At 32.4% G+C, this 115,343-nt stretch carries 129 protein-coding genes, 1 pseudogene, 1 riboswitch and 2 other annotated features (1 of these 133 running past the window's edge); of the genes and pseudogenes, 115 read left to right on the top strand and 15 right to left on the bottom strand.

Going from position 1 to position 115,343, the window contains the following annotated elements:
• From BLV68_RS02765 to BLV68_RS02735, 7 genes are all read left to right on the top strand, one after another.
• Positions 1 to 115 carry the end of a baseplate J/gp47 family protein gene (locus tag BLV68_RS02765; RefSeq protein ID WP_268807608.1) on the top strand. 149 nt of this gene lie to the left of the window's left edge, so only the last 115 of its 264 coding nucleotides appear in the window; the start codon falls outside the window, past its left edge; its stop codon occupies positions 113 to 115.
• Positions 116 to 288: 173 nt separating this feature from the next.
• Positions 289 to 663, top strand: a complete 375-nt coding sequence (locus tag BLV68_RS02760; protein ID WP_093750673.1) for a phage tail protein I — start codon at positions 289 to 291, stop codon at positions 661 to 663.
• A 551-nt stretch (positions 664 to 1,214) separates the two neighbouring features.
• Entirely contained in the window at positions 1,215 to 1,592 is a 378-nt protein-coding gene (locus tag BLV68_RS02755; RefSeq protein ID WP_093750671.1) for a hypothetical protein, read from the top strand.
• Positions 1,593 to 1,611: 19 nt separating this feature from the next.
• A complete protein-coding gene (locus BLV68_RS02750; protein ID WP_093750669.1) occupies positions 1,612 to 2,160 on the top strand; it encodes a fibronectin type III domain-containing protein in 549 nt (182 codons plus the stop codon).
• 595 nt (positions 2,161 to 2,755) lie between these two features.
• Positions 2,756 to 3,040 carry a phage holin, LLH family gene (locus BLV68_RS02745; RefSeq protein ID WP_093750667.1) on the top strand — a complete coding sequence of 95 codons (285 nt, stop codon included), beginning with the start codon at positions 2,756 to 2,758 and terminating at the stop codon, positions 3,038 to 3,040.
• A gap of 376 nt (positions 3,041 to 3,416) precedes the next feature.
• Complete coding sequence (locus BLV68_RS02740; RefSeq protein WP_143035237.1) at positions 3,417 to 3,644, top strand: hypothetical protein; 228 nt, start codon at positions 3,417 to 3,419, stop codon at positions 3,642 to 3,644.
• 280 nt (positions 3,645 to 3,924) lie between these two features.
• Positions 3,925 to 4,022: riboswitch (THF riboswitch) on the top strand.
• Positions 4,023 to 4,089: 67 nt separating this feature from the next.
• The gene (locus BLV68_RS02735) at positions 4,090 to 4,623 is read left to right on the top strand and encodes a folate family ECF transporter S component (protein ID WP_093750663.1); all 534 of its coding nucleotides are present in this window, start codon (positions 4,090 to 4,092) and stop codon (positions 4,621 to 4,623) included.
• 41 nt (positions 4,624 to 4,664) lie between these two features.
• On the opposite strand, the gene BLV68_RS02730 is transcribed toward BLV68_RS02735, so the two are convergent.
• Positions 4,665 to 5,261 (bottom strand): DsbA family oxidoreductase, encoded by a 597-nt coding sequence (locus tag BLV68_RS02730; protein ID WP_093750661.1) that lies wholly within the window; start codon positions 5,259 to 5,261, stop codon positions 4,665 to 4,667.
• A gap of 378 nt (positions 5,262 to 5,639) precedes the next feature.
• Between BLV68_RS02730 and BLV68_RS02725 the strand changes: the two genes are divergently transcribed.
• From BLV68_RS02725 to spoVAE, 11 genes are all read left to right on the top strand, one after another.
• Positions 5,640 to 7,316, top strand: coding sequence for a Na+/H+ antiporter NhaC family protein (locus BLV68_RS02725; RefSeq protein WP_093750659.1), 1,677 nt, complete (start codon positions 5,640 to 5,642; stop codon positions 7,314 to 7,316).
• Between the two features lie 154 nt (positions 7,317 to 7,470).
• On the top strand, positions 7,471 to 8,316 hold the full coding sequence (locus BLV68_RS02720; protein ID WP_093750657.1) for a bifunctional 5,10-methylenetetrahydrofolate dehydrogenase/5,10-methenyltetrahydrofolate cyclohydrolase: 846 nt from the start codon (positions 7,471 to 7,473) through the stop codon (positions 8,314 to 8,316).
• A gap of 131 nt (positions 8,317 to 8,447) precedes the next feature.
• Positions 8,448 to 8,780: an anti-sigma F factor antagonist gene (gene spoIIAA / locus BLV68_RS02715; RefSeq protein WP_093750655.1), complete on the top strand. Its 333-nt coding sequence runs from the start codon at positions 8,448 to 8,450 to the stop codon at positions 8,778 to 8,780.
• Positions 8,781 to 8,791: 11 nt separating this feature from the next.
• A complete protein-coding gene (gene spoIIAB / locus BLV68_RS02710; RefSeq protein WP_093750653.1) occupies positions 8,792 to 9,232 on the top strand; it encodes an anti-sigma F factor in 441 nt (146 codons plus the stop codon).
• Between the two features lie 5 nt (positions 9,233 to 9,237).
• A complete protein-coding gene (gene sigF, locus BLV68_RS02705) occupies positions 9,238 to 9,996 on the top strand; it encodes an RNA polymerase sporulation sigma factor SigF (RefSeq protein WP_093750651.1) in 759 nt (252 codons plus the stop codon).
• Between the two features lie 73 nt (positions 9,997 to 10,069).
• Positions 10,070 to 10,246 (top strand): hypothetical protein, encoded by a 177-nt coding sequence (locus BLV68_RS15350; RefSeq protein ID WP_159428594.1) that lies wholly within the window; start codon positions 10,070 to 10,072, stop codon positions 10,244 to 10,246.
• The gene (locus BLV68_RS02695; protein WP_093750647.1) at positions 10,230 to 10,856 is read left to right on the top strand and encodes a stage V sporulation protein AA; all 627 of its coding nucleotides are present in this window, start codon (positions 10,230 to 10,232) and stop codon (positions 10,854 to 10,856) included. The genes BLV68_RS15350 and BLV68_RS02695 overlap by 17 nt, the downstream gene beginning before the upstream one ends.
• The gene (locus BLV68_RS02690) at positions 10,852 to 11,292 is read left to right on the top strand and encodes a stage V sporulation protein AB (RefSeq protein ID WP_093750645.1); all 441 of its coding nucleotides are present in this window, start codon (positions 10,852 to 10,854) and stop codon (positions 11,290 to 11,292) included. Before BLV68_RS02695 ends, BLV68_RS02690 begins: the two co-directional genes overlap by 5 nt.
• 11 nt (positions 11,293 to 11,303) lie before the next feature.
• Positions 11,304 to 11,753 (top strand): stage V sporulation protein AC, encoded by a 450-nt coding sequence (spoVAC, locus tag BLV68_RS02685; RefSeq protein WP_093750643.1) that lies wholly within the window; start codon positions 11,304 to 11,306, stop codon positions 11,751 to 11,753.
• A gap of 4 nt (positions 11,754 to 11,757) precedes the next feature.
• Positions 11,758 to 12,777, top strand: a complete 1,020-nt coding sequence (gene spoVAD / locus BLV68_RS02680; RefSeq protein ID WP_093750641.1) for a stage V sporulation protein AD — start codon at positions 11,758 to 11,760, stop codon at positions 12,775 to 12,777.
• 14 nt (positions 12,778 to 12,791) lie between these two features.
• Positions 12,792 to 13,148 (top strand): stage V sporulation protein AE, encoded by a 357-nt coding sequence (spoVAE, locus tag BLV68_RS02675; RefSeq protein WP_093750639.1) that lies wholly within the window; start codon positions 12,792 to 12,794, stop codon positions 13,146 to 13,148.
• A gap of 22 nt (positions 13,149 to 13,170) precedes the next feature.
• On the opposite strand, the gene BLV68_RS02670 is transcribed toward spoVAE, so the two are convergent.
• Positions 13,171 to 16,119, bottom strand: a complete 2,949-nt coding sequence (locus tag BLV68_RS02670; RefSeq protein ID WP_093750637.1) for a penicillin-binding protein 1A — start codon at positions 16,117 to 16,119, stop codon at positions 13,171 to 13,173.
• 159 nt (positions 16,120 to 16,278) lie between these two features.
• On the opposite strand from BLV68_RS02670, the gene yunB reads away from it, so the two are divergent.
• The 5 genes from yunB to BLV68_RS02645 all read left to right on the top strand — a co-directional run bounded on the left by yunB (position 16,279) and on the right by BLV68_RS02645 (position 19,983).
• Entirely contained in the window at positions 16,279 to 16,932 is a 654-nt protein-coding gene (yunB, locus tag BLV68_RS02665) for a sporulation protein YunB (protein WP_093750635.1), read from the top strand.
• 50 nt (positions 16,933 to 16,982) lie between these two features.
• Entirely contained in the window at positions 16,983 to 18,278 is a 1,296-nt protein-coding gene (gene hflX / locus BLV68_RS02660) for a GTPase HflX (protein ID WP_093750633.1), read from the top strand.
• Positions 18,279 to 18,346: 68 nt separating this feature from the next.
• Positions 18,347 to 18,787: an NUDIX hydrolase gene (locus BLV68_RS02655; protein WP_093750631.1), complete on the top strand. Its 441-nt coding sequence runs from the start codon at positions 18,347 to 18,349 to the stop codon at positions 18,785 to 18,787.
• A gap of 116 nt (positions 18,788 to 18,903) precedes the next feature.
• Positions 18,904 to 19,551, top strand: a complete 648-nt coding sequence (locus tag BLV68_RS02650; protein WP_093750629.1) for a YigZ family protein — start codon at positions 18,904 to 18,906, stop codon at positions 19,549 to 19,551.
• Positions 19,552 to 19,590: 39 nt separating this feature from the next.
• A complete protein-coding gene (locus BLV68_RS02645) occupies positions 19,591 to 19,983 on the top strand; it encodes a CoA-binding protein (RefSeq protein ID WP_093750627.1) in 393 nt (130 codons plus the stop codon).
• 6 nt (positions 19,984 to 19,989) lie between these two features.
• Here the strand turns inward: BLV68_RS02645 and BLV68_RS02640 are convergent, their stop codons facing one another.
• Both BLV68_RS02640 and BLV68_RS02635 read right to left on the bottom strand, forming a co-directional pair.
• Positions 19,990 to 20,337 carry a sulfite exporter TauE/SafE family protein gene (locus tag BLV68_RS02640; RefSeq protein WP_093750625.1) on the bottom strand — a complete coding sequence of 116 codons (348 nt, stop codon included), beginning with the start codon at positions 20,335 to 20,337 and terminating at the stop codon, positions 19,990 to 19,992.
• Positions 20,334 to 20,693, bottom strand: coding sequence for a sulfite exporter TauE/SafE family protein (locus BLV68_RS02635; RefSeq protein ID WP_093750623.1), 360 nt, complete (start codon positions 20,691 to 20,693; stop codon positions 20,334 to 20,336). Before BLV68_RS02635 ends, BLV68_RS02640 begins: the two co-directional genes overlap by 4 nt.
• A gap of 116 nt (positions 20,694 to 20,809) precedes the next feature.
• Here BLV68_RS02635 and nadE point away from each other — a divergent pair, with 116 nt between their 5' ends.
• The 14 genes from nadE (at position 20,810) to BLV68_RS02565 (ending at position 32,903) form a co-directional block, all read left to right on the top strand.
• Positions 20,810 to 21,538, top strand: coding sequence for an NAD(+) synthase (nadE, locus tag BLV68_RS02630; RefSeq protein ID WP_093750621.1), 729 nt, complete (start codon positions 20,810 to 20,812; stop codon positions 21,536 to 21,538).
• Between the two features lie 70 nt (positions 21,539 to 21,608).
• A complete protein-coding gene (locus BLV68_RS02625) occupies positions 21,609 to 22,352 on the top strand; it encodes a YebC/PmpR family DNA-binding transcriptional regulator (protein WP_093750619.1) in 744 nt (247 codons plus the stop codon).
• A gap of 83 nt (positions 22,353 to 22,435) precedes the next feature.
• Complete coding sequence (locus BLV68_RS15630; RefSeq protein ID WP_093750617.1) at positions 22,436 to 22,609, top strand: hypothetical protein; 174 nt, start codon at positions 22,436 to 22,438, stop codon at positions 22,607 to 22,609.
• Between the two features lie 79 nt (positions 22,610 to 22,688).
• Positions 22,689 to 23,354 carry a TIGR01906 family membrane protein gene (locus BLV68_RS02615; protein WP_093750615.1) on the top strand — a complete coding sequence of 222 codons (666 nt, stop codon included), beginning with the start codon at positions 22,689 to 22,691 and terminating at the stop codon, positions 23,352 to 23,354.
• Entirely contained in the window at positions 23,332 to 24,252 is a 921-nt protein-coding gene (locus tag BLV68_RS02610; protein ID WP_093750613.1) for a restriction endonuclease, read from the top strand. Before BLV68_RS02615 ends, BLV68_RS02610 begins: the two co-directional genes overlap by 23 nt.
• Positions 24,253 to 24,284: 32 nt before the next feature.
• Positions 24,285 to 25,409 carry a chorismate synthase gene (gene aroC, locus BLV68_RS02605; protein ID WP_234949810.1) on the top strand — a complete coding sequence of 375 codons (1,125 nt, stop codon included), beginning with the start codon at positions 24,285 to 24,287 and terminating at the stop codon, positions 25,407 to 25,409.
• 4 nt (positions 25,410 to 25,413) lie between these two features.
• Positions 25,414 to 26,454 carry a 3-dehydroquinate synthase gene (gene aroB / locus BLV68_RS02600; protein ID WP_093750611.1) on the top strand — a complete coding sequence of 347 codons (1,041 nt, stop codon included), beginning with the start codon at positions 25,414 to 25,416 and terminating at the stop codon, positions 26,452 to 26,454.
• The gene (gene aroA / locus BLV68_RS02595; protein WP_093750609.1) at positions 26,445 to 27,728 is read left to right on the top strand and encodes a 3-phosphoshikimate 1-carboxyvinyltransferase; all 1,284 of its coding nucleotides are present in this window, start codon (positions 26,445 to 26,447) and stop codon (positions 27,726 to 27,728) included. Before aroB ends, aroA begins: the two co-directional genes overlap by 10 nt.
• A gap of 76 nt (positions 27,729 to 27,804) precedes the next feature.
• On the top strand, positions 27,805 to 28,380 hold the full coding sequence (gene pduL / locus BLV68_RS02590; RefSeq protein ID WP_093750607.1) for a phosphate propanoyltransferase: 576 nt from the start codon (positions 27,805 to 27,807) through the stop codon (positions 28,378 to 28,380).
• 10 nt (positions 28,381 to 28,390) lie between these two features.
• A complete protein-coding gene (gene deoC / locus BLV68_RS02585; protein WP_093750605.1) occupies positions 28,391 to 29,044 on the top strand; it encodes a deoxyribose-phosphate aldolase in 654 nt (217 codons plus the stop codon).
• A gap of 171 nt (positions 29,045 to 29,215) precedes the next feature.
• A complete protein-coding gene (locus BLV68_RS02580) occupies positions 29,216 to 29,572 on the top strand; it encodes an encapsulin-associated ferritin-like protein (protein WP_093750603.1) in 357 nt (118 codons plus the stop codon).
• A 14-nt stretch (positions 29,573 to 29,586) separates the two neighbouring features.
• Complete coding sequence (locus tag BLV68_RS02575; protein ID WP_093750601.1) at positions 29,587 to 30,372, top strand: family 1 encapsulin nanocompartment shell protein; 786 nt, start codon at positions 29,587 to 29,589, stop codon at positions 30,370 to 30,372.
• A gap of 158 nt (positions 30,373 to 30,530) precedes the next feature.
• A complete protein-coding gene (gene nagE / locus BLV68_RS02570; RefSeq protein WP_093750599.1) occupies positions 30,531 to 31,922 on the top strand; it encodes an N-acetylglucosamine-specific PTS transporter subunit IIBC in 1,392 nt (463 codons plus the stop codon).
• Positions 31,923 to 31,985: 63 nt separating this feature from the next.
• Positions 31,986 to 32,903, top strand: coding sequence for a DUF7916 family protein (locus BLV68_RS02565; RefSeq protein WP_093750597.1), 918 nt, complete (start codon positions 31,986 to 31,988; stop codon positions 32,901 to 32,903).
• A gap of 113 nt (positions 32,904 to 33,016) precedes the next feature.
• On the opposite strand, the gene ychF is transcribed toward BLV68_RS02565, so the two are convergent.
• Positions 33,017 to 34,108 carry a redox-regulated ATPase YchF gene (ychF, locus tag BLV68_RS02560; protein ID WP_093750595.1) on the bottom strand — a complete coding sequence of 364 codons (1,092 nt, stop codon included), beginning with the start codon at positions 34,106 to 34,108 and terminating at the stop codon, positions 33,017 to 33,019.
• A gap of 187 nt (positions 34,109 to 34,295) precedes the next feature.
• Between ychF and BLV68_RS02555 the strand changes: the two genes are divergently transcribed.
• From BLV68_RS02555 to orr, 31 genes are all read left to right on the top strand, one after another.
• Positions 34,296 to 34,772 (top strand): YhcN/YlaJ family sporulation lipoprotein, encoded by a 477-nt coding sequence (locus BLV68_RS02555; RefSeq protein WP_159428592.1) that lies wholly within the window; start codon positions 34,296 to 34,298, stop codon positions 34,770 to 34,772.
• A 200-nt stretch (positions 34,773 to 34,972) separates the two neighbouring features.
• Positions 34,973 to 35,713 (top strand): prolipoprotein diacylglyceryl transferase, encoded by a 741-nt coding sequence (gene lgt, locus BLV68_RS02550; protein WP_093750591.1) that lies wholly within the window; start codon positions 34,973 to 34,975, stop codon positions 35,711 to 35,713.
• Positions 35,714 to 35,940: 227 nt separating this feature from the next.
• Positions 35,941 to 36,372 (top strand): division/cell wall cluster transcriptional repressor MraZ, encoded by a 432-nt coding sequence (gene mraZ, locus BLV68_RS02545; protein WP_093750589.1) that lies wholly within the window; start codon positions 35,941 to 35,943, stop codon positions 36,370 to 36,372.
• An 18-nt stretch (positions 36,373 to 36,390) separates the two neighbouring features.
• Positions 36,391 to 37,323 (top strand): 16S rRNA (cytosine(1402)-N(4))-methyltransferase RsmH, encoded by a 933-nt coding sequence (rsmH, locus tag BLV68_RS02540; RefSeq protein WP_093750587.1) that lies wholly within the window; start codon positions 36,391 to 36,393, stop codon positions 37,321 to 37,323.
• Between the two features lie 27 nt (positions 37,324 to 37,350).
• Positions 37,351 to 37,821: an FtsB/FtsL family cell division protein gene (locus BLV68_RS02535; protein ID WP_093750585.1), complete on the top strand. Its 471-nt coding sequence runs from the start codon at positions 37,351 to 37,353 to the stop codon at positions 37,819 to 37,821.
• Between the two features lie 17 nt (positions 37,822 to 37,838).
• The gene (locus tag BLV68_RS02530) at positions 37,839 to 40,004 is read left to right on the top strand and encodes a penicillin-binding transpeptidase domain-containing protein (protein ID WP_234949823.1); all 2,166 of its coding nucleotides are present in this window, start codon (positions 37,839 to 37,841) and stop codon (positions 40,002 to 40,004) included.
• Positions 40,005 to 40,072: 68 nt separating this feature from the next.
• The gene (locus tag BLV68_RS02525) at positions 40,073 to 41,536 is read left to right on the top strand and encodes a UDP-N-acetylmuramoyl-L-alanyl-D-glutamate--2,6-diaminopimelate ligase (protein ID WP_093750581.1); all 1,464 of its coding nucleotides are present in this window, start codon (positions 40,073 to 40,075) and stop codon (positions 41,534 to 41,536) included.
• 31 nt (positions 41,537 to 41,567) lie between these two features.
• Positions 41,568 to 42,533 carry a phospho-N-acetylmuramoyl-pentapeptide-transferase gene (mraY, locus tag BLV68_RS02520; protein ID WP_093750579.1) on the top strand — a complete coding sequence of 322 codons (966 nt, stop codon included), beginning with the start codon at positions 41,568 to 41,570 and terminating at the stop codon, positions 42,531 to 42,533.
• 23 nt (positions 42,534 to 42,556) lie between these two features.
• Entirely contained in the window at positions 42,557 to 43,918 is a 1,362-nt protein-coding gene (gene murD / locus BLV68_RS02515; RefSeq protein WP_093750577.1) for a UDP-N-acetylmuramoyl-L-alanine--D-glutamate ligase, read from the top strand.
• Between the two features lies 1 nt (position 43,919).
• Entirely contained in the window at positions 43,920 to 45,035 is a 1,116-nt protein-coding gene (ftsW, locus tag BLV68_RS02510) for a putative lipid II flippase FtsW (RefSeq protein ID WP_093750575.1), read from the top strand.
• A 4-nt stretch (positions 45,036 to 45,039) separates the two neighbouring features.
• On the top strand, positions 45,040 to 46,143 hold the full coding sequence (gene murG, locus BLV68_RS02505; RefSeq protein WP_093750573.1) for an undecaprenyldiphospho-muramoylpentapeptide beta-N-acetylglucosaminyltransferase: 1,104 nt from the start codon (positions 45,040 to 45,042) through the stop codon (positions 46,141 to 46,143).
• Between the two features lie 75 nt (positions 46,144 to 46,218).
• Positions 46,219 to 47,472, top strand: a complete 1,254-nt coding sequence (gene murA, locus BLV68_RS02500) for a UDP-N-acetylglucosamine 1-carboxyvinyltransferase (RefSeq protein WP_093750571.1) — start codon at positions 46,219 to 46,221, stop codon at positions 47,470 to 47,472.
• A gap of 51 nt (positions 47,473 to 47,523) precedes the next feature.
• Positions 47,524 to 48,279 (top strand): cell division protein FtsQ/DivIB, encoded by a 756-nt coding sequence (locus tag BLV68_RS02495; protein ID WP_093750569.1) that lies wholly within the window; start codon positions 47,524 to 47,526, stop codon positions 48,277 to 48,279.
• 10 nt (positions 48,280 to 48,289) lie between these two features.
• Positions 48,290 to 49,018 carry a DUF881 domain-containing protein gene (locus BLV68_RS02490; RefSeq protein WP_093750567.1) on the top strand — a complete coding sequence of 243 codons (729 nt, stop codon included), beginning with the start codon at positions 48,290 to 48,292 and terminating at the stop codon, positions 49,016 to 49,018.
• Positions 49,019 to 49,032: 14 nt separating this feature from the next.
• Positions 49,033 to 49,761, top strand: coding sequence for a DUF881 domain-containing protein (locus tag BLV68_RS02485; protein WP_093750565.1), 729 nt, complete (start codon positions 49,033 to 49,035; stop codon positions 49,759 to 49,761).
• Position 49,762: 1 nt separating this feature from the next.
• Entirely contained in the window at positions 49,763 to 50,110 is a 348-nt protein-coding gene (locus BLV68_RS02480; protein ID WP_093750563.1) for a small basic family protein, read from the top strand.
• Positions 50,111 to 50,210: 100 nt separating this feature from the next.
• Entirely contained in the window at positions 50,211 to 51,284 is a 1,074-nt protein-coding gene (gene ftsZ, locus BLV68_RS02475; protein WP_093750561.1) for a cell division protein FtsZ, read from the top strand.
• Between the two features lie 167 nt (positions 51,285 to 51,451).
• Positions 51,452 to 52,348, top strand: coding sequence for a sigma-E processing peptidase SpoIIGA (gene spoIIGA, locus BLV68_RS02470; RefSeq protein WP_159428591.1), 897 nt, complete (start codon positions 51,452 to 51,454; stop codon positions 52,346 to 52,348).
• A 12-nt stretch (positions 52,349 to 52,360) separates the two neighbouring features.
• Entirely contained in the window at positions 52,361 to 53,074 is a 714-nt protein-coding gene (sigE, locus tag BLV68_RS02465; RefSeq protein ID WP_093750557.1) for an RNA polymerase sporulation sigma factor SigE, read from the top strand.
• A 133-nt stretch (positions 53,075 to 53,207) separates the two neighbouring features.
• On the top strand, positions 53,208 to 53,990 hold the full coding sequence (sigG, locus tag BLV68_RS02460; protein WP_317921203.1) for an RNA polymerase sporulation sigma factor SigG: 783 nt from the start codon (positions 53,208 to 53,210) through the stop codon (positions 53,988 to 53,990).
• Positions 53,991 to 54,076: 86 nt separating this feature from the next.
• Positions 54,077 to 54,319 carry a YlmC/YmxH family sporulation protein gene (locus tag BLV68_RS02455; RefSeq protein WP_093750555.1) on the top strand — a complete coding sequence of 81 codons (243 nt, stop codon included), beginning with the start codon at positions 54,077 to 54,079 and terminating at the stop codon, positions 54,317 to 54,319.
• Between the two features lie 64 nt (positions 54,320 to 54,383).
• Positions 54,384 to 54,839 (top strand): transcriptional regulator NrdR, encoded by a 456-nt coding sequence (gene nrdR, locus BLV68_RS02450; RefSeq protein WP_093750553.1) that lies wholly within the window; start codon positions 54,384 to 54,386, stop codon positions 54,837 to 54,839.
• Positions 54,840 to 54,854: 15 nt separating this feature from the next.
• Complete coding sequence (pgeF, locus tag BLV68_RS02445) at positions 54,855 to 55,589, top strand: peptidoglycan editing factor PgeF (RefSeq protein WP_159428590.1); 735 nt, start codon at positions 54,855 to 54,857, stop codon at positions 55,587 to 55,589.
• 30 nt (positions 55,590 to 55,619) lie between these two features.
• Positions 55,620 to 57,020: a sigma-54 interaction domain-containing protein gene (locus BLV68_RS02440; RefSeq protein ID WP_093750549.1), complete on the top strand. Its 1,401-nt coding sequence runs from the start codon at positions 55,620 to 55,622 to the stop codon at positions 57,018 to 57,020.
• Positions 57,021 to 57,192: 172 nt separating this feature from the next.
• Positions 57,193 to 58,239, top strand: a complete 1,047-nt coding sequence (gene ord, locus BLV68_RS02435; protein WP_093750547.1) for a 2,4-diaminopentanoate dehydrogenase — start codon at positions 57,193 to 57,195, stop codon at positions 58,237 to 58,239.
• Positions 58,232 to 58,582 carry a 2-amino-4-oxopentanoate thiolase subunit OrtA gene (ortA, locus tag BLV68_RS02430; protein WP_317921208.1) on the top strand — a complete coding sequence of 117 codons (351 nt, stop codon included), beginning with the start codon at positions 58,232 to 58,234 and terminating at the stop codon, positions 58,580 to 58,582. Before ord ends, ortA begins: the two co-directional genes overlap by 8 nt.
• Before the next feature lies 1 nt (position 58,583).
• Entirely contained in the window at positions 58,584 to 60,002 is a 1,419-nt protein-coding gene (ortB, locus tag BLV68_RS02425; RefSeq protein ID WP_093750545.1) for a 2-amino-4-oxopentanoate thiolase subunit OrtB, read from the top strand.
• 12 nt (positions 60,003 to 60,014) lie between these two features.
• Complete coding sequence (locus tag BLV68_RS02420; protein ID WP_093750543.1) at positions 60,015 to 60,380, top strand: ornithine aminomutase subunit alpha; 366 nt, start codon at positions 60,015 to 60,017, stop codon at positions 60,378 to 60,380.
• On the top strand, positions 60,380 to 62,590 hold the full coding sequence (oraE, locus tag BLV68_RS02415; RefSeq protein WP_093750541.1) for a D-ornithine 4,5-aminomutase subunit OraE: 2,211 nt from the start codon (positions 60,380 to 60,382) through the stop codon (positions 62,588 to 62,590). Before BLV68_RS02420 ends, oraE begins: the two co-directional genes overlap by 1 nt.
• Positions 62,587 to 63,948, top strand: a complete 1,362-nt coding sequence (locus tag BLV68_RS02410; protein WP_093750539.1) for a GlmL-related ornithine degradation protein — start codon at positions 62,587 to 62,589, stop codon at positions 63,946 to 63,948. The genes oraE and BLV68_RS02410 overlap by 4 nt, the downstream gene beginning before the upstream one ends.
• Positions 63,949 to 64,280: 332 nt before the next feature.
• Positions 64,281 to 65,345: an ornithine racemase Orr gene (orr, locus tag BLV68_RS02400; protein WP_093750535.1), complete on the top strand. Its 1,065-nt coding sequence runs from the start codon at positions 64,281 to 64,283 to the stop codon at positions 65,343 to 65,345.
• 191 nt (positions 65,346 to 65,536) lie between these two features.
• On the opposite strand, the gene BLV68_RS02395 is transcribed toward orr, so the two are convergent.
• Together BLV68_RS02395 and BLV68_RS02385 are read right to left on the bottom strand one after the other, a co-directional pair.
• Positions 65,537 to 65,875, bottom strand: coding sequence for a GHKL domain-containing protein (locus tag BLV68_RS02395; protein WP_159428589.1), 339 nt, complete (start codon positions 65,873 to 65,875; stop codon positions 65,537 to 65,539).
• Between the two features lie 657 nt (positions 65,876 to 66,532).
• Entirely contained in the window at positions 66,533 to 67,090 is a 558-nt protein-coding gene (locus BLV68_RS02385) for a LytR/AlgR family response regulator transcription factor (protein ID WP_093750529.1), read from the bottom strand.
• A gap of 345 nt (positions 67,091 to 67,435) precedes the next feature.
• Between BLV68_RS02385 and BLV68_RS02380 the strand changes: the two genes are divergently transcribed.
• From BLV68_RS02380 to BLV68_RS02305, 18 genes and pseudogenes are all read left to right on the top strand, one after another.
• Complete coding sequence (locus tag BLV68_RS02380; RefSeq protein WP_093750527.1) at positions 67,436 to 67,696, top strand: hypothetical protein; 261 nt, start codon at positions 67,436 to 67,438, stop codon at positions 67,694 to 67,696.
• 342 nt (positions 67,697 to 68,038) lie between these two features.
• A complete protein-coding gene (locus BLV68_RS02375; RefSeq protein ID WP_093750525.1) occupies positions 68,039 to 68,254 on the top strand; it encodes a hypothetical protein in 216 nt (71 codons plus the stop codon).
• Between the two features lie 131 nt (positions 68,255 to 68,385).
• On the top strand, positions 68,386 to 68,718 hold the full coding sequence (locus tag BLV68_RS15200) for a hypothetical protein (protein ID WP_143035235.1): 333 nt from the start codon (positions 68,386 to 68,388) through the stop codon (positions 68,716 to 68,718).
• Positions 68,672 to 69,226: a hypothetical protein gene (locus tag BLV68_RS02370; RefSeq protein ID WP_093750523.1), complete on the top strand. Its 555-nt coding sequence runs from the start codon at positions 68,672 to 68,674 to the stop codon at positions 69,224 to 69,226. Before BLV68_RS15200 ends, BLV68_RS02370 begins: the two co-directional genes overlap by 47 nt.
• A 70-nt stretch (positions 69,227 to 69,296) precedes the next feature.
• Positions 69,297 to 71,108 (top strand): FtsX-like permease family protein, encoded by a 1,812-nt coding sequence (locus BLV68_RS02365; RefSeq protein ID WP_159428588.1) that lies wholly within the window; start codon positions 69,297 to 69,299, stop codon positions 71,106 to 71,108.
• Between the two features lie 14 nt (positions 71,109 to 71,122).
• Positions 71,123 to 71,788: an ABC transporter ATP-binding protein gene (locus BLV68_RS02360; protein WP_200773612.1), complete on the top strand. Its 666-nt coding sequence runs from the start codon at positions 71,123 to 71,125 to the stop codon at positions 71,786 to 71,788.
• A gap of 20 nt (positions 71,789 to 71,808) precedes the next feature.
• Positions 71,809 to 72,324: a hypothetical protein gene (locus BLV68_RS02355; protein WP_093750518.1), complete on the top strand. Its 516-nt coding sequence runs from the start codon at positions 71,809 to 71,811 to the stop codon at positions 72,322 to 72,324.
• 33 nt (positions 72,325 to 72,357) lie between these two features.
• Positions 72,358 to 73,152: an ATP-binding cassette domain-containing protein gene (locus tag BLV68_RS02350; protein WP_159428587.1), complete on the top strand. Its 795-nt coding sequence runs from the start codon at positions 72,358 to 72,360 to the stop codon at positions 73,150 to 73,152.
• Between the two features lie 24 nt (positions 73,153 to 73,176).
• A pseudogene (locus BLV68_RS16215) lies at positions 73,177 to 73,371 on the top strand (hypothetical protein); the annotation flags it as partial.
• A 57-nt stretch (positions 73,372 to 73,428) separates the two neighbouring features.
• Positions 73,429 to 73,602: a hypothetical protein gene (locus tag BLV68_RS15920; RefSeq protein WP_234949809.1), complete on the top strand. Its 174-nt coding sequence runs from the start codon at positions 73,429 to 73,431 to the stop codon at positions 73,600 to 73,602.
• Positions 73,603 to 73,634: 32 nt separating this feature from the next.
• Complete coding sequence (locus BLV68_RS02340; protein WP_093750514.1) at positions 73,635 to 74,042, top strand: S8/S53 family peptidase; 408 nt, start codon at positions 73,635 to 73,637, stop codon at positions 74,040 to 74,042.
• 359 nt (positions 74,043 to 74,401) lie between these two features.
• Complete coding sequence (locus tag BLV68_RS02335) at positions 74,402 to 75,727, top strand: replication-associated recombination protein A (protein ID WP_200773611.1); 1,326 nt, start codon at positions 74,402 to 74,404, stop codon at positions 75,725 to 75,727.
• A gap of 24 nt (positions 75,728 to 75,751) precedes the next feature.
• Positions 75,752 to 75,965, top strand: a binding site (T-box leader).
• A gap of 50 nt (positions 75,966 to 76,015) precedes the next feature.
• Complete coding sequence (gene asnS, locus BLV68_RS02330) at positions 76,016 to 77,404, top strand: asparagine--tRNA ligase (RefSeq protein ID WP_093750512.1); 1,389 nt, start codon at positions 76,016 to 76,018, stop codon at positions 77,402 to 77,404.
• A 62-nt stretch (positions 77,405 to 77,466) separates the two neighbouring features.
• Positions 77,467 to 77,677, top strand: a binding site (T-box leader).
• Between the two features lie 43 nt (positions 77,678 to 77,720).
• On the top strand, positions 77,721 to 80,132 hold the full coding sequence (gene leuS / locus BLV68_RS02325; protein ID WP_093750510.1) for a leucine--tRNA ligase: 2,412 nt from the start codon (positions 77,721 to 77,723) through the stop codon (positions 80,130 to 80,132).
• Between the two features lie 79 nt (positions 80,133 to 80,211).
• Entirely contained in the window at positions 80,212 to 81,039 is an 828-nt protein-coding gene (locus BLV68_RS02320) for a DegV family protein (protein ID WP_093750508.1), read from the top strand.
• Positions 81,040 to 81,109: 70 nt separating this feature from the next.
• Positions 81,110 to 82,066, top strand: a complete 957-nt coding sequence (locus BLV68_RS02315; RefSeq protein ID WP_093750506.1) for an L-threonine 3-dehydrogenase — start codon at positions 81,110 to 81,112, stop codon at positions 82,064 to 82,066.
• A gap of 147 nt (positions 82,067 to 82,213) precedes the next feature.
• Positions 82,214 to 83,275, top strand: coding sequence for a glucose-1-phosphate thymidylyltransferase (locus BLV68_RS02310; RefSeq protein WP_159428586.1), 1,062 nt, complete (start codon positions 82,214 to 82,216; stop codon positions 83,273 to 83,275).
• Between the two features lie 167 nt (positions 83,276 to 83,442).
• Positions 83,443 to 83,985 (top strand): DUF4489 domain-containing protein, encoded by a 543-nt coding sequence (locus tag BLV68_RS02305; protein ID WP_093750502.1) that lies wholly within the window; start codon positions 83,443 to 83,445, stop codon positions 83,983 to 83,985.
• 145 nt (positions 83,986 to 84,130) lie between these two features.
• On the opposite strand, the gene BLV68_RS02300 is transcribed toward BLV68_RS02305, so the two are convergent.
• The gene (locus BLV68_RS02300) at positions 84,131 to 85,414 is read right to left on the bottom strand and encodes a hypothetical protein (protein ID WP_093750500.1); all 1,284 of its coding nucleotides are present in this window, start codon (positions 85,412 to 85,414) and stop codon (positions 84,131 to 84,133) included.
• Positions 85,415 to 85,512: 98 nt separating this feature from the next.
• Between BLV68_RS02300 and BLV68_RS02295 the strand changes: the two genes are divergently transcribed.
• The 23 genes from BLV68_RS02295 (at position 85,513) to BLV68_RS02190 (ending at position 106,445) form a co-directional block, all read left to right on the top strand.
• A complete protein-coding gene (locus BLV68_RS02295; protein ID WP_093750498.1) occupies positions 85,513 to 86,145 on the top strand; it encodes a hypothetical protein in 633 nt (210 codons plus the stop codon).
• A gap of 168 nt (positions 86,146 to 86,313) precedes the next feature.
• On the top strand, positions 86,314 to 86,751 hold the full coding sequence (locus BLV68_RS02290; protein ID WP_093750496.1) for an RrF2 family transcriptional regulator: 438 nt from the start codon (positions 86,314 to 86,316) through the stop codon (positions 86,749 to 86,751).
• A gap of 11 nt (positions 86,752 to 86,762) precedes the next feature.
• The gene (gene nifS, locus BLV68_RS02285) at positions 86,763 to 87,941 is read left to right on the top strand and encodes a cysteine desulfurase NifS (protein WP_093750494.1); all 1,179 of its coding nucleotides are present in this window, start codon (positions 86,763 to 86,765) and stop codon (positions 87,939 to 87,941) included.
• The gene (nifU, locus tag BLV68_RS02280) at positions 87,942 to 88,364 is read left to right on the top strand and encodes a Fe-S cluster assembly scaffold protein NifU (protein ID WP_093750492.1); all 423 of its coding nucleotides are present in this window, start codon (positions 87,942 to 87,944) and stop codon (positions 88,362 to 88,364) included.
• 113 nt (positions 88,365 to 88,477) lie between these two features.
• The gene (locus BLV68_RS02275; RefSeq protein WP_093750490.1) at positions 88,478 to 88,945 is read left to right on the top strand and encodes a PRC-barrel domain-containing protein; all 468 of its coding nucleotides are present in this window, start codon (positions 88,478 to 88,480) and stop codon (positions 88,943 to 88,945) included.
• Positions 88,946 to 89,042: 97 nt separating this feature from the next.
• On the top strand, positions 89,043 to 89,213 hold the full coding sequence (locus tag BLV68_RS15345; protein WP_159428585.1) for a hypothetical protein: 171 nt from the start codon (positions 89,043 to 89,045) through the stop codon (positions 89,211 to 89,213).
• 47 nt (positions 89,214 to 89,260) lie between these two features.
• Positions 89,261 to 90,445 carry an AI-2E family transporter gene (locus BLV68_RS02270; protein ID WP_093750488.1) on the top strand — a complete coding sequence of 395 codons (1,185 nt, stop codon included), beginning with the start codon at positions 89,261 to 89,263 and terminating at the stop codon, positions 90,443 to 90,445.
• 110 nt (positions 90,446 to 90,555) lie between these two features.
• On the top strand, positions 90,556 to 93,195 hold the full coding sequence (gene alaS, locus BLV68_RS02265) for an alanine--tRNA ligase (protein ID WP_093750486.1): 2,640 nt from the start codon (positions 90,556 to 90,558) through the stop codon (positions 93,193 to 93,195).
• An 82-nt stretch (positions 93,196 to 93,277) separates the two neighbouring features.
• Complete coding sequence (locus BLV68_RS02260; RefSeq protein ID WP_093750484.1) at positions 93,278 to 93,535, top strand: IreB family regulatory phosphoprotein; 258 nt, start codon at positions 93,278 to 93,280, stop codon at positions 93,533 to 93,535.
• Positions 93,536 to 93,557: 22 nt separating this feature from the next.
• Positions 93,558 to 95,726 (top strand): hypothetical protein, encoded by a 2,169-nt coding sequence (locus BLV68_RS02255; protein ID WP_093750482.1) that lies wholly within the window; start codon positions 93,558 to 93,560, stop codon positions 95,724 to 95,726.
• Positions 95,719 to 96,666 (top strand): aldo/keto reductase, encoded by a 948-nt coding sequence (locus BLV68_RS02250; protein WP_093750480.1) that lies wholly within the window; start codon positions 95,719 to 95,721, stop codon positions 96,664 to 96,666. The genes BLV68_RS02255 and BLV68_RS02250 overlap by 8 nt, the downstream gene beginning before the upstream one ends.
• Before the next feature lie 10 nt (positions 96,667 to 96,676).
• The gene (gene ruvX / locus BLV68_RS02245; RefSeq protein ID WP_093750478.1) at positions 96,677 to 97,087 is read left to right on the top strand and encodes a Holliday junction resolvase RuvX; all 411 of its coding nucleotides are present in this window, start codon (positions 96,677 to 96,679) and stop codon (positions 97,085 to 97,087) included.
• A 12-nt stretch (positions 97,088 to 97,099) separates the two neighbouring features.
• The gene (locus BLV68_RS02240; protein ID WP_093750476.1) at positions 97,100 to 97,351 is read left to right on the top strand and encodes a DUF1292 domain-containing protein; all 252 of its coding nucleotides are present in this window, start codon (positions 97,100 to 97,102) and stop codon (positions 97,349 to 97,351) included.
• Between the two features lie 67 nt (positions 97,352 to 97,418).
• The gene (locus tag BLV68_RS02235) at positions 97,419 to 97,856 is read left to right on the top strand and encodes a Fur family transcriptional regulator (RefSeq protein WP_200773610.1); all 438 of its coding nucleotides are present in this window, start codon (positions 97,419 to 97,421) and stop codon (positions 97,854 to 97,856) included.
• Between the two features lie 98 nt (positions 97,857 to 97,954).
• Positions 97,955 to 99,619, top strand: coding sequence for a ribonuclease J (locus tag BLV68_RS02230; protein WP_093750474.1), 1,665 nt, complete (start codon positions 97,955 to 97,957; stop codon positions 99,617 to 99,619).
• 122 nt (positions 99,620 to 99,741) lie between these two features.
• Complete coding sequence (locus tag BLV68_RS02225; RefSeq protein ID WP_093750472.1) at positions 99,742 to 100,074, top strand: YlbF family regulator; 333 nt, start codon at positions 99,742 to 99,744, stop codon at positions 100,072 to 100,074.
• Positions 100,075 to 100,101: 27 nt separating this feature from the next.
• A complete protein-coding gene (locus BLV68_RS02220) occupies positions 100,102 to 100,596 on the top strand; it encodes a QueT transporter family protein (protein WP_093750470.1) in 495 nt (164 codons plus the stop codon).
• Positions 100,597 to 100,681: 85 nt separating this feature from the next.
• The gene (gene mltG, locus BLV68_RS02215) at positions 100,682 to 101,731 is read left to right on the top strand and encodes an endolytic transglycosylase MltG (protein WP_159428584.1); all 1,050 of its coding nucleotides are present in this window, start codon (positions 100,682 to 100,684) and stop codon (positions 101,729 to 101,731) included.
• 68 nt (positions 101,732 to 101,799) lie between these two features.
• Positions 101,800 to 102,447, top strand: a complete 648-nt coding sequence (locus BLV68_RS02210; RefSeq protein ID WP_093750466.1) for an O-methyltransferase — start codon at positions 101,800 to 101,802, stop codon at positions 102,445 to 102,447.
• 5 nt (positions 102,448 to 102,452) lie between these two features.
• Positions 102,453 to 103,694, top strand: a complete 1,242-nt coding sequence (locus BLV68_RS02205) for a peptidase U32 family protein (RefSeq protein ID WP_093750464.1) — start codon at positions 102,453 to 102,455, stop codon at positions 103,692 to 103,694.
• Positions 103,687 to 104,310, top strand: coding sequence for a uridine kinase (gene udk / locus BLV68_RS02200; protein ID WP_093750462.1), 624 nt, complete (start codon positions 103,687 to 103,689; stop codon positions 104,308 to 104,310). Before BLV68_RS02205 ends, udk begins: the two co-directional genes overlap by 8 nt.
• Before the next feature lie 57 nt (positions 104,311 to 104,367).
• Positions 104,368 to 106,026, top strand: a complete 1,659-nt coding sequence (locus tag BLV68_RS02195; RefSeq protein ID WP_093750460.1) for a peptidoglycan D,D-transpeptidase FtsI family protein — start codon at positions 104,368 to 104,370, stop codon at positions 106,024 to 106,026.
• A gap of 62 nt (positions 106,027 to 106,088) precedes the next feature.
• A complete protein-coding gene (locus BLV68_RS02190; protein ID WP_093750458.1) occupies positions 106,089 to 106,445 on the top strand; it encodes a sigma-70 family RNA polymerase sigma factor in 357 nt (118 codons plus the stop codon).
• 14 nt (positions 106,446 to 106,459) lie between these two features.
• Here the strand turns inward: BLV68_RS02190 and BLV68_RS02185 are convergent, their stop codons facing one another.
• The 7 genes from BLV68_RS02185 to BLV68_RS02155 form a co-directional block, all read right to left on the bottom strand.
• Entirely contained in the window at positions 106,460 to 108,094 is a 1,635-nt protein-coding gene (locus BLV68_RS02185; RefSeq protein WP_093750456.1) for a recombinase family protein, read from the bottom strand.
• 415 nt (positions 108,095 to 108,509) lie between these two features.
• Positions 108,510 to 108,770 (bottom strand): hypothetical protein, encoded by a 261-nt coding sequence (locus BLV68_RS02180; protein ID WP_093750454.1) that lies wholly within the window; start codon positions 108,768 to 108,770, stop codon positions 108,510 to 108,512.
• A gap of 173 nt (positions 108,771 to 108,943) precedes the next feature.
• Positions 108,944 to 109,957 carry a DUF4236 domain-containing protein gene (locus BLV68_RS02175; protein ID WP_093750452.1) on the bottom strand — a complete coding sequence of 338 codons (1,014 nt, stop codon included), beginning with the start codon at positions 109,955 to 109,957 and terminating at the stop codon, positions 108,944 to 108,946.
• Positions 109,958 to 110,231: 274 nt separating this feature from the next.
• The gene (locus BLV68_RS02170) at positions 110,232 to 110,780 is read right to left on the bottom strand and encodes an ImmA/IrrE family metallo-endopeptidase (RefSeq protein ID WP_093750450.1); all 549 of its coding nucleotides are present in this window, start codon (positions 110,778 to 110,780) and stop codon (positions 110,232 to 110,234) included.
• A gap of 62 nt (positions 110,781 to 110,842) precedes the next feature.
• Positions 110,843 to 111,307, bottom strand: coding sequence for a coiled-coil domain-containing protein (locus BLV68_RS02165; protein ID WP_093750448.1), 465 nt, complete (start codon positions 111,305 to 111,307; stop codon positions 110,843 to 110,845).
• 31 nt (positions 111,308 to 111,338) lie between these two features.
• The gene (locus BLV68_RS02160) at positions 111,339 to 111,587 is read right to left on the bottom strand and encodes a hypothetical protein (RefSeq protein WP_093750446.1); all 249 of its coding nucleotides are present in this window, start codon (positions 111,585 to 111,587) and stop codon (positions 111,339 to 111,341) included.
• Between the two features lie 31 nt (positions 111,588 to 111,618).
• Positions 111,619 to 112,056, bottom strand: a complete 438-nt coding sequence (locus BLV68_RS02155; protein ID WP_093750444.1) for a helix-turn-helix domain-containing protein — start codon at positions 112,054 to 112,056, stop codon at positions 111,619 to 111,621.
• A gap of 180 nt (positions 112,057 to 112,236) precedes the next feature.
• On the opposite strand from BLV68_RS02155, the gene BLV68_RS02150 reads away from it, so the two are divergent.
• The 6 genes from BLV68_RS02150 (at position 112,237) to BLV68_RS02125 (ending at position 115,333) form a co-directional block, all read left to right on the top strand.
• On the top strand, positions 112,237 to 112,470 hold the full coding sequence (locus BLV68_RS02150; RefSeq protein WP_093750442.1) for a helix-turn-helix domain-containing protein: 234 nt from the start codon (positions 112,237 to 112,239) through the stop codon (positions 112,468 to 112,470).
• A gap of 218 nt (positions 112,471 to 112,688) precedes the next feature.
• On the top strand, positions 112,689 to 112,916 hold the full coding sequence (locus BLV68_RS02145; protein WP_093750440.1) for a hypothetical protein: 228 nt from the start codon (positions 112,689 to 112,691) through the stop codon (positions 112,914 to 112,916).
• A gap of 179 nt (positions 112,917 to 113,095) precedes the next feature.
• Entirely contained in the window at positions 113,096 to 113,641 is a 546-nt protein-coding gene (locus BLV68_RS02140; RefSeq protein ID WP_093750438.1) for a helix-turn-helix domain-containing protein, read from the top strand.
• Positions 113,642 to 113,702: 61 nt separating this feature from the next.
• Positions 113,703 to 113,912, top strand: a complete 210-nt coding sequence (locus BLV68_RS02135; RefSeq protein WP_093750436.1) for a hypothetical protein — start codon at positions 113,703 to 113,705, stop codon at positions 113,910 to 113,912.
• A complete protein-coding gene (locus BLV68_RS02130) occupies positions 113,913 to 114,467 on the top strand; it encodes a host-nuclease inhibitor Gam family protein (protein ID WP_093750434.1) in 555 nt (184 codons plus the stop codon). It abuts the gene before it with no gap.
• A 2-nt stretch (positions 114,468 to 114,469) separates the two neighbouring features.
• Positions 114,470 to 115,333 (top strand): recombinase RecT, encoded by an 864-nt coding sequence (locus BLV68_RS02125; protein ID WP_093750432.1) that lies wholly within the window; start codon positions 114,470 to 114,472, stop codon positions 115,331 to 115,333.
• Positions 115,334 to 115,343 lie beyond the last annotated feature (10 nt).

Genomic DNA, 115,343 nt, shown 5'->3' with positions numbered 1-115,343 from the left:
TTATTATATTAGTGTTGATAGACAAGCTGAGGAACTGATACTTAAGAGTACTATAGAAGCTATAATGCATGGCAATCAGAAAAACTCGGCCGAGATATTAACCCAGATTATCTAAGGCAACTAATACTTAATGCAGGGGCTTATCGAATTGATATTACTAAGCTAGCGTTTACTACTGTAGAATTCAATCAAGTAGCCAAAATGGTGACTGTGAATATAGCATATGGAGGATTGATATAGATGATAACACTTAAAGATGTTGACCTTCTTAGTTTGTAAACATCATATATGAAACAGGATCCTACTACACAGGCCTTATGTGCTGCACTTAATCCACATTTTTATCAACTGGCTGACGAAGTGAAAGTTTGTATGATGCTATTGCAGGTGAATGAACTTGACAATTCAGCATTGGATGAGTTGGCATGGCAATTACATGTAGATTGGTATGATGCACATGCTGATATTGAAGTAAAAAGGCAGTTGATCAAAAATGCAATAAAGGTATACCGATACAGAGGAACACCATATGCAATAGAGCAAGTTATAGAAGATTATTTTGATGATGGAGAAGTTGAAGAATGGTTTGAATATGGCGGAGACCCATATTATTTCCGCGTGATAACAAGTAATACTGCAGTAATTGGAGAATTAGCTGATTAATTTGCAATGGCAATTGAAAAGGTAAAAAATGTTTGTTCTAGACTAGAGCAGGTTATTGTTGCAATGTCTGCAGAATTGCCAATATATTTTGGAACTGTACTGCATGTTGGAGACATATATACAGTAGAACAGGTGGTGTAGATTATGAGTTTTGGAGTAATACAAATTACTAATAAAGGACATGCTTTTCAAGCGAAAGCTTTGACAGGAGTGCAGCTTAATCTTACAAGAATTGGAGTTGGATAATTAAGTGGGCAGACCATTGCAGAACTTAATAGCTTAATAAATTAAGTACAATCTATAACTTTAAGTATATTAAAGATACTTCCTGGAGGAAAAACTAAAATCGGGGAAGTGCTATCGAATCAAAAACTTACAAACGGATTTTACTGGAGGAATTAGGAGTATTTACTGATGATTCAGACCTTGGCGAAATTTTATATTGTTGCGGTAATGCTGGAGCATTAGCAGAATATATTCCTTGACCAAGTTTTTCTGAAATACTGGAAAGACAAGTTAATGTTATAACAATTGTGGGAGATGCACCAAATGTGTCAGCTACAATTGATCAGTCTTTGATATTTGCTACTCGCGAGGCTATAAACGATGCTGTAAAAGCATTTGCAGGAGAAGGAAATACCAAAACAGTTAAAGAGTTAGATGATACTGTTAAGACACACTTGGCAAAAAAGGCGACACAAGAACAAGATGGTTATATGACAAAAGAGGATAAAACTAAATCAGATGGAATAGAAGAAGGTGCAAGGAAACTCGAAAATGTAGAGAATATAAAGCAAATTCCTATAAGTGGGGGTGTTTTTACTGTACTTTCAAAGGCTTATCCTAATACATTACATAATATAGCACAGTTAAGAAATGCTATTATATCTCCTAATGATACAAATGTAAATTGGAGAAATTTGGTTTAGGCATAAATAGTGATATAAAATGGCTAAAACAAGTATAGTAGCTAGTGACACATATAAAGTGTATACAAGACGTGAACTAGCTGACAGTCCAAAAGTTGGATATAGTGGAAACTATGTTTATGCTTATGTATATATTTTCGATAAAGATGAAGGATATACATGGAGTTGGCAAACAGATTGGGTAACGCAGAAAGCTAATGCGACTTATAGGGCAGAACTTGTATTGGAAAGTGAATCTGGTTCATATATAACGTATAAATTAATTTTGTATGAAACTGTTCTTGAACCACCTTCAACGCCTTCAAGTATTACAATACCAACAGAAATAAGAGTTAGAGATGCAATAACAATTTCGTGGAGTAGCAGTTATGGTGCCACAAGGTATTATTTAGAAAGACAAGTTAATGGAGAAAGTTGGATACAAATATATAGTGGAACTGCTAGAAGCTATACTGATACAGTTTTGGAAGGCTGGAATACTGTAGCATATAGAGTTAGAGCATACAATTCAGATGGATATAGCAGCTATAGAACTTTTTCTACTATTACTATAATACATTTTCCATAACTTAAAGTAAAAATAAATGGAGAATAAAAACTATTGACAAAGGTTGGGTCAAAGTAAATGGAGAACTGAAGGAGGTGTACTAATATGCAAGTAGTAGAATATAAGGTTGAAGGAAATATATTGATAGTAGCTTTTAAAGTAGACAATTTTGCAGTATACACTTCAATTAGCTTATGATAAAACTAGGGAAGAGTTATTACAGAAATCCTATGAAAAATGTAAGCAATTTATAGATTATGAGGGAACACTAAAAGAACATAGTTTTTAACAGATGAAGAAGGAGAAGAATTTATTTCTGAACCACCTAAGCCTAAATATTTAGAAATAAATAAAATATGTTGGAACGAGAAGACTAGGGCATTGATATTCAGTAACTAAAGGTAAATTTTCAAAGTTTATAGTAGTTTTAGTAAGACTATTAAATATTGCATTTACATTGGGAGTATTTTATTTATTTCTGAAAACAGGAGGTAATGAACCCACAACGCTAATTGCTAGCTGGTTTAGCTTTACAACTATAGAATTATGGAGTTAATCAAAAATTAAAAGAGTAAAGGAGGAAAATAAAGATGAACATTGATATAATCGTAAAGGTATCATACCAATTCTAGGGGCTATTGTAACATATTTGATAGTTCCTTTTATTAGGCAGAAAACCACTAAGGAGCAGAGAGAAAATATTTATTTCTGGGCAAAAGTAGCAGTAGTAGTAGCTGAACAGATTTATAAAGAAAAAGGACAAGGTAAGTTGAAAAAGGAATATGTTGTAGATTTTCTAGTTAATAAAGGAATTAATATAACTATTCGAGAATTGGATATACTCATAGAGTCAGCAGTAAAAGGATTGAATATTATACAATATGAAGTAGACCATAATTAAGTTCCTAGTCTTTTTTCATTTTCTGGAGAAAATTTATATATGATTAAGAAAGGAGGTTAGAGGATGAAAGAAAAATAGAGCTAGATGAGGTAATAAGCCTAGCAATATCAATAGTACAGGTACTTACAGCAATAACTACACTACAAATTGCTAGGCAAAATAAAAAGAACTCATTTAGTTCTAATAAAAAAAGTAAGGTTATAAGGGAGCAGCACATCCTCTATAAAGACCTATCCATATATATTATAACCTAAATTTAAAAAATGATAAAGGAGGACAGGCTATGGTAAAATACATTTCCTTAATTATTAGTATAGCAGCCCTAATAATAGCTTTAAAAGCCTATAGTGAAGTGAAAAATGGGAGGTAGTTTTTGGTGGCTAAATTCAAAAATCCACGTTTACAAGCACAAATAACTCCAGAATTGAAAAATATTACAGGTAAAATGTTAGAGCATTTGCAAATGAACCAAGCACAATTTTTTGAAAGATATTTACCAACTTTATTCTTTGCTATTGATAAAGAGAAATATTTAAGCTTGGTTGAAGAAGTATATGGTAATAAGAAATTAGAGGAGATGATTGCTGAAAGAGACCAAGATTGAGTTTAAAGGTGGCAAAATATATTTTGCTACCTATTTGCCACCATTAAAAAAGATTTATAAAAATATAGAAAGATATTGTTCCAAACGATGACAGAATTCGGCTTATAGATTTACTCATAAACTTTTTTACGAAAACCTTGCATTTTACAAGATTTTCGTACTTTTTGGGGAATTAAAAAAAATGAAAACGATATGACTTGAATTTATTATTATGTTTGGGTATACTTATTACTGGGTATACTAAAATTAGATTATATTGTCTAATAAAATCGAATACGATGGCAGAGTAGGTAGTTCGCGTTAAGTGTTAGAGGATGGAACGTTGCCTCTAAACGAAGAGCTTCTTTTAGCTTGCGTTGAACTATCGCGTTCGCTGTCACATCTTATAAGTCTCTTTCTAGATGTGGCAGTACTGCCATATCTTAATAGGAAGGAGGCTTTTTTAATGAGGAGATTAAACACTAGAAATATTGCTTATTACGCACTTTTAATTGGCTTAAATGTTGTATTAACTAGAGTTGGCAGTATTAGAATAGGTGGTGGAGGGCTTGAAATCATTAGAATCGGCTTTGGGGGTTTTCCGATTATATTTGCAGGAATAGTTTTTGGCCCTGTAGCCGGAGCAATTGTTGGAGCAATTGGGGATATAATAGGTATGATAATCAGTCCAATAGGTCCATATATGCCACATTTTACTTTAAATGCTGCTTTAACAGGAGTAATACCTGGTCTTATCATGATGCGGTGTAAGGATAAAGATTGCAAAACCTCTTTTATCAATCTTTTCGTAGCAATTGCAGTGGGACAAGTTATTACTTCCATAGTATTGTGGGCATATTTCATGAGAACTTTATTTAGTATACCCTTGGCAACTATTCTGCCTGGAAGAATAATAAGCCAATTGGTGAATATACCTATATACTCTTATATGATGAAAGTGATATTGAGTAGACTTCCTTTAGCATTAGATACTAAGTAAAATAGCCATTACCTTTAGGTAATGGCTATTTTAAATGGTTATTACATTAATTTTGATTCAGAATAAGCTAAGATGGCCCTTTTCATTTGCTCGTAATGCCTGATACCTACAATCTTATGTTTATCATTGATAATGAAAGTAGGGGTACCCTCTATTTTGAATTGATCTATTAATTTCTTTGCCTTTTCTATTTTTTCATCAAATACACCACTATCGATTAGTTTATTCATCTCTTTCACGTCCAATCCAATTTCTTTTGCAATAGTATTTAATATTTTTTCATCTCCTATATTCAATTGTTCTGTAAAATAGGCTTTAAATATCTTTTTGGAAAATTCATCATATATTCCAACGGTTTTAGCAAATTCTCCAGCCAAGAGGGCTTTATGGGTATTATAGTCTTTATATTCAATCCCATATTCTTTACCAAATTTAGTCAACACTTCATGCATCTTTTCAGCATAGCCTTTTGGATATTTACTTTCAATCGTTTTACCTTCTTCAGGTATATCTGGATGTATTTCATAGGGGATCCATTCAATATCAAATTTTATCCCATCTTTTCTTAGATTTTCAAAGAAGCACATGGCAATATAACAGAAGGGACAGGAATAATCTGAAAATACTTTTATTTTCATATGCTACCCCCCAACCATAATAGTTTGATAAATATATACCCTTTTTAGCAATATAATATTGTAATATGGCTTAAAATATGACGAAAAAAGCTTAATAGCTTTAAACTAGGAATAAGCATCAAGTAATCGTAAAATTTGAAAAAATTGCTATATTTTGAAAAGAATATTGATATAAGGTTGATGATATATTATAATTTTTAACAAGTAATATAACATGCTTTTAAAGAATTAGACTTCTCGTATCTGAATATGTAATGTCCATTATTTACTTGTTAAAAACTGTAGTAATGATAATATCTTAGCTACAGTTTAAAATAATATCTTTTGAAAAGGAGGTGTAGCTTATAATTATTATAATGAATTAGGGGGAGGTATAATATGTCTAAGTTTAAAGTCATATTGACAGCATTATTGCTTATTTTAATATTTACCCTGCCAGTCTTTGCAGAAGAAAACTCTGAACATTTCGGTTGGATATCTATTTTACCACCTGCTTTAGCCATTATTCTAGCTTTTGTAACTAAACAGGTATTAATCTCACTATTTTTAGGAACATTTGTAGGAGCTACAATGCTAAATGGATGGAATCCTTTTCATGGCTTTTTAAGGACCCTAGACAATTATTTAGTAGGCTCTTTGGCCGATTCTTGGAATGCTGCTATTATAATATTTTTATTGGCTATTGGTGGTATGATTGGTGTAATCAACAAAATGGGAGGAACCAGAGCAGTAGCAGAAGCCTTGGGTAAGAAGATCAATAGCCCTAAATCTGCACAGATTTATACTTATATATTAGGAGTTTTTGTATTCTTTGATGATTATGCTAACACTTTAATAGTTGGACCTACCATGAGGCCTATTACCGATAAGAATAGGATTTCTAAGGAAAAGTTTTCATATATAATAGATTCAGCAGCTGCACCAGTGGTTGGTCTTGCATTAATTTCAACTTGGGTTGGTTATATGATAGGAGTTATTAGGAATGTATACCAAAGTTTAGGTATTGATGCCAATTATTATGGGGTTTTTATAAAGACTATACCTTATAGCTATTATTGTATATATGCCTTAATATTTCTTCTAATTCTAATCCTTTTGGAAAAAGATTTTGGTCCTATGTATGAAGCAGAAAAACGAGCAAGGACTACAGGAAAGTTAATAGCCGATGGAGCCAAACCTATGGCTGGTGACGAGATTGCCAGGATGGAAGTAAGAGAGGATATTGAGCTGAAACCATCAAATGCTATAATCCCCATAATCACATTAATTATAATTTCCTTTATTGGATTATGGTATAATGGTTATACTCTATTGGAAGAGAAAGTTAATCCCTTTACCATAGAGGGGATAAGGACTTGTTTTGGAGAAGCCGATTCCAGTATAGTTCTTCTTTGGGCTTCAATGATATCAGGCATTGTAGCTATAATAATGGGAGTATCCCAAAAAATATTTACAGTTGAAGAAGCTTTTGACGCTTGGGTGGATGGGGCTAAATCCATGGTAATTGCTTCTATGATTTTGGTACTAGCTTGGTCTTTAGGAAGTGTAACAGGAGATGTGGGAACTGCTGAATTCTTGGTAGGGATAATACCTGAAAATTTCCCATATGCTATATTGCCTTTAATAGTATTCATAATTTCAGGTATAATTTCTTTTGCGACAGGAACCTCTTGGGGGACCATGGCAATTGTTATACCTTTGGCTGTTCCTATGATATATGCTTTTGTAGAAAGGGGAGGAGACCCACATCTTATGACTGTAACATTAGGTACAGTACTTTCTGGAGCCATATTTGGAGACCACTGTTCACCAATTTCAGATACCACAATTATGTCATCTATGGCATCTGAAGCTGACCACTTAGACCATGTAAGGACTCAAATACCTTATGCCATAACTGTAGCAACTGTAGCTGGAATTTCTTATATATTAGCCGGGCTTCTTTCCATTAATCCAATTATCATTCTTTTAATTGGCATTGCAATTCTATATGGAATCATTGCCATATTAGGAAAATCGGTCAAAGAAGAGGATTTGAAAAAAGGTGCTGTTTAAAATGGGAAGCTGTTAGATTTTTCTAACAGCTTCTTGTTAATTTAACCTATTATGATATAATAAAATCGTCTAAACATCATTAAATCATTAACAATTTAAATTTTATTTGATCTAAAATAGGGAAATAATAATTATTAAATCAAGGAGGTTAACTATGGCTGAAATTTTAAAAGGTAATGTGGTGGCTAAGCAAATTAAGGAAAAGATGAAACGGGATATTGAAGAGTTAAAGAAACATGATAGAATACCCACATTGGCAATAGTTAGGTTAGGAGATAATCCCGGGGATATTTCTTATGAAAAGAGTATTATTAAGAACTGTGATGATGTAGGAATCAAATCGGTAGTTTATGAAAGGGACGTAAACATTAAAACTGAAGAGTTAATTGAATTAATTGAAGAATTAAATAAGGATAATAATATATCGGGGATCTTAGTCTTTAGACCATTACCAAAACATATCGACGAAGAGATTATTAGAAATGTTATTAGTCCAGAAAAAGATGTGGACTGTATGCATCCTTTGAATTTAGAGAGGATATTTGAAGGAGATATGGATGGATTTGCACCCTGCACTCCAAAAGCTGCTATGGAGATATTGAAATATTATGATATACCTTTAGAAGGGAAGAATGTGGTAGTTGTTAATAGGAGTATGGTAGTTGGAAAGCCATTGGCCATGATGTTATTAAAGGAAAATGCAACGGTTACAATTTGTCATTCAAGAACTCAAAATTTAGAGCAGATAACCAATAGAGCAGATGTTGTTGTTGTGGCATTAGGAAAGGCAAAGTTCTTTGATGAAAAGTACTTTAACGAAAATTCTATTGTAATAGACGTGGGAGTTAGTCTGGATGAAAATGGTAAATTAAGTGGAGATGCAGATTATGGTATAGTATCTCCAATAGTAAGTAAGATAACTCCTGTTCCCGGTGGAGTAGGGAGTGTTACCACTTCCATTTTGTTAAGTCAAGTTGTTCTAGCATGTAAAAATATATAATACTTTTGAAAAGGGCCTTAAATTATTTTAAGGCCCTTTTTTCAACAAAATTAGTGCTTTTTTTATGCAGGAGAAATATGCCTCTTGATAGAATAGGGTATACTGAGTAATTAATAGGAGGAGGAGAAGAATTGAATCTTTCATTGGAAATATTAAATGAACATTTAATCGTTACTTTAAAAGGGGAATTGGACCATCATACATCGGAAGAAATAAGAAAAAAAGTTGATCAAAAATATTTGAATAAGAATTTAAGAAATATAGTTTTAGACTTAAGTGATTTAAAATTTATGGACAGCTCAGGCATTGGACTTATTATGGGGAGGTATAAGAATTGCAAGGAAAGAAATGGTAGTATTTCCATTATAAGTACTAATCCCTATATAAATAGAATGTTGAACATGTCTGGATTACCTAAGATAATAAAAATCTATTCATCTAGGGATGAAGCTATAAGAGATTAGGAGGATGAAAAATGTTAGAAAGAAACTATATGAAATTGGAGTTTATAAGCAAATCTAGCAATGAGTCTTTTGCTCGGGTAGTTGTGGCTGCTTTTGCCTCTCAACTTGATCCAACTATTGAGGAACTGTCAGATATAAAGACTGCTGTTTCAGAAGCAGTAACTAATGCAATTATCCATGGCTATGAATATGGCGAAGGAATGGTAACAGTTGAAGCTACATTAGAAAATAATCAGATTGAAATAATAATTGAGGATAAGGGGAAAGGAATTGAAGATGTGGACAAGGCTATGGAACCCTTCTATACCTCTAAACCAGATTTAGAAAGGTCTGGCATGGGATTTACGGTAATGGAGACCTTTATGGATAAATTAGCAGTGGAAAGTAAAGTTGGAGAAGGTACTAAAGTAATAATGACCAAGATATTTAAAAGTCTCTCAGATAGGGAGTAGATATTATGGATAAAGGGAATAGAGATAATATACTGCTAAGCCATGAAGAGACTCTTGAGCTGATTAAAAGAGCCCAAGAAGGCGATATGGAGGCAAAAGAAAAATTAGTAAAGCATAATATGGGGCTTATAAAAAGTGTTCTGAGAGGGTTTAGCAATAGAGGTTACGATATGGAAGATCTATTTCAAATTGGAAGCATAGGTTTACTAAAAGCCATTGATAAATTTGATATATCTTACGACGTTAAATTTTCAACCTATGCTGTTCCTATGATAGCGGGGGAGATAAAGAGATTTTTAAGGGATGATGGAATTATTAAGGTTAGCAGATCCTTAAAACAAACTGCAAATAAGGTAAAATATGCTCAAGAAAGGCTACTAAAAAAACTAGGAAGAGAAGCTACAATACAGGAGATATCTGATGAATTGGATATAGACAAGGAAGAAATCGTAATGGCATTAGAATCTTCCTATAATCCAGATTATTTATATGATGTAATTCACCAAAATGAAGGAAATCCTCTTTATTTGATAGATAAAATCGATGTAGATGAAACTAGAGAAAAGGAAATTATAGAAAAAATAATTTTAAAGGAAATGCTATCTCAGTTGAAAGAAAGGGATAGACAAGTGATCATTCTCAGGTATTTCAAAGATAAGACCCAAGTTCAAGTTGCAAAAATATTGGGAATTTCACAGGTACAAGTGTCTAGGATAGAAAAGAGAATAATTGATGAATTAAAAAAAATGTTAATTAAGGCATGAAATAATTATGCCTTATTTTTTTGAATTAAAAATGGATATAAGAGAATAATAATCATAGGATGAGGTGATGAATATGGAAAATAAAGTAAAAGTACATAAAAATAAGAAAAAATTATTAATAGTTTTTTTAATAGTACTATTTACCACTGTGTATCTAATATGGTATGGAGAGTTGAGAACTAATAGAGAAGTCCCTAAAAGGGCTAAGTTGGTAATTAATCTTTTAATGAGAGGTGATAGTTATCAGTAATGAACAGGTATATATCAATCTCGATAGAAAGTATACTACAGACTTAAATACCCATGTATATGTCGAAGATATTGGTAAGGTATACTGCAATGATGAAAGGATTAAAAAAAGGGTTGAAAAGATCAGAGTTTATGATGGCAAGGATGAAGAAATGTATGATTATATTTCAAGCAATAAAATAATAACCAAGATATTAGAGTCAATAGATAATATAGATGTTACCATATTAGGAGGTCCAGACGTACTTCTAGAAATTAAGGACAAAGAGGATAGTAATGGAATTTATGTTTTTTTAAAAACTGCTTTTATAATGTTGGTTCTTTTCTTTGGAGCTGGCGCTGCTTTAATAAATTTTTATGAAGATGTAAATATGAAGAGCTCAGTTGAAAAAATATATTATTTCATTACTGGAGTGAAAAAGGAAAACCCATTGATTATGACAATTCCTCTATCTTTTGGTATTGGGTTAGGTATGTTTGCTTTTTTCAGTAGAGTTTCAAGTTTAAGTAAAAGAAGAAAGCAGGAACCAGGTCCATTGGAATTGGAATTATATCTTTATGATAAGGATTTGGAAGATTATATACTTGATGATTTAAAGAAAAACCATTAGTTTAGGTGGTGTATCAGATGGGAAAGGAATAATAATTTCATTTATCAGTTTTTCTACGGGAGTTACAATCGGCAGTGCAGCTGCTGCTTTTTTTACCCTATTACAGATTATACCAAGGTTGATTCAGATAACTGGAACAAAAGAAAAGATTAAAAAATATGAATTCGTTGCTGCACTAGGAGGTGCATTGGCCAGTTTAATATATTTCTATTATTTTAAATTAAGCATCAGCAAATATTTGACTGTACTTGTTGGGATACTAATTGGTTTTTTCTATGGTTTATTTGCATCTGCTTTGGCTGAAGTATTAAATGTAACACCAGTATTTGCAAAAAAGTTTAAAGTTAAACATCAATTAAAATTTATAATATGGGCATTAATTTTAGGGAAGGTTTTTGGATCTTTGTTTTACTGGCTGATTTTTATTAAGAATTAGGAGTGAGTAATATGGATAAGATGACTAATAAGGAATATCAGAAATATGTGGAACGAAAACAACCTAAACCTACTTATTTTAAAAATATGATATTTGCTTTTGTAGTGGGAGGGCTTATATGTACGTTAGGCCAAATAATTAGAAATTTTCTATTGGGATATGGGTTAGATGAAAAGGTTGTAGCCACTGCCACATCAATATTATTGATCTTTTTAGGTTCCTTGCTAACTGGATTAGGAATATACGATAAGATAGGAAAAGTAGGAGGAGCAGGAGCTGCTATACCAATAACAGGCTTTGCTAATTCCATCGTTTCTCCAGCTATGGAGTTTAAAAGGGAAGGTTTCATTTTTGGCGTTGCAGCTAGAATGTTTAGCATAGCAGGTCCAGTTTTGGTATATGGTATAAGCAGTTCAATTATAGTAGGAATTCTCTACTTACTACTTTTTAATGGAAGGTGATATTATGGGAATTAAAAGAATTGGTAAACAAACGGTAAAGCTTGCCAATCCTCCATCTATAATTGGTACTGCAGCTATAGTTGGTCCTAAGGAAGGGGAAGGACCTTTGAAAGAATACTTCGATATTATTTTAGAGGACGATATGTGGGGGCAGGAATCTTTTGAAAAGGCTGAAGCTAGGATTCAAGAGGAGGCTATAAAGTTGGCCATTGCTAATGCAAATCTCTCCCCTGAAGATATTGAATACCTTTTTGCAGGAGATTTGTTAAATCAGATAATATCTTCTTCCTATGCTGCTAGACAGTTGGCAATCCCTTATTTTGGTTTATATGGTGCTTGTTCTACAATGACAGAATCTTTGAGTTTAGGAGCAATGATCGTAGATGGAGGATTTGCTAATAATGTGGTTTGTGCTACTTCCAGCCATTTTAGCTCAGCAGAGCGACAATATAGGTTTCCATTGGAGTATGGGTCACAAAGGCCTTTAACTTCACAGTGGACGGTGACAGGTGCAGGGGCTACGGTGTTGTCTGCTAATGGTAATGGTCCCTATATCACCTATATTACCACGGGAAAGATTAAAGATTATGGTATAGCAGATGCAAATAATATGGGAAGTGCCATGGCACCAGCAGCTGTTGATACCATTACTCAACATTTTAAAGATACGGGTTATAACCCTGACGATTACGATTTAATTATTACTGGAGATTTGGCTTCCGTTGGAAAAGAAATATTGTTGGATTTGATGAAGAAAGAAGGGTACGACCTTTCAAAAAACTATTCTGATTGTGGGATAAAAATATTTGATGGAGTAGAACAGGATACTCATGCTGGTGGAAGTGGTTGTGCTTGTGCAGCAGTAGTTTTTAATGGTTATATATATAAAGAGATTATAAAGGGAAATTTAAACAGGGTGTTATTAGTTGCTACTGGAGCTTTACATTCACCAATATCAACTTTACAAGGCGAATCTATTCCTGGTATTGCCCATGCAGTGACGATAGATAATCTATTGAAATAGAGAGGGTGAAAGAGATGGAATATTTGAAGGCATTTGTAGTAGGAGGATTAATATGCGTTATAGGCCAAATACTAATTAATACTACTAAATTAACGCCTGCTCACATTTTGGTTACATTTTTGGTTGCAGGAGTTGTCTTAGGTGCTATAGGGTTATATGAACCACTGGTGAAATTTGGAGAAGCAGGTGCTACTGTTCCCATATCAGGATTTGGATATTCTTTAAGCAAGGGAGCAATTGAGGGAGTAAAATCTAAAGGAATCATTGGTGCTTTTACAGGAGGATTAGAAGCTACTGCGGGGGGAATAGCAGCATCTATAATATTTGGATATATTATGGCTATAGTATTTAACCCTAAAACTAAAAATTAGAAGGAGTCATAATTGACCCCTTCTACTCTTCATCTTCGTTACTATCAATATTTAACCCATTATTATTGTTATTACTACCATCCGGTTCATCTTGGTTGTCATTATATTCAAATTCTCCATCCTCATAATCTTCATCATTGCCATTATTGAACCAATTTTCCAACCAATCGGGTATCCAGCTGTCCTGATTATGTTTATCACAAACTTCAGTTGGGGCAGTATACTGATAATCGGAAGGAACTATTCCATTGTGTTTTTGAGGATTATATGGAGGATTTCTTTTTATGAATACTCTTCTTTCCACACTACCATCAGGACAATACTCGTTAGCAATCTTGTTGGTAGTAATGTCTATTTCTAGCTCTACGTGGACATCACAAAATTCCGTTGGTTGAGTGCCTTGAACAAATATTTCGCTTTTAACGGTGCTGCCTCTTGGATCTCTACTACATAAATCGGTTGCCAATTTCCCTGATTGAGTACAGATATTTACAGAAACTATATTTGGAGGCTGTTCAAATTTTTTAGATTCCAATCCTTCGTGGATTTTGGTCATAATAATTTTCCATAATTGAGCAGCCATAGCGCTACCCTGGTTTAATTTTATCTGAGGAGAATCATTTCCAATCCAAAGACCCATTACATAATGGGGAGTATATCCTACAAACCATGCATCGGCTTTATCTTGGGTAGTTCCTGTTTTTCCTGCTGTTGGAATATTAGGTATCTGCGCCCTTCCTGCAATGCCATTGGAGACGGTGGTTCTTAATATATCCGTCATAATATAGGCTATCTGCGGAGAAACGACTACATTTTCCTTTGGACTATAGTCGAGCAATACGTTATCATATTTATCTAAGATCTTAGTAAATGAAGTGGGCTTAATATAGGTACCTGCATTTGCAATAGAACCATAGGCAGCAGTCATTTCTAATGGGCTTAATCCTCTTGTCATTCCTCCCAATCCCAATGCAGACAGGTTTTCATCATTGCTTATATTGTTTTCTGCTCTTGTTATGAAATTATCCTTAGTTGGATCATCTCTATTTATGATACCCATTCTGCTCAAATATTCTATAGAAGTTTCAATTCCAATAGATTGGAGGGTTTTTACCGAGTTAACATTTACAGATTGCTCAACAGATTTTCTTAAAGTATGAATTCCTCTATATCCTGAGTACCAATTGTTAGGCCATAGGTTGCCATTTCCATCATAAAATGGTATATCATCAATTGGTGTGGCAGCAGTATAACCATTATCTAAAGCAGGTAAGTATACTGCAATAGGCTTAATAGTTGAACCTGGTTGCCTTGCTGAGGAAGTAGCCCTGTTTAAAATTCTATTACCTTCTATGTCCCTTCCACCTACTAAAGCCTTTATTTGTCCCGTTTTGTAGTCCATTATTACCGTTGCTGATTGAGGTTGTACTATTCCTTCTTTTTGCACATAAAAATATTTCTGATTAATTAATAGCCTTCCTTCTTTATCGATAGAATAGAAATCTGAATTTTTATTCAAAAAATTAGCTGAGATTATTATAGATTTATCTTCACCTATGGAAAATTCTTCACTAGGTAGAGATAAGTTTCCAACCCTATGGGTAACTAAATTTTTCCTATCATCTATAGTATAATAATCAGCAATATCGATATTATTAGAATATATGGTTAATTTTGGACTTTTAATGATTAAGTTTTGGTTAGATAATTGATAACTGTCTTTTTCTATTAGTAGATTATAATTATCATCTAATAGATTTTCTTTTTTATAATATAGTATGCTGTTTCTTTCGTCTATTATATTTTGGGCTTTGTTTAATCTCCAGCTGATAAGAGCAGGGGCTTTAATTTTATCCGGCTTACCTAATAATACCTCTGTGAAATTATCATATATCTCCTCTAAAGTCTTTTGCAATTCCAAATCCATTGTCGAGTAGATTTTTAATCCTCCAGTATACAGCTCTTTTTCTGCCTGTTCTCTTGTATATCCTAATTCTTCCATTAAAGCGTCTATTACCTGAACCTTAATGAAATCGTTAAAATAAGATGATATTCCTTGTACTTTTCTTTCTCCAGGTTTTAGGCTGGTTTTAATATCCTGTGCTAAGGCTTCATCATATTCCTCTTGTGTAATTTTTCCAAGTTCAAGCATTTTAGCAAGGACTATTTTTTGTCTTCTCACTGCCTCTGCATTAAAAACTGCAATATATTTTTCTCCTAGTATATCTAGTTCCCCTACTTCAATATGTTTTTCACTGTCAAAATCTTCTGGTTTAATAGCTTTATATAGTGCATATCGGGTAGGGCTTTTTACAATACCAGCTAAAGCTGCTGATTCAGCGATAGTTAAATCTTCTACATCTTTAGAAAAATAAGTTTGTGCAGCTGCTTGAACTCCGTAGGCTCCTTGTCCTAAAAAAATTCTATTTAAATAACCTTCTAATATCTGGTCTTTAGTTAATACCTTTTCCATCTGCAAAGCTAGATAAGCTTCTTGTATTTTTCTACTCCATTTTTGCTCAAGGGAAAGGTATAGGTTTCTAGCTAATTGTTGAGTTATGGTACTTCCACCTCTTACTATTTCACCAGCTTTTATATTGTCTATGGCGGATTTTGCTATTCCAATTATGTCTACTCCAATATGTTTTTCAAAACGTTCGTCTTCAATGGAAATAAAAGCATCCTTCAAATGTTTTGGCATTTGATTAATGCTTACTATAGTTCTATATTCTCCAGTATCCATTTGAATCTTTTCCAATACATTTCCATTTTGGTCAAGAATAAATGAAGTTTGGTTCAATAGAGAATTAATATTCGTTGGGTCTATTTCAGGTGCATCCTTAATGATACCAATAACAATTCCTCCAACTACCCCTGATGCAATAACTGCTAGTATGAAGAAAGCTAAAAAAAATATTTTCAGCACTTTTTTCCATTTAGGCTTTGATTTTTTCTTGTTATCTTCTGACATTTAAAGACCTCCTTATTTTTAACAAGGTAGTAAACAAATCAATTATACCATACATATTTTGGATTGTTAATAAAATGGATTATAATAAATTCCTTTAGTTCTTAATTCTTATCTATAAGTTTTTATTCATACATATATTATATACTAGGAGGGATTTTTGTGAAATATTATATAAGCAAAATAAGAAGAAAAAGATTGATATTATGGATTATAACCATTTTATTGATAATACTATACATCTACAAATTTATCGATAAAAAAATCGTTCCAACTGTAAAAGCTGTAGCGGAGATAAAAGCTAGGTCTGTAACCACGGAGACTATAAATGATACTATTAAAAATAAAATTAGAAGGGATATAGAATATAGCGATTTAATATTTGTTAAATACGATAATGAGGGGAAAGTAACTTTAATGCAGGCTAATACAATTTTGATGAATAGCATTGCATCTGAAGTGGCATTAGAAGTACAAAAACAGCTAAAAAACATTTCTGAATCCACCATTAAAGTGCCTCTAAGTAATGCCTTTGACACTCAACTGATCAATCTGCCTAGCGTTAAAATAAGGATAATTCCCCAAGGTTCAGTTTCGGTAGATTTTGCAACTGAATTTGAATCTACAGGCATTAATCAGACGAGGCATAGAATTTATATAATAGTAGTTACAGATATTAGAATGATAGTCCCTCTTGAATCAGAAAATTTAAGGATTACTACCAATATACCCATAGCAGAAACCATTATAGTTGGAGATGTACCTAATCAATACGTGAATATACCGGAAGATGAACTGTTAAATATAGTAGATTAATGATATAATAATTATAGAGAATCATTAAAATGTTCTGAAAGGGTGATAAATTGGTATTAGAACCAATAAATGAGGAAAGGGTTTTAATAGTTGGAGTTGAATTAGAAACAGATTTCATCGATATTAAGGATTCAATGGATGAACTAGAGGAACTAGTCTATGCAGCAGGAGGCAAAGTATTAGGTAGGATTATTCAAAAGAAAAAGAGCATAGACCCCGCCTATTTTATAGGTAGAGGTAAAGCTATTGAAATTAAAAACTATTGTGAAGAATTAAATATTAACACTGTAGTTTTTAATGACGAATTGTCTGGTGCACAGCTCCGAAACTTAGAAGACATTATTGATAAAAAGATCATAGATAGAACTAACCTTATTTTGGATATTTTTGCTACGAGAGCCACTTCAAAGGAAGGTAAGCTTCAGGTGAAATTAGCCCAACTAAAATATCGTTTACCTAGATTGGTAGGATTAAGGGATTATCTTTCTAGAGAAGGTGGAGGTATTGGTACCAGAGGACCTGGAGAGCAAAAACTTGAAACTGACCGCCGTCATATAGTAAGAGAGATTAAAAATATAGAGAATGCTCTAAAAGAAGCTAAAAAAAATAGAGATATAAAGAGAAAAAGAAGGCAAAAATCTAGCTTACCTATAGTAGCTCTAGTTGGTTATACTAATGCTGGAAAATCTACTTTGTTAAACAGAATTATTGAAATGGATGTGGAATATGACGAATCCAAAAAAGTATTCGAATATGATATGTTTTTTGCAACTCTTGACACATCCTTAAGAAGGGGGAGATTGCCTAATGGTCAATCTTTTCTAATAACGGATACCGTAGGATTTGTAAACAAACTTCCGACCCATTTAATTGAAGCCTTTAAGGGTACCTTAGAAGAAATAAAGTATGCAGATTTAATCCTCCATGTTGTAGATGTTACCAACTCTAATTTAGACCTACAGATTCAGACGACAATGGATATTTTAAAAGAATTAGATGTAATAGATAAACCCATAATAACCGTTTTTAACAAGATAGATAAAACGGATATTAGCAATCTAGTATACGATGGCAAATATGTAGATAAAAAAATATTCATATCTAGCAAGGAAGGCACTAATTTAGATAAGTTATTGAAGATGATACAGGATAATTTACCTATAGAATACAAGGATGTAACTTTACTTATACCCTATGATGCACAAAATTTAGTAAATTATTTTCTAGAAAATTATAAAGTTTCTTCAGTTGAATATTCTGCAAATGGAACCAAAATAAGATTAAACATCAGTTTAACAGATTATAATAGATATTCAAGGTATGTGATTAAAGATGAAATAATATAAAAAATTAATTGAATATTTTTGTATTTTTGGGTATGATAATATTAATATTAAAAAGGAGGATGGTTGCCATGATTGTAAGAAATTGTGCTGGTGGTGTAGTTTTCGATGGAGATAAGGTTTTAATTCTAAAAAATGAAAAAAATGAATGGGTTTTACCTAAAGGGAAAATTCGTAACGGCTCTCTTCCAACTGAGACTGCTATAAATCGTGTAAAATATGAAACGGGTATTGAAGCAGCCATTGTATCTACTGCTGGAGAGACTAGTTACGAATTTTTTTCATTGTCTAGAAAACAGGCAGTGTGCAATATAATTATATGGTATGTTATGGAAGCAATAGGGGGCCGTGTAGATATAAATAAAGAAGAAGGTTTTCAGGGAGGAGACTTCTATCCTGTTGAAAAGGCTATAGAGATGATTACCTATAGTCAAGATAAATCTTTAGTGAGTTTATCTTACAAGAAATATTTAGATTATAAAGACTATGAAATTAAAAAGATTTATGCATAGTAACATTAAATGAAGGCAGACTGAGAAATGTCTGTCTTTTTTATGCTATAATATATGTAGTTTCTATACAATAGAATACATACCATTTATCCAAATAAATTGAAAGGGGAAGTCCTATGGGGAATTATAGAACTATATACAGATATGGAGAAGATGAGATCATTATAAACAAATCCAGGTTTATTGGTTATGCATTGCCTATTGAAACAGAACAAGATGCTTTAGATTTTATAGATAAAATTAGGGTTAAACATAGAGATGCTACCCACAATGTGTACGCTTATGTAGTAGGCAAAGATAACAATATTCAACGGTTTAGTGATGATGGGGAACCTTCTGGAACTGCAGGTATACCTGCTTTAGAGGTAATTAAAAAGGAAGATCTTAGAAATGTGGTTGTAGTAGTTACCAGATATTTTGGTGGAATAAAGTTAGGAGCTGGCGGACTTATAAGAGCTTATACTAAGGGAGCAAAGATCGGGTTAGAGGCAGGCATAATAGTAGACATGGTCTTCCATACCAAATTAAAATTAAGGATAGATTATAATATTTATGGTACAGTTGAAAATTATCTTATGACTAATGGTTATATTGTTGATGAAATAGTATATGATGATGGAGTAAACATTTATGTTTACATAGACAATTCTCAAGTAGGATTTTTTAAGAAGGTTATCACGGATTTAACTAGCGGTAGGGCAGTAATTGAATATGAAGGAGAAGAGTACTTAGCAATGAAAGATGGTAAAAGAATGGCAGATTAACGATACCAATATGGGGGTAAATATTATGGAGGTGATATTATGGTAAAAGACGAAATGATGAGCAAAGAAGTTTGGGCTGTAGTTGGAGTTACCCCAAATGAAGAGAAATTTGGGTACAAAATATGGAAAATATTACTAGATAATGGCTACGAAACTTATGGGGTAAATCCTAATTATGATTATATCCATAATAAGAAGATTTATCCAACTTTAAAAGATGTACCAACAAATATAGAAGTAGTAGATTTAGTAGTTTCTCCAAAGGTTAGTTTAAACGTTATTGATGAAGCTAAGGAATTAGGTATTGAGTATTTGTGGTTTCAGCCTGGTACTTTTGATCAAGAGGTAATTGATAAAGCGGAAAAATTAGGCTTTAAAATCATATACGATGACTGTGTACTAGCTACACTTCTTAAAGGTGAAAGGAAATAGGTCAATCTATTTCCTTTTTAAAAATTCATATATTCCAATAAAGAGTAGAAGAACTCCAAAATATTTTCTTAAGGAATCTGAATCTAAACTTATAGCCAAAATTGAACCTATTATGCAGCCAGCCACTCCTCCTAATATAACCCACTTAGAGTATTTTAATTCTATATTTTTCTCTTTAATATGAACTATTAAGGCCGTAATGGCTACTGGAATAAAGACTATTAAGTTGATACCTTGAGCTTGCTGTTGGTTTAAAGAACTAAAAAAGACCAAAGAAGGGATTAAAATTGCACCTCCTCCAATGCCCATACCACTAATTATCCCGGATATAACTCCAATTATAAATAGTTTCATTTGATGATCATCCTCAAAGCGGTATAGATAATAAGGCTTCCAAATATTTTTCTTAATATTGGAACGGGCACCTTTTTTAGAAGTTTTGCTCCTATGAAACTGCCAATTATGCCACCTAAAGCTATAATTAAGGAAATGTTAAGTGGGATAATATTATTTTTCAAATATATGTAGGAGCTAATTACTGACAGAGGCAATATAATTGAAATGGCAGTTGCGTGGGCTTTATAATCTTTAAGGTCTAACAGGAATACTAATGCAGGTACTACTAAAGTTCCTCCTCCCGAACCGAATAATCCGTTGACTAATCCAGTTATTAATCCTATTATTACTAATTTTAAAGGTTTTGAATGCATAATGGACTCCTTTATGGTATAATTAATTAGGTTATAAACCTGTTCTAACTAATTATTAGCCTTACCATAAATGAATAACTTATACCCAAAATTGTTTATACCTTGGAGGTAGTGGGATGGAAAAGATAGAAAAAATATGCCAGGATATAGTTGAATGGCTACGAGTGATGGTAAATAATGCAGGAGGAAAAGGTTTGGTATTTGGATTAAGCGGAGGCATAGATTCTGCAGTGGTAGCTGGTTTATCTAAAAGGGCTTTCCCAGAAAGTTCCTTAGGTATTATAATGCCTTGTCATAGTAATCCAGAAGATGAAGAACATGGCTTGTTAGTTGCAAAGGTATTAAACTTAGAAATCGAAAGGGTTGATCTTTCCAAAACATTCGATGAACTAGTTGAGGCAGTAAATCTGACAAACCCAAGCAAGTTAGCTCTAGCCAATATAAAACCTAGATTGAGAATGACAACTCTATATTACTTTGCCCAAAATTACAACTACCTTGTAGTTGGTTCCAGCAATAGAAGCGAATTTGCAATAGGTTATTTTACTAAGCATGGAGATAGTGGTGTAGATTTATTGCCATTAGCTTCCTTTGTGAAAGGCGAAATCTATCAAATGGCAGAGTTTTTAAATATACCAAGGGAAATAATAGAAAAACCTCCTTCAGCGGGTTTATGGGAAAATCAGAAAGATGAAGATGAAATGGGATTTGGGTATGATGTATTGGACAATTATATATTAAACAAGACTGGTCCTACAGAGATTGTAAGGAAAATTGAAAGGATGAGTCAAAATAGTCAACATAAGAGGAAATATCCACCCATTTTCATACCTAAATTTGATTAAGAATAAGTTGATGATTAATTAATAAATTGTAAATAATAAACAAATGGAATATTAAGGATGGTGAAATAAAATGGCAGGTCACTCAAAATGGAATAATATTAAACATAAAAAAGGAAAAGAAGACGCTAGAAGGGCTAAGGAATTTACTAAATTAGGCAGATATATTATGGTCGCAGCAAGGGAGGGTGGAGCAGATCCAGAATATAATCCAGCTTTAAAAGCAGCCATAGAAAAGGCAAGAGCTGCTAATATGCCAAATGAAAATATTGAAAGAGCAATTAAAAAAGGCAGTGGAGAAATTGATGGACAAAATTTTGAAAGCATAGTCTATGAAGGCTATGGACCAGGCGGAATAGCGGTCTTCGTATCCTGTCTCACTGATAACAGGAATAGAACTGCTTCTGATATAAGACATGCCTTTGATAAATTTGGTGGTAACTTAGGACAAACTGGCTGTGTTTCTTTTATGTTCGATAGAAAAGGCCTGTTGGTAGTAGAAGCCAATGAAAATATCGATGAAGAAGAGCTTATGCTTCAGGCTATAGAACTGGGTGCTGAGGATTTCAGCAGCGAGGATGGAGTTTATGAAATTATCACAAGCCCTGAAGATTTTAATGATATAAGAGATGCTTTAAGTAATAGTGGTTATGAGTTTTCGGTAGCTGAGTTAGCGTTCTTACCACAGAATACAACTGAGCTAAAGGATGAAGAAGATATAAAGAATATGATAAAATTAATTGAGACGCTGGAAGATAACGATGACGTGCAAAATGTCTACCATAATTGGGAAATTCCCGACGATTTAGAGTTATAAAACTAAATTCTTTCTGTATAAAAAACACTCCTTTAAACATAATAATATGAGGAAATATAATAAGAATGCAAGGAGTGGAACTAATGGCAGTAAACCAAACTTTTGAGGCAATTAAGGAAAAATTTAGAAAGGCAGATGTAGATGAAAAGATAGAAATATATACTACTGTACAAGGCCTTACTGTAGAACAATACAAGGAGCTATTGAGGATGTTTCCAATTAAGTATTTAGACAAATTGGAAAGGGCAATGGGATAAAGATTGAAAGTTCGTCTTTCAATCTTTTTTTGTAGACTTTCATATATATAAATTGCATAATATAGGAAGGGGGATTTAATTGAGAAGGTTTTTAATAATTTTATTAGCAATCACATTGCCTTTTTATGTTTTTTTGAAAAGCTTGGAAGCAAATACATTTAATATGAAGCCATATTTAAATTCTTATGAAAAAAATAATACTAGCAGCATAACGGGAAAAACCATGGAGGAGTTAGAAGAAATTACTGAAGTGCTTTTAAACTATTTAAAAGATGGCCTAGATGGACAAGTTCTTTCACCATACTTCAATGAAAGGGAAATAAGGCATATGGAAGACGTGCAATATCTTTTTGAATATGGATATATACTAAAGCAAATAACCTTTATAATATCTATGATTATCATAGGACTTCTTTTGATAAAAGAAGGCAAAAAAAGTCTTGGTATTGCATTATTCTATGGACCTTTTATTTGGCATGGTTCTTTTCTACTGTTATTTCTTTTATCCTTATTAGATTTTAATAAATACTTTACCTATTTTCACCTGATTTTTTTTAGCAATGATCTATGGCTTTTGAATCCGAAAACAGACCTCTTGATACAGATGTTGCCTGAAAACTTCTTCATAAATATTTTTATCCGAATTGTATTATTATTTCTATTTCTATTGTCAATAATACAAATAATTGGATTTAGATTTATGAAGAAGGGAAATGATCACAATGAAAGAATTGTTAAATTTTAAAGATTATTTTAAAAGATTGAGAAGGCAATTGATTTTAAATAGCTACTATTCAAATCGGATTAAGGATGGGAAGAGTATACATGCTTCCTTAATTGATTGGGTTTTTTTAATTGTAGGATTAACTTTATTTTTCTTAATAACCATTTTTAATTCTACGAGGAGACCAATTTTATCCATTTTTTTGACTTTTATAGTAATGGGAGTATTCTTGGTATTTCTAGTGGTTTGGAAAGGGAGAATCAGATATAAGAGGATAGAAGAAATAAATGAAGATGTTGCTAGAAAGCATATTATTAAAGAGGTTACTAAATATAATAATCGGGATTTCCTTGCCTACATTAAGGAGTTGTTGGAAATATATTATAACACTAAACTAATTGAAAACAGTGGCCATATTGGTTTCACAGCCCTTATCAATGGAGAGGTTTATGGTGTTAAGTGTATAAAGAATTCAATGGAAGATAGGGTTAGTTTAAAGGAATTAAGATATTTTAAGGAGGAAATGGAGAGGCAGAAGCTGGAAGAAGGTATTGTCATTACTAATTCCTATTTTTCTGAAGAGGTTAGAGATGAGTTAGATTATCTGTTAATAGATTTTGATGGGATAATTAAGATGTTGAAAGCCGTTGATAGATATCCAACGAAAGTGGAAGTAGAAAAAATGATAATAGACGGATATAAGAATAAAAGGGGCAGTATTAAAGAAAAGTTTACATTTTATGAAAGGGATAGGATATACAAATTTATTCTATTAGGGTTAATTCTATATGTAATTTCCCCCTTTGTTTCCTATACTACCTATTATAGGATTATGTCTTTTATTTGTATTTGCTTTGGGATTATAATAGGTATTTATAACCTATCTACATATATGGAGAAGGGTAAAAATGATGTATAATCTAATATTATTTCTATGGAAGGTGATTTCCTATGATTAGATACTTAACTGCTGGTGAATCCCATGGTGATGGGTTGGTTGGCATAATAGAAGGCATTCCATCTAATCTTTTCTTAGATGCAGAATTCATAAATGGAGAACTTAAAAGAAGGCAGAGGGGTTATGGAAGAAGTAATAGGATGGCTCTTGAAAAGGATCTAGTAAAGGTTTTATCTGGAATAGATAGAGGTTATACAACTGGAAACCCAATATCTTTTATGATTGAAAACCGGGGGAAGAATATAGAATTAATTGAAATAACAAGACCTAGACCAGGCCATGGAGATTTGACAGGCACATTAAAGTATAATCTTAAAGGCGGTAGGAATGTGTTAGAAAGAGCTAGTGCTCGGGAAACTGCAATGAGAGTTGCTTTGGGAGCCACTTGTAAATTATTATTAAAGGAGTTTAATATACAGATCTATAGCCATATAATACAAATTGGGGATGTAAAGATTTCAGAGGAAGTGTATTCCAATATAAAGGAAATGGATTTGCTTAAAGTAGACGAATCGCCTATAAGGGTTTTGGACAAGGATAAGGAAAAAGAAATAATTGAAATGATTGATAAAACAAAGGAAAAAGGAGATACTTTAGGAGGTATTATAGAGGTAATAGCTAAAAATGTACCCATAGGCTTGGGGAGTTACACCCATTGGGACAGGAAAATCGATGGTAAAATTGCCTATGGCATAATGAGCATTCCTGGAGTAAAGGGAGTCGAATTTGGGTTAGGCTTTGATGCCTGTGGTAAACTAGGTTCCCAAATGCATGATGAAATTTTTTATGATGGCCAAAGGTATTATAGAAAGACCAATAATGCTGGAGGTATAGAGGCAGGGGTTACTAATGGGGAAGACATTGTAATTAGAGCAGTTATGAAGCCCATTCCTACTCTGAAAAAACCTTTAAGAACTGTAGATATTGAGACTAAAGAAGAAACAGTAGCCCAGTTTGAGCGTTCTGATGTTTGTGCAGTACCTTCGGCTAGCATAGTTGCTGAAAATATCTTGGCCTATATATTAGCTAATGAAATGACTTTGAAATTTGGTGGAGACAGCATAGAAGAGATGAAAGATAATTTTAATAATTATAATAAGCTTATAGAAAACAGGTGATATTATGGAGATACTAACAGGCAATAATATTTTAGCAGGTTTAGACTCTTATTTTAAAGATAATGGATATGACAACTTATATATTATAACCGACCATAATGTAAAGTATTATCATGGCAAATACTTATCCAGCCTGTTAAAGGGCTATAATTATAAGTTCTATTCCATCCCACCAGGAGAGAAAAGCAAATCCATAGATGTGGTCTTATCCATATATGATGATTTGATAGAGAATCAAATCGATAGAGAGAGTTTGATTATTGCTTTTGGAGGTGGAGTAGTTGGCGATATAACAGGATTTGTTGCAGCCACATTTAAAAGAGGTATAGATTATATTCAAATTCCAACTACCTTGTTAGCACAAGTGGATAGTAGTATCGGAGGCAAAGTGGGTATAGATTATAAGGGGCTCAAAAACATAATTGGTTCCTTCCATTTTCCGAAACTAATTTTAATCGATATACAATTATTGAAGACCCTATCCAATAGGGATATAACCTCTGGTTTAGCAGAAATATTAAAATATGGCTTAATTGCAGACTATGATTTATTCAATTATATCTCTTCAAACCTTTCAAAAGCATATAATAAAGACGAACACTTTCTACTAGATTTAGTAAATAAATCTATTAGTATAAAGCAAGATATAGTAAGCAGGGACAAGTTTGATAAAGGGGAAAGAAGGATATTAAATTTTGGGCATACTGTTGGTCATAGCATCGAAAGCTATTTTGATTTCAGCCAATATAATCACGGAGAAGCAGTGATTTTAGGTATGATATATGAATCATATATTGGTAAGGAAGTGGGGCTAATAGATGATGATTATTTTTGGGAGATTTATAATTCCCTCACAAAGCTAATTACACCATTAAAATTTAATGATTTGGAAATCAAATATTTATTAGAAATAATGGAGAATGATAAGAAAAAATTAAATGATCAAACTATACTTATTTTACCTATTGGAAAAGGAAAAGTAGGTATATTCAATGATGTGGATGTGGATTTGATAATAAATAGCCTAAAGGGTGAGTGGTTTTGATAATAAAAGGTAATTCAAAGAAGTTTGTAGGAGAGATTAGGGTTCCTGGCGACAAATCCATTTCACATAGGAGCATAATGATTGGTTCTATAGCCAATGGCCATTCAACAATTGAAGGGATTTTAATGTCTGAAGATGTTATAAGGACTATTGAAGCCTTTAAGTCAATGGGGGTCAATATTAGAAAAGATGATGAAAAAATATATGTTGAAGGAGTTGGACTTAAAGGTCTCAAAAAACCAATTTCAGAAATCTATTGTGGCAATTCAGGTACTACCATGAGACTTTTAGCTGGAATATTGGTGGGACAAGATTTCAGTTCAACTTTAACTGGTGATGAATCCTTATCCAAAAGGCCTATGTATAGGATTATAAATCCTTTAAAACAGATGAATGGGAATATAAAAGGAAGAAAGGATAAATTTCCTCCTTTAATGATTGAACCAAGCATGAATAGATTAAAAGGAATAGATTACCGGCTGCCAATGGCTAGTGCTCAAGTGAAATCTGCAATACTATTGGCTACTTTATATGTTAAAGGGTCTACTAGGATTAGAGAAGACAAAATTTCTAGAGATCATACGGAAAGAATGTTAAACTATTTTGGCTGTAAGATAGTTAATAATAATGGATTAATTTATATGGATTCAAATAATATTTTGACGGGGAAAGATATAACAATTCCTGGAGATATATCCTCAGCTGCCTATTTCATAGTTGCTGCTACCCTAATCAAGAATTCTAATATTATCATTAGGGGTGTAGGTCTTAATCCAACTAGAGTTGGTATAATTAATGTTTTGAAGAAAATGGGAGCCAATATAAGGATCTTAAATGAAGATATTGTGAATAATGAACCCTTTGGAGATATCCAAATAACCGAGTCGAAACTAAGAGGCATATTAATAGATGAAGATGTTATAGGAACCTTAATTGATGAAATACCAATCATTACAGTAGCAGCATGCTTTGCTGAGGGACGAACTGTAATCAAAGGGGCGGAGGAATTAAAATATAAAGAGAGCAATAGATTAATGACCATATCTAGAGAATTAAAAAAGATGGGAGCTAAAATTCAACTGCTTTCTGACGGGCTGATAATAGACGGTGTAAAGGAATTAAAAGGTGCTAGTTTAGACTCCTACAATGACCATAGAATTGCTATGGCTTTATCTATTGCAGCCCTCTTAGCCCAGGGGGAATCTAAAATCAATAATTATGAATGTGTAAATATTTCTTATCCAGATTTTTATAATACCTTATTTAATCTATGATACTATTTGTTTGATTTTTTATTTTTAAACTAATATAATTAGTGGAGAAGACAAGATAATTAAAGGAGGATTTATAATGGACTTAAAATTACCAATTGCATTGTCTAATAGACATATTCACTTAAGTAAAAAGGATCTAGATACTCTATTCGGAGAAGGATATGAGTTGACCAAAACTAAAGATTTATCACAACCAGGACAGTTTGCTTGCGAGGAGAAAGTAGATATTCAGGGGCCTAAAGGAGTTATTAAAGGAGTTAGAGTTTTAGGGCCTGTAAGAGGGGATACTCAAATAGAAGTTTCTATTTCTGACGCTTTTAAACTTGGAGTAGATCCAGTAATTAGAAATTCTGGGGATATAGAAGGAACTCCTGGGGTTAAGGTTATAGGTCCAAAAGATGAGGTGGATTTAGACAAGGGAGTAATAGTAGCAGCAAGACATATTCATATGCATACATCTGATGGAGAAAGGTTTAATGTAAAAGATGGAGATATTGTTAAAGTTAAAACAAAAGGAATTAGATCTGTAATTTTTGAAAATGTATTAGTGAGAGTAAAGGGTGATTATGCATTAGAGATGCATGTTGATATTGAAGAAGGTAATGCAGCTGGAGTTAAAAATGGGGATTTAGTGGAATTGATAAAAGAATAGAGGTGATTCTATGAAAGACATAGCTTCTATGATCGACCATACTCTATTAAAGCCTGATGCTACAGAGGAAATGGTTATCAAACTTTGTAACGAAGCTAAGGAATATGGCTTTTACTCAGTTTGTGTGAATCCATATTATGTAGCTTTAGCAAAGGAAGTACTAAGGGGATCAAAGGTTAAAATTGCAACTGTTGTTGGATTTCCATTAGGGGCTAACGTGAAGGAAGTAAAAGCTTGCGAAACAGAAAAGGCTATTGAGGATGGTGCAGATGAGATAGATATGGTTATAAATATTGGTGCTTTAAAAAATGGCGATTATTTTTTAGTGGAAAATGATATAAAGGCAGTAGTAGATGCAGCAAGAGGGAAGGCAATTGTGAAGGTAATAATTGAGACTTGTTTATTAAGCCAAGAGGAGAAGGTTAAGGCTTGCCAACTCTCTATGGAGGCTGGAGCAGATTTTGTTAAAACTTCAACAGGATTTAGCAGTGGTGGTGCAACTGTAGAAGACATAAAGCTTATGAAGTTGATAGTTGGGGGAAAATTAGGAATTAAAGCTTCAGGAGGAATAAGGGATTATGAAACAGCCTTAGCTATGGTAGAAGCAGGTGCTACAAGAATTGGTGCCAGTGCTTCTGTTGATATAGTTAAGGGGATAAAATAGCAATTGTTGTATTGCATTCCCTTAAGGTAATAGATTCAAAAATTTACCTTAAGGGTTTGTTAAATTTAATCCATCAACATTGGTAAATGTTAATTTTTTATTAATACTATGATTAAAATTAACAGTTTTGGGTAACATTAACTTAGCATGAGCATAAGGAGGGAATATTTTATGAGTCAATATCATGAACCTGTGGAATTATTAGATGAGAAAGCCAAGGATATTGTAAGGGCTTTAAATAGTTTAAAGGAAGAAGTTGAAGCTGTAGATTGGTATAACCAGAGGGTGGTGGCCTCTAAGGATGAAGAATTAAAAGCCATAATGGCCCATAATAGGGATGAGGAAATTGAACACGTTTGCATGACTTTAGAATGGCTAAGGCGTAATATGCCTGTATGGGATAGGGAACTGAGAACCTATTTATTCACTGAAGGGCCTATTACTGAAATTGAAGAAAAGATAATGGGTGAGGATTTACAAGAAGAAGCGGGTAAAGATGCTGGATTAAATGTAGGAGATTTAAAATAGAGGGGTGAATTAAAATGCTACATAGAGATAAAGCGCCAATAACTAATGATTCATGGAAGGAAATAGAAGAGAGACTGATGGAAGTATTTAAAACTTATCTTTCCGCTAGAAAGGTGTTTAGAGTAGAAGGACCTAAAGGATGGAATTATAATGTAATAACTGAAGGAAGGCTAGGAGAAATCAAAGAAGATGGAGATTTGTGCTATGCTAACTATCAAGTACTTCCATTAACAGAGGTAAGAGTTGAATTTGAAATGGATAGGTGGGAATTAGATAATATTGTTAGAGGAGCAAAAGATGTAGATTATGGGTCTTTAGAAGAAGCTGGAAGGAGGATAGCTTTATTTGAAGAAAATGCGATTTATAATGGATTAGAAAATGCCCATATTAAGGGAGTAGTTGAATCTTCAACTTGGAAAGCGTTAGATTTTGGCAAAAACTCAAAAGATATAATGGAGTCCATTTCAAAAGGTTTAATAATGCTAAAAGAGGCATATCAAGAAGGACCTTTCTCCTTAGTTGTAGGTGAAGAAGCCTATAAGAGGATTTTATCTAGTGAAACCAGCTATCCTTTTGATAAACGAATAGAGGAATTAATTGGGCATAAGATAGTATATAGCCATGTTATCGATGGAGCAATATTGGTACCATTCAATCATGAAGATTTAGAGTTAACTATTGGGCAAGACCTATCTATTGGTTATCAGGGACATGATACTAAGAAAGTGAGATTTTTCATTACCGAATCCTTCACATTTAGAATATTGGATCCAAGCTTAATCGTGAATTACAAATTATAATAAATGCAAGAATTAAGGCATGAACCTGTAATAATGTCATTATTATTGTGGTTTATGCCTTTTATAATAGATAGAAAGGGGGGAGAGGTTGTTTCATAATCTAATACGTTCTATTTTTTAATATTTAATATTATTGAATTCAGAAGGGGGTATTATTGGTGAAAAGATTTTTTGGGAAATTACAGAAATTAGGTAAAGCTTTAATGTTACCCGTAGCTGTATTGCCTATAGCTGGTATACTATTAAGGCTCGGGCAAGACGATGTTTTAAATATTCCATTTATTTCTGCAGCAGGGGATTCAATTTTTGGTAATCTTCCTTTGATATTTGCTATTGGTGTAGCTGTTGGACTTGCTTTTGATAATGCTGGAGCAGCAGGTCTAGCTGGTGCTGTAGGATATTTTATCCTCAGTACGGGTACTACTGTTATCAATGATAGCATTAATATGGGTGTACTTGGAGGAATTATCGCAGGTATTGTCGCTGGAAACTTATATAATAAATACCACGATGTTAAGCTTCCAGATTGGCTTGGCTTTTTTGGAGGAAGAAGATTTGTTCCTATTGTTACTGGTTTTGCATCTATTATATTGGCGGTATTATTTGGATTTATATGGCCACCTATTCAAAATGGAATAGATGCAGCAGCTAATTGGATGATAGGTGCTGGAGCAATTGGGGTATTTGCTTTTGGATTCTTAAATAGGCTATTAATACCTTTTGGATTACACCATGTTATTAATAATATAGTTTGGTTTATTTTTGGTGAATATGGAGGAAGAACTGGGGATTATGGTAGATTTTTAGCTGGAGATCCAACTGCTGGGATCTTTATGGCGGGTTTTTATCCAATAATGATGTTTGGATTAATTGGCGCTGCTTTAGCAATGTATAAAACAGCAAAACCTGAAAACAGAAAGAATGTTAGCGGTGCTTTATTTTCTGTAAGTTTTACCTCTTTTTTGACAGGAATAACTGAGCCCATCGAGTTCTTATTCATGTTTTTAGCTCCTTCTCTTTATTTCATTCATGCATTACTTACAGGCTTAGCTCTAGCTGTATCTTATTTATTAAATATTAAACATGGTTTTAGCTTTTCAGCTGGAGCAATAGATTATTTTCTATATATGAGATTGGCTACTAATGGCTGGTTATTGATACCAGTAGGGCTTGTATTTGGAATAATCTATTATTTTATATTTAGTTATGCTATTAAAAAATTGGATTTACCTACTCCTGGTAGGGTAGATGAAGAAAGCGGTGGGTTAGCTGAATTAATTGCTGATAGAGGAATAAGCGACGTAGCAATGGCTTATATAGATGCTTTAGGTGGTGTAGATAATTTAGTAGAAGTAGGATCTTGCATTACGAGACTTAGACTTACCGTTAATGACAGTTCATTGATTGATGAAGGAGAATTGAAAAAGATTGGTGCAACTAGCTTGCTGAAAGCCTCTACTAAGAATGTACAGGTTATAATAGGTACTAAAGCAGAAATAATTGCAGATGAAATCAATAAAAATATTAGGAAGCTTAAACAGCAAAACTAAATCCATAAAGAATATGGTGACTTTTTAGTCACCATATTCTTTATGACATGTAGGAGGTAGATCATGGTTAAAAGGATACTAGATTTAGATTTTTCTGATATTAAAAAGATGAGCAAAAGTGAGAAGCTTTTGAGTATCAAAAATGGCGAAGGTAGAACTATCATGTCAGAAATAGTTTGTACTTTTCCACCTATTTTAGGAGACATAAGCAATATGGAGTTAGCTGCTGCTTTTGGTGCAGATATTCTACTATTAAACTTTTATGATGTAGATAATCCAAAGGTAGAAGGTATTCCTGTCAAGGGTCCTTCTGTGGTAGAAAAGATCAGAGAATATACTGGAAGGATAATAGGGGCAAATTTGGAGCCTGTAGACCAAGCTCTATTGGTTCACGACAGGAGTACTTTGCCAAAGGGAAGGCTGGCTACAGTTGAAAATGCAATTAAACTAGTGGAACAAGGGATAGATATGGTACTTTTAACTGGAAATCCAAAGACTGGGGTTAGCAATGAAAAGATAATTCAATCTATTAGTGAGATTAAAAGAGCAGTTGGAGATGAATTGATAATAGCAGCAGGGAAAATGCATGGAGCAGGAAGCATGCAAGAAGCAGGTGCTAACATAATAACTAAGGACCTAGTAAAGAGATTTATCGATGCAGGCAGCGATATAATATTGATTCCAGCACCAGGTACCGTACCTGGAATTACTTTAGAATATGCAAGGGACTTAATTGATTTTTGTCATTCCCATAATAAATTAACTATAACTTCCATAGGTACTTCCCAAGAAGGGGCTGATGAGTGGACCATTAGGAATATTGCCATATACAACAAAATGGCAGGTACAGATATTCATCATTTAGGGGATGCGGGAATGTCACCGGGAATGGCTACACCTGAAAATATAATGATATACTCTATTGCAGTTAGAGGAAAGAGGCATACCTATCGAAGAATGGCAAGATCAGTTAATAGATAACCATTGAAGATTATAAATATAAAGGGTTTTAGTAAATAAAAGTGGGGACGCAAGCTTATTTAACAGAAGTTTATGTCCCCATTGTTTTAATTTAAGAATGGTAGAATAGAATTTTATACATTAAACCTAAATAAGACTACATCGCCATCTTGTATAATATAATCTTTTCCTTCTAGTCTAACAAGTCCCTTCTCTTTAGCTTTGGCCATTCCACCACATTCAAGAAGGTCTTTGTAATTTATGACTTCTGCTCTAATAAAACCTTTTTCCATATCGCTGTGTATTTTTCCAGCTGCTTGTGGTGCTTTAGTGCCTTTTTTAATTGTCCAGGCTCTTACTTCTTTAGGTCCAGCTGTTAGGAAGCTCATAAGCCCTAGAAGATCGTAGCTGGCTTTTACTAATCTATCTAATCCAGATTCCTTTAAACCTAATTCAGATAAGAAAATTTCTTTTTCTTCTTTACTCAATTGGGATATTTCGGCTTCTATTTTTGCTGAGAAAACGACTACCTGGGATTCTTCCTTCTTTGCATATTCTTCTACTAGATCAACATACTTGTTTTTTCCTACATCTAATAGATCTTCTTCTCCAATATTACAAGCATATAGTACAGGTTTTAAAGATAGTAACCCATAGTTTTTAATTATATTTATTTCATCATATTCCAAATTTAAACTTCTTAAAGGCTTGCCTTCTTCAATGGCTTTCTTTAATCTGTTTAATAATTCAAATTCCTTACTATATGCTTTATTTCCTTTTGCCAATTTTTCTACCTTCTGCAGCCTATTGTCTATAATTTCTAAATCCGATAACATTAGCTCTAAATTGATAATTTCAATATCATGAATAGGGTCTATTTTCCCTTCTACGTGAGTAATATTATCATCTTCAAAACACCTAACTACATGAATTAGGGATTCTACTTCCCTGATATGGGATAAGAATTTGTTTCCTAATCCTTCTCCTTTACTTGCCCCCCTTACCAGACCGGCTATGTCATAGAATTCAATGGTAGCAGGAGTTATTTTTTCTGGGTTAATAAGTCTTGCTAACAAATCCAATCTTTCATCTGGAACAGGCACTATTCCTACATTTGGCTCTATAGTACAAAATGGATAATTCTCTGCCTCTGCTTTTGCAGCAGTTAATGCGTTAAATAGAGTGCTCTTTCCAACATTGGGTAGTCCGACTATTCCTAATTTCATTATCGATCTTCCTTTCAAAACACCTTAAATTTACACAAAAAATATTATATATTATAAAACTATAAGATTCAATAAGTAGAAATTTGAATGATATTAAATAAAATTTTTGTGAATGCTAATAATAATTATAATACAAAAATTAAAAAAGAATAATGGATTACAAATTAATATTTATAGGAGGTTTTCTATGAAGGAGAAGGATTTGTTCTTTTTTAAAATATTGACTATGTTTCTTATTATAATCACTTTTACAGTTGGATGTAGTGAAGTAAAGAATGAAAATAAAATTGCAGAGGAAGAGTTAAATGTTGATGAAAAAAGTTTAAATGTGAGTGGGAAGGACAATGAAATTTTAATTCGTTCTGAGAACATTTCCGATATGGTAGTTAATTTATACGGAATAGATAATGCAACCTCTATTATATTTAACGATGTAGTCGCTATTGGGTTAGAGATGGCTGAAGGCAATACATTAACGGATGAGATAGAAAAAATGATCACCGATACGGTTTTGGAAAAGGATCCACAAATTAGACAGGTTTTAATAACTGCTAGCAAAAAGATATTTGACAAAATAGAAGACATCATATTATCTCTTATGAATGGAGATTCTTATGATAAACATGTAAAGGAGATAAATAAGATTATAGAAAAAATAAAGTAGGTGTGGATAGGTCCCAGCTTAAAGCTGGGTTTTTACATTTTGAATTAAAAATAATGTGACGAAGGACCAGTATTTAGATACAATATATTTATTGATAAAAACTTTAATATAAATAGTTATTCAAATTATGAGATTCTAGGTATAATGCAAGTTTTATGCTATACTAACTATATTGAGTAATATAAGGAAGGTGGTTGATGATGAATCCTGTTGCATTTAAGATATTTGGTATAGAAGTAATGTGGTATGGTGTACTAATATCTATAGGAGTAGTTATAGGCGCTATCTTAGCCATCAAAGAAGCTAAAAGGCAGGGAATTGATGAAGATACTATGATAGATCTCTTGCTCTATGCAATTCCAATAGCTCTAATTGGGGCGAGACTGCATTATGTTATATTTAATTGGAACTATTATAAAGACGATTTGTTAGAAATATTTAATTTTCGAGGCGGAGGTTTAGCTATACATGGTGCATTGATAGCTGCTATTATAGTTGCTATTATTTTTACTAGAAAGAAAAAGATAGATTTTTGGAAAGTTGCAGATGCTTGTGCTCCAAGTCTGATCTTAGGTCAGGCCATTGGGCGTTGGGGGAACTACATCAATCAAGAAGCTTATGGAAGGCCTACCGACTTACCCTGGGGAATAGTTATAGACGGAGTTAAAGTTCATCCTACTTTTTTATATGAATCCTTATGTAATTTTATTATATTTTTATTTCTATTATGGTATAGACGGGACAAACCTAAAGTTTCAGGAGAGGTTTTCTTATTATATTTAGCCTTATATTCTGTTATCAGATTTTTTGTGGAAGGTTTAAGAATTGACAGTTTAATGCTAGGATCTATTAGAGTGGCACAATTGATTAGTATATTAGCAATAATTGTTTCCATTTATTATTTCAAAAAGAGAAGACAAAGCAATAACTTGCAAAAATAGAGGGAAACCTCTATTTTTTTATGTTAATTTACCCAGAACGACTATCGAATTATGACGAAATTAGTCTTTTTTGGTTAAAAAATAGTACTTAAGAACTATAAATATTTGAAAAAAAAATTAAAATTGTGGCAGGAATTAATAAAATGGTATAGAATTAATAAGTAAGTGGTGGAAAGTGGTGTGAAGTGGGGTATAAGGATATAAAAGGGTAGCAAAGGGTGAATGGTATGTTCATTGGAGAATATCAACATACTATTGATAATAAAGGCAGACTAATAATGCCTTCTAAGTTTAGAGAAGGCCTTGGTCCTAATTTCATTATGACCAAGGGTCTTGATAATTGTCTTTTTGTCTACCCAATGGAAGAATGGCAGATACTTGAAAGTAAATTAAGGTCCTTACCCCTTACCAATAGAGATGCGAGAGCTTTCGTTAGATTTTTCTTTGCAGGAGCTACCGAATGTATACTGGATAAACAAGGAAGAGTACTTATACCCAGTAATCTCAGAGAACATGCACGACTGGATAAGGAAGCCATTATAATAGGTGTTGCTGCAAGAATCGAGATATGGAGTAAAGAAGAATGGATTTTATATAACGAAGATGATAGTTTAAGTTATGATAGTATAGCTGAGAAAATGGCAGATTTAGGGATTTAATAATGAGGAGTGAAAGTTTTGGAATTTAAGCATGTACCTGTTTTATTGGGAGAAGTAATAGAAGGCTTGAAAATAAAGGAAGATGGGATTTATGTAGATGGAACAATAGGAGGGGCTGGGCACTCTTTAGAAATAGTCAAAAGATTGACTACAGGGAAAATTATAGGAATTGATCAGGACATATATGCTATTAACAAGGCAAGGGAAGTGTTAAAGGATTATGATGATAAAACCATTTTAGTTCACGATAACTATGTGAACATTAGAAGTATACTTCTCGATTTAGGAATAGAAAGAGTAGATGGTATTTTATTAGATATAGGTGTTTCTTCTTATCAGTTAGACCGGGAGGAAAGGGGGTTTTCTTATAACAAAGATGCACCTCTTGATATGAGAATGGATATTAGTAAAGATTTCACTGCTTGGGATGTAGTTAACAAATATTCTCAGAATGATTTAGAAAGAATAATATGGGACTACGGAGAAGAACGTTGGGCCAAACGAATAGCAGAGTTCATAGTTATGGAAAGAAAGTTAAAGTCTATAGATACCACTTTAGAGCTAGTAGATATTATTAAAAAAGCTATACCTAAAAAAGCAAGAATGAAAGGGCATCATCCTGCCAAAAAGACTTTTCAAGCAATCAGAATAGAAGTAAATCAGGAGTTAGATGTTTTAAGACAAAGTGTAACTGATATGTGTAGATTGCTTAACAAAGGCGGAAGACTATGTATTATAACTTTCCATTCTTTAGAGGATAGAATTGTAAAGGAGGAATTTAAAGAATTAAGTAGAGACTGTATCTGTCCGCCAGGAATGCCCATATGTACTTGTAATAAGAAAAAGGAAATAAAGATAATAACTAGGAAGCCAATCGTTCCAAAACTGGATGAAATAAAAAGAAATCCAAGATCTAGAAGTTCAAAATTGCGAATAGCTGAACGGGTTTAGTTCTAAAGTAAAGGGGGTCAGAATAAATTGTTAGTAGCTAAGAAAGATTATGCTTATTATCCAGAAGAAATTGATTTTTATAGACAGCCTAATAGTAAGAGGAAGAGGAAAGCTAAAGTTACCAAAAAAAACCATGCTAGAAATAAGTTGGTAATTATTAGCATAGCAATGTTTTATTTGATCCTGGCTTTATTTATACTTTATAGATATGCTAATATTACTAAGATAAGAAATGAAATTACAGAGTTGGAGAGATATAAAATACAATTGGAACAGGAAAAGGAAATTTTAATGGCAGAATTGGAAGGAATAAAAAGCTCTTCTAGAATTGAAGAAAATGCTATATTTTTGTTAGGTATGGATTATCCAACTCAGGACCAAATAGTTTATGTGGATTTTGAAAATGAGGATTTTATGGATGAAAAAGAAGATAAAGGTAAGCTTTCTTTAATAGGAGAATTTAAAAACATAGTAAACTTGGTGTTAAATATATTCTAGGAGGGTTCAATTTGGCAGTGCCTACTAACACTAATAAAAAGAGACTAATATTTGTACTAATAGTGATTTCAATTGCTGCTTTTGCTTTAATCATTAGATTAGGATACATACAAATTGCAAGAGGAGAAGAATTGAAAAAAGGCGCTTTAGAACAATGGACAAAGGGAATAGAAATTAAATCCAAGAGAGGCACTATATTCGATAGGAATGGGAAAAAACTTGCTATTTCTGTCAGTTCTTATACCGTTTGGGCTAGTCCTGCTGATATAAAAGACCCCGACACTACTGTGAAATTAGTTGCTGAAGTATTAAATATGGATGAGGAATTAGTTTATGAGAAAATCACTAAGAAAACGAGTGTAGAAAAGATAAAGCAATGGATAAGTAATGAAGAGGCAAAGGAATTAAGAAATTTAAAATTGCAAGGTATTGAGATTGTAGATGATAATAAAAGGTATTATCCTTATGAAGATTTTGCAAGCTATATTCTTGGATTTACCGATATAGATAATTATGGCCTATATGGCATTGAACGGATGTATGACAAATATCTTACAGGTACTCCTGGCAGATGGGTAAAAATAGAAGATGCTAGAGGAAGGCAAATGCCCTATGGTGGAGAAAAGGTTTATGATGCTGAGGATGGACTAAATGTGGTTTTAACCATTGATGAGACTATTCAACATTTTGCAGAAAAGGCAGCACAAGAGTCTTTAATGACCACTAAAGCCAAAAATGTTTCCATTATTGTCATGGAGCCTAATACAGGGGATATTTTAGCAATGGCTACTTTGCCACAGTATAACCCTAATAATCCTAGAGAGCCCTTAGATGAAGAATTAAAGAAGCAATGGAAGGATTTACCTCAAGATGAATTGATGAGTAGATGGTATGATATGTGGCGTAATTTTGCAATTAATGATTCTTATGAGCCTGGTTCTACTTTTAAACTAATTACAGCAGCCGCTGCCATTGAAGAAAATGTAGCCCAAATAAATAGCAATTTTTATTGTAACGGGTTTATAAGGGATATTCCAGGTGGAATATTAAAATGTGCTCGATGGTATAATCCGCATGGTGCTCAAACCTTAAAAGAAGGTATGAATAACTCCTGTAACGTAGTTTTTGTCGATTTAGCTAGAAGATTAGGCAAAGATAAATTTTATAAATATATCAAAGCCTTTGGATTTGGTGAAAAGACTGGAATAGATTTACCGGGAGAGCAAAGTGGCATAATTCCTATTAGTACGGATGTAATAAGGGAGATCAATCTAGCTACGTTGTCTTATGGCCATGGAATAGCGGTTACTCCCATTCAATTAATCAATGCGGTTTCTGCCATCGTAAATGGTGGAAACCTTATGAAACCAAGACTTGTATCCCAATTGATCGATAATGATGGAAATGTGGTAATTGAAAATAAACCTGAGGTGATTAGACGAGTAATATCCAAAACCACCTCGGAAACTATGCTGGCAATGATGGGAAGTGTAGTGACAGAAGGAACTGGATCAAATGCTTATGTTCCAGGTTATAAAGTTGGTGGAAAAACTGGTACTGCACAGAAGATTATTGATGGTAGGTATGCTCAAGGAAAATACATAGGTTCTTTTGTAGCAGTTGCACCAGTTACAGATCCAAAGATAGTAGTTTTAGCTATTGTAGACGAGCCTGAAGGTATCTACTACGGAGGAAGCGTTGCTGCTCCGATAGCTGGTAAAGTGATTGAGGAGACATTATCATATCTAGAGGTGAAACCGGAGTATACTGAAGAAGAAAAAGAACAGTTTGAATACACTGTAGTGGTTCCAGATGTGATAAATATGAAATTGGAGGAGGCAGCAAAGATATTGTCAGAATTAGGGTTTAAATATACTACTGAATCTTTTAATATTATTGAAAATTCTATGGTAATTGACCAATTTCCTAAGCCAGGAACAGAAGTTACAAAGGGCTCTATAATAGATCTATACTTAATGGAAGAGGAGAAAAATGACAATAGAATCAATATGCCAGATCTTATTGGAAAATCAAGGGAAGAAATAATAAATATTTTGAACCAATTAGGGTTGAAATACGAGCTTAAAGGGGATGGCAAAGCAATAAAGCAAGATCCTTCACCTGGTACGGATATAGATATTAATTATAATATTAAAGTTGAATTTTCGAGTGTTAAGGAGTAATATTATTAAAGGGCGACTATTAGGTTGCCTTTTAATTCATTATATTAATAGACGAAGGCGGGATGGATTTGAAATTAATAGATATTATCAAAAACAGTAAATATGAAGTATTAAAGGGCAATTTAGGGATGGATATTTCAGGAATAGAACATGATTCTCGAAAAGTGACTAAAGGAAATATGTTTATTGCAATTAATGGATTTACTGTAGATGGACATAATTATATTGGAGAAGCAATTGAAAAGGGAGCAAATTGTATTGTTGTTGAGAAAGATGTTCCCATTGTTGAATGCAATATTACTGTAATTAAGGTACCTAGTACAACTGATGCTTTAGCACAATATGCAGCAAAGTATTATGAAGAGCCATCAAAAAAAATAAAAATAATAGGTGTTACAGGCACTAATGGTAAGACTACCACTACTTATTTGTTAAATAGCATATTTAGTGTAAATAACAATAAAGCGGGGATAATAGGAACATTAGGAGCCTTAATAGATGGAAAGCTTATAAAAATTGCAAATACAACTCCAGATGCTTTGACAATTCAGGAACATTTAAAGGCAATGGTGGATTCAAAAACTGAATACTGTATGATGGAAGTTTCTTCCCATTCTTTAGATTTAAATAGAGTGGAATGTATAGATTTTCAGGTAGGAATATTTACAAATCTTACTGAAGATCATTTAGATTACCATCAAAATATGGAGAATTATTATCACAGCAAGCTTAAATTGTTTTATAAGACTAATAGATTTAATATAATAAATGGAGACGATAAATATGGCAGAAGATTATTAGATGACATAAAGAATTCCATACCTATTATTACATATGGTTTAGATGAAAAATGGGATATCTATGCAAATGAAATCCGTTGTCACGGTAAAGGAGTCGACTTTATATTAAATACTCCGAAGGGTTCTATACCTGTTAATATGAAATTATTAGGGAAATTTAACGTCTATAATGCATTGGCAGCAGCTTCATGTGCCTTTCAATATGGTTTAGACCTATCCACCATTAAGAAAGGAATTGAGGCCCTATATGGAATTAAGGGAAGATTTGAGGCTGTACCAATTGATAAAGATTTTAACGTTATTATAGACTTTGCCCACACTCCTGATGGATTGGAAAAAGTATTGACCACCATAGACCAGTTTGCAGAAGGTAAGAAAGTGGTTGTATTTGGAGCTGGCGGTAACAGGGATAGATCTAAAAGACCAATTATGGGGGAGACGGTAGCAAAACACGCAGATTTATGCATTGTTACTTCAGATAATCCACGATTTGAGGACCCAGATAAGATTATAGAGGATATCTTAATCGGAGTAAAAAGGGTAAATGGTAATTATGTAGCTATTACTGATAGGAGAGAAGCTATAGAATATGCATTAAGAAATGCACAACCTAAGGATATAATTTTATTGGCAGGAAAGGGACATGAAACCTATACTATAATTAAAGATAAGGTAATACCTTTCGATGAAAAGGAGATAGTTTATGATATATTAAATACTTTAGAGAAATAAAGCAGCATGTACCAGAGAGGAGAAAATAAGAATGGTTGAATATATAGATATTATCAGGGCAGTAATTATTTCTTTTGTAATAACCCTTATATTAGGGCCCATTGTAATTCCCATATTAAAAAAGCTAAATATTGGTCAAAATGTACGGGAGGACGGACCAAAAACCCATCTAAAAAAAACCGGAACTCCTACCATGGGAGGAATAATGATTGTAATTGCTTTGTTAATAGCAACAATGAGTTCAGGTCTATTAAATAATGATATGTATGTATTGTTAATGTCTACAGTTGGATTTGGACTTATTGGGTTTATTGATGACTATATGAAAATAGTGAATAAAAGGTCTTTAGGATTAAAGCCCTATCAAAAGTTGATGGGGCAAGTGATTTTGGCAGTAATGTTGGCTGTTTACCAGTCTAATACTTCCGTATTAGGGACTAAGGTAATTATCCCCTTTCTATCTAGTAGATATTTAGATTTGGGAATACTGTATGTGCCTTTTATAGCTTTTGTAGTAGTGGGAACTGTAAATAGCGTAAATTTAACAGATGGATTAGATGGATTGGCTTCAGGGATTACATTAATAGTTCTATCCTTTTTTGGGTTAATAGCTCTTAATTGGGGGATGGATAGTATATCGATTTTTTCAGCTTCCCTAGCTGGAGCTTGTTTAGGTTTTCTAATATTCAATTCTCATCCAGCAAAAGTATTTATGGGAGATACTGGTTCTATGGCTTTAGGTGGTGCTGTATCTGCTGTAGCCATATTGTTAAATCTCCCCCTGTTAATTCCCATTGTTGGCGGAATATACTTTGCTGAAGCATTATCGGTAATCATTCAAGTTACTTCCTATAAGCTTACTGGTAAAAGAGTCTTTTTAATGAGTCCCTTACATCACCATTTTGAACAAAAGGGGTGGAAGGAGACTAAAGTTGTAATTGTGTTCTGGACTACTACAGTTATATTGAGTCTTATAGGTGTAGCAAGTTTACATTAAATTGGAAGGTAAGGTGTAAATATATGGAATTTAAAGACAAAAATATACTAATATTAGGTCTAGGAATAAGTGGGATTTCAACTGCTAAAGCTTTGTATAAATTGGGAGCTAGAATAACTGTCAGTGATTTAAGGAAAGAAGATGAGTTAAAGGAAAATATTTCTCAAATAGAGGGTTTGAACATAGATTTACTTCTTGGGACTAATGATGTACCACTAGACGATATAGATTTAATCGTAAAGAGCCCTGGAATTCCTTTAAATATTGATATTTTAAAAAAGGCTTATAAAAAGAATATTCAGGTTGTTACAGATTTGGAATTAGCTTATAAAATAAATCCCAACGCTAATCTAATTGTAATTACTGGAACTAATGGAAAGACTACTACCACTACCTTGGTAGGAGAATTTTTCAAAAAAGCTGGTTATACTACTCATGTGGTCGGAAATATTGGTGTTGGGCTATTATGGAATTTAGTAAATTCCAATGAAGAGGACATATTTGTTATTGAAGCTAGCAGTTTCCAACTAGAAAATACTATGGATTTTAAGCCTAAGGTAAGCCTTATACTTAATATTACTCCTGATCACTTAAACTGGCATAATACACTGGAAAATTACATAAAGGCTAAGAAAAAAGTATTTATTAATCAAGGAAAAAATGAATTTACCATTTTAAATTATGATGATCAATTATTGAGAAAGATGGAAGGGGAGGTTAAATCCAATTTAATTTGGTTTAGCGTAGACAATATTCTTACTAAGGGAGTTTATACACAGGATGACTACATCGTTATAAATGATGGCGTTAAAACTCATAAAGTTATCAAAAGTGAAGATGTAAAAATCCTAGGAAAACACAATTTAGAAAATGCTCTTGGGGCTGTGGCTATCGGTTGGATTATGGGATTGGATGTAGATATTATGAAGGAAGTATTATCTGAATTTCCAGGAGTAGAGCATAGAATTGAATATGTAACCACCATTAAAGGTGTAAATTTTTATAATGATTCAAAGGGAACTAATCCCGATGCAAGCACTAAAGCCATTGAAGCCATTAAACCTCCCATCATATTAATTGCAGGCGGTCAAGACAAAGGTAGTGATTTTGAAGATTTCATACTTGCTTTTAATGATAAGGTTAAAACTCTAATATTATTGGGAGAAACCAAGGAAAAAATAAAGAATACTGCTCTAAAATTAGGATTTAATAATATATATATAGTAAATAATATGGAGGAAGCGGTAAATAAAAGTTTTGAGGTATCAGAGAGTGGAGATAATGTGTTGTTATCGCCTGCATGTGCTTCATGGGATATGTATTCAAGCTTTGAAATGAGAGGAGAAGATTTTAAAAGAGCCGTTTACCGTTTGAAGGAGGAATAAAATGGCAAAAAAGGTAAAAAAGAAGGCCTGCGACTTTATCTTATTGTTGACTACCTTACTTCTAGTGTTTATTGGAATAATCATGGTTTTTAGTTCATCTTGGCCTGAGGGCATAAGGATGAATGATGGCTACTATTTTTTACGAAAGCAGATTATTTCTGCTTTGGTAGGTTTTGTAGGAATGCTATTTTTTATGAATTTTGACTATAGATTTATTTATAGGCTTTCAAAGTTAATTTACCTTTTTTCGATAATAAGCGGTCTTTTAATTTTTACCCCGTTAGGAGTGGTAAAAAAAGGAGCTAGAAGATGGATTAATTTGGGTTTTGCTACCTTCATGCCATCAGATATAATTAAATTAGGTTCTATTATATTCCTAGCTGCTTTTCTTTCCAAAAGAAAGGATACCATAAGGGAATTTAAAAAGACTACAATTCCTACTATCATGATCATTGGATTATCTTGTGGGCTCATATATCTCCAAAAGGATTTAGGAACGACTGTAACTTTAGGGGCAACCTTAGTGAGTATTTTTTTTGTTGCAGGTATGAAAATCAGCCATTTAATCCTCATGGCTATTGGAGCTATTGTAGGCCTTGTACTGGCAATTTTTACTGGAGATAATGAATATCGTATCAGGAGAATAGTAGCCTTTTTAGATCCTTTTGCTGATAAAGCTGATTCAGGATGGCAGGCAGTCCAGTCCTTATATGCGTTAGGTTCTGGAGGATTATTTGGATTAGGGCTAGGAAAAAGCAGACAGAAATTTTTCTATATACCAGAGCCCTATAATGATTTTATATTTGCAATAATAGGAGAAGAATTAGGTTTTTTGGGTACATTGACTGTTATACTATTGTTTATGATCATAATATGGAGGGGCATTAGAATAGCTCTAAACACTGAAGACCTGTTTGGCTGTCTACTTGCAACAGGCATCGTTTCTTTGATTACCGTTCAAACTTTAATACATATTGCAGTAGTCACTTCAACCATACCAACAACTGGTATTCCTTTACCATTGATCAGTTATGGAGGTACTTCATTAGTACTTTATATGTCTGCAATAGGTATTCTTCTTAATATATCAAGACATGTAAAAGTGGATGGGAGTTGAAATTATGAAATATCTAATAGCAGGAGGAGGTACTGGAGGACATATATATCCAGCATTAGCAATTGCTTGGGAAATAAAGAATAGAGACCCTAATGCAGAAATACTATATGTTGGGACTGAGAAAGGCCTTGAAAGTGAGTTGGTACCAAGAGAGGGCTTTACATTTAAAACTATTCGGGTTATGGGATTTCCACGAAAGATTGGTTTAAACTCGCTAAAAGCAACTAAAGAATTGTTTCTGGGCCTTATGGATGCAAATAAGATTATAAAAGAATTTATGCCTGATGTAGTAGTTGGAACAGGAGGGTATGTTTGCGGGCCAGTGGTATATATGGCAGCTAAAAAAAGGATCCCAACCCTTATCCATGAACAGAATGTCTTTCCTGGCATAACTAATAAAATTTTGGCCAAATATGTTAATAAGATATTAGTCACCTTTGAGGAATCGAAAAAGTATTTTAAATATCCAGAAAAGGTAATAGTGACTGGAAACCCTATAAGAGACAATATATTAAAGGTCGATAAAAAAAAGGCGTATATAGAATTAAATATAAATCCTGATATCCCTTTTATACTTTCCTTTGGAGGTAGTGGAGGTCAGAAAAAGTTAAATGATGCCATGTTCCATGTGATAAAGAAAAACACATCTAATTATAATATACAGATTCTCCATATTACTGGAAAAAGATTTTACCATGATTTTATAAATAGAGTTAAAAAAGACAATTTAAATATTGGAAATAATATAAGGATTATGCCATATTTTTATGAAATGCCTAAAGGACTTAATATTGCAGATTTAGTAATTACAAGTGCTGGGGCTATTACTCTAGCGGAAATTTCTGCTATAGGTATAGCAAGTATATTAATCCCCAAGGGATATACTGCTGAAAATCATCAGGAATATAATGCAAGGGCTTTTGAAAGAGAAAAGGCTTCCCACGTTATTCTTGAAAAAGATTTAACGGGGGAGAACCTTAATGTGGCAATTGAGGACCTTATAAAGGACAAAAAAAGATTAAAGGAGATGGCCAATAGAAGCAGGTCTTTAGGAAAAATTGATGCAACTAAAAAAATAGTTGACATAATAGAGGGATTAATTGGATAAGATTATGTCACACTTCCAAATATTATGCATAATATAGTCATATACGTCTGTATAGTCATATTTGGAGGTGCGATAATGGGGAAAATAGTTGTTATTGGAGGCAACAGGTTAACTGGGGAGGTAAGCGTAACAGGTGCTAAAAATGCGGTTTTACCCATTTTAGCTGCTACTGTTATTGGAGGGAATGAAAGTACTATATTTAACGTTCCAAAACTAAGAGATGTAGAAGTAATGGAAAAAATACTGATCTCCCTTGGGTGTAAAGTAAAAAGGCTAGATAGAATGATGTGGGTTGATTCTAAATCATTAAATAGTGTTAAAATACCAGAAGAACTAGTAAGGGAAATGAGATCATCCATAATACTTATGGGGGCTATGTTGTCTAGAACCGGGGAAGTGATTATCAGTTATCCTGGTGGCTGTGAAATTGGACCAAGGCCAATCGATTTGCATCTTAAAGCATTAAGGGAGTTAGGAGCAGATATAGTGGAATCCCATGGATTTATATATTGCAAGACCAAAGAATTAAAGGGCTGTGAAATTCAACTTGATTATCCGAGTGTGGGAGCTACAGAAAATATTATGTTGGCGGCAGTAAAAGCGAAAGGTACTACCATTATTAGAAATGCTGCAAGAGAACCTGAAATTGTAGATTTACAAGATTATTTGAATAAAGCTGGTGCAAAGATTAGCGGAGCAGGTACTAGCGTTATAATAATCGATGGAGTGAAAGAACTAAAAGACGTAACTCATAATACCATGCCGGACAGAATAGTAGCAGGAACCTATATGATAGCTTCTGCTATAACAGAAGGAGAAATAGTGATTAAAAATATAATAATCGATCATTTGCAAGCTATAATAGCCAAATTAAGAGAAGCTGGTTGTTTGATATACACAGATAATAATTCTCTAAAGGTAATAGGTCCAAAAAGGATAAACTCCATTGAGATGATTCAGACATTGCCCTATCCTGGTTTCCCCACTGATATGCAAGCTCAAATGATGGCATTATTAAGTATAGCAAATGGAACGAGTATTATTTCCGAAACGGTATTTGAAAATAGGTTTAAACATGCGGAGGAGTTAATTAGAATGGGTGCAAATATTAAAATTTTTGGGAAAGTAGCTATTATAAAGGGTGTAAAGGAATTAACTGGTGCGAAAACTACTGCGAAGGATTTAAGGGGAGGAGCATGTTTAATACTGGCTGGTTTAGCTGCTAAGGGTGTTACTGAAGTAGAAAATATGTACCATATTGAAAGAGGATACGAAGATTTTCATATTGAATTGGAAAAGCTAGGTGCCAATATTAAGAAGGTTGAATAACAGCAGCTTATGCTGCTATAATAGCTTTGGACAAGCATATAGGTGATTATAATGAAAAGGGATAGAAGGTCAAAACTAAAGAAGAAAAGAAGAAAAAGAATATTGAAGCTATTCATGCTCATTCTAATTGGAATCATCATTTATCTTTTTATATTTAAAACGGATATTTTTAATATAAAAAGAATTGAAGTAATTGGCAATAAAAATTTAAAGAAAGACCAGGTAATAAAAGCGTCCTTGTGCAATATAGGTGAGAATATATTCAATATTAGCAAGAAAAATGGGGAAGCTAGTTTAAAAAGATTATCTTATATCAAAGAAGCAAACATTAAAAGAAAATTACCAGACAAAATAGTTATAGAGATCGTTGAAAGAAAAGAGATTGCCATAATTCCTTATATAGGTTCTTATATTTATATAGATGATGAAGGATATGTGTTGAAAATAGAAGAGCAAAATGATGAAGTTGATCTTCTTAGAATAGATGGTATAAAATTAGAGAATCCAATCGAAGGAGATAATCTATTTCATACATTAGCAGATGAAGAAATGGTGGTTTTTTTTAACTATAGCAACTCATTAAATCTTATATCGTTAATGAAACGTGTAGATTTTGCCGATAAAACTAATGTAGTAATAGAATTAAAAAATGGTGTTAAAGTTGCATTTGGTTTACTTGATAATGTAAAATATAAATTAAGGTTCCTTAATAAAATAATTAATGATATAGAAGAAAAGGGTATAAATGCTAGACATATATTGTTCAATAAAGGTGATAATCCGATAGTAGTTACAGACGATAGGTAGGGGGAGATTTATGAAAAGTAGAACTGGACAATTTGCAATTACTATAGTGTCCTTATTATTAGGTATTATATTAGCTATTCAATTTAAAACCGTTAATAAAACCGTTGGCGAAGGGGTTTTGCCAGTTCAAAGGGCTCAGCAGTTAGCATTAGACCTGAAAAAGGTTCAGGAGGAAAGAGATGCAGCTATTAAAGCGTTAAATGAAGCTGAAAACAAGATTAAGCAGTATGAAAAAGGCGAAGCGGACAATAATGTGTATGTTGAAAATCTTTATAAGGATTTGGAAAAGTACAGAATTTTAGCAGGTTACGTAGATTTAGAAGGACCGGGTATAGTATTGGAGATCCAAGAACCGCCTGCAGATGTACAATTTGGAATAGAGTATAGTATAGTTGATGATTTGGACTTAATTCTTCAAACCATAAGCGTTTTAAATGCAGCCCAAGCTGAGGCCATTTCCATAAATGATCAAAGATTTACTGCCTATACTGAAGTAGAGAGGGCAGGAAACCATATTGAAGTCAATGGAGTTTCTATTAGTTCTCCAATAGTCATAAAGGCCATTGGTGATCCTGATACTTTGGAGTCTGCACTGTCTATTAAGAGAGGTATAGTATGGACCCTTAAATATTATGATTATAATGTTCATTTATCCAAAGAAAAAAATGTAAGGATTCCTAAGTATAGAAAATTAATCGAGTTCGTGTATTCCAAACCGGTAGAAGATGAGGTTAATTAGATTGGAGGATCAAAATGAAAAAATTGAATAAGGCCAATCTAATAGTTTTTGCTTTCTCCATATTAATAGGGATCTTCATTGCAATACAACTCAAGCAAAATGTAGAATATTTTGCTCCGGTGACTTTAGATTCCATACAAACTATGAAAAATGAAATTAATGCTATCAATAAGGAAATTGAAGAATTGAATAAGATGCTAGAGGATAAGCAAGCTCAAATTGAGATGTTGGAAAGTATAGCTAGTGGTGATGAAAATATTATAGATATCTTAAAATCAGAACTTGAAAAGAATAAATTGGTTGCTGGATTCAAAAAGGTTCAAGGACCAGGCATAATAATACGAATGGAAGATAATATGTCAGAGGATGCTTTTGGTCAGGAGCACGATCTAGATATAATACACGATACAGATGTTTTAAGGATAATAAACGATTTGAGAGCTGCAGGTGCAGAAGCCATAAGTATTAATGAACAAAGGGTATTATCTACATCAGAAATTAAATGTGGTGGACCTATTATAAGGATAAATGGAAGAAGCGTAGCAACCCCATTTTATATTAAGGCAATAGGGGATCCTAAGTTGTTAAATGCAGCAGTAAATGCACCTAATACCTATGGATATGCCCTAAGAACGATAGATCAGTTAAATATTGAAACTAGTATTGAAGACAATATCATAATCCCAGAATATAGGGGGATTGCTAGCTTTAGATATGCGAAACCAATAAGAGAAGGTGATTAATATGTTTTTTGCTTCAATTGGTATATTAATTGGTATAGCCATAGGACTCTTATTGCCATATACTTACAATGTGCAATATTCATTATATATTTCTGTTGCTATATTAGCTTGTTTGGATTCAGTATTTGGAGGTATAAGAGCAAACCTAGAGGATAAATTTGATTTAGGAATTTTTATGTCTGGATTTTTTGGAAATGCCATTTTAGCAGCTTTTCTAGCATATATTGGAGATTGGTTAGGAGTACCACTATATTATGCAGCAATATTTACCTTTGGCAGTAGGCTATTTGAAAATTTTGCAAGTATAAGAAGGATTTTAATTAATAAGAGGTTTAGAAAAAGTGAATGAGTTTTAAATTAATACTTCCTGTTAGTTATAATTGGATTTAGTTAAAGAACTAGTCTGTGATATTATGGATGTTAAGAAAATTTTAAAGGGGGTTAGTTGTATGTTTGATTTTGATGTTGAAGCTGAAGAATTTGCAAAGATCAAAGTAGTTGGTGTTGGTGGTGGAGGGAACAATGCTGTAAATAGGATGATAGAATGTGGTGTTAGAGGTATTGATTTTATAGCAATTAATACCGATAGACAGGCTTTAAATTCTTCTAGAGCAGAATTAAAATTACAGATTGGGGAAAAATTGACTAAAGGGTTAGGAGCGGGGTCTAATCCTGAGATTGGAATGAAAGCAGCAGAAGAGAGCAGAAATGAAATTACAGAAGTTTTAAAGGGTGCTGATATGGTATTTATTACTGCAGGTATGGGTGGAGGGACAGGTACTGGTGCAGCTCCAATTATTGCAGAAACTGCAAAGGAGTTAGGAATATTAACTGTAGGAGTAGTTACTAAACCCTTTACCTTTGAGGGAAGAAGAAGGCAAATGCATGCAGAAAAGGGCATAGAAGAGTTAAAGGAAAAAGTAGATACTTTGGTAACCATACCAAATGATAGATTGCTCCAAGTAGCAGAAAAGAAGACTACAATGGTACAAGCTTTCTTAATGGCTGATGAAGTACTTAAACAGGGAATACAAGGCATATCAGATTTAATTGCCGTTCCTAGCTTAATCAATTTAGATTTTGCTGATGTTAAGACTATAATGTATAATAGAGGCATTGCTCATATGGGTATTGGTATTGCTTCTGGTGAAAATAGGGCAATAGATGCTGCTAAATTAGCTATTAAAAGTCCATTGTTGGAAACTTCTATAGATGGGGCTAAAGCAGTTTTATTGAATATAACTGGTGGAGATGATTTAGGACTATTTGAAATCAATGAAGCAGCTGATTTAATTAGACAGTCTGTTGATGAAGATGCTATTATAATTTTTGGTGCTGGAATCGATGAATCATTAAAAGATGAAATAAAAATAACAGTAATTGCGACAGGTTTTGATGATGAAAAAAGGCGAAAGACAAGTAAGTCTTTTGAGCTTGATATTGATTCTGAAAGCGCTATGACTAAAGAATTCGATTTAGATGATCTGGATATCCCGCCTTTTTTAAGGAGGAAAAATAAATAGTTTTTCATTTCTATATGTCAAAAAACGTTTCTCAATAATGAGATACGTTTTTTTTGTGTTTTAAATAATGACAAATTATTACTTAAGAATAATATATAATAGACATAAATAAAGGATTCTTTGAATAAGCTTTAGTATAGGGGATCCTTAAAGGGGGAGGTATTCCGTTGTATGTATATGTTGAATACCTAATAATAGAAAATATAATTATAAACTTCATTATATTATATGTGACGGATATGATTACCAGAACTAAAACTAGTAAATTAAGGTTATTAATAGCTTCCTTATTAGGTTCCATATATACTCTAATTGTTTTTTTTCCTAATCTACAGTTTATGGGACGATTTCTAATTAAGTTTTCAGTTTCAATACTCATGATAATTGTTGCTTATAATCCTGATAGGTTTAGGGAGTTTTTAAAACAACTATCAACATTTTATCTTATTTCCTTTGCTTTTGCTGGTACAATAATTGGAATATTTTACATATTAAAAAGCAAAGTAAGTTTATCCAATTTCACCTTTAAAGACCATAACGAGTTATTTAAATTTTTGATATTGGGCATTGGATTGGCAATAATTTTAATTAGAAGCATTCTAAAGAATCATTTTATTAAAATCAACAAAGATAATTGCTTAACTAAGATATCCATTAATTTGAATAATAAAAAGGTTCATTTGACAGCTTTAGTGGATACTGGAAATTCACTAAAGGAACCAATAACCCAGAAACCTGTAATAATAGCAGAATATAATGCTTTAAAAGAAATATTGCCAGATCTAGTAAAAAAAATTTATAGTGAAAATAAAGAATTAGACTTAAACTATGTTGCTAATATTATGGAAAAGTTAGGGGATCAAGTGAAATTGAGATTAATACCCTTCAAATCTTTAGGGAATGATAATGGAATATTAATTGGGTTTGTACCAGATAGCATAAATATATATCTGGACGATAGGGCGAGGGAAATGACAGACGATATAGTCGTGGCCATATATAATAATAAATTATCCGTAGATGAGAGGTACAATGGATTACTGCATCCAGAATTATTAGGTTAAGGGGGAAAAGCTTTGAAGAGGTTAAGTATTAAATTGAAATTATTCTATTATAAACTATTAGTTAGGTTAAGGTTTCCAGATCCAGTATATTATATAGGTAGTGGAGAAGTTCTTCCACCGCCATTAAAGCCAGAGGAAGAAAGTTATTTTCTCAACAGAATGAAGCATGACGACAGTATCAAAGGTGTTTTAATAGAGAGAAATTTAAGATTGGTAGTCTATATTGCAAGAAAATTTGAAAATACAGGTATCTGCATTGAAGATCTAATATCTATAGGGACTATTGGGTTGATAAAGGCTGTAAATACTTTTAATCCAGATAAAAATATTAAACTTGCTACTTATGCTTCAAAATGTATTGAGAATGAAATTCTTATGTATCTGAGAAGAAATAATAAACTTAGGTCTGAGGTATCTTTAGATGAACCTTTGAATGTAGATTGGGATGGGAATGAGTTGCTCCTATCAGATATATTGGGAACAGAAGGGGATACGATTTTTAAGCTCCTTGAAGACGAAGTAGATAAGCAATTGCTAAATCAAGCCATAGAAAAACTTTCTGGAAGGGAGAAGATAATAGTAGAATTGCGTTTTGGTCTAAAAAATGGTAAGGAGAGGACACAAAAGGAGGTTGCAGATATATTAGGTATTTCGCAATCCTATATATCTAGGCTAGAAAAGAGAATAATTAAACGATTGAAAAAGGAAATAGTAAAACTAATGTGACAGAATGTATTTCTGTCACTTGTTTTTTAATATAAATGGTAGGAATGGATATTATTGTTAAATCAAAATTGAATAAAATAGATTATAGGAGGCAATAATTCTATATGAAAAGGGGCAAAACATGTAGAAAGGAATGAAGAAAGTGCATAACAACAAGGTGGAGATTTGTGGAGTGAATACTTCAAAACTACCAGTGCTTACAAATGAGGAGATGCAGGAGTTATTCGTAAAAATAAAAAATGGAGATATGAAGGCTAGGGAAAAGTTTATAAACGGGAACTTAAGATTAGTTTTAAGCATTATTCAGCGATTTAATAGACGTGGAGAAAATGTAGACGATTTATTTCAAGTAGGGTGCATTGGACTAATAAAGGCTATAGACAATTTTGATTTGAGTCAGAATGTTAGATTTTCTACCTATGCAGTGCCAATGATAATCGGAGAAATTAGAAGGTATTTAAGGGATAATAATTCAATACGAGTTAGTCGGTCCTTAAGGGATATAGCTTATAGGGCTTTGCAGGCTAGAGACCAACTAGTTAATAAAAACCTTAAGGAGCCAACCATCACTGAAATAGCAGAAGAATTGAATCTTCCAAAAGAAGAAGTAGTTTTTGCCCTAGATGCAATACAAGAACCGATATCCTTATTTGAACCTGTTTATCACGATAGTGGAGATGCTATATATGTGATGGATCAGGTTAAGGATGAGAAATCTGAAGATGAAGTATGGCTTCAAGGGATTGCAATTAAGGATGCAATAAATAAACTGAATAAGAGGGAAAAGCTCATATTAAATCTTAGGTTTTATGAAGGAAAGACTCAGATGGAGGTAGCAGAGGAAATTGGGATTTCCCAGGCTCAAGTTTCGAGACTTGAGAAAAATGCTTTAAAACAGATGAGAAAATTAATTTAATAAAACATTACCCCACAAATCTATGCATATTTCCATTACTGATTTAAATATAAATATATAAGGAATATATGGGAAGAGGTGGGGTAATGATCAATTTATCTGAGATGAGAGAAAAGGAAGTCATAAATATTAAAGATGGGGCAAAAATGGGATATATATATGATTTTGAACTAGATTTGGAGAATGGCAGAGTAGTGGGAATTATTATACCTGGTCCTGGAAAGGTATTAGGCTTGTTTGGTAAGAATAAGGATTTAATGATAGAATGGAAAAACATAGTACGAATTGGTACCGATGCCATTTTAGTTGATATAGGTACAGAAGAATAATATCTTATTAGACAATTGAATAGCTATATATTATAATCGAATTAGATGAATTGGGGGTGGATAGATGAATTGTCCATTTTGCAATTACCAGGAAACAAAGGTTGTAGATTCAAGGCCTACTGATGAAGGACAAGCCATCCGAAGGAGAAGGGAATGCTTAAAATGCTCAAAAAGATTTACAACATATGAAAAGATTGAAAGAATTCCTTTAATAGTCGTTAAAAAGGATGGGAATAGGCAAACCTATGATAGGAATAAGATATTAAATGGTATATTAAAAGCCTGTGAGAAAAGGCCTGTTCCATTAGAGGTAATTGAAGATATGGTGAATGAAATTGAAAAAGAATTATACAATTCGATGGAAAAAGAGGTAACTACTCAGTATATTGGAGAGTTAGTTATGGATAAATTGAAGACAGTTGATGAAGTATCTTATGTAAGATTTGCTTCCGTTTATAGGCAATTTAAAGATATAAATACATTTATGGATGAATTAAAAAAATTATTAAACGAAAACTAATTCAAGAGGTGGATGATGATAAAAATTAAAAATCATGACCATAAAGCAATATACTATCAATTTGAAAGATTTAACGAGTTAAACTATATTAGTCATCTGTTTACAACTAAAATAGGCTGGGGGGATTCTAAAATAGATATACTTTCAGATATATTAGATGTGGCTAGGGACAGAATTATAAGCGTTAAACAAGTTCATGGTACCGATATTCTGATCATAGGAAGGGAATTTGATAATGTTGAAATATCGAAGACTAGTGCAGATGGTTTAATTACCAATATACCTAATATAGTATTAACTACATATCATGCTGATTGTGTTCCCTTATTTTTCATAGATTTGACTAATAAAGTTGTTGGACTCGCTCATGCAGGCTGGAAAGGTACTTTTGAAAATATAGCAGGTAGAATGTTGGATAGGATGAAAGAAGTGTATGGTTCAGATTATAGGGAAATTTTAGTTGGAATAGGACCATCAATTGGTTCTTGCTGTTATGAATTTGGTGAAGACCTAGCAGATAAGTTTGATGAAAGGTATAAAGAATTTTCTAATATAATAGAACAAAAAGACGGTAAATTATACCTCGATTTGTGGAAACTAAATTATCTACTGCTTACAATTAAGGGTATTCCTGAGAGAAACATTATTTTATCAAATATTTGTACTAGTTGTAATACAGAAGTGTTTTATTCTTATAGGAAGGAAAAGGGAACTAAGGGAAGAATGATTGCAGCTATAGGTTTAGTTTAATTTATGATAATTATTACAGAGGATGATAACATGAGGGAAAAGGATTTTAATTATATCGTATTGCAAAATATTTTGCATAATATAGATATAGGCATACATGTAATAGATAAAAATAGGAAAACAGTGCTTTATAATAAGGCGATGGCTAAATTAGAGGGCTTGAGTATAGACCAAGTCCTTAATAAGGATTTGTTGGAATTATTTCCTAGTTTAAACGAGGAAACTTCAACATTAATTAAAGTTTTGACTACTCGAGAGCCTATATTGGAAAAAACTCAAATCTATATAAATTTTAAGGGACAGAATATAACCTCATTGAACTCAACTATTCCTCTATTTTATAAAGGGGAAATAATTGGAGCTATGGAAATAGCAAAGGATATTACCTATATTAAAAAATTATCGGACAAGTTAATGGACTTGCAAAGGGAATTAAAAGGGGGCAAGGAAAAGTATAATAGTAATGGTAGCATAAAAAGATATACCTTTGAGGATATAATTGGGAAAAATAAAAAAATAGTTGAAGCTATTGAAATAGCTAAGAGAACCAGTACTTCACCTTCATCAGTGTTAATTTATGGCGAAACTGGAACTGGAAAGGAATTGTTTGCTCAGAGTATCCATTACGATGGAAATAGAAGAAACAAACCCTTTATTGCTCAAAATTGTGCTGCAATCCCGGAAACTCTTTTGGAAGGGATCCTTTTTGGAACTGAAAAAGGTGGTTTTACCGGTGCTGTTGAAAGGGAAGGGATTTTCGAGCAAGCTCATGGAGGTACTCTCCTGTTAGATGAGATTAATTCTATGTCCTTAAATCTTCAGACAAAATTGTTGAGAGTACTTCAGGAAGGATATATAAGGCGAATCGGTGGGACTAAAGATATACCCATAGACGTTAAAATAATAGCTACTACTAACGAGGACCCTTTAGAGAGTGTTAAAAAAGGAACTATAAGAAAAGACTTATATTATAGGTTGAATGTGGTATACATTCACATTCCTCCTTTAAGAGAGAGAACTGATGATATTATTAGCCTAACAAACCACTTTATAAATAAATACAATATGGTATTAAATAGGAATATTACTGATATAGATGGAGAAGTTTTAAATCTTTTTTTTAACTATTCTTGGCCAGGAAATGTTAGAGAGCTAGAGAATACCATCGAAGCGGCTATGAATTATGCTTCGATGAACAGAACCGTTTTAAGAAAAGAAGATTTTAAATCGACTAATATATTTGATAATAGCCGTATAAATGATTTTCAAAAGCCTTTGGATGTTGCATTACCCGAATACTTAGAAGGAATCGAAAAGGAAATTATTAGAAAATCCTTAGATGCTAATGATTATAATATTTCTCAAACAGCCAAAGCTTTAGGCATAAAGAGACAAACATTACAGTATAAGATAAAAAAATATTATGAGTAGCAAATTATTTTGCGAGACGATGCAAAAATATTTGCTATTCATTCGTTTGGAGGAGAAAAAACAGGAGAATTTTCAGAGAAAAACCACTTATTTCATATATAAATATTGGCAAGGTTTTTGCTTGTATAATTTTGCAAGAAAAAATATATAAACTAATTTTGGAGGTGTATGTATGAGAAAGGAAAATATAAAGGTGATAATTTGGGGATTAGGAGCCATGGGAAAAGGTATGGCAGAAATGCTTTTAAACAAGAAAGGTGTTGAAATTGTAGGGGTAGTGGGAAGAACCCATCGATTAGGGAAGAGCATGTATGATTATTTAGATGTGGAAAGAGGAGATAGACCAGATATAATAATTGGAGAGTATGATAAAGTGATTACCGAAAAAGCTGCAGATGTAGTTATAATTGCTACAGATTCCTTTACAAGGGACAATTTTGAAAAGATCAAATATTGTTTGGAAAGAAAGATTAATGTGATTTCCACTGCGGAAGAAATGGCATATCCTCAAGCTCAAGAGCCAGAACTAGCTAAAGAGTTGGATAGAATAGCTAAAGAAAATGGAGTAACAGTTTTGGGAACAGGTATTAATCCAGGTCTAATAATGGACTTATTGGTTATTGCTTTAACTGGTGCATGTATAGAAGTGGAAAGCATAAGAGCTGAGAGGGTTAATAATCTATCGCCTTTTGGACCAGCAGTCATGGAGGGACAAGGTGTTGGATTGACTGTTGAGGAGTTTAACAATAGGGTAAAAGAAGGCACTTTAGCAGGGCATGTAGGCTTTCCAGAGTCCATTAGAATGATTGCTGATGCCATAGGCTGGAAGCTAAGCGATGAAGTGGAATTAATTAGAGAGCCAATAGTATCTAAAGTTTACAGAAAGGCACCTCATGCTGAAGTCCAGCCAGGGAATGTAGCTGGTTGTAATATGAAGGGTTTTGGAAGAGTAGATGGAGAAGTTAAGATTGAAATGCTACATCCTCAACAAGTGGAACCCCAATTGGAAGGAGGAAGCACTGGAGATTATATCACCATTAAAGGGACTCCTAACATAAATATGTCCATTAAACCTGAAGTTCCTGGAGGAATTGGTACTATTGCAATGTGCGTTAATATGATTCCGCATGTAATTAATGCTTCTCCTGGACTTAAGACTATGATAGATTTGCCAGTACCAAGGGCTATAATGGGAGATATGAGGGAGTTAATTGATTAGAAGCTTAATAGTAACAAAAGAAAGGCAGGAGATGAAAATGGATGCAAAACGAGGAGACTGGGTAAGAATTCATAATGTAGTTTTAAGGCCTGAAGAAAGATCTAAAAACCTTCCAGAGGATACCCAAAGGGTACCTCTTGAAATGTGGACTAAAGGCTTTTTATTGGATGAAGAGGCTAATATTGGGGATATTGTAGAAGTTGAAACCTATATTGGTAGAAGAGTGAAGGGGACATTGGTAGAAGTAAATCCCTATTATACTCATGATTTTGGCAAATGCATTCCTGAGTTATTATATATAGGCAAGCAGGTCAGAAGCCTGATAGAGGAGGAAGGTGAATAATATGGGTAGAGATATGAGTTATGAAGCGGTAATGAGTAGAAATAGTGAAATAATGAAGAGGGCTGTTGGAATAGATTATAGCCATTTCGAGTCAGGGGGCATTGCTTTCGATTATGAGAAGATGATGCGGGAAACTGGATATACCCTTGAAGAAATAGAAAAAATTCAAAGGGAAACTGGGGTTGGAAACACTCCGATATATGAGCTTAAGAACTTAACAAGATTAGCTAGGAAATTTGCCCCTGCAGGCAAAGGGGCTAGGATATTTATTAAAGATGAGGCTTGCAATCCTTCTGGCAGCTTTAAAGCCAGGAGAGCTGCTACAAGTTGTTATCATGCTAAGAAACTAGGTTATGAAGGGGTTGTAACTGCAACAAGCGGTAACTATGGAGCTGCTGTAGCATCCCAAGCTGCTATGCGGGGATTGAAATGCATTGTAGTTCAGGAATGCTATGATTCTAAGGGTGTAGGTCAACCAGAAATAATTGAAAAAGCGAGGAAATGTGAAGCCTATGGTGCAGAGGTTGTGCAATTGACTGTAGGACCTGAATTATTTTATACTTTCCTAGTTTTATTGGAAGAAACGGGATACTTCAATGCATCTCTTTATACGCCTTTTGGAATTGCTGGTGTAGAGACTTTAGGGTATGAAATATCCATGCAATTTAGAGAAAGGGAAGGTAGAGACCCAGACATTGTAGTAGTAACAAATGCTGGTGGTGGAAATTTAACGGGAACAGCAAGGGGGTTAATTAAGGCAGGAGCGGTGGATACTAAAGTGGTAGGAGCAAGTGTGAACTTAAGAGGGCTACATATGGCAAGCGACACCCACTTCAATAGGAAATCCTTTACTACAGGTCATACAGGATTTGGAATTCCTTTTGCAACTTGGCCTGATAGATCTGATGTGCCAAGGTCTGCTGCAAGACCATTAAGGTATATGGATAGATATGTAATGGTAAATCAAGGTTCGGTATTTTTTATGACAGAAGTATTAGCCCAGTTAGAAGGTTTAGAGAGGGGACCTGCAGGTAATACTTCTTTAGCAGCGGCATTTAAGCTAGCCCAGGAGATGGATGAAGATCAAATAATAGTCGTTCAAGAAACAGAATATACTGGTGCAGGGAAACACATTCAACCACAATTGACTTTTGCTAAAGAAAATGGTATTGAAATAATCATAGGAGATCCCTCGGAAGAAATACCAGGACAAAACATAATACTACCAAAGGATCCAGGTTATATTTCTATAGAAGAAGTAGATTTAGATAGGGTTAAAAGGTCCTATATTAGAAATTGTTTACAGAATACAAAGGTAGATAAAGTATCAGAAGAGGATTTGAAATTTTTAGCTGAGGATACTAAATCCAGTGAGGGGTTCGTTAAGAAAGTATTAGACGAATTCGGGGTAGAATATTAGGAGGTAAGGTTTATGAAAAGAGAAGATGATTTTCAAGAGAGGAGAAAACATCTGGCTCATTTAACAGAGGAAGAGCTAGAAAAAAGATTTTGGGAATTAGCAGAAAAAATAGTAGATCCTCTGATAGAATTGGCAGAGAAAAACACTACTCCATCCATTGAAAGGTCTGTATTATTGAGGATGGGATTCTCCAGTTTAGAGGCCAAATCTATTGTTGAAGGAGCTATTGATAGAGGGTTGTTAGGTAAGGGAGCAGGACATATTGTTTATAAGCTAGCTAAGGAAAAAGGTATGGAAATAAGAGAAACAGGGTTGAAATTAGCAGAAGGCAAGATGTGGGATGAGGTTGTGGCTCTATTTAGAGGAGGTGAAAGATAATGGAGTTAAGGTCCAATGAAAAATTAGATATAGAGAACATACTTAAGGATTTGGATAAGTATAGACCAAAGAGAAGGGGCTGGACCTGGAGAAAAGGCACTGGCGAGAAAAGGCAAATTGGCAAATTTACCTATTATGATACATCTGAATCCCTTAAGAATAGCCAACCTCTACCTGCGGCCAAATATTTTGGCAATATTGATCCACAGCCGAAACCGGTAATAACTACAGAAATTGCTTCTGGTAGATTTGAAGACGACATTAGAAGGATGAGGATGGCCGCTTGGCATGGTGCAGACCATATCATGGTTATAAGAACAGCTGGGCAAAGCCATTATGATGGATTAATTGAAGGAACACCTCAAGGAATTGGGGGCATACCTGTTACGAGAAAGCAAGTTAGAGCCCAGAGAAAAGCACTAGATTTAATTGAAGAGGAAGTAGGTAGACCTATCAATTATCACTCCTATGTTTCTGGTGTAGCAGGTCCTGAAATTGCCGTTATGTTTGCAGAAGAAGGGGTAAATGGAGCCCATCAGGACCCTCAGTACAATGTATTATATAGAAATATCAATATGATAAGATCCTTTGTTGATGCTGCCTGTGCTAAGAAGATAATGGCTTGGGCTGATATGGCTCAAATAGATGGAGCTCATAACGCTAATGCAACAGCTAGAGAAGCTTGGAAGGTTATGCCAGAACTAATGGTTCAACATGCAATTAACTCTATGTTTTCCGTTAAAGTAGGAATGAAGAAGGAAAATATTTGCCTTTCAACCGTTCCTCCAACAGCACCACCGGCACCTTGTATGAGATTAGATTTACCTTATGCAGTAGCTTTAAGGGAGTTATTCTATGAATACAAGATGAGAGCTCAGATGAATACGAAATATATGGAATCATCCACTAGGGAAGCGACTGTAACCCATGTGTTGAATTTGTTGATATCTCAGCTTACCAGAGCGGATATTCAATCTACCATTACTCCTGATGAGGGAAGAAATGTGCCCTGGCATATATATAATATTGAAGCAGTAGATACGGCTAAGCAAGCCTTTGCGGGTATGGATGGACTAAATGAAATGGTGGAAATTAAAAGGTATGAAGGAGAATTGGCCGAAAAGGTAAGAGAATTAAAAGAAAGAGCTATATTATTCATGGAGGAAATATTAGAGGTTGGAGGATATTTTAAGGCTGTTGAAGCAGGATTCTTTGTTGATTCTGGGTATTATCCTGAGAGGAATGGTGATGGTATCATAAGGAAAATCGATGGAGGTATTGGGGCAGGTACTGTATTTGAAAGAGAAGAAGATTATATGGCACCGGTCACTGCACATTTTGGCTATAATAATATAGCCCAATATGATGAAAGCGCAGTTGATAATCCATCGAAATTGATAGGTGGTTGTACCTTTGAAGATCCAGATAAGATTATATTCATCGATGAGTTAGATGAAAATGATAATGTATACTTAAGGCTAGAGGGAACTAAGGAACTTAGAAATACTTCTAAAATAAAACCTGAAATGGAATGGTTGGGAGATGGAATAGTACTAATTACCATGTTTTTGCCTGCAGAGGAAAGGGTAGCAGAATTTGCAGCTTTAGAAATAGGAAATAGATTGGGATTAAAGGATTGCGAGGTAATCCATAAGGAAATAATGCAGGAAGCAGAAGGAACTAGAATCGAATTAAAAGGTAGAGTGGATTTTATAATAGATATCAATGATTTAATAATTCCACCTAAACCAGAAGTATTGACTGAAGATGAGATTAGAAAAGAGATTGAGGAAAATCCAATGAAGATAGTGGCAGCCACTGTTGGTGAGGATGAACATTCCGTTGGATTAAGGGAGATAATTGATATAAAGCATGGTGGAATTGAAAGGTTTGGTATTGAATGCCATTATCTTGGAACTTCAGTTCCTGTTGAAAAATTGGTAGATGCTGCAATTGAAATAAATGCGGATGCAATTTTGGCTTCTACTATAATCAGCCATGACGATATACATTACAAGAATATGAAAAAGCTACATGACCTATGTGTTGAGAAGGGAATTAAGGATAGGATTATTTTAGTTGCAGGCGGTACACAAGTTTCCAATGATTTAGCGGTTAAAAATGGCATGGATGCAGGATTTGGCAGAGGTTCCAATGGCGATCAAGTTGCTACTTTTCTAGTAAAAAGAAGAAGAGAGATGAAAAAATGAAAATAGAACTATTAATTGCTGAAATAGGAAGTACTACTACAGTAGTAAATGCCTTTAACATAAGCTCTTGCCCGAGTTTCATTGGGCAAGGGCAATCCCCCACTACAGTAGAAGAAGGGGATGTTAATATAGGGTTAAAATCCGCCATTGAGAACTTAGCCAATAATTTAGGAGAAGCTCAAATCGAATACGATGAACTAATTGCTACTAGTAGTGCTGCTGGAGGATTGAGGATGACCGTCCATGGATTAGTCTATGATATGACGGTTAGAGCAGCAAAGGAAGCTGCCTTGGGAGCAGGGGCTAATATTAAATATATTACTGCTGGTAAACTTAGAAATTCAGATTTAGAAAAGATAAAGAAGATCAATCCAAATATCATCCTTATTGCTGGTGGGGTAGATTACGGCGAAAGAGATACAGCCCTTTATAATTCGGAACTGATTGCCAGTTTAGACTTAAATATTCCTGTAATATATGCTGGGAATATTGATAACCATGAGGAAGTTAAGGAGATATTTGAAGGTAAAAGTGCTGAGCTCTATATAGTTGAAAATGTATATCCAAAAATAGACCAATTGAATATTGAACCTACTAGAAAAGTTATACAGGAAGTTTTTGAAAAACATATAATCCATGCACCGGGCATGGAAAAGGTAAGGGATATGGTAACAGGTCCAATTATGCCTACACCTGGAGCGGTTATGGAAGCTAGTAAACTATTGTATGAGGAAATAGGAGACTTAATTACTATAGATGTAGGAGGAGCTACAACAGATGTCCATTCCGTTACTGAAGGCAGCGAAGAAATTTCTAGAATCTTAATAAATCCAGAACCTTTAGCTAAAAGGACGGTAGAAGGTGATTTAGGTGTATATGTGAATATGTTAAATATAGTGAATATGGTGGGAAAAGAGGAACTAATGAAAGAATTGGCTTTATCAGCGGATGAACTGGAAAGTCTATTGGAGAACAATAAGCCTATTCCACAGTCCAAATTAGAAAAACGCTTCATAGAAGAGCTGACTCTCCATGCTGTTTTAACAGCAGTAAAAAGGCATGCAGGTAAATTGAGACATCTATATGGGCCCTCTGGCAAGAAAACTTTAGCAGAAGGAAAAGACTTAACTAAGGTCAAGGCCATAATAGGCACTGGTGGAGCTTTAACAAGGCTGCCTAATAGGATAAAGATTTTAAGGCAAATTGCCATAAGAGCTAAAGGTGATGAATTACTACCTACCAAAGAAGCTGAAATTTTCATAGATAACCAATATATTATGGCTTCCTTGGGAGTTATGTCAAGAAAATATCCAGAGGCGTCTTTAAAACTTTTGAAAGCTACTCTTAATTATGATTAATAGATATACTAGGTTTATTATGAACTAATAAAATTTAGATAAATATTTAATTTTATCCTAACATATTAATTAATTTATTATACAGTTTTATTGGCATATTTATAAAGAAAGGATTTGACTTACGAAAGATTTGAGCAAATATCCGACTAGGGGGGAAATGTTTGGGCGAGTTTTTATAGCGATAGCGATCTTTGAACCATTTTTTCACCGTGTCGCTATATTTGCAAATCTTGAGCGGAGAGTCGTTCTTTATAAATATACTTTGGACAGCTATTATAAGAAAACTAAAACATATTTTTACAAATTGTTCAATAGAAGAACAGGAGGTTGTCATGAACTATCCTAAAGTTCAAATAGATTTAAAAAAATTAAAACACAATGTAGAAACCATAGTTAAGCTTTGCAAGGAAAAGGGAATTGAAGTAGCTGGTGTAACCAAGGTGTTTTGCGGTAATCCTGAAATTGCTAAGGTTTATATAGATGGTGGTGTAAGCTATTTAGCAGATTCTCGAATTGAAAATTTGATAAAATTGATGGAGTTTAATGTACCTAAAATACTATTAAGACTTCCCATGATTTCGGAAGCGGATAAGGTGGTAGAATATACAGATATATCCCTTAACTCTGAATTAAAGACTATAAAGGAACTATCTATAGTGGCTTCTGAGAAAGGGAAAAAACATAAGATAATATTGATGGTGGATTTAGGTGATTTACGAGAGGGATATTTTTATGAAGATGAAATCTATGAAGTAGTAGAAGAAATTTTAAATTTAAAAGGAGTTGAATTATTAGGCATTGGAACCAATTTAACCTGTTATGGTGGAGTAATACCCAGCCAGAAAAATTTGGGAAAACTTGTGAAGATAGGAAAGAATATAGAGGAAAGATTTAATATCAAACCAAGTATTATATCTGGAGGCAATTCTAGCAGCTTACATCTATTATTAAATGATGTTAAAATACAGGGAATTAATATGTTAAGGTTGGGAGAATCTCTAGTATTGGGATTAGAAACGGCCTATGGAAATAGGATTCAAGACACCTATGATGATGTTTTCCAATTAGTTGCAGAGATAATCGAAGTAAAGGAAAAGCCTTCTTTGCCCGTAGGTGAAATAGGAAAGAATGCCTTTGGGAAAATTCCACGGTTTGAGGATAAGGGCATTAGAAAAAGGATGATAGTAGCCCTAGGAAAACAAGATATAGATTTTGATACTATAGTTCCAGAAGATTCAAAAGTTGCAATATTAGGAGGAAGTAGCGACCATTTAATACTGGATGGAACAGATAGCGAGGTAGATTATAAAGTTGGAGATAAAATAAAGTTTAAACTTAGTTATGGTGGAATATTAAGAGCCATGACATCAGAGTATATAAAAAAGGAATTAATTTAAGGATAATTTTTAGCTATAATTAAACTAAATTTTTTTTATTGAAAAAAGACATTGCTTGTACACACTTGCTTTTTATTAGTATAACTTTAGTTCTGCAATAATAAACTGCAGAACTAAAGTTTATCATACTTCATTTTTACTTAAATTTAGAATTATGGTAAGCGAATATTCTGTGTTATCACAATCAATACCTAACCATCATATTTGTTGACAATATCTTCAATTATACTAAGTCCATATCCAGAAGAAAGGTATTCTTTTTTACTATAAATAGATTTATTTGAGTAGTTTTTATCTGGATTATAGCTATTTATAATTTTGTAATAAAGAAAATTTCCATCAGGCCATAGTTCTAAATTAATATATCTATTATCTTCGCTACAATTTATACAAGCTTCTATCGCATTATCTAGAGTATTGAATAGAACTGAACTTAAGTCAATATCATCAATATTTAGATTTGGAGGAGCAATTGCTTTTATATCAAAATCTATACCATGAATATTACCTTCTGCGTATTTTTCGTTCAAAACTATATCAATCAAATTGTTTCAGTGCTAATTGGATTAGGAATAGATTCAAGCTTGTCCTTTAATGAAGTTATATATTCAAAATGAGCATCTTTTTGTTCATTACTCAATTTTTCTATGACTTTGATATGATTTCCTAAATCATGCCATATCTTTGATATTATTTCATTTCTTCATTCAAAATTTTCAATGAATTTTTTATTAGATTTATCATAAATTCTTTTAGCAGTCTCTTTTTGAAGATTAATATAAAAGCTATTTGCTTTAAAATACATATATATTGCACCCAAACCGATGAAGAAATTAAACAGGCATATAAGAAATAAAATAAATATAGTACTTTCATTTATAATATTTAAACTAGAATAAAATAATAGAACCATTGAAATAGTAGCTAAAGATAAAATTATAATAATTATATAATTTAATGTACCAGAAAGAATAATCCTTGGCTCTAAAAATTTTCTATTAATAAAAGCATAGATTAAAAAGGATAAAAGTTTACTTATTAAAACGAAAAAGATATAATATTTTGGCAGTAAGTCTTCTATAGTTTTGTTTAAAATATTAGATATTAAAAAAGAAGCTACTAAATCTGAAATGATTAACATAAAATAAAATATTATAATTACTAAAATTTGTTTATAGAATTTTATATCATATATAAATGTAATTATGATAAAGTATTATTGAAAAGCGATAATTTGAAGTGTAGTTTGTTGTTCTGGTATGAATAATAACACGCCTATTTAGTAATTCAAGGTAGATGATGTCATAAAGCTTAAGATAAATTTTAACATTACCCACTGGAAATGGATATTTTTCTGCTAGATATTCTAGTCTATTAATTAAAGAATCAAGTATTCGATCTATCTCTTTATGAAAATGGATTTTTCTTATGAAATTGAAAATTTTAAGGTCTAATACTTCATAAACTTTTTCATTTAAATAGGTAATAAATATAAAAATAATACTATCATCAAGCTCGCTAATTTTTCTTGCTGTTTCTATTCCATTTATTCCAAGCAACTTTATATCAAAAAAAATAATGTCGAATTCAATATTGGAATTAAGGATTTCCTTAATGATTTCTTCTCCTGAATAAAAACAATATATTTCACAATCTAAATTACATTGAAAGAACTTCTTTTCTATTTTTGTTTTCAATTCCATTAGAAATTCTATATTATCTTCACATATTCCAATGGTAAACAATAATATCCCTCCAAAAGTACCCCTTAAACCAAAAAATGACCACTTAAATCAAATTCCAACTATTCCAAATTATACCTGTTATAATTATATTATAAGGAAAAGAGATTAGGGATTAAAGTGTTAAGTGATTAATTGTATTAAATAATTTACAATCATTTATAAAAATCCTATATAGCGGAATATAAAGCACATAAAAATAGAGTAGGAAACAAGAAATAAATACAACAATGAAAAAAGGCGAAAAGTTAATTACAAATGAAAACGCCAAAAATATACAGTTGATTTGAAAATAAAGTTTTAGGATACACAAATATTAAATGTATTTTTAGAAAGGATGTGATTATATTGGATAAGCCCTTAGTTGAAATATTTAATACAATTAACAGTTATTACATGTATGATTGTATTATATGTGAAATTATAGAAATCAATAAATCCTCTTATAATTATTTATTTAATGTTTTAAGAAATGGACATAAATTTGATGAACAAAAATTACCTAATGAATTATATATGTTGTCCAAAGCCGCGACATCAGATTCAATAGTAGGACTTATGCCATTAGAACTTTCTACTGCTAAATTTGCAAAAACCGTACATAATTAAATGAAATTTAAAAAAGTAAGAATGTAAATACCATTGAGTATTTTGCACATTGTATGTGTAAGGCAACGTCATGCTTTTGTATATGTGATTGTGAATGCAGAGGTAGTACAGGTAGTTCATTGGCTCAATCAATTTATGAAAAAGACTACTATAACAGACATGATTCTAAATATGAAACTAATCTTCCCACTGTAGATCATATTATCTGTAATAACATAATGGCTAAGTTCATGTATTGATTTTGTTCAGCTTAGATGAAAAATCTAAGCTGAGACTATTTTTCTTGATTTTTCATATAGAAATTTTTATGTATTACCAATGTATTATACTAGAGGTGAAAGGATGAAAAATCCAATATTAAAATCCGTTATTAGACGACCAATTAAATTTGCCCTACTTATTTTAATACTGTCATCAGTTTCAAGCACTTTCATTATGAATTTTATTTCATATAATCTAATCAGCAAAGAAGTTGAGTCTGCAAAAAAGCCTATAATAGCATTGGCTACATACAAATGGATTTGTCAGATGGTGGTAACGGAAACATATATTAGGTAAGAGAATTATTTAAAGATGACCCAATGATTGATTATGAAGACTGTAGAATATGGACTTTAGGAGTTACTGATAATCTGTTAAATGTATCATATAAACATCTTGAATCTGATTATTTAAATTAATATCCAGGCATGGAACTCTTTGTCTATGACCTATTTGTTATAGTAAAACCAGAAAAAATACGAATTAGAAACTATGTCAAGCATAAGTATGATGGTGTGGTCATAGAGAGTCGGGTCCAAAAACTAGTTGCTGGATATCCGGATTGGATCTATATGCCTGATAGCGAAGAAATGCTTGAAGACGGCTTCATTACACTTGTAGCACAAAAATATGAACTAAACACAGAAAGTACACCCATAAGAAGCACACCCAAGTTAATTCCCTATATAAACGATAGCATCATGGGAGAGCTATATGGACTTGAAGTTGGAGCCTATTATCTTTTTAGATGTGAACACTAGAACTTTTAGCCTAATTGCAACTAAAAACATGGAAACTATCCCATATCTTCAGGAAAATCGAGGCGGCATTACTTTATATGATGGAAGATGGATTAACTATGATGATTATATGAATAATAATAATAATAAAGTCTGTGTAGTTGGGATAGATTTATTTAAAGCACGAGGGCTAAAATTAGGAGACAAAATTTCTCTTCAATATATGGAATGTGAAATCCCGGAGTTTTTAGTGACCGAAAGAGACAGGAAAGAGTGGAAAAATTATCATAAAAGCCAGATTATGGAGTACAAAATAGTAGGGGTTTATGATTATTCTTTTTCAGGTAAAAGAATATATGTACCTATAAGTACGGTACCTAAAGAATTTATAGAATTTTATACTGAAACTGAAAATGAAAATGGGAAACCTTACTTATATGGAGAAAATTATAGTTTTGTATTAAAGGATCCTACAGAACAATCGCAATTTGTTGAAAAATACACTGATAGTGTTAAGGAAGCTGTTTGAACTTCAATTTATCGAGAATAATGCAGAATCCTTTTGGTTATCTAGTAATAAGGTTTTAAATAATCTTAAAGTGAATATTATTATATACTCATTTTTATTGCTATTTGCAATGTTGTTTACCGTTTATATGTATATGGAGATTTATAAGAATAGCTATGCTATTGAAAGAATCCTAGGTGTTACACATAGATCTGCATCTAGATATCTACTGATTCCATTATACATTTTTACTACCATAGGAATAGGATTATCCTCTTATTTTGGCTATCAAACTGCTATAAAGAATTCTAAAAAGATATTAGAGGAAATTCTAGGGAAATTACCTTGCAGTTTAGATTTTTCTATTAATATTAAATTTATATTTCCTATATTTCTAACAATAGCAGGAGTTTTTGTAATACAATCCTTACTTATGGTGCTTAGACTTAAAAATAGGTCTTTGCTTGAATTCTTTAGAAATAAAAACAAAGAGAATGAAATGAAAGGCAAAAAGCTGGCTGTGGTTGATTTTGATATAACTGATAGTGAGTTTAGTATCGAAAGCTTAACAGATGTCCTTTCATCTGATGATTTAAGTATTAATGTCGGTAAAGGGAAGGAAGCTATTAAGGGATATGGTAAAAAGCATATTTTTCGATCTATTCTAACTACTACTTTAATGGTAGTTGTAACAGGGCTGTTGGTTGGAACTCTTACATGGTTAATTAATGTAATAGAATTAAACAAGGATTTCATTGATAAAACCATATCTAAAACCACCATATTTGGAAAGATAGAATATGTTGGTGAAGCAAAATTTTCATTTAAAGGGGATATTCCAGAAGTAATTTTAGACAAAATTTTAAAAACTGGTTTAGTAGAAGATTACTTTGCATTTGTAGATAATGAGTATAGTGAAATAAACATTGATAGAAGTGGGATTATAGAGACAATCCAAAAGGACGTTTCAAAAATAGCATATTATGAAAGATATTTATTTATGACGGTATTAGCATCTAATAAAGAGCTGAACTCAGATAACGGAATAAAACTATCTGGAGTAGAGGATCAAAGTATAATCGATAAATTCAATTCTTATACTCTAACACAAGATGAAATTCCAATTTTAGCTTCTACTGTAGCTATGGATACTTATAACTTAAAGATAGGAGATAAAGTATCTTTAAAAGATGCAGGCTTAAACTATCCCGATGTATATGGAACCATTGTAGGTACTTTTGAAACTTATGGACTTCCAACATATGATGTCTATTGTAAACAACAATTCCTAATCCCAAGAAATAAAGTATTTGAAACCTTTATCTTTCCTTTAGAGGCAGTTAGGTTAATTGTAAGAAATGGAATTAATTATGTAAAAATAGATTTAATATTTGATAAAGAGAAGAATAAAGAACTTTACTACAATAGGGAGGAGATATTGAATCAAGTTGCTAAGACCAATAGTGGTGAAAGTACTGGATTTAAACTGGTTATTTATGGCGAAAAACTTACTGAAACCATTAGACCATTAGAGAAAAACCTGGAATTGTTAAGTATTATATATCCAATCATACTAGTATTATCACTGCTAATCGGCGTAGCTTTACCCTATTTATTAATCCTTAGAAGAAGTGAAGAATTATCGATTATGAGAGTCCTTGGAGTAAAAGAAGTGGAAATAAAAGGCTACGTATTTGGGGAAAGCTTATTGCTAATAATTGTTGGAGAAATTATAGCTATTGCAGTAATAAATGTAGTAACTTTTAAATCTGGAATATACCCAATATGGAAGTATCTCCTTATCATAGTAGGATACTTATTAGCAAGTATCATAGGTATTTTGGTCAGTTTAAAAAATGTACTTTATAAAAAGCCATTAGAAATGCTACATGTAAAGGAATAAAGGGAGGGAGTATATTGGCAAAGCTTGAGATGAAGAATTTATATTATAGATATAAAGGTGCAAATAAAGATGTACTAAAGGATGTAAACTGTAGATTTGAAGGTGGTCAATTAAATGCAATAGTAGGCCCTTCAGGTAGTGGTAAAACCACACTACTATCTATAATGGCTGGGTTAGATAAGCCAACCCAAGGGACTATTACAATAAACAATATAGATTTAAATGATTTAGACTTAGATGAGTATAGAAGGGATTCTGTATCCATGGTTTTCCAAGCATTTCAGCTATTCCCCCTATTGACTGCTTTGGAAAATCTAAGCTTTCCTATGGAATACAAGGGAATGGATAAGAATCAAGCAAGAGAAAGGAGCAAAAAAATACTAGAATCTCTAGGTATAGATGGAGACAAGCAATTCAGGTATCCATCCAATCTATCAGGTGGAGAACAACAAAGGGTTGCTATAGGTAGAACTTTAGCAACAGGAGCAAAGGTAATTCTTGCAGATGAGCCTACTGGTAATCTTAACGATGAAAACAGTTATAAAATAATAGATATATTTAAACGATTAGCACATGAACAGGGCTTCTGTGTAATTATAGTAACACATGATATGGAAATTGCAGAACAATCTGACAATGTATGGAGAATAAAGGATGGAACTATTGAGAAGATAAAATAGGCAATTAGAGAGGTTCTATTATGCTTAAGAAAATAAAAGTGAGCAAATTTGAAGAAAAAACAGAAGATTTTATAGAGGTATTTTCATGGTGTATTAAGCCTTCGTGGAAAGTTTCCCATTTATATACAATATTGAGGGTATCAGCAGAATTACTTAATCCATTATTAAACATTGTAGCAGTTTTTATCTCGAGGCAGATAATTAACCATATATCTGCTTCTGTAGGCAATTTTAATACTTTCTCTATATATAATCTTTTGCTTCTTATGGATTTAATAGCCTTATTAAAAGTAATAATGATAAAGGTTCAAATCTATTCTAGAATTGTTCATTCAGAACAATTAGACCATTGGATAACAAGAAATATGATAGAATTTTCTTTTAATGTGGATTTAGCATATTTCGATAATCCAAACTATCAAGATAAGATTACATCAGCAATGAGAGATGGTTCAATTCTGGTTCAAGCATTAGGTTCAAGTATATCTGCCATCAGTGCTATTATATCATTCTTAATAGCATTTGTTATTCTTTAAAATGAGAATATTGTTTATGCTTTAGTAATGACAATGACTGCCTTACCCTCTGGAATAGCATTAAAATATTATACAGAGTCTCTTTATGATTTAAGTTTAGAACAAATATCAAATAGGAGAAAGCTGTCATATATTCAACAGATAGCTTTTAATAGGGATTTTGGTCAAGATGTGAGACGTTTTGAATCAAGTGAGGTACTAAAAAATGTCTATGATAATCTATGGAGCAAACTATTTAGTCAGCGTAAAAAAATTTTAAAAAATCGCTCTAGGATAACTTTTATATTAGATTACTTACCAGAGGTTGTTCTTGTTATTATAAGTGGTCATATAATTTTTAATATAGTAGATGGAAAATTAAATATAGGGGACTACATATTCTTAAGTGGATTATTAGGACAATTATGGCATTCGACATCTGGCTTTATATCTTCTTCTATGGAAATAGTTGAAAATAAATTAAGGATGAATAATTATAAATCACTTTTTAAATATACAAATAAAGTAGAAGATAATGGTACATTGGAATTGAAAATTGTGGATAGCATTACTTTTAAAAATGTAAGCTTTATTTATCCACTTAGTGAAAAATATGCCTTAAAAAACATCTGTTTTTATATTAATAATCCTGAGCACGTTGCATTCATAGGATTAAATGGTTCAGGCAAATCTACAATTATAAAACTTTTACTTAGGTTTTATGAACCAACCTCTGGAGAAATTTTGATAAATGGCATTAATATATCATCCTATACTCTTAATTCTTTGAGAAGAAGCTTTAGTGTTTATTTTCAAGATATGAATAATTTTGCTTTTACTATTAGATAAAACTTTCAATTAGGAAAATCTGACATACAGGTTAATGATGAAGATATAATAGAAGCTTTAGAGAATAGCAATTTTATAGAACTTTTAGATTTAAGTGATACAGGATTAGATGCATATATATCTAAATTCTTTGCGCCAGATGGTTTAATTCTATCAGGTGGACAAACTCAAAAGCTAGCTCTAGCTAGGGTATTATATCGCAAGGATACAGTTCTTATACTGGATGAAGTTTCTTCAAATTTAGATCCAAAGGCAGAGTATGAAATTTTCAATAAATTGAAGGATATAACTGAAAATAAACTTATTTTGTTTACTTCTCATAGATTATCTAATTTATCTTTAGCAGACAGGGTTATTGTATTAGAAGATGGCAAAGTAATTGAGGATGGTAAACCAGAACAATTATTAAAAGATAACAAAAGATATGCTGAATTATTTAGATATCAATAGAAAAAATATATGGTAAAAGGTGATGCTTAACTATGAAAATAGTTGTAATAGATGATGGAATATTACCTGTATTTAGAAAAGAATTAAACATAATTGAAGATATAGTGGTAAGTGGTGGAAATTTAGTTATTAATAAGAGTGATGAAATCCCAATCAGTACTGACCATGGTTTTAATGCATGTAAAATAATTAACGAATATGCTCCAGAAGCAGAGCTTATTAGTATAAGAATTTTTAATCCCAATGAAATGAATGCAGATATTAAAGATTTAATAACTGCTTTTAAGTACTGTCTAGATAACAGTATCCCTATTATACATTTTAGTGGTGGTTCAGTAAATCTTAAGGATGACTACCTATTAAGAGATATTATAAAGGATATTATTAACAATGGTCAAGCAGAAGAAAACAATTGTAGCATGTTTTTGAGCCTGATGTAGAACTAATATATTCTGAAGATGAATCTTTTAAGGAAGTAGAGGATTCTATGACAATTGTAGTAACAAAGTATGATGATATAATAAAATTAGAGATTAAGTACCTTATATAGACATGAAGAATTAAATATATATGGTAAAATAGATTTTAAATTGCTATTAGACAGGATTGTAGGTATGGTACAAGAAACCTAATAATATGGAAAGGTGAAACTTTTAAAGAATGTTTACAAAAGACAGCTTATTGATAAAATGGAGAAACTAGCTTTATAAATGTTTGAATAATTGACTAAAATATTAATCTAATATATCATTAATTATAACATGAAATGTAACAATATATTTATGAATAGGTGATAATAGTGGATTTATTTACTTTAAATATGGAAAATCAATTAAATAAAAATGCTCCCTTAGCAGATAGAATGAGGCCAAAGACATTAGAGGAATTTGTTGGACAGGAACATATAATTGGAGATAATAAATTTCTATATAGAGCTATAAAGGCAGACAGGATCACTTCTATGATTTTCTATGGTCCACCTGGGACGGGAAAGACTACATTAGCTATGATAATAGCTAATTCGACTAACATGAGCTTTGAAAAATTATCTGCAGTTACATCAGGAGTTAAGGATATTAGAGAGGTAATCCATAGAGCTGAGGAAAGTCTAAAACTATATAATAAGAGGACTATCCTATTTATAGATGAAATCCACAGGTTTAATAAGGCTCAACAAGATGCCTTACTACCTTTTGTAGAAAGGGGTATAATTATCTTAATTGGAGCAACTACCGAAAATCCATATTTTGAGGTAAATAAAGCCTTATTATCTAGAATGATGGTTATTCCTTTGTATCCATTAACCAAACAGGATATAATGAGGATAATTAAAAAAGGATTGACAGATAAAGAAAGAGGATTAGGAAAGTATAAGGTTAAAATAGATGAGGAAGCCTTAGATTATTTGATAACCATATCTGATGGAGATGGAAGGTTGGCTTTAAACTCGTTAGAGATTGGAGTACTTTCTACTCCAGAAGATGAAGAAGGTATAATTAAAATAGATTTGGATACTATAAAAGAATGTATATTGGTGAAAACAGCAAAATATGATAAAGGTGGAGATGAACATTATAATACTATTTCAGCCTTTATTAAGAGCATGAGAGGTTCAGATCCAGATGCAACATTGTATTGGCTTGCGAAGATGATAAATGCTGGAGAGGACCCCAAATTTATAGCTAGGAGAATAATAATTTGTGCCTCAGAAGATGTGGGAAATGCTGACCCCCAAGCTTTAGTTTTAGCAGTAGCAGCTTTTAATGCTGTAGATGTTATTGGAATGCCAGAGGCAAGAATTATATTAGCTCAAGCAGCAGTATATGTGGCATGTGCACCAAAGAGCAACGCATCCTATATGGGAATCAATAAAGCTTTAGAAGATGTTAAAAATAAACCTATTGGAGAGGTACCAAATCATTTAAAGGATGCATCATATATTGGCGCCAATAATTTAGGTTATGGAAAGAGCTATTTATATCCCCATGATTATGAAAGGGCTTATGTTAAACAGCAGTATTTACCTGATGAATTTGTAGGAAGAAAATATTACATACCTACAGAATATGGTTATGAAAAGAAAATAAAAGAATATTTAACTAAATTATTTGACAAAGGTGAATAATCTTTTTATAATATTATAAAGTTCATATGAACGATGATAGGAAGAGTAGATATAAGAGGTAGTCTCAGGGAGTTGGGGTAAAGTGGGAACCCAGCACGAAACTTATATCGAAGAACATCCTTGAGTTTCTAACCGAAATCTTCGGATAGTAGGCTTAGACGGGTTTACACACCGTTAAACGTGTGAAAGTGGCTATTTTTAGCAATTAGGGTGGTACCGCGAACCTTTCGTCCCTTTCGGATGGAAGGTTTTTTTAATAAAGAAAATTAAGTAGAAAGGAGAATAAATATGGCAATAGATATAAGAGATATTTTTAAAGAGTCAGAGAAGTATTTAAATAAGGAAATTGAAATTGAAGGATGGATTAGAACATTAAGGTCATCCAAGAGGTTTGGTTTTATTGAAGTAAATGATGGCACTTTTTTTGCTAATTTACAGGTTGTATTTGATGAAACTTTACAAAATTTCCCTGAAGTAGAAAAATTGCCTATTAGTAGTGCCATATCTGTAAAAGGTACCTTAGTGGAAACTCCCGAGGCAAAACAGCCCTTTGAAATTCAGGCAAAAGAAATAAGCTTATTAGCACCATCAGATAGAGATTATCCTTTACAGAAGAAGAGGCATACCTTTGAATATTTAAGGACCATAGCACACTTGAGACCAAGAGGCAATACTTTTAATGCTGTATTTAGAGTAAGGTCATTGGCTGCTTATGCTATTCACAAATTCTTTCAAGACAGGGGTTTTGTATATGTCCATACGCCAATTATAACTGGTAGTGATGCAGAAGGTGCAGGGGAAATGTTTAGGGTTACCACTTTTGATTTAACCAATGTTCCACTACATGAAAACAATCAGGTGGATTATACTGAGGACTTTTTTGGAAGAGAAACAAATTTAACTGTTAGTGGTCAGTTAGAGGCTGAAGCTTACGCATTGGCATTTAAAAGAGTCTATACCTTCGGTCCTACCTTCAGGGCTGAAAACTCCAATACCCCAAGACATGCTGCTGAATTCTGGATGATAGAGCCAGAAATAGCTTTTGCTGATTTAACCGATAACAGGAAATTAGCAGAAGATATGATGAAATTTTTACTATCCTATGTAATGGAAAAGGCTCCAGAGGAAATGAAATTTTTTAACTCATTCATCGATAAGGGATTAATTGAAAGGTTAGAAAATATTGTTAATTCAGATTTTGAATGCATTACTTATACAGAAGCAATAAACCTATTACAAAAATCTAAGGAGCAATTCCAATTTCCTGTAAAATGGGGTATGGATTTGCAAACGGAGCATGAAAGATATATTTCTGAAAAGGTATTTAAAGGGCCAGTGTTTATTATAGATTATCCGAAGGATATTAAGGCTTTTTATATGCGACTTAATGACGATGAAAATACGGTTGCGGCCATGGACTTGTTAGTTCCTGGTGTTGGAGAGATAATTGGAGGAAGCCAAAGGGAAGAAAGGCTGGATGTTTTGGAGAAAAGAATTGAAGAAATGGGCATGAAAAAGGATGATTATTGGTGGTATTTAGAACTAAGAAAATATGGTGGTGTAAAACATGCAGGCTATGGATTGGGGTTTGAAAGAGCAATAATGTATATGACTGGAATGTCCAATATTAGAGATGTTATTCCATTCCCTAGGACTGTTGGGTCAGCAGAATTCTAAAAAATAGCATATAAATCCTTGATTTCCAATTCTACATCTGCTATAATACTTTATAAAATCGAAAATTAACTATGATAGGAAGTAGTAGGCTTATCCATTGATTTTAGAGAGCTGTTGGTTGGTGAAAAACAGTATCAATATAAGCTGAACTCGTCCTAGAGTTGTTAAAGTGAAGTTTAGTAACTTTAACCGGCGACGTCGTTATCGTATTAAGAGGATAGCTTTGCTATCAATTAGGGTGGTACCGCGGAAATTATGCCTTTCGTCTCTAAAATCAGACGAAAGGTTTTTTTATTAAATAATAGGAGGTAGAGTAATGGCAGAGTATAGACCAAACGAAATTGAGAAGAAATGGCAGAAGGTTTGGGAAGAAAAAAGAATTTTTGAAACTAGTGATGATAAATCTAAACCTAAGTTTTACGCGTTAATTGAGTTTCCCTATCCATCTGGAGAAGGTCTTCATGTAGGACACCCAAGACCTTATACCGCTCTGGACATAGTAGCCAGAAAGAGAAGGCTTGAAGGGTATAATGTTCTTTTCCCAATTGGATGGGACGCTTTTGGATTACCCACTGAAAATTATGCAATCAAACATAAAATTCATCCGAAGAAAGTAACAGAAAGGAATGTGGCACGATTTAAGGAACAATTGAAATCCATTGGTTTTTCTTTTAATTGGTCAAGGGAAATAAATACAACAGACCCAGAATATTATAAATGGACACAGTGGATATTTATCAAGTTGTTTGAAAAGGGGCTAGCTTATAAAGCTGAAATGCCTATCAATTGGTGTACTTCCTGTAAAGTAGGTCTAGCAAATGAAGAAGTAGTAGCTGGCCGTTGTGAAAGATGTGGTGGAGAAGTAGTTAGAAAAACTAAGAACCAATGGATGCTAAAGATTACTGAATATGCTGATAGACTTATAGATGATTTGGATAAGGTGGATTATATAGAAAGAGTAAAAACCCAACAGATAAACTGGATAGGAAGATCCGAGGGGATGGAAGTAGATTTTAGAATTAAGAATAAAGATGATGTATTAAAGGTATTTACCACTAGGCCAGATACCTTATACGGAGTTACTTATATGGTAATAGCAGCAGAACATCCCCTAATAGAAAAGTATAAGGATGAAATCGAAAACTTAGAAGAAATAAGAAAATATCAAGAGTACGCTAGTAAAAAATCCGATTTTGAAAGGACTGAGCTTTCTAAGGAAAAGACAGGAGTTGAAATAAAAGGAATAAAAGCCATTAATCCCGTAAATAATATAGAAATTCCCATATGGATATCCGATTACGTTTTGATGAGCTATGGGACTGGTGCTATAATGGCTGTTCCAGCACATGACAGCAGAGACTGGGAATTTGCGAAAAAATTTGGCCTTCCCATAGTAGAGGTGGTAAAAGGGGGCAATGTCGAAGAGGCAGCCTATACTGATACTGAATCGGGAATATTGGTTAATTCTGAACTAATTAATGGACTAGAAGTCAAAGATGCAATCGAGAAGATAAGTTATTGGCTTGAAGAAAATGGGCTTGGTAAAAGAAAAGTAAATTATAAATTAAGGGACTGGGTATTCTCTCGTCAAAGATATTGGGGAGAACCTATACCTCTAGTCCATTGCGATGATTGTGGTTGGGTACCTGTTCCAGAAGAGGAATTGCCTGTTATGTTGCCAGAGGTAGAAAATTATGAACCTACACATACAGGAGAATCTCCATTAGCCAATATGCCAGAATGGGTGAATACCACTTGTCCTAAATGTGGTAAGGCAGCTATGAGAGAAACAGATACCATGCCTCAATGGGCAGGTTCTTCCTGGTATTTTTTGAGATATTTGGATCCACATAACAAGGAGAAGCTAGCTAGAAAAGAAGAGATAGAGTATTGGATGCCTGTAGACTGGTATAATGGCGGAATGGAACATACCACGCTACACCTACTATACTCAAGATTTTGGCATAAATTCTTATATGATATTGGATTAGTAAATACAGTAGAACCGTATAATAAGAGAACTTCTCACGGTATGATTTTGGGAGAAAATAACGAGAAGATGTCCAAATCTCGAGGAAATGTAGTAAATCCCGATGATATTGTAAAAGAATATGGAGCAGATACCCTAAGAACTTATGAAATGTTCATAGGTGATTTTGAAAAATCAGTACCCTGGTCAGAAAATGGTGTTAAGGGGTGTAGAAGATTTTTAGAGAGGGTATGGAGGCTACAGGAAATAGTTGTAGATGGTGATGAGTATACAAAAGAGCTGGAAACTGTTATCCACAAGACCATAAAAAAAGTTTCAGAAGACTATGAAACATTGAAGTTTAATACAGCTATAGCAGCTCTTATGACTTTACTGAATGAATTTAATGAGATAGGCAAAATCACTAAAGCTGATATTAAGACTTTCCTAATTCTGTTAAACCCAGTAGCTCCTCATATCACAGAGGAATTATGGGAAATATTAGGTTTTAATGGAATGCTCAATCAAAGTCAGTGGCCTTCATATGATGAGGAAAAAATACAAGATGAAATAATTGAGATGCCTGTTCAAGTTAATGGAAAGGTTAGAGGGGTCATAAAAATCAGTCCTGATGCTACACAGGATGTTGCAAGAGAGAAAGCTAAAGAAAATGAAAGCATTATGAAATACCTTCAGGATAAGCAAATTGTAAAGGAGATATTCGTTGTGGGTAAAATATATAACATAGTTGTCAAATAGATAAAAATATGAAATAATAATCTTGCTATTGTTTATATGCAATAGCAAGATTTTTTATTAAGAATAAAGGAGGAATAAGATGGAGAAAATAAAAATAATTACAGATTCCACTAGCTACATTGAAAAGGATTTTGCAGAAGAAATGAACATATCCATAGTGCCATTAAACTATATTTTTGATGGTGTTGATGAAAAGGAGGGTTTTCCTGGGGAATTTGATGAATTCTATGAAAAACTACAAAATACTAAATTGTTTCCCACCACATCCCAGCCAGCAGCTGCCGATTTCCTAGATGAATATAAAAAAGCATTTGACGAAGGATATGAAGAGATAATAGCCATTCTTTTATCCTCTAAATTAAGCGGTACTTATAACAGTGCCCTAGTTGCTAAAGATATTTTAGGGGATAAAAGGATTACTGTTATCGATTCATTACAAGCGGCAGGAAATTTAAAGTTTTTGGTGGAAGATGCCATTGCCATGGTAAAAAATGGCAAGACTAAAGATGAAATAGTTAAATATTTAGAAGAAAAGAGAAAGAATATGTCCATATACCTTACAGTAGATACTCTTGAGTATTTAAGAAGAGGGGGAAGGCTTTCAGGAATTCAATCTACTATTGGAGATATGTTAAATATAAAGCCCATAATCCAATTGATAGATGGAGAATTAAAGTTATTAGAAAAGGTAAGGGGAAAGAATAAGGCATTAAAAGCTCTTTGTGACAAGATTCAAGGTCCAGTAGAAAAAATAAGGATATGCCACATTTTAAATAAAGAAGAAGCTTTAAAATTAAAAAAAGAATTGGAAAGCAGGTTTCCCAATGTTCCAATTTCTATAGATATTTTAGGGCCTGTCATAGGCTGCCATTTAGGGCCTAAGGGCATTGGAATATGCTTTTATTAAACGTACAATTTTTATAATAAGTATGATATAATTATAACGAAAAATCCTATTATTTTTTGGAGGTGTAAACATGAAAAAAATTTTAGTAACAGGTGCACTTGGACAAATTGGCTCAGAATTAACCATGCGTTTAAGAAAAGAATATGGAGCTGACAATGTAATTGCAAGTAGTAGAAGAATTAAAGAAGGACATGAAGAACTAATCGAATCAGGAGTATTTGAAGTTTTGGATGTGGTAGATGGAAAACAGTTATCTGATGTGGTGAGAAAACATAAGATAAATACAATCGTTCATTTGGCAGCAGTTCTATCTGCCGTGGGAGAGCAAAACCCAGCCATGGCTTGGGACGTAAATATGAATGGTCTTTATAATGTATTAGAAGTAGCTAGGGAAGAGAATTGTTCTGTATTTACTCCTAGTTCTATAGCCGCTTTTGGAGATTCAACTCCTAAGGATAATACTCCTCAGGATACAATACAAAGACCAACTACCATGTATGGAGTAACCAAGGTAGCAGGAGAATTACTATGTGATTATTACTACCATAAATATGGAGTAGATACAAGAGGAGTGCGTTATCCTGGTATAATATCTTATGAAACATTACCAGGTGGAGGTACTACAGATTATGCAGTACATATTTACTACGACGCACTTAAATATAAAAAATATACCAGCTTTATAGCAAAAGGGACCAAAATGGATATGATGTATATGCCTGACGCTTTAGACGCTGTTATTCAATTAATGGAAGCTGATCCATCTAAGTTGATTCATAGGAATGCATTTAACATTACAGCAATGAGCTTTGAGCCTGAGGAAATTGCGGCTGCCATAAGAAAATATATTCCAGAGTTTGAATTAGATTATGATGTAGACCCAGTAAGGCAGGCTATTGCAGAATCTTGGCCAAATTCATTAGACGATTCAGCTGCAAGGGAAGAATGGGGTTGGAATCCAAAGTATGATTTGGATTCTATGACCAATGATATGTTGGAGAAGCTAAAAGTTAAACTTGGATTATAATGAAAAAGGTAAGGATTTTCCTTACCTTTTTTTATTGGATTAATTTTGTACTATATGCTTACATAAGATAGTTATGACTAGAATAATAATAGCTTAAGTTGCTATCTATAACCAAGATTATAAAAATTATAAAGGAGGACAAAAATAGTGAAAGGATTGATTCTTTGTGGTGGAATAAGTACTAGGCTTAATCCTATTACCTATTCTATACCAAAACAGCTCATTCCAATAGGGAATAAACCCTTATTAGCCTATACCATAGAGTTATTATTAGAGTCGGGGATAACTGAATTAGGAATTTTAGTAAATGAATTTAATAAACCAATATTTGAAAGGGTATTGAAGAATTATTTTAATGATGATTTTCATTATATTATCCAGTATGAACCGAAAGGAATAGCCCATGGTTTATTATTTGCAGAAGAATTAATCAATGGAGAAAAGTTCCTTATGATTTTAGGGGATAATTATTTTGATTTTAATTTAAAGGATTTTGTAAAAGACTTTGAAACGGGATATATGAATTGTAAGATTCTACTTAAGGAAGTAGAGAACCCTGAACGATTTGGAGTAGCATATATTGGGGATGGAAGGATAATTGATCTAGAAGAAAAACCGAAAATGGCTTTTAGCAACTGGGCAGTTACGGGATTATACGCTTTTGATAATAATATATTCAAAGCTTCTAAAAAGATTAAACCTTCTAAACGAGGAGAATACGAAATTATTGATGCCATAAAATGGCTATTACAAGAGGGATATTCAGTAGGCTATGAAAAAATAAACGGAAAATGGAGAGATATAGGTAATCCCTCAGATGTAATAAACCAAAATATTGATATACTATCTTCCATAAAAGATAACATAAAAGGAGAAATAGTTGACTCTCATGTTTCAGGAAGAATTATACTTGGGAATGGTTCAGCCATATACAATAGTACAATAAGGGGGCCCATAGTTATTGGGGAAAAGACTATAATTAAAAATTCTTATATTGGCCCATATACTTCAATAGGGAATAGTGTTAATATTGAAGTGTCAAATTTAGAAAATTCTATTATATTAGATGGATGTAATATATGGGGAGTAGAGGATCCAATCGATTCTTCGATTGTTGGTGAAGGTTCGATGATAATGGGTAATAAAGGTAAGAAAAAAACTCATAGAATCATAGTAGGAAGAAGTAGCAAGATATATTTATCAGTATAACTGTAATAGACTATTTATTTGGAATATATTCAAATGTCATAATAAATACCTTTCTTTTCTGACTAGTTTTCAAAAATAAGACTTAGAAAAGTAACCAATCTTATAGTCTGTCAATATAATGGTAATGGAAAGACATAATTATATTTTAAAAGGAAGGAGATGTTATTATGGCAGTTTATTATCAGCCGGGTTATAGACCTAGCAAATGTAAATGTGGGAAGCAAGACTGTGACTGTCATTCATCGATAGATTGCCGACCTGATAAAATTATATCTAATTGTAATAATCTTACCGGGGCAAGCGGTGTATCTATCGTTGCTATAGGTGAAACTATAACTCCAAGGAATATAGGAAGTCTATCGATAACAGGGTTAAAATGCTTTAAGAGACCAAGTATTAGACTTGATATTACTGCTATTATCACGTTAAATGCTGCACTTGCTGTTGATACTGTTATAACTTTTAGGGTATTTAAGCGCTGTGGAAATGAGCCAGAAACTGAAATTCAATCTTTTGAGGTAGCACCAGGAATAGCACTAGTAGCCGGAGCTTCAATTCCTGTAGCATTCAGCATATGTGATCATAACATTTGCTTATCACAATGCTGCACATATAGAGTTACAGTAGAAGCAACTGCTGCGGTAGCATTAGCAGCTGCATTAAATATTAACCAGGGGACTATATCAGCATTAGCTACAGACCTTTGCTAATAAAATTATAATAGGATAAGTACAATATTATTATATCTCTATTTCTACTAACAATTAGGATAATTTATATCTAATATCTATGATATAAAATTCTCCTTTCTAGGAAGGCTTGTTAGAGCTAGACTAGAAAGGAGAATTACTTATTTTATTTTTTAATCTTTAAAAAACCTATTTTATTTTTAGAGTTTTCTTCAATGTCTGTCAATCTATCTTTAATTAATTGTATATCATTTTTTATGGCTTTTACTTTGCTTTGCATCTCTGCTAAAGTATTTTTTAGTTTTTCCAGTTCTCCCATATCAATATTTGTGACAAATTTACTTTCTTTTTGATTTGAATTAATATTTATATTTTCATCATTAAGATTATTAGTTTGAGACATATTAGAGTCAATTATATCCTCATGTGAATTATCGAAATAAAAGGAAATAATATAATCATTCATATTTCCATAAATATGATTTATCTTACTATGAACTCTATTTAAAGAAAGGTTATAATACTTAATTAAATAGATCGGGTATTGGGTTATAGAGTTCTTATCCTCCAGCGTCCATGTGTTACCATAATCGTTAGAAATAAAGTTAAACATTTCTTCATTTGATATATATACTATGTTTAATTTACCATTTTTTTCAAACATGAGGGCCTGGGAACAATGCCCTGAAATTTTTGGAAGCTTTATTTCTTCCCATTGGAATTTATTATCTCCGGTGGAAGAAAAACGTTTATATTTTAGGACGTAATCTTCGTTATTCGAAATGTACCATAATATATGTACATTATTATGAGAATCTACGAAAATATATGGAAGAATATTGTTGGAATAAGATGATGAGATTTTAGTAGGGGTAGTAGCCCACTTTTTTGTAAAATTATTAAAATACAAGTAGTATATATTGTAATTGGCATATTCCTTTCCACTATAAACAATGTATATGTTTCCAAACTCATCCTTATCGATATAAAAACGGTCAATAATTTTTTCTGAAAATATATTAGTTACAATATACTTTTGCCAAGTATCTATATTATTTGCAAAATGTTCAATGGTCCATAGATTCAAGTTTATTATATTAGCAGATGCATAAAAAATATTTATTGTGTTTTTGTGCAAAATTAGTGATAAATATTTATATATATTGGATTGGATGTCTAATCTGCTTACCAGATTCTTGTGCCAGGTTTTACCTGGGTATGTACAATAAATAAGTTCACCTTTCCTATTAAGATACAATAAATGTAAACTATTGTTTTCATCGATAGTAGCAGAAAAATCTAATATATTTTTATCAATTATTGTGGGACTATTATCTATATTAGCTCTGTTGAATATTAAGTTTTGATTATCATCCTTGTAGAATATATAAGACTGGTTTAACCCATCTTTTATAAAAACAGATTCTTTAATATTATTAATTTTTTTCATTTATATCCTCCTTATAACTAAACAAAAAATCACAAATTTACCTATACTTCATAATATGAAAGTAGAAATAGTTTTATTAAATAAAAGGAGTGAAAAAAATGAATAAAGATAAAAATATTCATGAATGTGACGGTAAGATTGAATTTGATTTAAATCATATAAGAGAAGTGGATTGCGTTATAGTTGATAAAGTATATGCCCAGTGTCAAAGTAGACAATGCTTCCCGTCATTAGAAGTAGAAACTGAAAATGGCACCTTTAGTTCAATACAGTTTAAACAGGGATTTATTGTGCCTAATACATTGAGAACAGATAACATACCTAATAGACCAAATTTTAAAAGAGTTAGATTTACATTAAGAATACCCTATATAATAACTCTATCGAATGGGCAAACTATTGAAAATAATTTGCCCGATATAGATAAAGATATTATATTATTTATTCCTGAAGCTAGGGATGAGTTCCAATTCAATATTGTTACGGAGACTAGTTCAAAAGTATTAGGTCAACCGGTAGTTATGGATGATAGAGTTGTTTTTGCAGCAGGAGTATTTATAATTATAAAAGTAGTAGGTAGGGTGCAACTTTTAATACCTACATTTGGCTTCTGTCCTGAACCACCACCATGCCAAGAATTTGCACCAGAAGATGTTTGCGATGATTTTGACAATCAACCTTTCCCACTATTTTTCCCACTTCAATATGGAGATTTATTTGGTGACGATTGATATGAGGGGCTTAGGCTCCTTTTTATTTTTTAATGATGTACAAAAGTTTTTAGAGTTTTAAAATACAATGATACAAAAATACATGAATGTTGACAAATTTACTAGGGTATAATATACTTATTAAAGAAAACCAAGTATTTTAGTTGGAATTATTAAAGAGGTGGTTTAATGCGATTATCTACTAGGGGAAGATATGGGTTAAAAGCCATGTATCAGTTAGCTATCCATTACGGCGAAGGACCTATTCCCTTAAACAGTATTGCAAGTGCACAGGAGATTTCGGAAAACTATTTAGAGCAGTTGATGTCACCACTGAGAAAAGCAGGGTTACTAAATAGTGTTAGAGGTGCTCAAGGAGGGTATATGTTAGCCAAATCTCCAAGCGAGATCACCGTTGGAAGCATACTAAGAGCTTTGGAAGGAGAAATGGCCCCTGTCGACTGTGTTCTAGAAAATTTTAGTGGTTGTGAAAGAGAAGAAAATTGTGTTACTAAGTTGGTTTGGTTGAAAATGAAAGAGGGTATAAACGAAGTTATCGACTCTATATCATTACAAGACATGCTTAATGAACGGGCTGAAATGGAATCGAAAAAAAGTAGAGCTTAGGAGGAATTTTTATGGATAACTATATTTACATGGATAATTCAGCTACAACTCCTGTAAAAGAAGAAGTGCTCAAAGAGATGTTACCCTATTTTACTAAAAACTATGGGAACCCATCTAGCATATATTCGCTAGGAAATCAATCAAAAAATGCAGTTGAAATAGCAAGAGAAAAAATAGCAAAAGCATTAAATGCAAAGCCTAATGAAATCTTTTTTACTGCGGGAGGCTCAGAAGCTGACAATTGGGCTCTTAAAGGAGTTGCTTATGCAAATAGGAACAAGGGCAACCATATTATAACCTCAAAAATTGAACACCATGGAATACTTCATACATGTGAATATTTAGAAAAACAAGGATTTCAAGTAACTTATTTAGATGTAGATGAATATGGAGTAGTTAATTTGAAGCAATTAGAAGATGCAATTACAGATAAAACTATTCTAATATCCATAATGTTTGCTAATAATGAAATAGGAACTATTCAACCTATAAAAGAAATTGGGAGAATAGCTAAAGAAAAGGGTATATATTTCCATACAGATGCGGTTCAAGCTATTGGACATATTAGGATTGATGTAAATGAGCTGAATATAGACTTATTATCATTAGCTGCCCATAAATTTTATGGTCCGAAGGGCGTCGGAGCTCTATATATAAGACAAGGTGTTAAGATTGATACATTAATTTCTGGAGGGGCTCAGGAGAGAAATAGGAGGGCTGGAACTGAAAATGTGCCTGGAATTGTCGGAATGGGCAAGGCAATAGAATTGGCATACGAAAACCTTGAAGAAAAAAATGCTAGGCTCATCAGCTTAAGGGACAGATTGATTAAAAAGATATTTGATAATATTGATCATGTTAGGCTAAATGGACACCCTACTAACAGGTTGCCTGGCAATGTAAATGTATGTTTTGAATTTATTGAAGGTGAATCTCTATTGCTTAGTTTGGATATGGAAGGTATTGCTGCATCTAGTGGTTCCGCTTGTACTTCGGGATCGTTAGAGCCATCACATGTTCTTTTAGCAATAGGATTACCCCATGAAGTGGCCCATGGCTCATTGAGGTTATCATTAGGTGAGTTTAATACCGAGGAAGAAGTAGATTATGTTGTTGAAAAGTTAACTGAAATTGTAACTAGATTAAGAGCTATGTCACCTTTATATGAAAATATCAAGGAGGTTAAGTAAATGTATTCAGAAAAAGTTATGGAACATTTTAGAAATCCAAGAAATGTTGGTGAAATAAAAGATGCGGATGGAGTTGGGATTGTAGGAAATCCACGTTGTGGAGATATCATGAAAATGTATTTGAAAATAGAAGATGGCATAATAAAGGATGTTAAGTTTAAGACCTTTGGGTGTGGTTCTGCAATAGCTTCATCTAGTATGGCTACAGAATTGATAAAAGGAAAAACAATTGAGGAAGCTATGGAGGTTACGAATAAGAGTGTAGTAGAAGCCCTAGATGGATTACCACCAATAAAGATGCACTGTTCTGTTTTAGCAGAACAAGCTATTAAGGCAGCACTATTGGATTATTCAAAGAAAAATAATATTCATATTCCTGGTTTGGAAAACTTTAATCCAGAAGAAGATCCCCATGACCATTAATAAAAGGAAGCCCTTTTCAATATTAGACTTAAATGGCTATAATTTCAAAAATATTTTCTTTTATTGTTAGGCACAATAAATAGGTAAACTAATTTGAAAAGGGGTATATATAATTGATAAGGTATAAGCAATTAATTACATTAGATTTAATTGATGAAAATAATATTATTGGAAAAATAGAAGATGTAGTTTATTCAGAGGATTACAGAAAAATTAAATATTTAGTAGTGAAAAATGGGAAATTAATTAAGAATAAATTTTTAATACCCTATAATGAAATCGAGATTAAAAATAATAATCAAGCTTTATTATTAGGAGATATTAATGGATATGCCAATCAAATGAATATAGATGATAAGGATTCTAAGCTTATAAATAAGGTTATTAAAGATGAAAATGGTGAGTATATTGGGTATATAAAGGACATAGTAATTAATAAAAAAGATGGAACTATTGATGGTTTTATAATAACTGAAGGGTTAATTGAGGATTTAATTAAAGGCAGAAATTATATCCCTCTCCTAAAGAACATACAAATATCTGAAAATGGTATTTATTTACCTCATGAAACTTTAATATAAATTAGCAAAATTATTATTAATTAGAAAAAAATGATTGAATTAAAAATTGTGTTGGTGAGAAAATACTATATATAAAAATAAAGGAGAGGATATAGACATGAATAACAATAGGTTTAAAAGTGGAGCACTATTTGGTAGTTTGGTAGGCATATCTTTAGGGATGATTTATGGATCAAAGATGGGTATGTTTAAAAAGAGAAAGCTTATGAGAACAGCTAAAAGAGCAAAATCAACTTTAATTAATGGAATGAATTCATTATGGGGATAGGCAGCACAGGGCTGCCTATTAGAATAAAATAGGTGGAGACAAGTATTATGAATGTGAATTCGTCAGTTTTAATTAGGAACTTGGTGGTTGTTGTTACTATTCTATTGATTTTAATTATTTACTATTTAATACATATAGGAAATAGATACGTAGATGATAGCAACCGAATTAGAATAAATAAGAAAAAAATACTTCCAGCCATATTTTCAATTGTTATCATATATATTTTCTATTTTTTGGCTAAAAGATATAGTATAATAGTAGATACAATATATACTATAATAACCTCTGCGGTTTTAGCTTATTTATTTAATCCTATTGTAAATTATTTAGAAAAGCGTAGGATTTCAAGAGGCTGGGGAGCAATAATTGTCTATTTGGTTATTATAGGAGTAATACTCATACTATCTTTTTCCGTATTTCCAAGAACTGCAAAAGAAGTAAGGAGATTTATTAGCATTTTACCCATGTATTTTGAAAAAATAACAGATTTTATTGACGATATCTATTATAGATACTATATAAGTATTGATAATATGCCTCCTATTATACAGGGGATAGAAGCAGTTATTTTAAATAGCATCAGTAATTTAGAAAGTGTTATAATTACAAGTGTTAGCAAATTTATTGAAGGGATAATTTCTACTTTTTCAAAAGTAGTTAGCCTTATTTTAATACCAATATTGACTTTTTACTTCATTAAGGATAAAGAATATTTTAAGGCGAATTTGTACCTATTAATGCCAAAAAAATATAGAAAAGAGGTAAAAGAACTTTCTATAGAAATTGATAGAGTCTTAAGCCAATTTATTAGAGGTAGGTTTATTCTTGCAGTTTATGTAGGAATTGCTACTACCATTTTGCTATTAATATTACGTATAGATTTTGCTGTAGTTATTGGAATAATAACGGGAATTGCAGATATAATCCCATACTTCGGACCTTTTTTAGGCTTCTTGCCAGCAGTATTCTTTGCCTTTGTATCTAGTCCTATAAAGGCATTATGGGTAGCTATAATGTTTATTGGAATACAGTGGGTTGAGAACAACGTTTTGGCTCCAAAGATCATCGGTGAGACTACTGGAATGCATCCCATCATCATATTATTATCTTTAATAATTGGTGGCGGAGTTTTTGGAGTTATGGGGATGATATTTTCCGTCCCTGTAGTTGCGGTCTTTAAAATATTATTAGGTTTCTTTCTTGAAAGGATCAGAATGAAGAATTTATAGGTTTGACAAATAAATTAGTTTAATTTATAATCCAATATAGACATAAACGTGAATTCTCGTCCCTTTGATGAGGGACGTATTTTTTTAAAACGAAGCGAGGTGTACTGTTGATGAAAAAAATTGGTTTACATGAGATTAGAAGAGAATTTATTGAATTTTTCAAAGGAAAAGACCACCTAGATTTACCAAGCTTTTCTTTAGTGCCTAAAAATGATAAAAGTTTATTACTTATCAATGCTGGTATGGCACCTTTAAAACCTTACTTTACTGGAGAGAAAATTCCACCAAGCAAAAGAGTGGTTACATGTCAGAAGTGTATTAGGACGGCAGATATTGATAATGTGGGTAAAACCGACAGACATGCAACTTTTTTTGAAATGCTAGGTAATTTTTCATTTGGCGATTATTTCAAAAAAGAGGCAATACAATGGGCTTGGGAGTTTTTAACAGAAAATTTGCAAATTCCTAAGGAAAGGTTATGGGCATCTATTTATCTGGAAGATGATGAAGTTTACGAGATATGGAATAAGGTTATTGGCTTAGATGATTCTAAAATTGTCCGATTGGGAAAAGAAGACAACTTTTGGGAACTTGAAGTAGGACCTTGTGGTCCCTGCTCTGAGATATATGTAGATAGGGGAGAAGAGTATGGTTGTGGCAAAGAAGAGTGTAAACCAGGTTGTGATTGCGATAGATATATAGAAGTATGGAATCTAGTTTTCACCCAGTTTGATAAAGATGAATCTGGAAACTATTATCCATTAAAAAATCCTAATATTGACACTGGAATGGGCTTAGAAAGAATAGCAGCAGTCATAGAAGGAGCCGATAATATATTTGAAGTTAAAGAGATCAGAAAGATTATTAACAAGGTGGAAATGATATCGGATAAGAAGTATGGAGTAGATCCAAAAGCAGATGTTTCTATAAGGGTTATAACTGACCATGCTAGGGCTATGACTTTCTTAGTTTCAGATGGAGTATTGCCAAGTAATGAAGGTAGAGGTTATGTTTTAAGGAGACTAATAAGGAGAGCGGCACGACATGGAAAACTATTGGGAATCAATAAGCCATTTCTAAAGGATATTGTTGAAACTGTTATAGATTCTTGGAAAGTGGAATATGAGGAGATTAAAGAAAGGGAAGGCCAGATAAAGAAAGTAGTACAGGTCGAAGAGGAGAAATTCCAAGAAACAATACATCAAGGAATTCACATATTGGAAGAATATATTAAGCAAATACTTGAGCATAAGGGAGAATATTTAGACGGAGAAAAGGCTTTTAAACTATATGATACTTATGGTTTCCCACTAGATTTAACTAAAGAAATATTAGAAGAAAAGGGTTTGAAGGTTAGAGAAGATGAATTTAATAAATATATGGAGGAACAAAGACAAAGAGCTAGAAAAGCTAGAGAAGAATATACCGATTCTGGTTGGAAGAAGGGAAGTCCTTTAGAAGAAATAATTGGATATGATGTAGTATTTAGAGGATACGATATATTATCTTTGAATACGGAAGTATTGGATATATTTATAGATGGAAATAAGGTTGATGAAATGGAAGAAGGGGAAGAAGGAATAATAATTTTGAAAGAAACCCCATTCTACGGTGAAAGCGGAGGTCAGGTTGGGGATATAGGTTTTATTGAAAACGATGGTTTTAAAGGAAAAGTAATAGATACTAAGCGAACTAAAGATGAAACGATTATCCATTTTGTAAAGGTTGAAATGGGAAGTCTAAAAGTTGGAGACAGGGTTTTAGCAAAAGTGGATGAAGAAAATAGAAATAATACTATGAGAAACCACTCTGCAACCCATTTACTACATCAGGCTTTAAGAGAAGTACTAGGCGACCACGTTTCCCAAGCTGGTTCCATTGTACTACCCAATAGATTGAGATTCGATTTTACTCATTATGAGGCAGTTAAGGAAGAAGAATTAAAGAAGATAGAAAGAATAGTAAATGAGAAGATATTGGAATCTTTAGAGGTAAAAACTATGGAGATGTCTTTAGATGAATCGGAAAAAATGGGGGTAATTGGACTATTTGAAGATAAGTATAAAGACATAGTTAGAGTTGTTCAAATGGGCAATTATTCTAAAGAGTTGTGTGGAGGGACCCATGTTGCTAATACTTCTCATATTGGGCTATTTAAGATCATTAGTGAGTCCAGTATTGCAGCTGGAGTAAGAAGAATTGAGGCTGTAACGGGCAAAGGTGTTTACGAATATTTACTAGAATTGGAACGAGACCTAGATAGAATAGGGTATATTTTGAAAAGTAATAGGAAGGAAATAGTAAATAGGATTGAAAATATAATTGAAGAGTTGAAAGAAAAGGACAAACAGATTGATTCTCTTAAATCTAAGATGGCATTGTCTATTGTAGATGATATAATCGATTCAAAACAAGTTGTAAATGGAATGAATCTAATTGTATATAAGGTTGAAAATATGGATATGAATAGCTTGAGAGATTTAGGTGATAAAATAAGGGATAAGGTAAAATCCTGTATAGTCGTATTAGCTAGTGTTAATGATGGAAAGTTATCCTTTGTTACAATGGCTACCAAGGATTTGGTCGAAAAAGGAGTTCATGCTGGCAATATTATCAGGGAGGTAGCTAAGATCACAGGCGGTGGTGGTGGCGGTCGTCCTGATATGGCACAAGCAGGAGGAAAGGATATCTCAAAAGTTGATGAAGCTTTAAATATGGTTTCAACAATTATTACATCACAGATGAAATAAATATTAGCCTTTTAGGCTAATATTTATTTCACACTGTATATAGTATTTGTGATATGATATAAATATTACAGGGGGTGTTATAATGAGTAATAATTTCAATGAGACCATGAAATTTGAGGCACCTAAAGAAAATATAAATGAGGCAAGGGATATAATTATTACAGTTTACAATGCTTTAAGGGAGAAGGGTTATGATCCAATTAATCAAATAATAGGTTATATACTGTCAGGAGATCCAACTTATATTACTAGTCATAATAATGCTAGAAGTTTAATCAGAAAAATTGAAAGAGACGAATTATTGGAGGAAATTTTACGGAACTATTTAGGAGAAAAATAGAGGCTTTGGGAGAGAAACAAAGGTGAATAGATATAAAGAACTTGTTATAGCTATTATGGTTTTATTTTTAATATTTATCCATGCTGAATATAGTTTTTGTCATGATAACCATTATGGAAATAAAAATGTGTACATGATAATAGTAAATAAAATGACCTTATCTGATATAGATAATATGCCTAATTTACTGGGGTTGATTGAAGATTCCAGTATAGGACTTATGAATGTTAGAGGTTTAAATGGATATAGAGGAGCGGAAAGCTTTGCTACTATAAATGCATCAAATAAAGCATTTGCTAATTATGACAGCAGCCAATTTCATAATTTAGATAAAGAATTTAAAGCTATATATGAAAGCAGAATAGGATTAATGGATAAGCAATATGAAGTTGGGAATATTCAAATGGGAAGGCTCTACAATCAGAATGAGGATAATAAGTATTCTCCATTCATAGGAGCCTTAGGTTATACTTTACATAAATCAGGTTTAAAAACTGCAGTTTTCGGTAATAGCGATACAGATGAGGAGCTAATAAGAACCTCTGCATTAATACCAATGGACCCCGATGGGTTAATAGATTATGGAAATGTTGATGATATTTTAGTTAAAGATAATTTTTATCCTTACGGCATTAGGACAGATTATGATAAAATATTAGATGAGATAGAAAGGGTAAAATCGGATGCATCTTTAATAGTGGTAGATACTGGAGATTTAAATCGTCTAAATAGTTATGGAGCTAATTTATCTACCGATGAGTTTTATCAAAAGAGGAATGTGATACTTAACAACATTGACGAATTTATTGAGGGCTTGCTCAATATAATAGATAAAGATAATTCCCTATTAATGATACTCAGCCCTAACAGCGGAGAGGAGAGAATTGATGGAAATAGGTTATCGCCAATTATAATCTGGGGAAAAAACGTTATGAAGGGAATAGTTGTGTCTAATACAACTAGGCAAAATGGGATTATTGCCAATTTGGATATTTCTCCTACCGTTGTTAAGTTTTTAGACTTGAAGCCAGAAAATATGGCAGGTAATCCCATTGAATATGTGGAAATAGAGGATAGTTTAAATTATATTAAATCTATAATTGGTCCAATTAATTTAATGTCTAAAACAAGGTCAAAAACCTTATCAACCTATGGGACTATAAGCCTTGTTATAATATTATTGATTATAGCATTGGTTTTATTAAATATTGTACCTAATGAGCAAATCCTTAGAGGATTGAAGACTGGTTTATTGTTAATTTATGTTCTACCATTGGCCTTTATGATTATATCTTCATTTAGAATAGATAATTTGATAATATTTATTCTAGCGTTAACTTTGTTTTCAAGTTTAGTTATATATGTATTCTATAAGTGTAATAGCTCTAAGAATATATTGGTTGTTACTTATTTGTATTTTATTTTACTATTTTTTGATATTTTGTTAAAGGGATATTTTACCAAATATTCCGTGTTAAGCCATGATCCCATCATTGGAGCTAGGTATTTTGGTATAGGAAATGAAATGGTAGGACTGTTTTTAATGGTCTCTTGTATGACAGCAGGATTATTATATGAAAAGTATAGTAAAAAAATTATACCCATATTAGTGATGATTGGCACAACGGTATTAGTGGGGCATCCAAATTTAGGTGCTAATGTTGGAGGTACAATTGCATTACTATCATCTAGTATTTATTTTGTCTGCGGACTGTATGGCAAAAATTTGAATTTAAAAAACACAATACTAACTCTTTTTATAATTGGTATGGCTATTGGCTTTTTAGGGTATTTGGACATAAGATTTAGCCACAGCCCCACCCATTTAGGTAATACCTTGTTGTCTATCAACGAAAAGGGAATAGGCTTTGTAAAGAATATTATCGACAGAAAATTATTGATGAATGTAAGATTAATTGGCATTTCATTTTGGACTAGAGTGATAATTATAAATATATTTGCTCAAATTATTGTATCCCATTATTATAGGGATAGAGTTAATTCATTCATGGTAAGTAGATTGGGGAATGGTTATCTTTCATGTATAGCTGGTAGTATAATTGGATTTTTAGTTAATGATTCTGGATTGATATTATCGGCAATATCAATTAATATGGCTACAATATTACTACTCTTTATAGTAATAGGTGAGGAAGATAAAATAGGACAGGAAGTGGACGAAATTGGATAGAATAGAACTAGGAAATACTGGTATAGTAGTTTCAAGACTATGTTTTGGTTCTTTAACCATGACTCCTTTCCAAGCAAACTTAACTATTGAAGAAGGGGCTTACCTTATTCAATATGCCTATTCTAAGGGAATTAACTTCTTAGATACAGCTGAGATATATGATAATTACCAGTATATACGAAAGGCATTAGAAGGGATAGATAGAGAGGACTATGTATTAGCCACCAAATGCTATGCTTATACGAAAGAAATGGCAGAAAAGAGTTTAAACAAGGCTTTAAAAGAGCTTAATACAGATTATATAGATATTTTTATGCTCCATGAGCAGGAGAGTATCCATACTTTAAGAGGCCATATGGAGGCCATAGAATATTTTTTGGAAGCTAAGAAGATGGGTAAAATAAGAAGCATAGGCATTTCCACCCATAAAGTAGAGGGGGTATTAGGCGCAATAAGTTATGACGAAATCGAGATTATCCATCCTATAGTCAACAGGGAAGGAATTGGTATCCAGGATGGCAGTGTAAATGATATGTTAATAGCTATTAAAAAAGCATATAATAAGGGTAAAGGCATATATTCCATGAAACCTTTAGGAGGAGGCCATCTAATATCTCAGTTAGAAGAAGCTTTTAATTTTGTAAGAAATATTCCCTATATACATTCCATTGCCATAGGTATGCAATCTAAAGAAGAGGTAGATTGCAATACTAGTTTAATAGAAACAGGGAAAATTTCTTCTGAATTAAAAAGAGTTCTAACTAGCAGAAAGAGGAACCTGGTAGTAGCTGATTATTGTATAGGCTGCGGTAACTGTAAAAGTATATGTAAACACAATGGAATTGATATAATTGATGGAAAAGCTGTGCCAAATGACAATTGTATACTTTGCAGCTATTGTGCAAGAGGCTGTCCTGAATTTTGTATAAAGATTGTATAGGGAGAGAATTATGGAAAGGATAATGGGATTAGATATAGGAGATAAAACTATTGGTGTAGCTATTAGCGATCCTTTACTATTAACGGCTCAAGGGTTAAAAACCATTAGAAGGGAAAGTTATAAAAAGGATATAGATGAGATCAAGGAATTAATTAACGAATACAATGTAACGAAATTAGTTATCGGTTTGCCAAAGAATATGAATAATACCATTGGGGTACAGGGAGAAAAGGTCTTGAAATTTGTTGATAAATTAAAGGGGAAAGTTGATATAGAAATTGTATTACAAGATGAGCGGCTTACCACTGTTGCAGCAGAAAGGATTCTATTAGAAGGGGATGTAAGCAGAAAAAATAGGAAAAAAGTAATAGATAAGGTTGCAGCTACTTATATACTTCAAAATTATTTGGATAGAAAATGAGAGGGTGAGGAGATGACTGAAAGAATTACATTATTGGATGAAATGGGAAATAAAGTTGAATTCCAGGTATTGGCTACCTTTGGATTAGATGACTCAGAATATGCAGCTTTACTACCAGTAAATGATTTGAAGTCCTCAACTTATTTATTGAGAATAGAATATGATGATGATGGAGGAATAATTCTGGTAGGTATTGATAACGATGAAGAGTTGAAGGATGTTATTGAAGCTTATGAGGAGATTCAAAAAGAGAGATTACAGTAAATTCTATGCTTGACAAGTTAAGGTTATACTAGTATTCTATAATATAGAATTATAAGCGGGTGAAAAAATGGAAATCAATATGGAAGAAATGAAAGAAAAGTTTAAAGAGGAAGGTTATAAGTTAACTACGCAAAGACGGGCAATTTTAGATGCAATTATTGAAAATCATGAAAAACATTTAAGTCCAGAAGAAGTATATGATATTGTAAAGGCTAAGTATCCTGAGATTGGTATTGCCACAGTATATAGGACTTTGCAATTGCTTGAAAAATTGAATATTATCTATAGGGTTAATTTTGATGATGGTTATAACAGATATGAGCTATGTAATGATTCGGAAAACCATCAGCATCATCACTTAATATGCCTAGAATGTGGAAAAGTAATGGAGGTCAAACTAGACCTATTGGAAAGCTTAGAAAAACAGATTGAAGAACAAAACAATTTTAAAATAATTAACCATAATGTAAAGTTTTTTGGATACTGTGCGGATTGCCAAGTATGAATCCCATTTGGGGATTCATTTTTTTAGGAAAATTTTACAGCTATTCAAAGGTTTATATGAATACAAATTGGAGAAATTAATATAAAGGAGATGATAGAGTGGCGAAGAAAACGAACAAGTTAAAGATTATTCCATTAGGCGGATTAGGTGAAATAGGTAAGAATATTACCGTTTTTGAATATAAAGATGACATAATAGTAGTTGACTGTGGCATGACCTTTCCGGAAGATGAAATGTTGGGAATAGATGTTGTGATTCCTGATATTACTTATCTATTGAAGAATAAAGAAAAGATTAAGGGAATCTTTCTAACCCACGGACATGAAGATCATATTGGGGGGTTGCCGTATTTTCTAGGGAAATTGAATGTGCCCGTCTATGGAACTAGGTTAACTTTAGGGTTAGTGGAAAACAAATTAAAAGAACATAGATTAGACAAGGTAAAATTGATTGAATTCCAACCTAATAATAAGCTTAAACTAGGTTCTTTTACGATAGAATTTATAAAGACTAGTCATAGCATACCAGATAGCGTAGCTATTGCAATTTATACCCCTGTAGGGACGGTAGTCCATACTGGTGATTTTAAGATAGATTTTACGCCTATAAATGATAATTTAATAGATTTATACAAATTTGCTGAACTAGGTTGTAAAGGAGTACTAGTCTTATTAGCAGATAGTACAAATGTTGAAAGACCCGGATATACAATGTCGGAAAAAACTGTGGGGGATACTTTTAATGATATATTCATAAAAGCTCCTGCTAGGATAATAGTTGCTACTTTTGCTTCTAATGTTCATAGAGTTCAACAGGTAATTGATGCTGCAGAACTATATAATAGAAAAGTAGTAGTTTCGGGAAGAAGTATGATAAATACTATAAATGTAGCTTATGAATTGGGATATTTAAGGATTAAAGAAGGAACTATGATCGATATCAATGATATGCATAAGTACCCAAGCAATCAGATCGTAATATTGACTACAGGAAGTCAAGGGGAGCCTATGTCTGCATTAGCTAGGATGGCATTTTCAGAGCATAGGAAGATTGAATTGGTTCCCGATGATTTAGTAATTATATCTGCTTCACCAATACCTGGAAATGAAAAAACTATTTTTAGGGTAATAAATAAGTTGATTGAAAGAGGAACTAAGGTCATATACGAATCATTAGCAGATGTACATGTTTCAGGACATGCTTGTCAGGAGGAATTGAAACTAATCCACACCTTATTAAAGCCTAAATTTTTTATACCTGTTCACGGGGAATATAGGCACTTAAAAAGACATGGAGAATTGGCAATGGAATTGGGTATGCCTAGAGAAAATATTTTTATAGCAAATAACGGTTCTGTTATTGAATTTACCAAAAATTCAGGAGCAATAACTCATGAAGTACCTTCAGGTAATGTATTGGTAGATGGTCTTGGAATTGGAGATGTGGGTAATATTGTACTGAGGGATAGAAAACATCTGTCTGAAGATGGCTTGATCGTAGTGGTAGTTACTATGAGTAAACAGGAAGGTAAGGTAATAGCTGGTCCAGATATAGTATCGAGGGGCTTTGTTTATGTAAGGGAATCAGAAGATTTGATGGAAGAAGCAAGAGAAGTAATAAGAGAAGTGTTGTCTGAATGCGAAAAGAAAAATATAACCGATTGGGCGACTCTGAAGTCTAGTATAAGAGATGCACTAAGAAGCTTCATCTTTGAAAAGATAAAGAGGAATCCAATGATTCTACCCATTATTATGGAAGTTTAATTTAATCCTAGTATATCTTTAAGGATATACTAGGATTTTTTTGGACTATTACTTGTCTAATTTTGATAAATGATGATATAATCTTTATTGCTAATAATATTTAGATTTCGGGAGGGAATAATATGGATAATGTTTATGATTTAGCCCATAAATTGGCCCGAGCTATAAGAAATTCTGAAGAATATAAAACTTATTTAGAGAAGAAAAAGATTTTGGATTCTAATGAAAAGAATAAAAAAATGGTGGAAGACTTTAGGAAAAAGGCTTTAAAACTACAAATGGATAAAGCTGCAGGCAAAGAAATAGATAGGGATGAGATTGAAAGGATAAATAAATTAGAAGAAGTTTTAATGCTAAATCCATCCATTAATGAATTTTTTCATGCGGAGTTAAGGTTTACTCAATTAGTAGAGGATATAACTAAAATTATTAGCAATGTATTTGATGTTGAATGAAGTAAAAGCTGAGTTGGAGGTAATATGATGAATGCCAGGTACTTAACTAAAGCCAGTCTGATTGCTGGTATTTATTTATTGCTGGTATTAATACAGATACCAATGGGGAATATAGCCTTTGGCCCAATTCAACTTAGAATTGCTGAAGGATTAACTTTATTGCCATTAGTAGAATCTGCAGCGATACCAGGTCTTTTTATTGGATGTTTAGCAGCTAATTTTTTACTAGCATCTTACTCTTCTTTTGGGTTAGTTGATATATTAGGAGGTAGTTTAGTAACATTAGTAGCTGCTTATTTAACTAATAAAATGCCTAATAAAATATTGGGTGCCCTTCCACCTATATTATTGAATGGTCTAATTGTGTCAATTTGGGTGTCCTATTTTACAAATGTACCATATTGGTTTACCGTATTAGGTATCAGTTTGGGAGAAATGGTTTCTATAGCCATTTTTGGAACCTTGATGTTGACAGTTTATAATAAATCCATTAAACATGTTGGAAATGATAAAAATTGTTAACCAATTGTATGCGAAATGTTGTAATTAAATTATAAAAAATGTATAATAAAGTAGATAAATATATGGTTTAAAAGGTGGAGATTTTGTGTCTGAAATAGCTAGGAGAAAAAGAAGCAAGGGCATATTGTATAAGAGAATTATTTTTCTTCTGATTATAATAATATCTTTAATATTTATTAAAAAATATTATGACAACAGCCTTTTAGCTGTTTCTGCAGAAAATCCTGTAGGTATAGATATAGAAGTGCCAGTAGGTAGTAGTACTAGTAAAATAGCAAATATACTGAAAAGCAATGGATTAATAAGAAATGAAACAGTTTTTAAAATTGCAGTTAAAAGGAGTGGCCTTGAAGGTAAATTAAAAGCTGGAAGTTATGCATTAAATACTTCCATGAGCGTTAATGAGATAATCGATGTACTTTCTAAGGGTGGAAGAAATAATAATGTAATAAGGTTTACTATACCTGAAGGATATGAATTGGGTCAAATAGCTGAGAAATTGTCCAAGGAAGGTATTGTAGACAAAGAAAGATTTTTAGCTCTAACATCTGATAAAGGAAATTTTCAGGATAAGTACCCATTTTTAATGGAATTAGAAGAAGGACAAAGTTTAGAAGGTTTTTTATATCCATCTACCTATGAAATATTTATTGGCACAAAAGAGGAAGAAATAATTGAGAAAATGCTTGATGAGTTTATAAAAGTATTTGAAAGTGATGTAAAACCTAATATAGGTTCTTTGGATTTTACATTGAATGAAATAGTTACATTAGCATCCATTATAGAGAGAGAAGCTAAGCTTGATGAAGAGAGGGAATTAATTTCGGCTGTATTCCATAATAGATTAAAGGTAAACATGCCATTGCAGTCATGTGCAACAGTCCAATATATATTAGGAGAGAGGAAAGAAGTACTCACGGATAAAGACACTCAAATCGAGTCCGTGTATAATACCTATATAAATTTAGGTTTACCTCCAGCTCCAATAGCATCTCCAGGAAAGAACTCCTTAATTGCTACAGTAAAACCTGCAGATGTAGATTATCTGTTCTTTAGAACTAAAGAAGATGGTACAGGAGCTCATACATTTACAAGAACTTATGAAGAACATTTAAGAGCAGCTCCCAAAAAGTAGTATTTTGTAATAAGAATTAATACGTGGTTGTAACCACGTATTAATTTATGCTAAGGAGGTATGATGGATTGAGTCAGATAAATGAGGAATATATTGAGGAATATATAAGGAACATAATCCCAAGTCATAAGGGGATTTTGAAGGAATTAGAAGAATATGCTATGAAAAACCACATTCCTATTATAGAAAGGGAAGTTACTCAATTACTAAAAGTTATATTAAAAGTATTAAATCCTAAAAGTATATTGGAAATAGGAACTGCCATTGGATATTCAGCTTTGGTTATGGCAAGTTCAACCAATGAAGACTGTTTAATAACTACTATAGAGAGAAGATCGGATATGGTAAAAGAAGCTGAAGAGAATTTTAAGAAAACAAAATATAAAGATAGAATTAGAATACTTCAGGGTGAAGCAGAAGAACTTCTTCCAACTTTAAATGATAAATATGATTTTATATTCCTTGATGCAGCAAAGGGGCAGTATCTTCAGTTTTTTAATGACTGTAAAAGGATTTTAAATAATAAAGGGATAATAATGTCGGATAATGTGCTTTTTAAAGGCATGGTCGCTTCAGATGATTTAGTAGTAAGGCGGAAGAAAACAATTGTTAAAAGGTTGAGAAAATATCTGGAATATATAAATAATATAGAGGGTTATGAATCCTGTATATTACCTATTGGAGATGGTGTTGCTTTAACTTTTAGAGAGGAGTGAAAATTATGACCAAACCAGAGTTATTGGCACCAGCTGGCGATTTAGAAAAATTAAAGATGGCAATAACCTATGGTGCGGATGCTGTGTACTTAGGTGGTGAAAGTTTTGGATTAAGGAAAGGTGCAAAGAATTTTAGTTTAGAGGAAATAGATGAAGGGATTAAATTTGCACATAGTAGAGGGAAAAAGGTATATGTAACCTTGAACATAATCCCACATAATGAAGACTTAGTTGGACTTGAAGAGTATGTAGAAAATCTTTATAACTTACAGGTTGATGGAGTAATTGTATCAGACCCTGGAGTTTTTTCAGTAATAAGAAGAACCGTTCCTAACTTACCAATTCACTTAAGTACCCAAACAAGCATTACTAATTTCGAAACAATTATGTTTTGGTATAATTTAGGTATTAAGAGGATAGTATTGGCAAGGGAATTGTCTCTTAATGAAATTAAAGAAATAATTGATAAGGCTCCTAAAGATTTGGAAATTGAGACTTTTGTGCACGGTTCCATGTGCATATCCTATTCGGGAAGATGTTTATTGAGCAATTATATGACAGGTAGGGATGCTAATAGGGGTGATTGTGCACATCCATGCAGATGGAAGTATTATTTGATGGAAGAAAAGCGACCTGGCGAATATTTTCCAGTATATGAAGATGAAAAAGGTACTTTTATTATGAATTCTAAGGATTTATGTATGATTGAATATATTCCAAACTTGATTAAAACAGGAATTAAAAGTTTTAAGATAGAGGGTAGAGTTAAAAGTTCCTACTATGTAGCTACCGTTGTGCGTTCGTATAGGATGGCTATAGATGCTTATTTTAAAGACCCAGAAAATTATACATTTAATCAGGATTGGTTAGATGAAATTAAAAAAGCAAGCTATAGAGATTTTACTACAGGTTTTTATTTTGGCAAACCAACAGGAGATGACCAAGTTTATGCTTCCAGTTCTTATATTAGGGGATATGATTATGTAGGGCTTATATTAGATTATGATGAAGAAAGTGGAATTGCAACAATAGAGCAGAGGAATAGAATGTTTCAAGGAGATACAATAGAAATATTTGGACCTAGAAGAAAGCATTTTACTCAAATTATTGAAAAAATGTGGGATGAAGAAGGTAAGGAAATTGATGTCGCTCCCCATCCTCAGCAGATAATAAGAATGAAAATGGTAGAACCTGTAGAACCATGGTATATGATAAGGAAGAATAGGGAGGATGGGATTAATGGCTAAAAAGCTTTTAATTGGTATTGCAGGTGGTACTGGGTCTGGGAAGAGCACTGTTGCTAAAGAGATTTTAAAATCTATCAATAAGAAGAATGTGGTAATAATAGAACAGGATTCATATTACAAGAATCAAAGCCATCTATCTTTTGAGGAAAGGGTAAAAACTAATTACGACCATCCATTTGCTTTTGACAATGACCTTCTAATACAACATTTAAAGGATTTGCTAAATGATAAAACCATAGAAAAACCAATATACGATTTTGAACAGCATACTAGAAAAAAGGAAACTGTAACTGTATATCCAAAAGAAATAATCATTCTGGAAGGGATTTTGATTTTAAATGATGAAGAAATTAGAAATCTATGTGATATAAAGATATTTGTAGATACTGATTCCGATGTAAGGGTTATAAGGAGAATACAAAGGGATATTAAGGAAAGAGGAAGGACTTTGGACTCTGTTATACATCAATATATGAGCACGGTAAGGCCTGCTCACCTTCAGTTTATTGAACCAACAAAAAAATATGCTGATATAATTATACCTGAAGGTGGATACAATAAAGTAGCTATAGATATAATAGTTACAAAGATCAATTCCATATTGAATAAAAACTAATTATATAACCCCAATCAATTGGTAATACTATATATACAATTGATTGGGGGCTTTTTTATGAGTCGATATAAAAAAAATATAATACATAATAGAATGTACGATTATCTATTGATTTGTATATTTGCTTTTATATTGTTAATATCTCGACTATTTTGGATCCAAATTAAGAATCATCATAATTTAAATATACAGGTGCTAAGGCAAAGAGGAAAGGAATTTGATTTGTATCCAAAAAGAGGAATAATTTATGATAGAAACTTAATTCCCCTTACTAATAGGCAAAGGGTTAACGTTTTGTTTGCATTAAAGAATAATATAATAGAAGATCAAAGCTTAAAACACACATTGCTTAATAATACGAGTTTAGATTATGAAGAGTTTGAAAAAAGGCTAAAAGATGATGAGAAAATTGTTGAAATTCCATTACATACCATCAAACCAATTATTAGTAATTGGAGTAATATTTTAATTCATCAAAAAGTTATTAGATATGATGAAAACAGTATCCTTTCCCATGTAATTGGATATATAAATAAATCAGAAAATAAAGGAGAATTTGGGATAGAGAAGGTTTATGATGATATATTAAAGAATATAGAAAGGGAGGATATCCTTTTTATTGAATTAGATGAAAGGGAGGAGGTAGTATTAGGAAGTAGTATTAATGTAGATAGTAAAGGTCTTACAATGGAGCCCAGTGGAGTAAAGTTGACGATAGATTATCATATACAAAAAATAGTAGAAAATATACTTGACAAAAATGAAGTAAATGGGGCTGTAATAGTAGCTGAGGTTAAATCAGGAGAAATTAGAGCTTTGGCTAGTAGGCCTAATTTTAATCAAGATGATGTAGACAAATATTTAAACAGGGACGATATGGCATTGTATAATAAAGGGATTCAAGTTGCTTATCCCCCAGGGTCTCTATTTAAATTGGTTGTGCTAGCAGCAGCCTTAGAGCATAATTTAGAAATACAGGATAAAGAATTTTATTGTAATGGATATGAGAGGGTAGGAAATGTAATAATAAATTGTAATGACAGAGAAGGCCATGGGTCTATTGATATAAAAGAGGCTTTTTCAAAATCCTGCAATTCTGTTTTTATTCAATTGGGAAAAATGTTAGGAGGAGAAAGAATAATTCAAATGGCCAAAAAAATGGGTTTTGGCGAGAAAGTCCATATTGGATTATTAGAAGAGGTAAAAGGCAATCTCCCTGAAGGGGATGAGTTGCATGGGGCTGCTATTGGTAACATTTCAATTGGTCAGGGTAGTATAGAAACTACTCCCCTTCAAATTACTAATATGATGGCCATAGTAGCTAATGATGGAATTAAGACTGGATTAACCATAGTAGATGGCATTACCAACTATGATGGACATATGATCAAAAAGAATAAGAGAATTATTCCACAAAAGGTTCTTTCAGAAGCGAATAGCTTGATTTTAAAAGAGTGTTTAATCGATGTAGTAGATAATGGGACTGCCAAAAACATGAGCTTAAAAGATTTGGGAGGTGCTGGTGGAAAAACTGGTTCTGCACAAGCTGTATTAAATAGAAAGGAGACGATTCATGCTTGGTTTTCAGGATTTTATCCTAAAGAAGAACCTAAATATGTTATTACAGTCATAATAGAGGAAGGGTACTCCGGTTCTAAAACTGCTGCTCCCATTTTTGAAAATATTGTTAAAGAAATTGAAAAGATTAATAGGTAGGACTGGCACCTATATTGTTTCATACACATATACTTTAATATGGAGATAGTGGAGGTGCCTTTATGTTTTCCCAACTATTTTTTTGTTTTACTGAAATAGTAAAGAATTTTTTAATTTTTTCAGGATATATTTCAAATACAAATTCATTTCCAAGGCCTCTCACTAAGGAGGAAGAAGAACATTATTTAATCAGATGTGCTGCAGGAGATGAAAAAGCTAGAAATATTTTAATCGAAAGGAATTTAAGATTAGTAGCACATATTGTAAAAAAATATAATAGTTCCGGGAAGGATATGGACGATTTAATTTCCATTGGTACGATTGGTCTCATTAAAGCTATTTCTACATTTGACATCAATAAAGGCACTAGATTAGCCACTTATGCTGCACGTTGCATTGAAAATGCTATACTCACATAACGGAAACATTTCCATTACTTTTTTCTTGAATCAGCTCCAAACATAACGATATCTATATTCTCCCCATTCCAGGTAATCTTATCTACTACTGATCTTATTAAATTTCTTTTCTGTATTACATTTGCATTATCAATCATATCAGCAAATTTAGCTATCACATCATTTATGATTTCAATATTGTCTTCTTTTAAATTATTCGATTCTGCTTTTTCCTCTAACTCAAGTAATTTTTCTTTTAACCTTGAATTCTCCTCATCCAGTTCATTTATTTGCTCTATTATGTATTTAGAAGCATTAGATTCTTGGCCATCAGCTAAAGTGTTTACTAGATTAGCAATGGCCTTTTGGTTGTTTTCTATCTTAGTTTTAATATCCCTTATTTCAGCGTTTAAAGTATTTTTAGTACTAATAATATTAATTCTATCTTTTTCTATCTTTTTGGAGAGGCTAGATCCTTCATAGGATAGTTTTTTAATCTCATCTATAACAAGTTGATCTAAATCATTACCTTTTACATTTTTCATATTACATTTTTCTCGTTTACTTTTTTCTTTTAGTTCACAAATGTAATAAAAAACTTGGATTCCATCTTTATTTACTCTGCCAAGTTTTGGTCTCATAAAGCTACCACAATTACCACATCTTAAAATTCCAGATAGAAGGGATTCAGAATTTTTAACTTTTCTAAATGATTTGGATCTATTTCTTTCTATCATATTTTGCACCTTCACCCACTCTTTACCTTTAATAATTCCAGGATGTTTTCCTACTGCTATTATCCATTCAGATGGGTCACGCAGCTTATTTGAAGTGTTTTTTCTTTGAATGGTCTTGTTATATGCCATAATACCTTTAGTTCCATTGAATTTGCTTTCATCTGAATAAACTTCATATCCATTATCAATGAAATAATTATATGTATCTTCATCAGCCGTTGCATATACAGGGTTAGTAAGTATATTTCTTAATGCAAATCTAGAGTAATTAATGCCATTTTTAGTTTTTATATTGTTTTGTATGCAGAATGTCTCCAATTGAGTTAAGGAATCCAGTTCCAGAAATTTTTTATATATTAGCTTTACTATTTTAATTTCCTCTTTTATAGGAGAAAGCTTAAACAGTTTTTTTTCTTTACCAGATGAATCTATGAAGATCATTTCTTCAGAATCAAAGCCAGTAGGAGTAATTCCTCCAAGCCATCTTCCAGTCTTGGCCAATTGTAACATATTGTCCCTTATTCTTTCTGCAATGGTTTCCCTCTCTAATTGAGCAAATACACTTGCAATATACATCATTGCTCTGCCCATAGGAGTGGACGTGTCAAACTGTTCTCTAATGGAAACAAATGATATATCGTTTTTCTGCAGCTCTTCTATAAGTGAAGAAAAATCAGCTATATTTCTACTAATTCTATCCAATCTATAGCAAACCAAAACATTGAATTTCTTACTTTTAGCATCCTTCATCATAAGTTTAAACTGTGGCCTATCTATGTTACCCCCTGAAAAACCTTCATCTTCATATATAATAAATTCTTCTATGTTGTTAAAGTGTTTATTAGCATATTCTTTGCACATTTCTATTTGATTATCTATTGATTCACCTTTGCCAGTGAATTTAGATTTTCTAGAGTATATAGCTATTTTCATCATAATCACCCTTTAAAACATATAGTTGTATTTATTATAGCATATACAAATGTGAGTGTAAGTAAAATAAAAACACGATGATGTTTTACATCACCGTTTATGGAAGAAATAATAAATAATTATTATTTTTGAAGCTTTGAAAGTTCTAAATAGATACCAGGTCCTAATATTGATACTTTGATTGATGAATTTTCTATATATGTTTTTTCATACAATTCTTCATAGCTTTTTTGCTTATCAAAGTATGATTTTTGTTAATTGAATAAATATTATATCCAACAATATATAAAGTATAGGGTTTACGTGAATAAAAGAATTTTTGACATATATAAGGCCTATTAATTTTATTGTGATCTGTGATGACATTGTTGGAATTATTTATTTCTGATTTAAAAACTTCATAATTTGATATATCCTATAATGGTATATATTCTATTGTATTCTCGTGAACGTATAATGGATCATATTCTTTTAAATTAAAATTGGATAAGTATTCATAAAAACCCCCAAACAGTGTATTTATAATATCTTCCTTAATTTCATCTAATAATGTAGCTGTATAAAACAAGTATTTTTCGTTTTTTCTATTTACTTTTCTTACAAAGGAAATGCTTACATCGTTATTGTTTGATGTTTTAAATTTGTTTATCCTGTTAATTAGCAAATTCTTATCCATTTTATACATCCATAAATATATTTTTTGATGTTATTAAACGAATATATTAACAAAAACAAATATATCTTGAAAACAAAGAGTAAATATGTATTCTTTCTATCTATTGATGTTAAAAAGGACCCAGATCATTTTGTCTAGGTCCTAGGTGTCACTAACATTTTATAATTATATTGTTAGTTTATCATCATCTCTTTAAACAGAGCAGTATTACTTAAATTAGAACAGTATATCAAGATGTTTAACCCTGAATACGAAGTAATTTCAATTTTGCCATAATTACATATAGGTAACTGTCTATTCCCCTTATACCTTCTATCTGGAGAACCATCTTTATTAACTTTTTCCCATGTGTAATTAATTATGGTAGCATCTTTTGGCGCAACTTCAACAACAAAGGGTACGTTACCAACTTCAATAGAGATATCGGAATAATCTATTGATCCTACTTTAGAACCTTGAAGTATAAGAATTTTATCCGGAAAAAAAATCAGATTTTCTTTCATGAGTTTTAATTGAATAATATCTATATCTGTTTTTAAGTAAAATGGAAGTTTAGTTGTGATTATAAAAGGTTTAGGATTTACCAATTGTGAGGCACCTGCATGAATTTTCTTATTATGAACTTTTCCGGTTTGTATTATTTGCAATAATTGAGAAGATTTACTTAAGGTTGTCCAAGCATTTACTAATTTTTTGTGCTTTTCTATATAAAATTTATCCATCTCATATTCCAAGTTCATTTTACCTTTAGTTCTAACATAAATTTTAAGAATAATACCGATTATACCTGTAACTAAAAAAATAGGGAAAGCTGACAAAACGATAGAAACACATAGCCAATTAGCTAACTTATTTATATTTACTATTCGTTCAATAGATTTAACAAAATCTTCATATTCTGCTGGCCTGTAATTTTCAATATCAGCACTAACAACATCTTCCATTGTAGGCTCTTGAACATAACTATAATTGATGCTGCTATTTCTTTTTCGTTTTTCCCTTCCACTTGTTTCTTCGACATAACTTATTCCAGTGCCAGGTAAAGAATATGTTTTTCTAATATTACCTTTAGCAGTTTTGGTTATTCTGTATCCCGGAACTCCCCAGCTGTAACCAATACCGCTTTTGCTAACATTTATTCTAAAACCTCCGCCTAAATTAATACTTCTCCTTACTCTAAACCCCATAAAAACATTCCTTTCCAATTAATTTAATTATAAAACTGCCTATATTACAACATCCTGTCGAATAGTGTTGAACTTATGTTCTACATAAAGTTTTAAAGAATACTCAAATCTTTGAATTTGAGCTTAACCATAAATTAAATCCCTATAGTAAATGCTTTGCTATTTATTTACTTCAAAAATAAATAGCATCTCTATGTTAATGCCATATTAATACCATGCAATCTACATGCAAAGTAATCAGATTGAAATTCTAATGCAATATGGAGTTCAAAAATTATTCTATAGATATATTTCCATAGAATTCTCCGTTGTGTACTGTTATTAAATTCAAGTCTTGTCCCCAAATAAGGCTTAATCTATATTTCATAAACTCGTATGTAACATTAAATATGTCTGCTAGCTCATGGATTGTGCAATATGTATCCATAGGAATAGTTATAGTTTTTAGCATATATAAAGGGCAGAGAAGATAGGCAGACATTCTTTTAGCCTGCTGTTCTTGCTTGTCTAAAACGATATCGTATTTATAATTGATCTGATTACCGCAATGTAATAAAAAGTGACAGAATTCTTCAGCTAATTCCTCACGTTGCTTTCTATATTCAAGCCTATCATTAACAATAATTACAGCCATATTTCTTTTTATAATGACTTTACTATCTTGATTAGAATAGAAAACTTTTATATTTTTATAATTTATATCAATTATTGTCTCAAGATCTATCTCGTATGGATGCTCAATGAAGTTATCTAAAAGGATTTCATTAGCTTTGTTTTCAAGATAATTAGTTTGCTGATTCGGTATAAAGTCACCTAATATCATTCTGTCATTCCCCCCTTGATGAACGAATTGTTGCACAAAGATTTTATAATCTAATTTATTTCCTATTTATATTTTCTCATAGCCTTGAGTCTAGCAATATCTCTCCAGTTTTCTGCAGTATTTATTTCAATTCTATTAACTGAATGTCTTAGTTCTTTTAATTCCTTAACAAAATCAAGATGTCTTTTTCCATTAACAGCTTCCATTTCATCCAATCTATCCTCTAAAGCATCGAATCTTGTATTAGTTTCTTCTCTAAAGTCTTTGAGTTCACTTTTTACACTACTGATTTCATTACTTAATTCTTTTTTTGTATCTACTAGTTCTTCTCTGATTTTATTAAACTCATTTAGCATACTATTTATTTGGCTTTGCATACCATTTATTTGGTTTTGCATATCATTCATTTGATTTTGCATACCATTTATTTGGTTTTGCATGTCATTCATTTGGTCTTGCATTGAATTTTGATTTTCTTTAAGTTCTTTCAGTTCATTAAGTATCTGATAAAGAATATCATTGTTCATATTGATTAACCTCCAGTATTTTATAATTTTATTATCTTACATGTCTTAATATTATTTCTTCATGCTTAGATACTTCATCTTCGATTTTATCAAGCTTTTCATAGACTTGCTTATATCCATCAAATAGAGCGTCCAACTTTTTGCCATGCTCTTGTTCAATAATTGTAACTTTGTTTCTTATATCTTTAACTTCGTTTTTTATATCTTTAACTTCAGTTGTAAGATTAGCTACTTGAGTAGCAATAAGTTCTAATAGTTCTCTATCAGTTATTTTGGCCATTATAATTACCTCCAAGTCTTTATAATTTTATTTATTCCTCATCATCCAATTCCTTTTCCATTTCTTCAAACTGTTCATTGATAAATTCCCATGTTTTAAGCAATTGTTTTATTTTCTTTTTAGGTGCTGATTTAAGGTCATGGAATAGAACAGAAAGCTCTGGATCTGATGTTATGGTTTCGAGAAGCTCTTTTTCCTCAGGAGTTAGCTCATATCCATCATCTTTTATAATTTTATTTTCTGATGTTTCTTTATATGGGTTTCTTACATCCGAAACACCCATAAGATAATCTAAAGATACATTAAAATATTTAGCTATTTTCTTCTTTAACTCATCATCCGGAGTACTTTTCCCACTTTCATATAAAGAAACAGTGGATTTTACAATACCAAATATATTTCCGAACTCTTCTTGTGTCAAATTTCTTTCTTGCCTTAATTCTTTAATTCGTTTTGCTAATGATGACATATTTATCCCACCTGTTCAAAAAACTTAAACTTACTTAAATTATAACTTATAAATTCGTATTAAAAATAAAAGTTTAAGAAGATTCAACAAAATTCAAAAAAACTATTGACAGTTTAAGTTGCTTAAACTATAATTCATAATAGAAGGTTTAAGAAACTTAAACATAAGGAGGTATAAAAAGTGAACGAATTACTAAAAAAGTTACGAATTGAAAAGGGCTATACACAACAAGACATGGCTGATAAGCTTGGTTATAGTGGCAAAAGTAGTTATTGTTTACTAGAAAACGGTGTAGTTAAGATAACGATAGATAAAGCTAAACGAATTGCAGAAATATTAGAAGTGGATCCATCAATTTTTTTCAAACATAAAGTTGAAGAAACTTCAACTAATAATAAAGATCAAACAGCCTAATGTTTCAAATAAAGAGAGAGAAGAGTGGAGTGGGTTGTAGTTAATATATTTCTTTATTCTCATAAGGTGTTATAACTACATCGTTTAATGTTATTGCAAAAATATCTTTATGAGAAAGTACTGAAGAAAAGAATAGATAGATAGAGTTGCTAAGCAATTGTGGAGAATAGGACAAATCAGCCAAATAATATATATAGGTATGAGAGGAGGGGGAGTCAATGAATATTATAGTTCATTTACCAAACACAAAAGAAGGTTGGGATATGTTAAGCGAAAGAATGGTAGAGATACATTCAGAATTCATTATTAATGAAATTAATAATCTCCCCTATAGTTATGAAAAGAAATTAGAAATATTAGAAGGAATTAAACAAGAGGTAGAAGGTAAAATTGTGCATTTTCAATATAGAAGGAAAGGAGGGAAAGGAAAAGATGAGACAGATTAGGATAGGAGGCTTTATATGTAAAGCCAAAGATATGCCTTCTTGTATGCGGGAATTTATTAAGAAGGTAGAAAAGGAACTTAAGCATTATAAGAAAAAATCCGCTTAATATCTTTAAATAAATTGTATATCAGTACTTAGCTGTAAACAATGAATCAAAATGCAAGAAAGGGGTGGAAAATATGTTTAAAAATGCAAGACTAAAAAGTGGATTAACAATAGAAGAAGCAGCAGCTAAAAATCATATAAGTCAAAGAGCTTTAATAAATTATGAACAAAATATTACTATACCAGGTCCAGATGTGACATTAAGAATGAGCAAAGTGTATAAAGATCCATGGCTAACACAGAGATATTGCAAAGATTATTGTGCTATAGGACAAGCATATTCATATGAAATACTTGACAACGTAAATTTAGATCCAGCAAGTGTTCTTCTTAAGCTAGTTGGAGAAATGGACGAAGCTCAAAGAGTATTAACTAATATGTTAGCAATAGCAGTAAATAAAAATGAAAGAGAAGATTTCAAAGAAGATGAATGGGAAAAGTTTGTTAGGTATCTACATGAATTTCTTGATGTAGAACACAATGTAGAAATATTAAAAATATCACTCAACAAATGGTGTGATATGGCTGAAATAATAGCAGAACATAATAAAAAATGCAACGAAAGAGGATATGTAAAAAAATGCAAGTATGAAAAAAAGACCTCTCAGACAGCCATCTGAAAAAGGTCCATCAAAAAAATATCGTTAAGTCAATTATACCAAATAGGAAGGAGAATGCAAAGTGAAAGCGGTTAGTATTTATTTTGCAAATTCAAATGTAGAAGAAATGAAATCTGAAATAGAGGCTAAAATATACAGAATAATTCAAGAAAACTTTGAACTAGAAAGAATTCTAAGACAGGCAGAAGATGCAGGGAAAAAACTTAAAAAGAACAAAGAAATGCTAATAGAGTTAGCAATTGAATATGCAAGTTTAAAGGGGGATTTATAAATGAAAAACATGATGATGGATATTTTAGATGAGGCTTTAGGTATTCAGGAAGATGAAGAAGAGTGGAAAATTAAATCTGATGAAGAAGCGGATTGGTGGATTGAAATACATGAAGAAAAGCTGGCGGAAATAAGAAGATTAAAAATGCAACTTGAAAACAAAATAAACTTCTATAAAGAAAAATTGGACAAGGTAATTCAAGAGGAAGAATATATCATAGAAAAAAGAGACGGCAAGCTTGCAGAATACTTTGAGACACTAGACGAGAAAGACATGAAAAAGACTAAGACAATGTTGAAGTATAGACTACCAAGCGGGGAGCTTGTAAAGAAGTTCCCTGGACCTCAATTTAATAGAGACAATGATAAGTTGACTAAGTGGCTGGAGGAAAATCAAATGAACGAATATATAGAAGTAAAAAAACAAGCAAAATGGGGCGAGCTAAAGAAAATTACAGATGTAGTTAATGGAATGGTTGTATTAAAGGATACCGGGGAGATAGTTGAAGGTGTAGAAGTAGTTGAGAGACCAGTGGAATTCAAGGTGGAGGTGTAAATATGACTAATAAGCCAGTGGTAAATAAAACCAATAAACTTACACAAAACTATACAGTTAAATCCTTGTTAAATACAGAAAGTTATCAAAAAAGATTTAAAGAAGTATTAGGTAACAGGGCTCCTCAATTTATGAGTAGTATTATAAGTGCAGTTAATAGCAATGCAGCATTAAACGAATGTGAACCTAACACAGTAATACAATCAGCATTAAAGGCAGCAATTTTAGATTTGCCCATTGAAGACAATTTTGGATTTGCATATCTAGTACCCTATCACAACAGCAAAAAAGGCTACAAAGAATGCCAATTCCAACTAGGATATAAAGGCTACATCCAATTAGCCCTTAGAACAGGAATGTATAAAAATATCAATGTAATAGACATTAGAGAAGGAGAATTAAAAAACTGGAATCCTTTGACAGAAGAATTAGAAATTGAATTTATAGAAGATGAAAAAGAAAGAGAAGAAAAAGAGATAATCGGATATGCTGGATATTTTGCACTACTCAATGGCTTTGAAAAGAAAGTCTATTGGTCCGTAGAAAGCTTACTAGGACATGCTAAGAAATATTCAGTTCAATATGCAAAGTACGGTACTGGTAATTGGAAAGACAACTTTAATGAAATGTGCAAGAAAACTGTAATTAAAAACATGATAAACAAGTGGGGAATTCTTTCAGTAGAAATGCAGAAACCTAACCAGCAATTACTAGAAGCCATTAAAGCAGACCAAGCAGTAATAAGAAATGAGAACGAATATGATTATGTAGACAATGATCCTGATGTTATAGAAGTTCTACCAGAAAACGGTGATGAATATGAAGAAGATAAATCGCTATTTGAAGGAACACCATTTGAGGAATAGGCTAGGAGCT

Source organism: Tepidimicrobium xylanilyticum (assembly GCF_900106765.1).
GTDB lineage: Bacteria > Bacillota > Clostridia > Tissierellales > Tepidimicrobiaceae > Tepidimicrobium > Tepidimicrobium xylanilyticum.
The sequence above is the reverse complement of the archived record's forward strand: the minus strand, read 5'-3'. Positions and strand labels throughout refer to the sequence as shown.

Coding starts and splice junctions, on each gene's coding strand:
- BLV68_RS02355 (WP_093750518.1), top strand. CDS start 71,809: ATGCTTAAGAAAATAAAAGTGAGCAAATTTGAAGAAAAAACAGAAGAT.
- oraE (WP_093750541.1), top strand. CDS start 60,380: ATGGAGTTAAGGTCCAATGAAAAATTAGATATAGAGAACATACTTAAG.
- BLV68_RS02235 (WP_200773610.1), top strand. CDS start 97,419: ATGGAAATCAATATGGAAGAAATGAAAGAAAAGTTTAAAGAGGAAGGT.
- BLV68_RS02645 (WP_093750627.1), top strand. CDS start 19,591: ATGGTAAAAGACGAAATGATGAGCAAAGAAGTTTGGGCTGTAGTTGGA.
- BLV68_RS02670 (WP_093750637.1), bottom strand. CDS start 16,119: ATGTCAGAAGATAACAAGAAAAAATCAAAGCCTAAATGGAAAAAAGTG.
- BLV68_RS02295 (WP_093750498.1), top strand. CDS start 85,513: ATGAATAAAGATAAAAATATTCATGAATGTGACGGTAAGATTGAATTT.
- udk (WP_093750462.1), top strand. CDS start 103,687: ATGGCTAAAAAGCTTTTAATTGGTATTGCAGGTGGTACTGGGTCTGGG.
- BLV68_RS02220 (WP_093750470.1), top strand. CDS start 100,102: ATGAATGCCAGGTACTTAACTAAAGCCAGTCTGATTGCTGGTATTTAT.
- BLV68_RS02575 (WP_093750601.1), top strand. CDS start 29,587: ATGCTACATAGAGATAAAGCGCCAATAACTAATGATTCATGGAAGGAA.
- BLV68_RS02290 (WP_093750496.1), top strand. CDS start 86,314: ATGCGATTATCTACTAGGGGAAGATATGGGTTAAAAGCCATGTATCAG.
- aroB (WP_093750611.1), top strand. CDS start 25,414: ATGGAGATACTAACAGGCAATAATATTTTAGCAGGTTTAGACTCTTAT.
- BLV68_RS02225 (WP_093750472.1), top strand. CDS start 99,742: ATGGATAATGTTTATGATTTAGCCCATAAATTGGCCCGAGCTATAAGA.
- BLV68_RS02720 (WP_093750657.1), top strand. CDS start 7,471: ATGGCTGAAATTTTAAAAGGTAATGTGGTGGCTAAGCAAATTAAGGAA.
- ftsZ (WP_093750561.1), top strand. CDS start 50,211: ATGTTTGATTTTGATGTTGAAGCTGAAGAATTTGCAAAGATCAAAGTA.
- deoC (WP_093750605.1), top strand. CDS start 28,391: ATGAAAGACATAGCTTCTATGATCGACCATACTCTATTAAAGCCTGAT.
- BLV68_RS02165 (WP_093750448.1), bottom strand. CDS start 111,307: ATGAACAATGATATTCTTTATCAGATACTTAATGAACTGAAAGAACTT.
- BLV68_RS02625 (WP_093750619.1), top strand. CDS start 21,609: ATGGCAGGTCACTCAAAATGGAATAATATTAAACATAAAAAAGGAAAA.
- aroC (WP_234949810.1), top strand. CDS start 24,285: ATGATTAGATACTTAACTGCTGGTGAATCCCATGGTGATGGGTTGGTT.
- BLV68_RS02555 (WP_159428592.1), top strand. CDS start 34,296: ATGAAGGAGAAGGATTTGTTCTTTTTTAAAATATTGACTATGTTTCTT.
- spoVAC (WP_093750643.1), top strand. CDS start 11,304: ATGGATAAGATGACTAATAAGGAATATCAGAAATATGTGGAACGAAAA.
- spoVAD (WP_093750641.1), top strand. CDS start 11,758: ATGGGAATTAAAAGAATTGGTAAACAAACGGTAAAGCTTGCCAATCCT.
- BLV68_RS02160 (WP_093750446.1), bottom strand. CDS start 111,587: ATGGCCAAAATAACTGATAGAGAACTATTAGAACTTATTGCTACTCAA.
- BLV68_RS02315 (WP_093750506.1), top strand. CDS start 81,110: ATGAAAAAAATTTTAGTAACAGGTGCACTTGGACAAATTGGCTCAGAA.
- BLV68_RS02340 (WP_093750514.1), top strand. CDS start 73,635: ATGAAAATAGTTGTAATAGATGATGGAATATTACCTGTATTTAGAAAA.
- BLV68_RS02410 (WP_093750539.1), top strand. CDS start 62,587: ATGAAAATAGAACTATTAATTGCTGAAATAGGAAGTACTACTACAGTA.
- BLV68_RS02260 (WP_093750484.1), top strand. CDS start 93,278: ATGAGTAATAATTTCAATGAGACCATGAAATTTGAGGCACCTAAAGAA.
- BLV68_RS02125 (WP_093750432.1), top strand. CDS start 114,470: ATGACTAATAAGCCAGTGGTAAATAAAACCAATAAACTTACACAAAAC.
- ortB (WP_093750545.1), top strand. CDS start 58,584: ATGGGTAGAGATATGAGTTATGAAGCGGTAATGAGTAGAAATAGTGAA.
- BLV68_RS02190 (WP_093750458.1), top strand. CDS start 106,089: ATGTTTTCCCAACTATTTTTTTGTTTTACTGAAATAGTAAAGAATTTT.
- BLV68_RS02130 (WP_093750434.1), top strand. CDS start 113,913: ATGAAAAACATGATGATGGATATTTTAGATGAGGCTTTAGGTATTCAG.
- BLV68_RS02480 (WP_093750563.1), top strand. CDS start 49,763: ATGTTTTTTGCTTCAATTGGTATATTAATTGGTATAGCCATAGGACTC.
- murA (WP_093750571.1), top strand. CDS start 46,219: ATGGGGAAAATAGTTGTTATTGGAGGCAACAGGTTAACTGGGGAGGTA.
- nifU (WP_093750492.1), top strand. CDS start 87,942: ATGTATTCAGAAAAAGTTATGGAACATTTTAGAAATCCAAGAAATGTT.
- leuS (WP_093750510.1), top strand. CDS start 77,721: ATGGCAGAGTATAGACCAAACGAAATTGAGAAGAAATGGCAGAAGGTT.
- BLV68_RS02565 (WP_093750597.1), top strand. CDS start 31,986: ATGGTTAAAAGGATACTAGATTTAGATTTTTCTGATATTAAAAAGATG.
- ychF (WP_093750595.1), bottom strand. CDS start 34,108: ATGAAATTAGGAATAGTCGGACTACCCAATGTTGGAAAGAGCACTCTA.
- BLV68_RS02420 (WP_093750543.1), top strand. CDS start 60,015: ATGAAAAGAGAAGATGATTTTCAAGAGAGGAGAAAACATCTGGCTCAT.
- BLV68_RS02490 (WP_093750567.1), top strand. CDS start 48,290: ATGAAAAGTAGAACTGGACAATTTGCAATTACTATAGTGTCCTTATTA.
- BLV68_RS02610 (WP_093750613.1), top strand. CDS start 23,332: ATGAAAGAATTGTTAAATTTTAAAGATTATTTTAAAAGATTGAGAAGG.
- BLV68_RS02170 (WP_093750450.1), bottom strand. CDS start 110,780: ATGATATTAGGTGACTTTATACCGAATCAGCAAACTAATTATCTTGAA.
- murD (WP_093750577.1), top strand. CDS start 42,557: ATGGAATTTAAAGACAAAAATATACTAATATTAGGTCTAGGAATAAGT.
- orr (WP_093750535.1), top strand. CDS start 64,281: ATGAACTATCCTAAAGTTCAAATAGATTTAAAAAAATTAAAACACAAT.
- mraZ (WP_093750589.1), top strand. CDS start 35,941: ATGTTCATTGGAGAATATCAACATACTATTGATAATAAAGGCAGACTA.
- BLV68_RS02270 (WP_093750488.1), top strand. CDS start 89,261: ATGAATGTGAATTCGTCAGTTTTAATTAGGAACTTGGTGGTTGTTGTT.
- spoIIAB (WP_093750653.1), top strand. CDS start 8,792: ATGTTAGAAAGAAACTATATGAAATTGGAGTTTATAAGCAAATCTAGC.
- BLV68_RS02320 (WP_093750508.1), top strand. CDS start 80,212: ATGGAGAAAATAAAAATAATTACAGATTCCACTAGCTACATTGAAAAG.
- BLV68_RS02205 (WP_093750464.1), top strand. CDS start 102,453: ATGACCAAACCAGAGTTATTGGCACCAGCTGGCGATTTAGAAAAATTA.
- BLV68_RS02155 (WP_093750444.1), bottom strand. CDS start 112,056: ATGTCATCATTAGCAAAACGAATTAAAGAATTAAGGCAAGAAAGAAAT.
- sigF (WP_093750651.1), top strand. CDS start 9,238: ATGGATAAAGGGAATAGAGATAATATACTGCTAAGCCATGAAGAGACT.
- BLV68_RS02305 (WP_093750502.1), top strand. CDS start 83,443: ATGGCAGTTTATTATCAGCCGGGTTATAGACCTAGCAAATGTAAATGT.
- BLV68_RS02735 (WP_093750663.1), top strand. CDS start 4,090: ATGAGGAGATTAAACACTAGAAATATTGCTTATTACGCACTTTTAATT.
- BLV68_RS15345 (WP_159428585.1), top strand. CDS start 89,043: ATGAATAACAATAGGTTTAAAAGTGGAGCACTATTTGGTAGTTTGGTA.
- BLV68_RS02240 (WP_093750476.1), top strand. CDS start 97,100: ATGACTGAAAGAATTACATTATTGGATGAAATGGGAAATAAAGTTGAA.
- BLV68_RS02145 (WP_093750440.1), top strand. CDS start 112,689: ATGAATATTATAGTTCATTTACCAAACACAAAAGAAGGTTGGGATATG.
- BLV68_RS02195 (WP_093750460.1), top strand. CDS start 104,368: ATGAGTCGATATAAAAAAAATATAATACATAATAGAATGTACGATTAT.
- BLV68_RS02300 (WP_093750500.1), bottom strand. CDS start 85,414: ATGAAAAAAATTAATAATATTAAAGAATCTGTTTTTATAAAAGATGGG.
- asnS (WP_093750512.1), top strand. CDS start 76,016: ATGGCAATAGATATAAGAGATATTTTTAAAGAGTCAGAGAAGTATTTA.
- sigG (WP_317921203.1), top strand. CDS start 53,208: ATGAAGAAAGTGCATAACAACAAGGTGGAGATTTGTGGAGTGAATACT.
- BLV68_RS02730 (WP_093750661.1), bottom strand. CDS start 5,261: ATGAAAATAAAAGTATTTTCAGATTATTCCTGTCCCTTCTGTTATATT.
- BLV68_RS02640 (WP_093750625.1), bottom strand. CDS start 20,337: ATGAAACTATTTATAATTGGAGTTATATCCGGGATAATTAGTGGTATG.
- ruvX (WP_093750478.1), top strand. CDS start 96,677: ATGGAAAGGATAATGGGATTAGATATAGGAGATAAAACTATTGGTGTA.
- BLV68_RS15200 (WP_143035235.1), top strand. CDS start 68,386: ATGGAACTCTTTGTCTATGACCTATTTGTTATAGTAAAACCAGAAAAA.
- BLV68_RS02140 (WP_093750438.1), top strand. CDS start 113,096: ATGTTTAAAAATGCAAGACTAAAAAGTGGATTAACAATAGAAGAAGCA.
- nrdR (WP_093750553.1), top strand. CDS start 54,384: ATGAATTGTCCATTTTGCAATTACCAGGAAACAAAGGTTGTAGATTCA.
- lgt (WP_093750591.1), top strand. CDS start 34,973: ATGAATCCTGTTGCATTTAAGATATTTGGTATAGAAGTAATGTGGTAT.
- ord (WP_093750547.1), top strand. CDS start 57,193: ATGAGAAAGGAAAATATAAAGGTGATAATTTGGGGATTAGGAGCCATG.
- BLV68_RS02485 (WP_093750565.1), top strand. CDS start 49,033: ATGAAAAAATTGAATAAGGCCAATCTAATAGTTTTTGCTTTCTCCATA.
- BLV68_RS02455 (WP_093750555.1), top strand. CDS start 54,077: ATGATCAATTTATCTGAGATGAGAGAAAAGGAAGTCATAAATATTAAA.
- BLV68_RS02725 (WP_093750659.1), top strand. CDS start 5,640: ATGTCTAAGTTTAAAGTCATATTGACAGCATTATTGCTTATTTTAATA.
- pgeF (WP_159428590.1), top strand. CDS start 54,855: ATGATAAAAATTAAAAATCATGACCATAAAGCAATATACTATCAATTT.
- BLV68_RS02180 (WP_093750454.1), bottom strand. CDS start 108,770: ATGGATAAGAATTTGCTAATTAACAGGATAAACAAATTTAAAACATCA.
- mraY (WP_093750579.1), top strand. CDS start 41,568: ATGGTTGAATATATAGATATTATCAGGGCAGTAATTATTTCTTTTGTA.
- pduL (WP_093750607.1), top strand. CDS start 27,805: ATGGACTTAAAATTACCAATTGCATTGTCTAATAGACATATTCACTTA.
- BLV68_RS02495 (WP_093750569.1), top strand. CDS start 47,524: ATGAAAAGGGATAGAAGGTCAAAACTAAAGAAGAAAAGAAGAAAAAGA.
- nifS (WP_093750494.1), top strand. CDS start 86,763: ATGGATAACTATATTTACATGGATAATTCAGCTACAACTCCTGTAAAA.
- BLV68_RS02375 (WP_093750525.1), top strand. CDS start 68,039: ATGAAAAATCCAATATTAAAATCCGTTATTAGACGACCAATTAAATTT.
- alaS (WP_093750486.1), top strand. CDS start 90,556: ATGAAAAAAATTGGTTTACATGAGATTAGAAGAGAATTTATTGAATTT.
- BLV68_RS02185 (WP_093750456.1), bottom strand. CDS start 108,094: ATGAAAATAGCTATATACTCTAGAAAATCTAAATTCACTGGCAAAGGT.
- BLV68_RS02760 (WP_093750673.1), top strand. CDS start 289: ATGAAACAGGATCCTACTACACAGGCCTTATGTGCTGCACTTAATCCA.
- BLV68_RS02175 (WP_093750452.1), bottom strand. CDS start 109,957: ATGGGGTTTAGAGTAAGGAGAAGTATTAATTTAGGCGGAGGTTTTAGA.
- BLV68_RS15350 (WP_159428594.1), top strand. CDS start 10,070: ATGGAAAATAAAGTAAAAGTACATAAAAATAAGAAAAAATTATTAATA.
- spoVAE (WP_093750639.1), top strand. CDS start 12,792: ATGGAATATTTGAAGGCATTTGTAGTAGGAGGATTAATATGCGTTATA.
- BLV68_RS02440 (WP_093750549.1), top strand. CDS start 55,620: ATGAGGGAAAAGGATTTTAATTATATCGTATTGCAAAATATTTTGCAT.
- BLV68_RS02635 (WP_093750623.1), bottom strand. CDS start 20,693: ATGCATTCAAAACCTTTAAAATTAGTAATAATAGGATTAATAACTGGA.
- nadE (WP_093750621.1), top strand. CDS start 20,810: ATGGAAAAGATAGAAAAAATATGCCAGGATATAGTTGAATGGCTACGA.
- murG (WP_093750573.1), top strand. CDS start 45,040: ATGAAATATCTAATAGCAGGAGGAGGTACTGGAGGACATATATATCCA.
- BLV68_RS02655 (WP_093750631.1), top strand. CDS start 18,347: ATGATTGTAAGAAATTGTGCTGGTGGTGTAGTTTTCGATGGAGATAAG.
- BLV68_RS02750 (WP_093750669.1), top strand. CDS start 1,612: ATGGCTAAAACAAGTATAGTAGCTAGTGACACATATAAAGTGTATACA.
- ftsW (WP_093750575.1), top strand. CDS start 43,920: ATGGCAAAAAAGGTAAAAAAGAAGGCCTGCGACTTTATCTTATTGTTG.
- BLV68_RS02350 (WP_159428587.1), top strand. CDS start 72,358: ATGACTGCCTTACCCTCTGGAATAGCATTAAAATATTATACAGAGTCT.
- BLV68_RS02650 (WP_093750629.1), top strand. CDS start 18,904: ATGGGGAATTATAGAACTATATACAGATATGGAGAAGATGAGATCATT.
- BLV68_RS02370 (WP_093750523.1), top strand. CDS start 68,672: ATGGACTTGAAGTTGGAGCCTATTATCTTTTTAGATGTGAACACTAGA.
- BLV68_RS15630 (WP_093750617.1), top strand. CDS start 22,436: ATGGCAGTAAACCAAACTTTTGAGGCAATTAAGGAAAAATTTAGAAAG.
- BLV68_RS02580 (WP_093750603.1), top strand. CDS start 29,216: ATGAGTCAATATCATGAACCTGTGGAATTATTAGATGAGAAAGCCAAG.